This window comes from Salipiger sp. ABF4_146, assembly GCF_056161345.1.
The window spans coordinates 56520-166980 of sequence record NZ_JBSWYX010000007.1; the positions used below are offsets into that span (position 1 = coordinate 56520).

Annotated in this window: 114 protein-coding genes and 2 tRNA genes (1 of these 116 running past the window's edge); 30 read left to right on the forward strand and 86 right to left on the reverse strand. The window is 65.9% G+C overall.

The features are described from left to right. Positions 1 to 26: 26 nt before the first annotated feature. The 3 genes from ACXAJT_RS11615 to ACXAJT_RS11625 form a co-directional block, all read right to left on the reverse strand. Positions 27 to 103: transfer RNA gene (locus tag ACXAJT_RS11615), tRNA-Asp, on the reverse strand. Between the two features lie 33 nt (positions 104 to 136). After that, positions 137 to 213: transfer RNA gene (locus ACXAJT_RS11620), tRNA-Asp, on the reverse strand. Positions 214 to 420: 207 nt separating this feature from the next. Then, the gene (locus ACXAJT_RS11625; protein WP_475235452.1) at positions 421 to 717 is read right to left on the reverse strand and encodes a hypothetical protein; all 297 of its coding nucleotides are present in this window, start codon (positions 715 to 717) and stop codon (positions 421 to 423) included. Between the two features lie 586 nt (positions 718 to 1303). Between ACXAJT_RS11625 and ACXAJT_RS11630 the strand changes: the two genes are divergently transcribed. From ACXAJT_RS11630 to tpiA, 5 genes are all read left to right on the forward strand, one after another. Beyond that, the gene (locus tag ACXAJT_RS11630; protein ID WP_475235453.1) at positions 1304 to 2311 is read left to right on the forward strand and encodes a LytTR family DNA-binding domain-containing protein; all 1008 of its coding nucleotides are present in this window, start codon (positions 1304 to 1306) and stop codon (positions 2309 to 2311) included. A gap of 81 nt (positions 2312 to 2392) precedes the next feature. Then, the gene (locus ACXAJT_RS11635; protein ID WP_475235454.1) at positions 2393 to 2749 is read left to right on the forward strand and encodes an SUF system Fe-S cluster assembly protein; all 357 of its coding nucleotides are present in this window, start codon (positions 2393 to 2395) and stop codon (positions 2747 to 2749) included. A 165-nt stretch (positions 2750 to 2914) separates the two neighbouring features. Then, entirely contained in the window at positions 2915 to 4576 is a 1662-nt protein-coding gene (locus tag ACXAJT_RS11640) for a mechanosensitive ion channel family protein (RefSeq protein ID WP_475235455.1), read from the forward strand. 250 nt (positions 4577 to 4826) lie between these two features. Beyond that, the gene (locus ACXAJT_RS11645; protein ID WP_475235458.1) at positions 4827 to 5210 is read left to right on the forward strand and encodes a HesB/IscA family protein; all 384 of its coding nucleotides are present in this window, start codon (positions 4827 to 4829) and stop codon (positions 5208 to 5210) included. Between the two features lie 132 nt (positions 5211 to 5342). Further along, positions 5343 to 6083 (forward strand): triose-phosphate isomerase, encoded by a 741-nt coding sequence (tpiA, locus tag ACXAJT_RS11650; RefSeq protein WP_475235459.1) that lies wholly within the window; start codon positions 5343 to 5345, stop codon positions 6081 to 6083. Positions 6084 to 6247: 164 nt separating this feature from the next. Here tpiA and ACXAJT_RS11655 read toward each other — a convergent pair whose 3' ends face one another. The 5 genes from ACXAJT_RS11655 to ACXAJT_RS11675 form a co-directional block, all read right to left on the reverse strand. Further along, positions 6248 to 7624 carry a TRAP transporter large permease gene (locus ACXAJT_RS11655; RefSeq protein WP_475235461.1) on the reverse strand — a complete coding sequence of 459 codons (1377 nt, stop codon included), beginning with the start codon at positions 7622 to 7624 and terminating at the stop codon, positions 6248 to 6250. A 5-nt stretch (positions 7625 to 7629) separates the two neighbouring features. Then, a complete protein-coding gene (locus tag ACXAJT_RS11660) occupies positions 7630 to 8319 on the reverse strand; it encodes a TRAP transporter small permease (RefSeq protein ID WP_475235463.1) in 690 nt (229 codons plus the stop codon). A 105-nt stretch (positions 8320 to 8424) separates the two neighbouring features. Further along, a complete protein-coding gene (locus ACXAJT_RS11665) occupies positions 8425 to 9429 on the reverse strand; it encodes a DctP family TRAP transporter solute-binding subunit (RefSeq protein ID WP_475235464.1) in 1005 nt (334 codons plus the stop codon). A 302-nt stretch (positions 9430 to 9731) separates the two neighbouring features. Further along, positions 9732 to 10955 (reverse strand): sigma-54-dependent transcriptional regulator, encoded by a 1224-nt coding sequence (locus tag ACXAJT_RS11670; protein ID WP_475235465.1) that lies wholly within the window; start codon positions 10953 to 10955, stop codon positions 9732 to 9734. Further along, entirely contained in the window at positions 10952 to 12706 is a 1755-nt protein-coding gene (locus tag ACXAJT_RS11675; protein WP_475235466.1) for a sensor histidine kinase, read from the reverse strand. The genes ACXAJT_RS11670 and ACXAJT_RS11675 overlap by 4 nt, the downstream gene beginning before the upstream one ends. Before the next feature lie 61 nt (positions 12707 to 12767). On the opposite strand from ACXAJT_RS11675, the gene ACXAJT_RS11680 reads away from it, so the two are divergent. After that, on the forward strand, positions 12768 to 13940 hold the full coding sequence (locus tag ACXAJT_RS11680; RefSeq protein WP_475235467.1) for a cytochrome P450: 1173 nt from the start codon (positions 12768 to 12770) through the stop codon (positions 13938 to 13940). Between the two features lie 270 nt (positions 13941 to 14210). Here the strand turns inward: ACXAJT_RS11680 and ACXAJT_RS11685 are convergent, their stop codons facing one another. The 35 genes from ACXAJT_RS11685 to ACXAJT_RS11855 form a co-directional block, all read right to left on the reverse strand. Next, positions 14211 to 15878: a ribonuclease J gene (locus ACXAJT_RS11685; RefSeq protein ID WP_475235468.1), complete on the reverse strand. Its 1668-nt coding sequence runs from the start codon at positions 15876 to 15878 to the stop codon at positions 14211 to 14213. Continuing rightward, positions 15875 to 16657, reverse strand: coding sequence for a type III pantothenate kinase (locus ACXAJT_RS11690; protein WP_475235470.1), 783 nt, complete (start codon positions 16655 to 16657; stop codon positions 15875 to 15877). The genes ACXAJT_RS11685 and ACXAJT_RS11690 overlap by 4 nt, the downstream gene beginning before the upstream one ends. An 11-nt stretch (positions 16658 to 16668) precedes the next feature. Next, positions 16669 to 17412, reverse strand: a complete 744-nt coding sequence (locus ACXAJT_RS11695; protein ID WP_475235473.1) for a biotin--[acetyl-CoA-carboxylase] ligase — start codon at positions 17410 to 17412, stop codon at positions 16669 to 16671. Between the two features lie 115 nt (positions 17413 to 17527). Continuing rightward, positions 17528 to 18970: an NADH-quinone oxidoreductase subunit NuoN gene (gene nuoN / locus ACXAJT_RS11700; RefSeq protein ID WP_475235475.1), complete on the reverse strand. Its 1443-nt coding sequence runs from the start codon at positions 18968 to 18970 to the stop codon at positions 17528 to 17530. 11 nt (positions 18971 to 18981) lie between these two features. Further along, entirely contained in the window at positions 18982 to 20532 is a 1551-nt protein-coding gene (locus ACXAJT_RS11705; protein ID WP_475235477.1) for an NADH-quinone oxidoreductase subunit M, read from the reverse strand. Then, on the reverse strand, positions 20532 to 22691 hold the full coding sequence (gene nuoL / locus ACXAJT_RS11710) for an NADH-quinone oxidoreductase subunit L (protein ID WP_475235478.1): 2160 nt from the start codon (positions 22689 to 22691) through the stop codon (positions 20532 to 20534). The genes ACXAJT_RS11705 and nuoL overlap by 1 nt, the downstream gene beginning before the upstream one ends. A 6-nt stretch (positions 22692 to 22697) precedes the next feature. Continuing rightward, a complete protein-coding gene (gene nuoK, locus ACXAJT_RS11715; protein ID WP_216004021.1) occupies positions 22698 to 23003 on the reverse strand; it encodes an NADH-quinone oxidoreductase subunit NuoK in 306 nt (101 codons plus the stop codon). A gap of 123 nt (positions 23004 to 23126) precedes the next feature. Next, on the reverse strand, positions 23127 to 23735 hold the full coding sequence (locus tag ACXAJT_RS11720) for an NADH-quinone oxidoreductase subunit J (protein WP_475235480.1): 609 nt from the start codon (positions 23733 to 23735) through the stop codon (positions 23127 to 23129). Beyond that, on the reverse strand, positions 23732 to 24139 hold the full coding sequence (locus tag ACXAJT_RS11725; RefSeq protein ID WP_066100820.1) for a carboxymuconolactone decarboxylase family protein: 408 nt from the start codon (positions 24137 to 24139) through the stop codon (positions 23732 to 23734). Before ACXAJT_RS11725 ends, ACXAJT_RS11720 begins: the two co-directional genes overlap by 4 nt. Before the next feature lie 110 nt (positions 24140 to 24249). Then, positions 24250 to 24744, reverse strand: coding sequence for an NADH-quinone oxidoreductase subunit NuoI (gene nuoI, locus ACXAJT_RS11730; RefSeq protein ID WP_475235481.1), 495 nt, complete (start codon positions 24742 to 24744; stop codon positions 24250 to 24252). A gap of 6 nt (positions 24745 to 24750) precedes the next feature. After that, positions 24751 to 25788 carry an NADH-quinone oxidoreductase subunit NuoH gene (gene nuoH / locus ACXAJT_RS11735; RefSeq protein ID WP_475235482.1) on the reverse strand — a complete coding sequence of 346 codons (1038 nt, stop codon included), beginning with the start codon at positions 25786 to 25788 and terminating at the stop codon, positions 24751 to 24753. A gap of 10 nt (positions 25789 to 25798) precedes the next feature. Then, on the reverse strand, positions 25799 to 26191 hold the full coding sequence (locus ACXAJT_RS11740) for a hypothetical protein (protein WP_475235484.1): 393 nt from the start codon (positions 26189 to 26191) through the stop codon (positions 25799 to 25801). Between the two features lie 3 nt (positions 26192 to 26194). Then, positions 26195 to 28183 (reverse strand): NADH-quinone oxidoreductase subunit NuoG, encoded by a 1989-nt coding sequence (gene nuoG / locus ACXAJT_RS11745; protein ID WP_475235485.1) that lies wholly within the window; start codon positions 28181 to 28183, stop codon positions 26195 to 26197. A gap of 85 nt (positions 28184 to 28268) precedes the next feature. Next, positions 28269 to 28682 carry a DUF5333 domain-containing protein gene (locus ACXAJT_RS11750; protein WP_475235486.1) on the reverse strand — a complete coding sequence of 138 codons (414 nt, stop codon included), beginning with the start codon at positions 28680 to 28682 and terminating at the stop codon, positions 28269 to 28271. A gap of 128 nt (positions 28683 to 28810) precedes the next feature. After that, a complete protein-coding gene (locus ACXAJT_RS11755; RefSeq protein WP_475235487.1) occupies positions 28811 to 29167 on the reverse strand; it encodes a hypothetical protein in 357 nt (118 codons plus the stop codon). A 7-nt stretch (positions 29168 to 29174) separates the two neighbouring features. Beyond that, the gene (locus tag ACXAJT_RS11760) at positions 29175 to 29603 is read right to left on the reverse strand and encodes a DUF5333 family protein (RefSeq protein WP_475235489.1); all 429 of its coding nucleotides are present in this window, start codon (positions 29601 to 29603) and stop codon (positions 29175 to 29177) included. Positions 29604 to 29608: 5 nt separating this feature from the next. Then, positions 29609 to 30904, reverse strand: a complete 1296-nt coding sequence (gene nuoF / locus ACXAJT_RS11765; RefSeq protein WP_475235490.1) for an NADH-quinone oxidoreductase subunit NuoF — start codon at positions 30902 to 30904, stop codon at positions 29609 to 29611. A 3-nt stretch (positions 30905 to 30907) separates the two neighbouring features. Continuing rightward, positions 30908 to 31138, reverse strand: coding sequence for a DUF5337 domain-containing protein (locus ACXAJT_RS11770; protein WP_475235492.1), 231 nt, complete (start codon positions 31136 to 31138; stop codon positions 30908 to 30910). A 67-nt stretch (positions 31139 to 31205) separates the two neighbouring features. Continuing rightward, complete coding sequence (locus ACXAJT_RS11775) at positions 31206 to 31958, reverse strand: endonuclease (protein WP_475235494.1); 753 nt, start codon at positions 31956 to 31958, stop codon at positions 31206 to 31208. Between the two features lie 28 nt (positions 31959 to 31986). Continuing rightward, complete coding sequence (locus ACXAJT_RS11780; RefSeq protein WP_475235496.1) at positions 31987 to 33147, reverse strand: NADH-quinone oxidoreductase subunit E; 1161 nt, start codon at positions 33145 to 33147, stop codon at positions 31987 to 31989. Between the two features lie 92 nt (positions 33148 to 33239). Continuing rightward, complete coding sequence (locus ACXAJT_RS11785; protein ID WP_475235497.1) at positions 33240 to 33581, reverse strand: hypothetical protein; 342 nt, start codon at positions 33579 to 33581, stop codon at positions 33240 to 33242. Then, positions 33578 to 34798, reverse strand: coding sequence for an NADH-quinone oxidoreductase subunit D (locus ACXAJT_RS11790; RefSeq protein WP_475235498.1), 1221 nt, complete (start codon positions 34796 to 34798; stop codon positions 33578 to 33580). The genes ACXAJT_RS11785 and ACXAJT_RS11790 overlap by 4 nt, the downstream gene beginning before the upstream one ends. Then, positions 34798 to 35409, reverse strand: coding sequence for an NADH-quinone oxidoreductase subunit C (locus tag ACXAJT_RS11795; protein ID WP_475235499.1), 612 nt, complete (start codon positions 35407 to 35409; stop codon positions 34798 to 34800). Before ACXAJT_RS11795 ends, ACXAJT_RS11790 begins: the two co-directional genes overlap by 1 nt. 19 nt (positions 35410 to 35428) lie before the next feature. Then, on the reverse strand, positions 35429 to 35962 hold the full coding sequence (locus ACXAJT_RS11800) for a NuoB/complex I 20 kDa subunit family protein (RefSeq protein WP_475235501.1): 534 nt from the start codon (positions 35960 to 35962) through the stop codon (positions 35429 to 35431). Beyond that, entirely contained in the window at positions 35953 to 36318 is a 366-nt protein-coding gene (locus ACXAJT_RS11805; RefSeq protein WP_475235503.1) for an NADH-quinone oxidoreductase subunit A, read from the reverse strand. The genes ACXAJT_RS11800 and ACXAJT_RS11805 overlap by 10 nt, the downstream gene beginning before the upstream one ends. 234 nt (positions 36319 to 36552) lie before the next feature. Continuing rightward, the gene (locus ACXAJT_RS11810; RefSeq protein ID WP_475235504.1) at positions 36553 to 36942 is read right to left on the reverse strand and encodes a hypothetical protein; all 390 of its coding nucleotides are present in this window, start codon (positions 36940 to 36942) and stop codon (positions 36553 to 36555) included. Then, on the reverse strand, positions 36939 to 37730 hold the full coding sequence (locus ACXAJT_RS11815; RefSeq protein ID WP_475235505.1) for a crotonase/enoyl-CoA hydratase family protein: 792 nt from the start codon (positions 37728 to 37730) through the stop codon (positions 36939 to 36941). Before ACXAJT_RS11815 ends, ACXAJT_RS11810 begins: the two co-directional genes overlap by 4 nt. Before the next feature lies 1 nt (position 37731). Next, positions 37732 to 38235, reverse strand: a complete 504-nt coding sequence (locus tag ACXAJT_RS11820) for a P-loop nucleotide/nucleoside kinase family protein (RefSeq protein WP_475235506.1) — start codon at positions 38233 to 38235, stop codon at positions 37732 to 37734. Further along, positions 38236 to 39090: a hydroxymethylglutaryl-CoA lyase gene (locus ACXAJT_RS11825; RefSeq protein WP_475235508.1), complete on the reverse strand. Its 855-nt coding sequence runs from the start codon at positions 39088 to 39090 to the stop codon at positions 38236 to 38238. It abuts the gene before it with no gap. 74 nt (positions 39091 to 39164) lie between these two features. Next, on the reverse strand, positions 39165 to 39827 hold the full coding sequence (locus tag ACXAJT_RS11830) for a glutathione S-transferase family protein (RefSeq protein WP_475235509.1): 663 nt from the start codon (positions 39825 to 39827) through the stop codon (positions 39165 to 39167). Continuing rightward, complete coding sequence (locus ACXAJT_RS11835; protein ID WP_475235510.1) at positions 39824 to 41764, reverse strand: acetyl/propionyl/methylcrotonyl-CoA carboxylase subunit alpha; 1941 nt, start codon at positions 41762 to 41764, stop codon at positions 39824 to 39826. Before ACXAJT_RS11835 ends, ACXAJT_RS11830 begins: the two co-directional genes overlap by 4 nt. A gap of 147 nt (positions 41765 to 41911) precedes the next feature. Next, entirely contained in the window at positions 41912 to 43516 is a 1605-nt protein-coding gene (locus ACXAJT_RS11840; RefSeq protein ID WP_475235512.1) for a carboxyl transferase domain-containing protein, read from the reverse strand. Then, the gene (locus tag ACXAJT_RS11845; RefSeq protein ID WP_475235513.1) at positions 43513 to 45081 is read right to left on the reverse strand and encodes an AMP-binding protein; all 1569 of its coding nucleotides are present in this window, start codon (positions 45079 to 45081) and stop codon (positions 43513 to 43515) included. The genes ACXAJT_RS11840 and ACXAJT_RS11845 overlap by 4 nt, the downstream gene beginning before the upstream one ends. Beyond that, positions 45078 to 45383, reverse strand: a complete 306-nt coding sequence (locus ACXAJT_RS11850; protein WP_475235514.1) for a hypothetical protein — start codon at positions 45381 to 45383, stop codon at positions 45078 to 45080. Before ACXAJT_RS11850 ends, ACXAJT_RS11845 begins: the two co-directional genes overlap by 4 nt. A gap of 2 nt (positions 45384 to 45385) precedes the next feature. Next, positions 45386 to 46549 (reverse strand): isovaleryl-CoA dehydrogenase, encoded by a 1164-nt coding sequence (locus ACXAJT_RS11855; RefSeq protein ID WP_475235515.1) that lies wholly within the window; start codon positions 46547 to 46549, stop codon positions 45386 to 45388. A gap of 147 nt (positions 46550 to 46696) precedes the next feature. On the opposite strand from ACXAJT_RS11855, the gene ACXAJT_RS11860 reads away from it, so the two are divergent. Together ACXAJT_RS11860 and ACXAJT_RS11865 are read left to right on the forward strand one after the other, a co-directional pair. Continuing rightward, positions 46697 to 47170 (forward strand): pyridoxamine 5'-phosphate oxidase family protein, encoded by a 474-nt coding sequence (locus tag ACXAJT_RS11860; RefSeq protein ID WP_475235516.1) that lies wholly within the window; start codon positions 46697 to 46699, stop codon positions 47168 to 47170. Between the two features lie 22 nt (positions 47171 to 47192). Beyond that, positions 47193 to 47660, forward strand: a complete 468-nt coding sequence (locus tag ACXAJT_RS11865) for a CreA family protein (protein WP_475235517.1) — start codon at positions 47193 to 47195, stop codon at positions 47658 to 47660. 7 nt (positions 47661 to 47667) lie between these two features. Here ACXAJT_RS11865 and ACXAJT_RS11870 read toward each other — a convergent pair whose 3' ends face one another. Together ACXAJT_RS11870 and dksA are read right to left on the reverse strand one after the other, a co-directional pair. Then, positions 47668 to 48837 (reverse strand): FAD-dependent monooxygenase, encoded by a 1170-nt coding sequence (locus tag ACXAJT_RS11870; RefSeq protein ID WP_475235518.1) that lies wholly within the window; start codon positions 48835 to 48837, stop codon positions 47668 to 47670. Between the two features lie 107 nt (positions 48838 to 48944). After that, positions 48945 to 49367 carry an RNA polymerase-binding protein DksA gene (gene dksA / locus ACXAJT_RS11875; protein WP_164179045.1) on the reverse strand — a complete coding sequence of 141 codons (423 nt, stop codon included), beginning with the start codon at positions 49365 to 49367 and terminating at the stop codon, positions 48945 to 48947. Between the two features lie 259 nt (positions 49368 to 49626). Between dksA and ACXAJT_RS11880 the strand changes: the two genes are divergently transcribed. Continuing rightward, on the forward strand, positions 49627 to 50466 hold the full coding sequence (locus ACXAJT_RS11880; protein WP_475235798.1) for an AAA family ATPase: 840 nt from the start codon (positions 49627 to 49629) through the stop codon (positions 50464 to 50466). A gap of 247 nt (positions 50467 to 50713) precedes the next feature. Continuing rightward, positions 50714 to 52213, forward strand: a complete 1500-nt coding sequence (locus ACXAJT_RS11885; RefSeq protein ID WP_475235520.1) for a DEAD/DEAH box helicase — start codon at positions 50714 to 50716, stop codon at positions 52211 to 52213. Positions 52214 to 52501: 288 nt separating this feature from the next. Here the strand turns inward: ACXAJT_RS11885 and ACXAJT_RS11890 are convergent, their stop codons facing one another. From ACXAJT_RS11890 to ACXAJT_RS11900, 3 genes are all read right to left on the reverse strand, one after another. Further along, the gene (locus tag ACXAJT_RS11890; RefSeq protein WP_475235521.1) at positions 52502 to 52927 is read right to left on the reverse strand and encodes an OsmC family protein; all 426 of its coding nucleotides are present in this window, start codon (positions 52925 to 52927) and stop codon (positions 52502 to 52504) included. A gap of 88 nt (positions 52928 to 53015) precedes the next feature. Then, entirely contained in the window at positions 53016 to 53318 is a 303-nt protein-coding gene (locus ACXAJT_RS11895) for an Rdx family protein (protein WP_475235523.1), read from the reverse strand. Between the two features lie 8 nt (positions 53319 to 53326). Beyond that, positions 53327 to 53782: an Lrp/AsnC family transcriptional regulator gene (locus ACXAJT_RS11900; RefSeq protein WP_066100897.1), complete on the reverse strand. Its 456-nt coding sequence runs from the start codon at positions 53780 to 53782 to the stop codon at positions 53327 to 53329. Between the two features lie 152 nt (positions 53783 to 53934). Between ACXAJT_RS11900 and ACXAJT_RS11905 the strand changes: the two genes are divergently transcribed. From ACXAJT_RS11905 to ACXAJT_RS11925, 5 genes are all read left to right on the forward strand, one after another. Further along, positions 53935 to 54240, forward strand: a complete 306-nt coding sequence (locus ACXAJT_RS11905; RefSeq protein ID WP_475235524.1) for a DUF2849 domain-containing protein — start codon at positions 53935 to 53937, stop codon at positions 54238 to 54240. A gap of 49 nt (positions 54241 to 54289) precedes the next feature. After that, positions 54290 to 55960 carry a nitrite/sulfite reductase gene (locus ACXAJT_RS11910; protein WP_475235525.1) on the forward strand — a complete coding sequence of 557 codons (1671 nt, stop codon included), beginning with the start codon at positions 54290 to 54292 and terminating at the stop codon, positions 55958 to 55960. 4 nt (positions 55961 to 55964) lie between these two features. After that, positions 55965 to 56756, forward strand: a complete 792-nt coding sequence (locus ACXAJT_RS11915; protein WP_475235527.1) for a phosphoadenylyl-sulfate reductase — start codon at positions 55965 to 55967, stop codon at positions 56754 to 56756. After that, positions 56753 to 57130 (forward strand): DUF934 domain-containing protein, encoded by a 378-nt coding sequence (locus ACXAJT_RS11920; RefSeq protein ID WP_475235528.1) that lies wholly within the window; start codon positions 56753 to 56755, stop codon positions 57128 to 57130. Before ACXAJT_RS11915 ends, ACXAJT_RS11920 begins: the two co-directional genes overlap by 4 nt. Before the next feature lie 71 nt (positions 57131 to 57201). After that, entirely contained in the window at positions 57202 to 58065 is an 864-nt protein-coding gene (locus tag ACXAJT_RS11925; protein WP_475235529.1) for a ferredoxin--NADP reductase, read from the forward strand. A gap of 190 nt (positions 58066 to 58255) precedes the next feature. Here ACXAJT_RS11925 and argE read toward each other — a convergent pair whose 3' ends face one another. The 4 genes from argE to ACXAJT_RS11945 form a co-directional block, all read right to left on the reverse strand. Continuing rightward, positions 58256 to 59461 carry an acetylornithine deacetylase gene (argE, locus tag ACXAJT_RS11930; protein WP_475235531.1) on the reverse strand — a complete coding sequence of 402 codons (1206 nt, stop codon included), beginning with the start codon at positions 59459 to 59461 and terminating at the stop codon, positions 58256 to 58258. Beyond that, positions 59458 to 60948: a tripartite tricarboxylate transporter permease gene (locus ACXAJT_RS11935; protein ID WP_475235532.1), complete on the reverse strand. Its 1491-nt coding sequence runs from the start codon at positions 60946 to 60948 to the stop codon at positions 59458 to 59460. The genes argE and ACXAJT_RS11935 overlap by 4 nt, the downstream gene beginning before the upstream one ends. A gap of 12 nt (positions 60949 to 60960) precedes the next feature. Next, on the reverse strand, positions 60961 to 61455 hold the full coding sequence (locus ACXAJT_RS11940) for a tripartite tricarboxylate transporter TctB family protein (protein ID WP_475235533.1): 495 nt from the start codon (positions 61453 to 61455) through the stop codon (positions 60961 to 60963). A gap of 126 nt (positions 61456 to 61581) precedes the next feature. After that, complete coding sequence (locus tag ACXAJT_RS11945; protein WP_475235534.1) at positions 61582 to 62553, reverse strand: Bug family tripartite tricarboxylate transporter substrate binding protein; 972 nt, start codon at positions 62551 to 62553, stop codon at positions 61582 to 61584. Between the two features lie 124 nt (positions 62554 to 62677). Between ACXAJT_RS11945 and ACXAJT_RS11950 the strand changes: the two genes are divergently transcribed. Then, positions 62678 to 63589: a LysR family transcriptional regulator gene (locus ACXAJT_RS11950; RefSeq protein WP_475235537.1), complete on the forward strand. Its 912-nt coding sequence runs from the start codon at positions 62678 to 62680 to the stop codon at positions 63587 to 63589. Between the two features lie 20 nt (positions 63590 to 63609). Here the strand turns inward: ACXAJT_RS11950 and ACXAJT_RS11955 are convergent, their stop codons facing one another. Together ACXAJT_RS11955 and ACXAJT_RS11960 are read right to left on the reverse strand one after the other, a co-directional pair. Beyond that, on the reverse strand, positions 63610 to 64245 hold the full coding sequence (locus ACXAJT_RS11955) for a hypothetical protein (protein ID WP_475235538.1): 636 nt from the start codon (positions 64243 to 64245) through the stop codon (positions 63610 to 63612). 145 nt (positions 64246 to 64390) lie between these two features. Further along, positions 64391 to 65101, reverse strand: a complete 711-nt coding sequence (locus ACXAJT_RS11960) for a hypothetical protein (protein ID WP_475235540.1) — start codon at positions 65099 to 65101, stop codon at positions 64391 to 64393. Positions 65102 to 65270: 169 nt separating this feature from the next. Between ACXAJT_RS11960 and infC the strand changes: the two genes are divergently transcribed. Further along, entirely contained in the window at positions 65271 to 65855 is a 585-nt protein-coding gene (gene infC / locus ACXAJT_RS11965) for a translation initiation factor IF-3 (protein ID WP_475235542.1), read from the forward strand. 191 nt (positions 65856 to 66046) lie between these two features. Here infC and ACXAJT_RS11970 read toward each other — a convergent pair whose 3' ends face one another. Genes ACXAJT_RS11970 through ACXAJT_RS11985 form a run of 4 tightly spaced genes read right to left on the reverse strand, consistent with a single transcriptional unit; the run spans position 66047 to position 70191 of the window. Then, positions 66047 to 67039 (reverse strand): molybdopterin-binding protein, encoded by a 993-nt coding sequence (locus ACXAJT_RS11970; RefSeq protein WP_475235543.1) that lies wholly within the window; start codon positions 67037 to 67039, stop codon positions 66047 to 66049. Then, positions 67036 to 68031 (reverse strand): XdhC family protein, encoded by a 996-nt coding sequence (locus ACXAJT_RS11975; RefSeq protein ID WP_475235545.1) that lies wholly within the window; start codon positions 68029 to 68031, stop codon positions 67036 to 67038. Before ACXAJT_RS11975 ends, ACXAJT_RS11970 begins: the two co-directional genes overlap by 4 nt. A 38-nt stretch (positions 68032 to 68069) precedes the next feature. Next, positions 68070 to 69296, reverse strand: a complete 1227-nt coding sequence (locus ACXAJT_RS11980) for a DegT/DnrJ/EryC1/StrS family aminotransferase (protein WP_475235547.1) — start codon at positions 69294 to 69296, stop codon at positions 68070 to 68072. A 46-nt stretch (positions 69297 to 69342) separates the two neighbouring features. Continuing rightward, a complete protein-coding gene (locus ACXAJT_RS11985; RefSeq protein WP_475235550.1) occupies positions 69343 to 70191 on the reverse strand; it encodes a LysR family transcriptional regulator in 849 nt (282 codons plus the stop codon). A gap of 74 nt (positions 70192 to 70265) precedes the next feature. Between ACXAJT_RS11985 and ACXAJT_RS11990 the strand changes: the two genes are divergently transcribed. Beyond that, positions 70266 to 70499, forward strand: a complete 234-nt coding sequence (locus ACXAJT_RS11990; RefSeq protein WP_475235552.1) for a hypothetical protein — start codon at positions 70266 to 70268, stop codon at positions 70497 to 70499. On the opposite strand, the gene ACXAJT_RS11995 is transcribed toward ACXAJT_RS11990, so the two are convergent. Continuing rightward, positions 70489 to 71151 carry an HAD-IA family hydrolase gene (locus tag ACXAJT_RS11995; protein WP_475235553.1) on the reverse strand — a complete coding sequence of 221 codons (663 nt, stop codon included), beginning with the start codon at positions 71149 to 71151 and terminating at the stop codon, positions 70489 to 70491. The two genes, ACXAJT_RS11990 and ACXAJT_RS11995, sit on opposite strands and share 11 nt — an antisense overlap. 120 nt (positions 71152 to 71271) lie before the next feature. Between ACXAJT_RS11995 and glmU the strand changes: the two genes are divergently transcribed. Together glmU and glmS are read left to right on the forward strand one after the other, a co-directional pair. Continuing rightward, positions 71272 to 72630, forward strand: coding sequence for a bifunctional UDP-N-acetylglucosamine diphosphorylase/glucosamine-1-phosphate N-acetyltransferase GlmU (gene glmU / locus ACXAJT_RS12000; RefSeq protein WP_475235554.1), 1359 nt, complete (start codon positions 71272 to 71274; stop codon positions 72628 to 72630). A gap of 4 nt (positions 72631 to 72634) precedes the next feature. Beyond that, entirely contained in the window at positions 72635 to 74452 is a 1818-nt protein-coding gene (gene glmS, locus ACXAJT_RS12005; RefSeq protein WP_475235555.1) for a glutamine--fructose-6-phosphate transaminase (isomerizing), read from the forward strand. A 179-nt stretch (positions 74453 to 74631) separates the two neighbouring features. Here glmS and ACXAJT_RS12010 read toward each other — a convergent pair whose 3' ends face one another. The 11 genes from ACXAJT_RS12010 to iscR all read right to left on the reverse strand — a co-directional run bounded on the left by ACXAJT_RS12010 (position 74632) and on the right by iscR (position 83319). Further along, positions 74632 to 75852 carry a cysteine desulfurase gene (locus tag ACXAJT_RS12010; RefSeq protein ID WP_475235557.1) on the reverse strand — a complete coding sequence of 407 codons (1221 nt, stop codon included), beginning with the start codon at positions 75850 to 75852 and terminating at the stop codon, positions 74632 to 74634. After that, positions 75845 to 76426 (reverse strand): YIP1 family protein, encoded by a 582-nt coding sequence (locus ACXAJT_RS12015; protein ID WP_475235559.1) that lies wholly within the window; start codon positions 76424 to 76426, stop codon positions 75845 to 75847. The genes ACXAJT_RS12010 and ACXAJT_RS12015 overlap by 8 nt, the downstream gene beginning before the upstream one ends. Further along, entirely contained in the window at positions 76423 to 76932 is a 510-nt protein-coding gene (locus tag ACXAJT_RS12020; protein ID WP_475235560.1) for a YIP1 family protein, read from the reverse strand. The genes ACXAJT_RS12015 and ACXAJT_RS12020 overlap by 4 nt, the downstream gene beginning before the upstream one ends. After that, positions 76932 to 78212 (reverse strand): SufB/SufD family protein, encoded by a 1281-nt coding sequence (locus tag ACXAJT_RS12025; protein ID WP_475235562.1) that lies wholly within the window; start codon positions 78210 to 78212, stop codon positions 76932 to 76934. The genes ACXAJT_RS12020 and ACXAJT_RS12025 overlap by 1 nt, the downstream gene beginning before the upstream one ends. Next, the gene (gene sufC, locus ACXAJT_RS12030) at positions 78213 to 78968 is read right to left on the reverse strand and encodes a Fe-S cluster assembly ATPase SufC (RefSeq protein WP_475235564.1); all 756 of its coding nucleotides are present in this window, start codon (positions 78966 to 78968) and stop codon (positions 78213 to 78215) included. It abuts the gene before it with no gap. Between the two features lie 24 nt (positions 78969 to 78992). After that, complete coding sequence (locus ACXAJT_RS12035) at positions 78993 to 79589, reverse strand: hypothetical protein (protein WP_475235566.1); 597 nt, start codon at positions 79587 to 79589, stop codon at positions 78993 to 78995. Then, on the reverse strand, positions 79586 to 79903 hold the full coding sequence (locus tag ACXAJT_RS12040) for a heavy metal-binding domain-containing protein (RefSeq protein WP_475235568.1): 318 nt from the start codon (positions 79901 to 79903) through the stop codon (positions 79586 to 79588). The genes ACXAJT_RS12035 and ACXAJT_RS12040 overlap by 4 nt, the downstream gene beginning before the upstream one ends. Before the next feature lie 10 nt (positions 79904 to 79913). Continuing rightward, on the reverse strand, positions 79914 to 80108 hold the full coding sequence (locus ACXAJT_RS12045) for a hypothetical protein (protein WP_475235570.1): 195 nt from the start codon (positions 80106 to 80108) through the stop codon (positions 79914 to 79916). A gap of 24 nt (positions 80109 to 80132) precedes the next feature. Then, positions 80133 to 81665 (reverse strand): Fe-S cluster assembly protein SufB, encoded by a 1533-nt coding sequence (sufB, locus tag ACXAJT_RS12050; RefSeq protein WP_475235574.1) that lies wholly within the window; start codon positions 81663 to 81665, stop codon positions 80133 to 80135. A 69-nt stretch (positions 81666 to 81734) separates the two neighbouring features. Beyond that, on the reverse strand, positions 81735 to 82778 hold the full coding sequence (locus ACXAJT_RS12055) for a cysteine desulfurase family protein (protein WP_475235576.1): 1044 nt from the start codon (positions 82776 to 82778) through the stop codon (positions 81735 to 81737). Positions 82779 to 82833: 55 nt separating this feature from the next. After that, a complete protein-coding gene (gene iscR, locus ACXAJT_RS12060; RefSeq protein WP_475235578.1) occupies positions 82834 to 83319 on the reverse strand; it encodes a Fe-S cluster assembly transcriptional regulator IscR in 486 nt (161 codons plus the stop codon). A 167-nt stretch (positions 83320 to 83486) separates the two neighbouring features. Between iscR and ACXAJT_RS12065 the strand changes: the two genes are divergently transcribed. From ACXAJT_RS12065 to ACXAJT_RS12075, 3 genes are all read left to right on the forward strand, one after another. Continuing rightward, a complete protein-coding gene (locus ACXAJT_RS12065) occupies positions 83487 to 84140 on the forward strand; it encodes an alpha/beta hydrolase (protein ID WP_475235581.1) in 654 nt (217 codons plus the stop codon). Positions 84141 to 84201: 61 nt separating this feature from the next. Continuing rightward, positions 84202 to 84459, forward strand: coding sequence for a hypothetical protein (locus ACXAJT_RS12070; RefSeq protein ID WP_475235583.1), 258 nt, complete (start codon positions 84202 to 84204; stop codon positions 84457 to 84459). Further along, positions 84456 to 85043, forward strand: a complete 588-nt coding sequence (locus ACXAJT_RS12075) for an HD domain-containing protein (protein ID WP_475235585.1) — start codon at positions 84456 to 84458, stop codon at positions 85041 to 85043. The genes ACXAJT_RS12070 and ACXAJT_RS12075 overlap by 4 nt, the downstream gene beginning before the upstream one ends. A gap of 225 nt (positions 85044 to 85268) precedes the next feature. Here ACXAJT_RS12075 and lpdA read toward each other — a convergent pair whose 3' ends face one another. The 3 genes from lpdA to ACXAJT_RS12090 form a co-directional block, all read right to left on the reverse strand. Further along, positions 85269 to 86663 (reverse strand): dihydrolipoyl dehydrogenase, encoded by a 1395-nt coding sequence (gene lpdA / locus ACXAJT_RS12080; RefSeq protein ID WP_475235589.1) that lies wholly within the window; start codon positions 86661 to 86663, stop codon positions 85269 to 85271. Positions 86664 to 86931: 268 nt separating this feature from the next. Continuing rightward, on the reverse strand, positions 86932 to 87516 hold the full coding sequence (locus tag ACXAJT_RS12085) for a DUF924 family protein (RefSeq protein ID WP_475235592.1): 585 nt from the start codon (positions 87514 to 87516) through the stop codon (positions 86932 to 86934). Positions 87517 to 87647: 131 nt separating this feature from the next. Further along, positions 87648 to 88949: an MFS transporter gene (locus ACXAJT_RS12090; RefSeq protein ID WP_475235593.1), complete on the reverse strand. Its 1302-nt coding sequence runs from the start codon at positions 88947 to 88949 to the stop codon at positions 87648 to 87650. A gap of 379 nt (positions 88950 to 89328) precedes the next feature. On the opposite strand from ACXAJT_RS12090, the gene ACXAJT_RS12095 reads away from it, so the two are divergent. Both ACXAJT_RS12095 and ACXAJT_RS12100 read left to right on the forward strand, forming a co-directional pair. Continuing rightward, positions 89329 to 89751, forward strand: coding sequence for a TadE/TadG family type IV pilus assembly protein (locus ACXAJT_RS12095; protein WP_475235800.1), 423 nt, complete (start codon positions 89329 to 89331; stop codon positions 89749 to 89751). After that, positions 89751 to 91046, forward strand: a complete 1296-nt coding sequence (locus ACXAJT_RS12100; RefSeq protein ID WP_475235595.1) for a pilus assembly protein TadG-related protein — start codon at positions 89751 to 89753, stop codon at positions 91044 to 91046. The genes ACXAJT_RS12095 and ACXAJT_RS12100 overlap by 1 nt, the downstream gene beginning before the upstream one ends. Positions 91047 to 91078: 32 nt before the next feature. Here the strand turns inward: ACXAJT_RS12100 and queA are convergent, their stop codons facing one another. Together queA and ACXAJT_RS12110 are read right to left on the reverse strand one after the other, a co-directional pair. Further along, a complete protein-coding gene (queA, locus tag ACXAJT_RS12105) occupies positions 91079 to 92128 on the reverse strand; it encodes a tRNA preQ1(34) S-adenosylmethionine ribosyltransferase-isomerase QueA (RefSeq protein WP_475235596.1) in 1050 nt (349 codons plus the stop codon). Positions 92129 to 92180: 52 nt separating this feature from the next. After that, positions 92181 to 95459: a YhdP family protein gene (locus ACXAJT_RS12110; protein ID WP_475235598.1), complete on the reverse strand. Its 3279-nt coding sequence runs from the start codon at positions 95457 to 95459 to the stop codon at positions 92181 to 92183. Positions 95460 to 95547: 88 nt separating this feature from the next. Here ACXAJT_RS12110 and ACXAJT_RS12115 point away from each other — a divergent pair, with 88 nt between their 5' ends. The 3 genes from ACXAJT_RS12115 to ACXAJT_RS12125 all read left to right on the forward strand — a co-directional run bounded on the left by ACXAJT_RS12115 (position 95548) and on the right by ACXAJT_RS12125 (position 98118). Continuing rightward, entirely contained in the window at positions 95548 to 96000 is a 453-nt protein-coding gene (locus tag ACXAJT_RS12115) for a peroxiredoxin (RefSeq protein ID WP_475235600.1), read from the forward strand. 320 nt (positions 96001 to 96320) lie between these two features. Continuing rightward, entirely contained in the window at positions 96321 to 97628 is a 1308-nt protein-coding gene (locus ACXAJT_RS12120; RefSeq protein ID WP_475235602.1) for a DUF5930 domain-containing protein, read from the forward strand. Beyond that, a complete protein-coding gene (locus tag ACXAJT_RS12125) occupies positions 97618 to 98118 on the forward strand; it encodes a bactofilin family protein (protein ID WP_475235604.1) in 501 nt (166 codons plus the stop codon). Before ACXAJT_RS12120 ends, ACXAJT_RS12125 begins: the two co-directional genes overlap by 11 nt. A gap of 104 nt (positions 98119 to 98222) precedes the next feature. Here ACXAJT_RS12125 and ACXAJT_RS12130 read toward each other — a convergent pair whose 3' ends face one another. Further along, entirely contained in the window at positions 98223 to 98807 is a 585-nt protein-coding gene (locus ACXAJT_RS12130; protein ID WP_475235605.1) for an HNH endonuclease, read from the reverse strand. A gap of 189 nt (positions 98808 to 98996) precedes the next feature. Between ACXAJT_RS12130 and ACXAJT_RS12135 the strand changes: the two genes are divergently transcribed. Next, positions 98997 to 99428, forward strand: coding sequence for a VOC family protein (locus tag ACXAJT_RS12135; RefSeq protein WP_475235607.1), 432 nt, complete (start codon positions 98997 to 98999; stop codon positions 99426 to 99428). 84 nt (positions 99429 to 99512) lie between these two features. On the opposite strand, the gene ACXAJT_RS12140 is transcribed toward ACXAJT_RS12135, so the two are convergent. Together ACXAJT_RS12140 and ACXAJT_RS12145 are read right to left on the reverse strand one after the other, a co-directional pair. Then, a complete protein-coding gene (locus tag ACXAJT_RS12140) occupies positions 99513 to 100178 on the reverse strand; it encodes an alpha/beta hydrolase (protein ID WP_475235608.1) in 666 nt (221 codons plus the stop codon). Continuing rightward, the gene (locus ACXAJT_RS12145; RefSeq protein ID WP_475235610.1) at positions 100175 to 100819 is read right to left on the reverse strand and encodes a DNA-3-methyladenine glycosylase family protein; all 645 of its coding nucleotides are present in this window, start codon (positions 100817 to 100819) and stop codon (positions 100175 to 100177) included. Before ACXAJT_RS12145 ends, ACXAJT_RS12140 begins: the two co-directional genes overlap by 4 nt. Positions 100820 to 100972: 153 nt before the next feature. Between ACXAJT_RS12145 and ACXAJT_RS12150 the strand changes: the two genes are divergently transcribed. After that, positions 100973 to 102187: an MFS transporter gene (locus ACXAJT_RS12150; RefSeq protein ID WP_475235613.1), complete on the forward strand. Its 1215-nt coding sequence runs from the start codon at positions 100973 to 100975 to the stop codon at positions 102185 to 102187. A 43-nt stretch (positions 102188 to 102230) separates the two neighbouring features. Here the strand turns inward: ACXAJT_RS12150 and ACXAJT_RS12155 are convergent, their stop codons facing one another. The 8 genes from ACXAJT_RS12155 to ACXAJT_RS12190 all read right to left on the reverse strand — a co-directional run. Further along, entirely contained in the window at positions 102231 to 103007 is a 777-nt protein-coding gene (locus ACXAJT_RS12155; protein ID WP_475235615.1) for a squalene/phytoene synthase family protein, read from the reverse strand. Further along, positions 102994 to 104622: a citramalate synthase gene (gene cimA, locus ACXAJT_RS12160; protein ID WP_475235617.1), complete on the reverse strand. Its 1629-nt coding sequence runs from the start codon at positions 104620 to 104622 to the stop codon at positions 102994 to 102996. Before cimA ends, ACXAJT_RS12155 begins: the two co-directional genes overlap by 14 nt. Before the next feature lie 199 nt (positions 104623 to 104821). Then, positions 104822 to 106231, reverse strand: coding sequence for a cysteine--tRNA ligase (gene cysS / locus ACXAJT_RS12165; RefSeq protein ID WP_475235619.1), 1410 nt, complete (start codon positions 106229 to 106231; stop codon positions 104822 to 104824). 135 nt (positions 106232 to 106366) lie between these two features. Beyond that, on the reverse strand, positions 106367 to 106903 hold the full coding sequence (locus ACXAJT_RS12170) for a DUF1697 domain-containing protein (protein WP_475235621.1): 537 nt from the start codon (positions 106901 to 106903) through the stop codon (positions 106367 to 106369). A gap of 144 nt (positions 106904 to 107047) precedes the next feature. Continuing rightward, positions 107048 to 107890, reverse strand: a complete 843-nt coding sequence (locus ACXAJT_RS12175; protein ID WP_475235623.1) for a DUF4167 domain-containing protein — start codon at positions 107888 to 107890, stop codon at positions 107048 to 107050. A 228-nt stretch (positions 107891 to 108118) separates the two neighbouring features. Further along, positions 108119 to 108976 carry a peptide chain release factor N(5)-glutamine methyltransferase gene (gene prmC, locus ACXAJT_RS12180; protein ID WP_475235624.1) on the reverse strand — a complete coding sequence of 286 codons (858 nt, stop codon included), beginning with the start codon at positions 108974 to 108976 and terminating at the stop codon, positions 108119 to 108121. Further along, the gene (gene prfA, locus ACXAJT_RS12185; protein WP_475235625.1) at positions 108973 to 110019 is read right to left on the reverse strand and encodes a peptide chain release factor 1; all 1047 of its coding nucleotides are present in this window, start codon (positions 110017 to 110019) and stop codon (positions 108973 to 108975) included. Before prfA ends, prmC begins: the two co-directional genes overlap by 4 nt. A gap of 99 nt (positions 110020 to 110118) precedes the next feature. Further along, a protein-coding gene (locus ACXAJT_RS12190; protein WP_475235803.1) for a DUF1499 domain-containing protein crosses the window boundary here: on the reverse strand, positions 110119 to 110461 show its 3' portion. It continues 65 nt past the right edge of the window; only the last 343 of its 408 coding nucleotides appear in the window; the start codon falls outside the window, past its right edge — the gene reads right to left on this strand; its stop codon occupies positions 110119 to 110121.

The following is a 110461-nucleotide window of genomic DNA, read 5'->3' on the forward strand; positions in this document are numbered from 1 at the left end:
GCGAGGCGTCTGCGTTCCGAAGAAAGTGGCGCGGTTGACGGGGCTCGAACCCGCGACCCCCGGCGTGACAGGCCGGTACTCTAACCATCTGAGCTACAACCGCGCTTTTCTGCCAGTCATCAATCCAAGGTAGCGGTGGCGCGGTTGACGGGGCTCGAACCCGCGACCCCCGGCGTGACAGGCCGGTACTCTAACCATCTGAGCTACAACCGCTCGCTACCGTCTGGACTGTGTCCTGAACGTGAGGGGGCTTTTAGGCGGGGTGCCGAATGCCGTCAAGCGCTTTCCTAGGGGCATCTGCGGATTTTTCTCATACAGACGATTTTTTTCGCTCATCGCCCTGCGAGACCAGTAAATGCGCTGCGTTATCAAGGGCTTTAACAGGCCAGCGCAGGGCTGAGCCCGGCTCGGGCCCCGCCGTCACTGCGCCGTGAGGTCCTGCGACATACGCTCAAGTTCCGCTGAAATCAGGATGATCCGCGAGACCTGCCCCTCAGCGTCGCTGCGCGCGAGTTCATAGGCGCAATGTTCAAGCATCGACGCGGAAAGCTGCAGGAGTTGAGCGACGGCACCGCTGCCTCTCATTTGGTGCACGAGGCCGATCACCCCTTCCGACTCCAAGACTTCCTGCTCATGCGGCTGCGGCAGGCCTTGCGCAAACTCGCCGCATCCTTCGACGAGCTTCTCCAAGAGAAACGATTCAACCGATTGACCCATTACAATACATCCCCAACTTGTGCCGCCACGCGACCTTGTCACGCACAGGGACGCCGCATGCGCCCTTTGTGCCGCACCAAGCCTCTTTGCGTCGGCATATACCTCCCCGTTGTCCGGGCCCGCTGATCCTGCGCGGAAACCGGTGTGCCGTGCCGATCCTCGCCTGTCGTCCGGGGTGCCGCACGGCGGCCCCCAGATGATCCGGCACAAGAGACCCAGCCCAACATCACGCCGCGTCCACGAGGCGTGGTACTGTTCCTCACGCGACGGCAACATCCCCATGCACCGTCCCGCGACATCTCTGCCAGCTGCGTCGCTCGCCCCATGCTTTTCCCCCAACAAGGATTCGCCGGTTTCGAAGCTTGGTGCATGGCGATGTCCCTCAATCGCCAAGACGGTTGACGCCAACTAGCGCCAATAGTACCACAGATTTCGCCCATAAAAAGACATTTTTAGGAAAGTCGCTGCCATCGCCGAGCATGCGAGCAAGTCCGCGACCATCACGGCAAGAACGCAGCACCGCCGGGCCGCGACAGCAAGATGTATAGACCCTTGTAGCCCCCAGCCATTTGAGCAAGAAAAAGCAATGATCACGGACGGATATATAGGGCGGCACCGCATGCACGGGCTGTTGGTGCAAAACCTCGATCTGCGCGATATCACGGGCCGGCGCCTCGACTACACCGTCGCCGGCCATCTGGCGCATTATGGTCACACACGCACGTGGCGGTACCTTTCCATCGCGCTTGTGGCGCTGGTCGCGTCCGATCCGGTGGCGCTCGCAGATCACCTGCCCTTCGTGCCCTACATGCTGGCGTGGATTTTGGGCATGGGCGGCTATCTTTGCCTTCAGACGTTGCTGATGCTGATCGCGGCAGGCGCGCGGCGCGCGCTCCCGCGCCTGCCCGTTTACGGACCGCTGATTTCGCTGCTCGCCCTGGTGCCGACGCTTGCCCTACTGGCGATCGGGCTGGAACTGGCCACCGGCATCTCTGTGCGCCCGTTTTTTCTGGACCGGCTGGCGTATCTTCTGATCACCGTGGTGATGCTGGAGACGATCTTTCTGCGGTTTGTGCTGACATGGGACGCGGGAACACGCCCCACTGCCGGCGAAGCGCCGATGCAGGACCAAGCGCAGGAAGACGTTTCGGTGGCGGCGGGGCAGCCGATGGAGCAGAATGAGACCGTACAGAGCGAGACCGCCCAGAGCGACCAGAGCACCCAAAGCGCAATCGAACAGCCCGCCACCCAAGAGGACAGCGCTGAGCGGAAGTTGCTGATCGGCGCGCAGCCGGTGCCGATCTCACGGCTGATCTGCCTCGAGGCGCGCCAGCACCACGTTCTGGCCCGGCAAGAGGACGGTACGCTCACGCAGCGGGCGCGGCTTTCCGACATTGTCGCGCAAACCCGCCGTGAGGACGGCCTGCAGCCGCATCGCTCTTGGTGGGTGGCCGCCCATGCCCTACGCTGCCTAGAGCGGCGCGACGGCAAGCCGGTGCTGCGGCTGATCGACGGCTCCTTGGTGCCGGTGGCGCGGGGCCGTGTCGCCGATGTTGAACGCTGGCTGAAATCGCATGTGCCGCACCCCGGCTGACGCTGCGACGCGGCGGCGCTCTTTACCCCGGCGCGTGCTTTTCCTATATCTTCGCTCAGGAACCCCGAGGAAGGACCCGCCATGACCGATGCACCGCTCGAAGGCGCCCCGCTGATCGCGCCCTCCAGCACTGATCACCCGCTTTACGATTCGGTCGTCGAAGCCTGCCGCACCGTGTTCGATCCGGAGATTCCGGTGAACATCTATGATCTCGGCCTGATCTACACCGTCGAGATCGCCGATGGCGGCGAGGTGAAGGTGATCATGACGCTCACCGCACCGGGCTGTCCGGTGGCCGGCGAAATGCCGGGCTGGGTGCAGGATGCCGTGGCCTCCGTGCCCGGCGTCAAGGATGTGGATGTGGACATGGTGTTTGATCCGCCCTGGGGCATGGATATGATGTCCGACGAGGCGCGGCTCGAACTGGGCTTCATGTAAGCCGCACCCGCCGGAGCCGACTGAGACCGGGCGCCCGTGCGGCGCCCTTTTTCGTGCCCGGATTGTTGTCCCAATTGATTGAGGGGTGCCAAGCTTTAAGCAGCCCTGCCGTCACGCCCCGCAACACGGCAGGGAACCTTGGGCGTTTTGGACGGTTGAGCCGTGATGCTTCGATTTGTCCACGCCTTCGCCTGCGCCCTGCTTGCGCTCTCTTTCGTCCTGCCCATCCCAGGCCGGGCTCAGGAGTCCACCCCCGGTAGCTGGTACGAGGTTGATCTGATCAACCCCGGCCTCGCGGACATTCCCGACAACATCGATCGCAGTACCCCGCGCTCGAGCCTCGAAAGCTTCCTGTTCCGCGCCGACGCCGAGGACTGGGAGGGCGCGGCGCATATGCTGGATCTGGGCGGGATCGAGCCGAGCAAGCAGGCCGAGGTCGGGCCGGAACGGGCCGAGCAGTTTTCGGTGCTCATGGATCGCAAGATCATGATCAACTGGTACGACCTGCGTGACAGGCCTGATGGTGTGGACGCGCGCACCAAGGACGCGCCGATGGCCGGCGAGCCGCGGCGCTCGCTGCTGCTGTGGTACGTCAAGCTTGGCGACCGCCCCGTACCGATCCGCATCAACCGGGTGAAGGGCGCGACAGGCGAGCCGGTGTGGCTTGTGTCGCGCCAGACCGTGCAGGCGCTGCCCGCTCTGGCAGAGGCCTATGGCCCCACCGAACTGGAGAAATCCCTGCCCGACCAACTGCGCGAGCGCGCGTTCTGGGGCCTGCGCTGGTGGGAGGTGATCGGCTTCCCGCTTGTCCTGCTGCTGACCGTGGCGATCGGTGTGGCGGCCAATCAGCTGATGTCGCGCGGGATGAACCGCACCCACCGCGATGCGCCCTATTCGATGCTGGTGGCGGTGCGCGGCCCGCTGACTCTGGCACTGATGACGCTCAGCCTGTCACTGCTCACCAGCAAGCTCGTCGTCTTTTCGGGCCGAATCGACACTGTGCTGTCGCCGCTGATCATCCTCGGCTTCGTCGTTGCGATGCTTTGGCTGGTGGTCAATCTTGCCGATGTCATTCTCAACCGGCTGGTGAAATTTGATGGCGACGAGCTCTCGCAGATGGGCGACGGGCAGGAGCAGCGTCGCAACATCGCGACGCGAATCTCTGCCGCGCGGCGCGCGGTCATCGTCATCGTCGTGCTGGTCGGTGCGGGCATCGTGATCAGCGAAGCCAGCGTGATGCGCTCGCTGGGCATTTCGCTGCTGGCCTCTGCGGGCACCGCGACGATCATCCTCGCCTATGCCGGGCGCAATGTGCTGACCAACATCATGGCCTCGCTGCAGATCGCGCTGAACCAATCGGCGCGGATCGGCGATAAGGTGCTGTTTCGCGGCTACCTGTGTTCGGTCGAGCGCATTCACTTCACCTATGTGCAGCTGCGGGTCTGGACCGGGCAGCGGCTGGTGGTGCCGGTGGTGGACTTCGTCGCCGAACCCTTTGAGAACTGGACCATGCAAGAGCACTTCTTGGTCCGAGAGGTGACGCTGCGGTTGTCGCACAAGGCCAATATCGAGAGCCTCAAGCAGCGCTACGAAGAAATCCTCGACGCGATGGAGATGATCGCCGACCGTCCCGACTCGCGCGGTGTCTACGTGGTGAAGCACGATGTCTTCGGTCAGGAGGCGTTGTTCCTCGTGCCCTGCCCCGACCCCAATATCGCGTGGTCGCTGGAATGCGAGGTCCGCGAGAAGCTGCTTGCCGCCGCGCAGGAGATCGATGCGGAGGCCGAGGCGGTGTTCCCCGATGCCGCGGCAGCGCAGGCTGCCTGACGCTGGCTGACGGCGCTCCCGGCCTCTAGGGCCTCGCCGCCCCCGCCGCTGGTCTGATCGCTGCGCACCCGCCTCGCCCATGACCCGCGCCCGTCGCAGGCCAAACGCGGGACCCCAAGGTCGCGCGCTCGACCGCAGTGCCACCTGCGCGCGGATGCACCGAAATCTGTGGCCGCGCGCCCTGCCCCTCCCCTTGTTTCCGCCGCCCAAGAGCCTTAGATTCTGCGTTCAACGCTCACAGGAGACGCGGATGTTCGGTATCCCCGGAAAACAGGCAGTCACCATCACCCCGGCCGCGGTGACGCAGGTGCGCAAGCTGATGGAACGCGACGGTCGCGCCGGTCTGCGCATCGGCGTGAAGAAGGGCGGCTGCGCGGGCATGGAATACACCATGGAGTTCGTTGACGCCGCCGAAGACAATGACGAGGTCGTCGAGCAGGACGGCGCGCGGGTGCTGATCGCCCCAATGGCGCAGATGTTCCTCTTCGGCACCGAGATCGACTACCAGACCTCGCTTCTGGAATCGGGGTTCAAGTTCAACAACCCCAATGTGACCGATGCCTGCGGCTGCGGCGAATCGATCAAGTTCAAGGACGTCGAGGAACTCGAAGCAGAGCGCCGCGCCGCGCAATAAGCGCACGTCGAAACCTCGTGTCGGGGCCTCCCCTTCGCAAACGTCAGCCCTATGTCATTGATTGCGCAACCGAGCTTGACGCCACGGGCTGCGCCGCGATGATACCCGCGAATTGCGAAGATAGGAGCGACCATGCGCAGGAAACTTGCCGCCGGAAACTGGAAGATGAACGGGCTGGCCGCCGCCCTTGAGCAGATCAAGGCGATGGCCCCCGCCGCCGACGGCGACACCGAAGTGCTGATCTGCCCGCCCGCCACGCTGCTGGCGCAGGCCGCGGCGCTCGACAGCAAGATCGAGATCGGCGGACAGGATTGCCACGCAAGCGAGTCGGGCGCCCACACCGGCGATGTCTCGGCCGCGATGCTGAAGGATGCGGGCGCGTCCTATGTGATCCTCGGCCACTCCGAGCGCCGCACCGATCACGACGAACATGACGACGAGATTCGCGCCAAGACCCGCGCAGCCTGGGATGCCGGGCTGACAGCCGTCGTCTGCGTCGGCGAGAGCCTTGCCGAGCGCGAAGCCTCCAACACGCTCGACATCATCGGCGGCCAGTTGGCTGGCTCGATTCCCGATGGTGCCACCGGGCACAATCTGGTTGTCGCCTACGAGCCGATCTGGGCCATCGGCACCGGCAAGGTGCCGACGACAGATCAGATCGGCGACGTGCATGATTTCATGCGTGCGCGCCTCGAAAAGCGCTTCGGCGAAGGCGTGGGGCGTTCGGTGCGCCTGCTCTACGGCGGCTCGGTGAAACCCGGCAATGCCGCCGAGATCTTCGCGGTGTCCAACGTCGACGGAGCGCTGGTTGGCGGCGCCAGCCTCAAGGCAGATGACTTCGTGCCGATCATCGAGGCGCTGAGCGCGAGCTGAACCGGCCCGCCATTGCGTATTTGAAAAGAGAAGAAGCAGGGGGTGGCGCGCCGTCCCCTGCTTCTTCTCTTTGGAAAATACGCCCGCCGGAGGCGGTCCTGCCGCAAACGCAAACGCGGCGCCCGTGCAGGGGCGCCGCGCTTTTTCGTTGCTGTTCTGCGTGATCAGTTGGTGATGATCTCAGGCCCCATGAAGGTGGTGGGCAGCCATGTCGACAGCCATGGGATGTAGGTCACCATGATCAGGAAGACGAAGAGCACCGCGAGGAACGGCAGCGCCGCCTTCACCACCCGCATCATCGGCATGCCCGCAACGCCCGAGGTGACGAAGAGGTTGAGGCCAACCGGTGGGGTGATCATGCCGATTTCCATGTTCACCACCATGATGATGCCGAGGTGGATCGGATCGATGCCAAGCTCGATGGCGATCGGGAAGACCAGCGGCGCGACGATGACCAGCAGGCCCGAGGGCTCCATGAACTGGCCGCCGATCAGCAGGATCACGTTGACGATCACCAGGAAGATCACCGGCCCGAAGCCCGCGTCGAGCATCGCCGAGGCGATCTGCTGCGGGATCTGCTCGTCGGTCAGCACGTGCTTGAGGATCAGCGCGTTGGCGATGATGAACATCAGCGTGATGGTCAGCTTGCCCGCCTCGAACAGCGTGTCGCGGGTGTCGCGGTGCAAGAAGGCGGTGACCAGCGCAATCGGCTTCTTGATCAGCGGCAGGTTCGGCGCGCCGTCCTTGCCGGCGAGCGGCCCCATGTCGCGATAGACGAAGTTGGCGATGAAGAAGGCGTAGACCGCCGCCACTGCCGCCGCCTCGGTCGGGGTGAAGATGCCGCCGTAGATGCCGCCAAGGATGATGACGATGAGGAACAGGCCCCACATCGCCTCGCGGCCCGAGCGGAACGCCTCGCCCCAGCCCATCCACTCGCCCTTCGGCAGACCGCGCAGCCGGGCGATGGCGTAGATGGTGATCATCAGCATGGTGCCCGCCATGAGGCCCGGGATCACACCGGCAAGGAACATCCGGCCCACCGACACGTCCGTCGCCGATGCGTAGACCACCATCACGATCGACGGCGGGATCAGGATGCCCAGGGTGCCCGCGTTGGCGATGACGCCGGCGGCGAAGTCCTTGGTGTACCCCACCTGCCGCATGCCGGCGATGACGATGGAGCCGATGGCCACCACGGTCGCGGGCGACGAGCCCGAGAGCGCCGCGAAGAGCATGCAGGCGAAGACGCCGGCGATGGCGAGACCGCCGTGGAAATGGCCAACCAGAGAGATCGAAAAGCGGATGATCCGCCGCGCGACGCCGCCGGTCGACATGAACGACGAGGCGAGGATGAAGAACGGAATGGCGAGCAGCGTGTAGTGCCCGGCCATCGCCTGGAACATCGACTGCGCCACCGAGGCCAGCGAGGTGTCCGACAGCGCCAGCAGGAAGATGATCGACGACAGGCCCAGCGACACGGCGATGGGCAGGCCGATCAGCATCAACCCGATGATGCAGATGAAAAGGAGAAGTACTTCCATCGGACTCAGTCCTCGCGGTTCATGTGGGCGACGTCATCGATGGCATCTTCGGCCTCGTGACTGACGATCAGGCTGTCCTGCTTGCCGGTCCAGACGCGGACCCCTGCCTGCACGAAGCGGAAGAGCAACAGCGCCATGCCGAAGGGCAGGATGACGTAGGGGATAAAGCGGGGCAGCTTTTCGTAGGCCTCGCCCTCGTTGATCATCGGCTCGATGAAGCGCAGCCAGTCGGGCATCGGGATGTCGACCACCTCGTACCACGAGCGGTAGGAGGTGCGTTTCATCTCTTCGAAGCCGGTCGGGAACCAGCGCCCGGTGGTCTGCGGCAGGTTGGCGAAATTCGCCCAGTAATCCCACGCGCCCTTGAGCAGCAGGAAGGCGTAGAAGATGCACAGCGCCGCGGCGATCAGCGCGAAGACCCGTCGCAGTGACGTCGGCAGCAGGCTGGTGATCGCGTCCACGCCGAGGTGCGCGGTGACTTTCACCGCGTAGCTCACGCCGAAGAGCACCAGCCATGCGAAAAGGAAAGTGACCGCCTCGAGGCCCCAGATCAGGCCGGTGTTGAACCCGTAGCGCAGGACGACGTTGACGAAGGTGATCAGGGTCATCAGCCCGAGGATCACGGCGATCGCCGTTTCCTCCAGCTCGTTGACGAAGCGGCCGAAAGGCGAGCCGCCGTGGGTGATATTGGACATCTTGTCCCCCGCTATGCCGGATGGGTTGCCCCAAGATGAGTGTTCGGGTGTGAAAAGGCCCGGCCCCGCGCTGCGCAGGACCGGGCCGAAGCCATCAGCGCCGGATCAGAACTGCGCGTTGAATTCCTGCGCGGCGTCGATGTTCTCTTGGCCGACGTCATCGCTGAACTGATCCCAGACCGGGCGCATCGCCTCGAGCCATGCGGCCCGCTGGTCGGGGGTCAGCTCGCGGATCACGCCGCCCGCGTCGAGCACGGCCTGACGGTTATCGGCGTCGACCTCGGCGATCGCCGCGTTGCGCTCTGCGGTGACCTCTTGCAGGATCGTGCCCATCTGGTCGCGCACGTCCTCGGGCAGGCTCTCCCACCAGTCGATCGAGGTCACGACCATGTAGTCGAGCAGACCGTGGTTGGTTTCGGTGATGCCGTCCTGCACCTCAAAGAACTTCTGGCCGTAGATGTTCGACCACGTGTTGGCCTGACCATCGACAACGCCGGTCTGCAGCGCGCCGTAGACTTCTGAGAAGGCCATCGGCTGCGGCGAGGCGCCCAGCTCTTCGATCTGCGCCTTGAGCACTTCCGAAGGCTGCACGCGGAACTTCAGGCCCTCGGCGTCTTCGGGCAGCAGCAGCGGCTTGTTGGCCGAGAACTGCTTGAGACCGTTGTGCCAGAACTCGAGGCCCAGAAGGCCGCGGCGGACCATGACCTCTTTCATCTCCTGACCGGTTTCGCTGTTCTGGAACGCGTCGACGGCTTCGATGTTCTTGAACATGAACGGCAGGTCGAAGATGCGGAACACTTTGGTGAACTGCTCGAACTTCGACAGCGAGGGCGCGGCCATCTGCACGTCGCCGTTCAGCATCGCCTCGAGCACTTGGTCATCGTTGTAGAGCGTGGAGTTCGGGAAGACCTCGACGCAGGCCTTGCCGTCCATCTCCTCGTTGACGCGGTCGGCAAACAGCTGTGCCGCGATGCCCTTGGGGTGCTTGTCGGTGTTGGTGACGTGGCTGAACTTGACCACGATCTCGCCGTCATCGCAGGCAGCCGTTGCGGCCTGCGTGCCGGACACGAGTGCGGTCACCGCCGCTGCGGTCATCAGAATCTTTTTCATGCTATCCTCCCGGATGGTCCGTTCTCGGTGCCCGCCTGCTCCTCAGCGCGGGCCCTCCGAAAACGAGGAAACAGCCCGGCAGGAATCCGCGCAAGAAATTGTAACGCGACCGTCAAAATTTGTTCATACCCTTTATAAATCAGCGCCTTGCGGAGAGCGCATTGCGCGGGGCCAACAAAACACCAGTCTGCAATGTGTGAAAACCCGCACGCCGTTTTTCGAAGCTGTGCGGAAAACCGCACAGTTATTCGACTGCCTTATTTTCGCGCAAGAGCGTGACTCGGCGCGCAGCCGCCTTGCGGTCAGCGAAACTCTTCGGCGCGGATGCTGTATTTGGCCAGCTTGTCGTAGAACGTCTTGCGCGGCAGCTTCAGCGACTGCGCCGCCGCACTGGCCTGCCCGTTCGTCCGCTTCAGTGCTTCGATCAGCAGCGAGCGTTCGACCTGCGCCATGCGCTCTGCAAGACCCAGCCCTTCGCCTTCGTCGCCGCTCTCGCCCAATCCGAGCGCAAAGCGCATGGCGGCAGACATCAGGGCGCGGGTGTTGCCCGGCCAGTCACGCGCGATCAGCCCGTTGGTCACCTCGTCGGTGATCTCGGGCGGCTGCAGTCCTGCCTGCTCGGCCGCCTGCGCGACGTAGTGGCGGAACAGGACCGGGATGTCGTCCGGACGCTCTGCCAGCGCCGGGATCTGAATCTGCATGACCTCGAGCCGATAGTAGAGTTCGGCCGACAGCACACCTGCCTCGACCTTGGCCGCGAGGTCATCCACCGAGCCCGCGATCAGCCGCGCGCCGCCCTCGTCGAGCCGGTCGATCAGCGCAAGTTGGCTGTCCTTGGGCAATTGCCCGATCTCGTCGAGAAACAGGCTGCCCCCCGCACAGCTGGGCCAAAGCTCGTCGAGCGCGTCACGGCTGAGCCCGGCGGCGGACCGCTTCTCGAAGGGCCCCTTGGCGCGGGGCGAGCATAGATGCACCACTTCGGCCACCTTCGAGATGCCTGAGCCCGGCGCGCCGGTGACCAGCACGTCGGTGCCCGCGCGCGCCGCCACACGGCAGCGGGCACGCAGCGCGTCGGCCTTGCGCGAGGTGCCGAACAGCAGCCGCGCCGCCGCATCGCCGGTTTCGAGCTCGGCCTTCAGGCGGCGGTTTTCCAGCACCAGCGCCCGGGTGCGCAGCGCACGTTCGACCACCGCGGTCAGATCACCCGGCGCGCAGGGCTTTTCGAGAAAATCGAAGGCCCCCGCCGCCATCGCCCGCACCGCCATCGGGATGTCGCCCTCGCCGGTCAGCAGGATCACCGGCAGTTCGGGGTCCTGCCGGTGGGCATAGTCCAGCAGGTGGAACCCGTCGCGCCCGGGCATGCGGATATCCGAGACGATGACGCCCTCGAACCCCGGCTCGATCAGTTCCTTGCATTCGACAAAGCTGCCCGCCGTCACCGCCTCGAGATCGGCCAGTTCCAGCGTCTGGCCAAGCGCCTCGCGCACCGCCGCGTCGTCGTCCACCAGCAATACCCGCCGTGTCATGCCAATTCCTCTGCCTGTCTGAGATCGAGCGTGAACTCCGCCCCGCCGCCGGGCAGGTTCGCGCCGCGCAGCTTGCCGCCAAAGCCCTCGACGATGCCGTAAGAGATCGACAGCCCTAGCCCCATGCCGTCTTCTGGGCCGGACTCCTTGGTCGAATAGAAGGGATCAAAGATGCGGTCGGGCTCGGCGATCCCCGGTCCGCTGTCGCGCACCGTCAGACGCACGAGCCCCGCCGCGTCGTCATGGGCGATGCGCAACTGCAGGTGGCGCTCTGGCTGGTCCTGCATCGCGTCCAGCGCGTTGGAAATCAGGTTCACCACCACCTGACTAAGCCGCACTTCGCCGCCCATGACAATCGCCGGGCGCGTCGGGCGCTGCCAGTCCACGGTGGTGCCGGTGCCGTCGATCCGGCGCTGCATCAGTTCAAGCGCCTGCTCGACCACAGAGGCCAACCCGACCCGATGCGCCGGGCCCGGCTCGGCTTTGGCGAAGGCGCGCAGGTTCTTGATGATCCGCCCCATCCGGCCAGCCATGTCGTTGATGCGCCCCAAGTTCTCGGCAGCGCGCTCGGGCTTGCCGCGATCGAGGAAGGCCGCGCCGTTCTCCGCGAAAGACCGGATCGCCATCAACGGCTGATTGAGTTCGTGACTGATCCCCGCGCTCATCTTGCCAAGCGCCGAGAGTTTAGAGGCCTGCACCAGTTCGGCCTGCATGCGCTTCAGCGCGGCCTCGGCCTCCTGCCGCTCGACCACCTCGCGGCGCAGCGCGTCGTTGGCCTCTTCCAGATCGCGGGTGCGCGCAGAGACGCGCTGCTCCAGTTCAACGTTGATCGCCGCCAGCGCCTGCCGCCGCTCGACGGCGAACCACAGCAGCGCAAGAAAGAACAACGCCCCCGCCCCGACCGCCGCCGACTGCAGCAGCGCGTAGCGCCGCGCCGGACGCACGTCGATCAGCAGCGCGCCGGTCATGCCGATCACCGGCAGTTCGACGTCTCGGCGCAGCGCCCGCTCCGGGATGTAGGGCGACCAGTTCTGCGCCACGATGTCGTGGCTGCCATGGCGGATCGTTCTTGTTTCATAGTTGCGGCCCGACGGTGAGATCATGCCATCGCCCTCGCGCCGCCAGCCCAGAAGCTCGGTGCGGTTGGTGACAAACACCGTGCCGCCTTCATCAAGGAAGAACACCGCCGGAAGCGAGCCGCGCCAGTCGCGTTCGAGCACCGCGGCATCGACCACCACGACCAGCACGCCGCGCACCTCGCCCGCAGGCGCGAAGCTGGGCGCGGCGTAGAAGAACACCCGCTCGGCCTCGCCCGGCCCCGCGCCATGCGCTACCCCCAGCGCGCCGGTGAGCGCGCGGCGGAAATAGGCACTGCGCGGCACGTCGTCAGGCAACGGCCCGCCCGACGAGGCCAGCAGCTCGCCCGAGGCATCCATGTAAAAGGCGCTGACCGCGCCGGTCCGGTCGGCGGCGCGCAGCAGCATCTCCTCGGCGGCGCTGCGCGAGCCGTAAGCATGCAGCGCCTCGAGCGTCGGGTGCCGCGAGGTCAGCACCGCGAACTCGCGGAATCGCTGCAGTTGGCTGACGAGGCGATCCGAGGCCAGTTCCAGATCGCTTTGCCCGCGCGCCGCGAGCGGCCCGAGCGCCTGCAGGTAGCCATAGTGCCACACCGCGCCCGACAGCGCGGCCACGAAGGCGAGCGTCAGCACCAGCCATGCGGCGCGGCTCCGGGTCAGCAGGCTCCAGTTCATCGCTCCCTCATAGCAACAGCGCTCTTGCCAAGAAAGCGTGGCCGTGGCCTAGGGTTGCGGCATGAGACGCTTTTCCCGATCCCCGACCGATCCCGCCTTCGTGCAAGATCCCTACCCTTTCTATGACGAGATGCGCGCCGCCGGTGATCTCGCCTATTGGGAGGAGTACGCCATGCCCTGCGCGGTCTCTCACCGCGCGGTCTCGGCGCTGCTGAAAGACCGCCGCTTTGGCCGCGAAGTGCCGCCCGAGATCGCCCCGGACATCCCGGCGCATCAGGCTCCTTTCTATGCCGTCGAAGCGCATTCCATGCTCGAACTGGAGCCGCCCCGCCACACCCGTCTGCGCGGGCTGGTGCTGCGCGCCTTCACCTCGCGGCGGATCAAGGCGCTGGGGCCGGAGATCGCCGCGCTGGCGCACCGGCTGATCGACGAGATGCCCGACGGAGAGGTCGACCTGCTGCCCGCCTTCTGCCAGCCAATCCCGGTGATCGTCATTGCGCGGCTCTTGGGCGTGCCCGAGGAGATGGCACCGCAACTGCTGCGCTGGTCGGCGGATATGGTCGGCATGTATCAGGCCCGGCGCGACATGGCGATGGAACTGGCCGCCGCGACAGCCGCCACCGAGTTTTCGGACTTCCTGCGCGGCTATGTGGACGAGCGGCGCAAGGCGCCGGGGGACGACCTGCTGTCGCATCTGATCGCCGCCGAGGAGGATGGCGAGAAGCTTTCGACCGACGAGCTGATCACCACCTGCATCCTATTGCTCAACGCCGGGCATGAGGCGACGGTCCACACCATGGGCAACGGCATCAAGACGCTGCTGGAACAGGGCGTGACGATCACCGAGGAAAACGCCCCACCGGTGGTCGAGGAAGTGCTGCGCTTCGATCCGCCGCTGCACATGTTCACCCGCTACGCCTATGAAGAGGTCGAAGCTTATGGCCACACCTTCCAGCGCGGCGATCAGGTGGCACTGCTGATGGGCGCCGCCAACCGCGATCCCGAAGTCTGGGCCGATCCGGCGCGCTTCGATGCGGCGCGCACCGTGGTGACCAACACCAGCTTCGGCGGCGGGATGCATTTCTGCGTTGGCGCGCCGCTGGCGCGGCTGGAGTTGAGAACCGCTCTGCCGATCCTCTTTGACCGGCTTTCGGGAATGAAGCTGGCAGGAGTGCCGAAATACGCAGACCTCTACCATTTCCACGGGCTCGAGGCGCTGCGGGTCACGCGCTGACCGCGCCCGGAATCAAGGCCAAGCCGCCGGGCAAGCGGTCGTTCATAGGGCCCCATCGGTTCAAGCCCGATGGACGACGCCGTCCCGGCGGGCTGGCGCATTGTCATCCTCGTAAGGCGTTCGCAAGTCGCGCGAGCTTGGCTTGGATAAAGTGTAGACCTCGCAGGCTGCAGCGCCACCCCACGGGCAGGCGCTCCCCCGGCTCATGTCCGACAAACGAAAAGGCGCGCCGCTTTCGCGACGCGCCTTTTGTCCACCCGACAGGAGGCCTTACGACAGGCGGCTGATCACCACCGTCACCTCGGGCTTCTTGCCGATCTCATTGACCGCCGAATTGCGCACGATGCGCCGCATGCCCTCTTCAAGCTTGTCGTCGTCGGTCAGCGTCTTCTCTCCGGCCCGGCCAAGAAACTGCGCCAGGTCTTCTTCGAGGATGTCGACCAGCGGCGCGTTCGACCGCCCCAGTTCGGGCAGGCCCTTGAGCTCGCACCACGGCTCGCCCAGCGGCTCGTCTTCCTCGTCGAGGATCACCGTCACCACCACATGGCCGTTGAGCGCCATGCGGATGCGGTCACGCACGATGCCGTCGAGCGCGCCGATCTGCACCGAGCCGTCGAGGTAGGTGCGCCCGGTGTCGACGTAGCCCGCCACCGTGGGCTGGTTGCCCGACAGGTCGACCATCGTGCCGTTGACCGCCAGAACGCCAGCGCGCCCCAGCCCTTCGGCCAGCTTCATGTGCTCGCGCAGGTGGCGGTGTTCGCCGTGCATCGGCACGACGATCTGCGGGTTCACGATGTCCTGCATCCGTTCCAGATCGGGGCGGTTGGCGTGACCCGAGACGTGGTACTTGCCGCCGTTGTCATCGACGATGTCGACGCCCTTCTCCGACAGCGAGTTCATGATGTGGATCACGCCCTTCTCGTTGCCCGGAATGGTCTTCGACGAGAACAGGAACAGATCGCCCTCTTTCAACTCGATGCCGTTGTACTTGCCGCGCGCCAGCTGCGCCGAGGCGGCGCGCCGCTCGCCCTGCGAGCCGGTGACGATCAGCATGACATTCTCGCGCGGGATCTGCGTCGCGTCCTCGGGCGAGATCACCTTGGGGAAAGAGCTGACCACGCCGGTCTCGATCGAGGCTTCGATCATCCGGCGCATGGCGCGGCCGAGCAGGCAGATCGAGCGCCCGGCCCGCTCACCAGCCTCGGCCAGCGTTTTAACCCGCGCCACGTTCGAGGCGAAGGTGGTGGCGACAACCATCTGCGGCGCGCTGGCGATCAGCGTCTCGATCTCGGGGCCGACGGTGATCTCGCTGCGGCCGGGGTTGGGCGAGAAGACGTTGGTCGAGTCGCAGATTAGCGCCTTCACACCCTTCGAGGCGACCTCACCCCAGAGCGTCGGGTCAAAGGCCTCGCCGACGATGGGATCGCTGTCGAGCTTGAAGTCACCGGTGTGAATGAGCCGCCCGTCGGGCGTGTCGATCACCAGCCCCGAGCTTTCCGGGATCGAGTGCGAAATCGGCAGGAAGCCGACGGTGAAAGGCCCCGCCTTGGTGGTTTCCGGCCATGGCGAGACGGTGGTCACGGTCTCGGGCGAATGGCCATATTCCGCCAGCTTGCCGCGGGCGATGTTGGCGGTGAAGGCACGCGCGTAAATCGGCACGCCGAGGTCTTCGAAGCAATGGCCGATGGCGCCGACGTGGTCCTCGTGGGCGTGGGTGATGAACACCGCTTCCAGCCGCTCGCGGTTTTCCTTCAGCCAGGTGATGTCGGCAAAGATGATGTCGACGCCCGGGGTGGTGTCCATGTCGGGAAAGGCGACGCCGATGTCGACGAGGATCAGGCGTTCTTCGCCGGGTTTGCCGTATCCGTAGACATAGGCGTTCATGCCGATCTCGCCGGCGCCTCCCAAGGGGAGGTAGATGATGCGTTCACTGCTCATGTGCTTTGGCTCCTGCCAAGATTGTACGTATGGATGACGGTGAGACCATGCATGGTCAAATCTTCCCGCCAGTCGTCGAAGAGGTCTTCAGCCTGCTGGAAAAGCGGCGCCAGCCCGCCGGTCGATATGACGCGCATCGGGCGGTCTCGTTCCGCCTTGATGCGCGCGCAGATTTCTCTCACGAGGCCCACATAGCCCCAGAATACGCCTGACTGCATGCAGGCGACGGTGTTGGTGCCCACAACGCGCTGCGGCTTGGTGATGTCCACATGCGGCAGCGCGGCGGCGGCCTGATGCAGCGCCTCGAGGCTGAGGTTCACGCCGGGCGCAATCACCCCGCCCTCATAGGCGCCGTCCTGCGCCACTACGTCGAACGTCGTCGCGGTGCCAAAATCCACCACGATCAGATCGCCGCCATAAAGGTCAAAGCCCGCCACGGTGTTCACCAGCCGGTCGGGGCCCACGTTGGTGCCAAGGTCCACGCGCACCTCGACGGGCAGTTCCACGTCGGGCTTGCCCACCACCAGCGCGCGTGTGTTGAAATATCGGTCCGCCAGAACCCGCAGGTTGAACACCACGCGGGGCACGGTGGAAGAGACGATCACGTCGGTGATCTCGGCCTCGATCTGCTGAAACTCCATCAGCGTCGAGAGCCAGACGTAATATTGGTCGGCGGTGCGCTGGTGCTCGGTCGAGGTGCGCCAGGTCGCCAAGAAGCGCGCGCCGTCCCAGATCGAGAACACGGTGTTGGTATTGCCGCAGTCGATGGCCAGAAGCATCCGCCGCTCCTTCAGAAAAACACGTCGGCCGCGGCAATCGCCTGCCGACCGCTGGCTGTCCTTAAGACAAGATTGCCAGCATCGTCCACCGTTTCGAACGTGCCGACGAACTCATGCCGTCCGGTGCGCGCGGTGATCACCGATCCCAGCCGCGCCGCGCGTTGCAGCCACGCCTCGCGCAGACCGGCAAACCCATAGCCCCGGAACCGCGTCTCTTCGCGTGCATAGGCGGTAGCGAGCGCGTCCAGAAACTCTTCGGCAGAGACCTGAGCGCCGGTTTCCGACAGCAGCGAGACAGGCCGCAGCGCGCCGGGCTCCACCTCGCCCACATCCGGCGCGGCGGCGAGGTTGACCCCGATGCCGATCGCGAGCCAGTCGCAGGCGTCATGACGACCAAGGCTCTCCAGCAGGATCCCCGCCACTTTGCCGCCGTTCAGCAGCACGTCATTGGGCCACTTCAGCGACAACCCGTCCGAGCGCCCTGTCACCGCGACGAAGGCCTCATAGAGCGCCAGCGAGGCGACAAAGCTGCGCAGAGCCACCACCTGCGGCGGCTCGGCCACAGGCAGCACCAGCGTCGCGGCGAAATTGCCCTCGGGCATTGACCACGCGCGACCGCGGCGCCCGCGCCCGGCGCTCTGCCGCAGCCCTAGGACCCATTCGGGCGCCTCAAGCGCGGGCACGATCCGCACCGCCTCGGCATTGGTGCTGTCCACTTCCGCCAGCACGCGCCGCCCATAGCCTTCAGGCCACATGCCCTGCCCTTTCATCTTTCCGAAAATACTCCCGCCGGAGGCAACTCCGCCAAGGGCGGAAAAAAAGCGACGCGCCAAAGGCGCGTCACTCGAAGGCTCGTAGCTGAGTTGGGGCTCAGTTGACAAGGGTGGCTGCCGCCGCGGCCGCAGGCCCCTCGATGCCGAAGAGGTTGACCACCCCTGCGACCATGAACAGCGCCGAAACCATCAGGAACCCCCAGAGGATCGGCGAGCCACCGGTGTCCAGCGCATCCTCTCGGTCTTCGCCGAAGTACATGTAGAACACGATGCGCAGGTAGTAGAACGCCCCGATGGCCGAAGCGACGGCGGAGGCGACCACCAGCCAGACCATGTCTTCGGCGATGGCGGCGCGCCAGACGCCCAGCTTGGCAAAGAAGCCCAGCAGCGGCGGCACACCGGCGAGGCTGAACAGCAGCACCAGCATCGCCAGCGCCTTGCCCGGCTCGCGTTTGGAATACATGCCAAGCGCGCCAATGTCGGCGATCGGCTGGCCGTCCTTGCTCATCGACATGATGAAAGCGAAGGTGCCGATGTTCATCGTCACGTAGACCACCATGTAGATCAGCATTGCCTCGATCCCCGCCTCGGTGCCGGCGGCAAGGCCGATCAGCGCGTAGCCCATGTGGGCGATCGAGGAATAGGCCATCAGGCGCTTGATGTTGGTCTGGCCGATGGCAGCGACCGAACCGAGAAACATCGACAGCACCGCGATGAGCCCGACAACTTGGCTCCAGTCCGCCACGGCACCGCCGAAGGCATCGTGCATCACACGGGCAAACAGCGCCATGGCGGCGACCTTCGGCGCGGTGGCAAAGAAGGCAGTGACCGGGGTCGGCGCGCCTTGGTAGACATCAGGCGTCCACATGTGGAACGGCACCGCCGAGACCTTGAAGGCGAAGCCCGAGATCATCAGCACGAGACCGATCAGCAGGCCAATCGACAGATGCCCCTCGGTGGCGGCGTTGATGATGCCCGAGTAAAGCGTCGTGCCGGCAAAGCCGTAGGTCAGCGACGCGCCATAAAGCAGCATGCCCGACGACAGCGCGCCCAGCACGAAGTACTTCAGGCCCGCCTCGGTGGACATCTCGCTGTCGCGGCGCAGCGAGGCCACGACGTAGAGCGAGAGCGACATCAACTCGAGCCCCATGTAGAGCGTCATCAGATCGCCCGAAGAGACCATGACCATCATGCCCACGGTCGAGAGCGCCACCAGCACCGGGTACTCGAAGCGCAGCAGCTTTTGCTTTTGCATGAAGCCGAGGCCCATCACCAGCACGCAGGCTGCCGAGACGAGGATCACCACTTTGGCAAAGCGCGAGAACGCATCGTCGATAAACATGCCGTGGAACGCCGGTGTGCTGCCGCGGCCGGTGGTGCCGATCCACAGCGCGAGGATCACCATCACCGCCGCCGTGGCCCAGACCAGCGCCGGGGCCAGCTTGTCCTTGCCGGTGTAGACCGCCCCCACCAGCGCCAGCATGGCGTAGACCGCCAGCAGGATCTCCGGAAGGATTGTGTTCAGATCAGCCGAGATCATGCCCCGTCCCCTCAGTGGTTCGCTTCGGCCACGGTGGTGCCGCCGAGATCGGCGGCCGCCACGGCCGTATCATAGTTGTTGACCAGCGCCTCGACCGACGGGCCGATGATGTCCAGCGCGGCCGCTGGGTAGACCCCGAGCCACAAGGTCATGACGACCAGCGGCGCGAAGGTCCAGCGCTCGCGCGGGGTCATGTCCTGAATGGTGCGCAGGCTTTCCTTGATCAGATCGCCAAACACCACCCGGCGATAGAGCCACAGCGCGTAAGCCGCCGACAGGATCACCCCCGAAGCGGCGAAGACCGCGACCCAGGTGTTGACCTGGAAGATGCCCATCATGGTCAGGAACTCGCCGATGAAGCCCGAGGTGCCGGGCAGGCCGACGTTGGCCATGGTGAAGAACATGAAGATCAGCGCGTAGGCCGGCATGCGGTTCACGAGGCCGCCATAGGCGTCGATCTCGCGGGTGTGCATGCGGTCGTAGATCACCCCGACGCAGAGGAAGAGCGCGCCCGACACAAAGCCGTGGCTGATCATCTGGAAGATCGCGCCGTCAACGCCCTGCTGGTTGGCCGAGAAGATGCCCAGCGTCACATAGCCCATGTGGGCGACCGACGAGTAGGCGATGAGCTTCTTCATGTCTTCCTGCACCAGCGCCACCAGCGAGGTGTAGACGATGGCGATGGCCGACATCCAGAACACCAGCGGCGCAAGGATCTCCGAGCCCACCGGGAACATCGGCAAGCTGAAACGCAGGAAGCCGTAGCCGCCCATCTTCAGCAGGATCGCCGCCAGCACCACCGAGCCTGCCGTGGGCGCCTGCACGTGCGCGTCCGGCAGCCATGTGTGCACAGGCCACATCGGCATCTTCACCGCGAAGGAGGCGAAGAAGGCCAGCCAGAGCATGGTCTGCAGACCGCCGACGATATGGATGCCGAGCACCGAGAAGCCCGCGGTCGAGAACTCGTGCTGCAGCAGCGTCGGGATATCGAGCGTGCCGGCATCGGCATACATCGCCACGATCGCCACCAGCATCAGCACCGAGCCGAGGAAGGTGTAGAGGAAGAACTTGAACGAGGCGTAGATGCGGTTCTTGCCGCCCCAGATGCCGATGATCAGGAACATTGGTATCAGGCCCGCCTCGAAGAAGAGGTAGAACAGCACCAGATCGAGCGCCATGAACACGCCGAGCATCAGCGTCTCGAGCAGCAGGAAGGCGATCATGTACTCTTTGACGCGCACCTTCACGTCCCACGAGGCGAGAATCACCAGCGGCATCATGAAGGTGGTGAGCATGACGAACAGCACCGAAATGCCGTCGACGCCCATCTTGTAGCTCATGCCCATGATCCAGCTGCCCTCTTCCAGCATCTGGAAGCCGGGGTTCGAAGCGTCGAACTGGAACAAGATGAACAGCGAGATCACGAAGGTCGCCGAGGTCGCGATCATCGCGAGCCACTTGGCGTTCCGGTCCGCAGCGGCGTCGCCGCCGCGCAGGAACAGCGCGAGGATCAGCGCCGCCAGCGCGGGCAGGAAGGTGACGATGGAAAGAAGGTTGGCCATTAGTGAGCCCCTCCGAGGATCGACATCCAGGTGACCAGAACGGCGATGCCGATCACCATGGCGAAGGCGTAGGTGAAGATGTAGCCGGACTGCGCACGGCCCGCGAGCTTGGTGAAGAAGGGGATAATCCCCATCGCCACGCCGTTGATCGAACCGTCGATGACGTTACCGTCACCCCGCTTCCACAGGAAGCGCCCGATCGCTTTGGCCGGCTGCACGAAGATGAAGTCGTAAATCTCGTCGAAATACCACTTGTTCAGCAGGAAGAGGTACAGCGGACGCTGGTTCTCTGCGAGGCGTTTCGGCAGCGCCGGGTTCACGATGTAGAAGAGATAGGCAACCCCGAAGCCGATCAGCATGGCAAAGAACGGAGAGACCTTCACCCAGACCGGCGCGTGGTGCGCCTCGTCCATGACGTGGTTGTCCGGCCCCATGAAGATCGCGCCTTCGGGTGCCATGCCGGTCGCCACATGGGTGGCGTCCTCGGCGTGGCCCTCTTCGGCGGCAGCGTCGGTGGTCTCGGCGCCCTGCTCTTCTGTTGCAACGGCGGTGTCTTCGCCCTGCGCCTCGGTGGCGGCGTGCTCTTCTCCCGCGGCTTCGCTGTGGCCCTCTTCCGAGGCTTCCGCGTGATGCGCGGGGATGCCGAAGAAGCGGTTCACCCGATCATGGTCGCCGAAGAACGGCCCGTAGAACACCATCCCGGCCAGCACCGCCCCGACGGCGAGAACCGCCAGCGGAATGGTCATGACCTTGGGGCTTTCATGCGCGTGCTCATGCGTGTGCTTGTCGCCGCGCGGACGGCCGTAGAACGTCATGAAGATCAGGCGCCACGAGTAGAACGAGGTGAACAGCGCCGCGATGACCAGCATCCAGAAGGCGTAGCCGCCGCCGGTGCCGGCCCATGCGCTTTCAATGATCGCGTCCTTCGACAGGAAACCGGCAAAACCGATGTGCGTGAGCGGAATGCCGACGCCGGTGATCGCCAGCGTGCCGATCATCATCGCCCAGAAGGTATAGGGGATCTTGCCGCGCAACCCGCCGTAGTTCCGCATGTCCTGCTCGTGGTGCATCGCGTGGATGACCGAGCCGGCACCGAGGAACAGCATTGCCTTGAAGAACGCGTGGGTCAGCAGGTGGAACATCGCCGCCGAGTAGACGCCGACGCCCGCCGCCACGAACATGTAGCCCAGCTGCGAACAGGTCGAATAGGCGATGACACGCTTGATGTCGTTCTGCACGAGGCCGACCGTCGCCGCGAAGAAGGCGGTGGTGGCGCCAAGGAAGGTGACGAAGGCCATCGCTTCCGGCGCGTATTCCATCAGCGGCGACATGCGGCAGACGAGGAAGACACCGGCGGTGACCATGGTCGCGGCGTGGATCAGCGCCGACACCGGCGTCGGGCCTTCCATCGCGTCGGGCAGCCATGTGTGCAGCAGCAGCTGCGCCGATTTGCCCATCGCGCCAACGAACAGCAGGAAGGCCAGCAGGTTCGCCGCGTTCCAGTCGGTCCAAAGGAAGGTGAGCTGCGTTTCCGCCAGCTGCGGTGCTGCCGCGAAGATGTCATCAAAGCGGATCGAGTCGGTGAGGAAGAACAGGCCCAAGATGCCGAGCAGGAAGCCGAAGTCGCCGACGCGGTTGACGATGAAGGCCTTCATCGCGGCCGCGCCCGCCGACGGTTTCTTGTAGTAGAACCCGATCAGCAGGTAGGACGCGACGCCCACGCCTTCCCAGCCGAAGAACATCTGCACAAGGTTGTCCGACGTCACCAGCGCAAGCATCGCGAAGGTGAAGAACGACAGGTAGGCGAAGAAGCGCGGCTTGTAGCTTTCGCCGTGTTTGAACTGCGGATCATGCGCCATGTAGCCGAAGCTATAGAGGTGCACGAGCGCCGAGACCGTGGTGACCACGATCAGCATGATCGCCGTCAGACGGTCCGAGCGGATCGCCCATTCGGTGCTCAGCGTGCCGCTTTCGATGAAGCGGAACAGCGGGATGGTCTCTGCCTCGCCGAGGAACAGGAACACGATCCACGACAGCAGACAGGCCAGAAAGAGAAGGCCGGTGGTGACCCACATGGCCCCCTTCTCGCCGATGAAGCGCCAGCCGAACCCCGCCAGCACGGCCCCGAGCAGCGGGGCAAAGAGAATAATCGTCTCCATGGGCGGTCAGCCTTTCATCACGTTGACGTCTTCCACGGCGATCGAGCCGCGGTTGCGGAAGAAGCAGACGAGGATCGCAAGGCCGATGGCCGCTTCGGCCGCCGCCACGGTCAGCACGAAGAGCGTGAAGACCTGCCCCGCGAGATCGCCCAGGTAGGACGAGAAGGCGACGAAGTTGATGTTGACCGAGAGCAGAATGAGCTCGATCGACATCAGCAGGATGATCACGTTCTTCCGATTGAGGAAAATCCCGAAAATCCCGATGACGAACAGCACGGCCGCCACCGTCAGGTAATGTTCAAGTCCGATCATGCATCCCTCCGGGTCATTGCCCCGATCCTTCAAGTCCCTCGCGGCCCTTTGTCGGGTGGGTCCGCGTCATATCCCGTTGCCCCGCCGCCTCCGCCCCTCCCGGGGGGCGCAGCAGGGCGTAAGTCAGAGCCCCTGCCCGGGCTTCACGTCTTTCATCTCCAGCGCCTTGGCCGGATCGCGCCACATCTGCGCCAGCACGTTCTGGCGCTTGACGTCGGAGCGGTGGCGCAGCGTCAGGACAATCGCGCCGATCATCGCGACCAGCAGGATCAGCCCCGCCAACTGGAACAGCAGGAAGTAGCGGTCGTAAAGCAGCACGCCGAGCGCGACGGTGTTCTGCATTTCCTCGGGCGCGGGCGTCGGCGCCGACAACTGGCTCGCCGCCAGTTCCGAGGCTTCCCAGCCGCCGAAGGCCATGCCCAGCTGCATCAGGATGACGATGCCGATGAGCAGCGCCAGTGGCATGTATTTGGCCATCCCGGCGCGCAACTCGGCAAAGTCCACATCCAGCATCATCACTACGAAGAGGAACAGCACCGCCACCGCGCCGACGTAGACGATGACCAGCAGCATTGCCACGAACTCCGCGCCCAGCAGCACGAACAGGCCTGCCGCGCTGAGGAAGGAGAGGATCAGCCACAGCACCGAGTGCACCGGGTTGCGGGCGATCACCGTGAACAAACCGCCCACGATGACGCAGAGCGAAAAGAGGTAGAAGGCGAACACGGTCATTTTGCGTTATCCTCGTTGTCTTCCATCACCTCGCGCGCAAGCTCCATTGCGCGGGTCATGGCGGGTATGCCGGCGAACATCGACATATGCGCGATGGTCTCGGCGATCTCGTCTTTGGTGGCGCCAGCCTCGATGAGATGGCGCACGGTCATGCGCACCGGCGTGTCGGCCTGCGCGCCCTGCATGGTCAGCCCGGCCAGCGTCAGCAGCAGCCGGGTCTTTGCGTCGAGCCCGTCCTTCGACATGCCCTTGCCGAACCAGAACTCCATGATGTCCTTCGGCATGGTCGGCCAGAGCTTCTCGTACTCTTTGGGCGCGAAGCTCTCCAGCGCGGGGTTGAAGGCTTTCGCCATCTCCTGCGCTTGCGTCATCATCAGCTCGAAAGGGGTTTTCGGATCGCTCATGCCCGGCCTCCCGAAAGGCCAAGCCGCGCGCGGCCAAGCGCGCAAACGCGGCGGGCCGTGGCGGTGGCTTGGCGGTAGGTGGCGGTCATCTGGTCTCCTCCCCTGCGGCGTCAGCGATACGGAGCGTCAAGCTCGAGGTTGCGGGCGATCTCGGCTTCCCAGCGCTCGCCGTTCTCGAGCAGCTTTTCCTTGTCGTAGAAAAGCTCTTCGCGGGTCTCGGTCGCGAATTCGAAGTTTGGCCCCTCGACGATCGCATCCACCGGGCAGGCTTCTTGGCAGAAGCCGCAGTAGATGCATTTCGTCATGTCGATGTCATAGCGCGTGGTCCGGCGACTGCCATCATCGCGCGGTTCGGCGTCGATGGTGATGGCCTGCGCCGGGCAGATCGCCTCGCACAGCTTGCAGGCGATGCAGCGCTCTTCGCCATTGGGATAGCGGCGCAGCGCATGTTCGCCGCGAAAGCGCGGGCTTAGCGGGCCTTTCTCGTGCGGGTAGTTCAGCGTCGGCTTGGGCGCGAAGAAGTAGCGCAGCCCCAGCTGGAACCCTTTGATGAAGTCCGTCAGCAGGAAATATTTCGCTGCCCGGCCGTAATCGATCGATGCCATGGTTGCTTAGCCTCCCGTGGTCCAGCGGGCGAACAGGCCCCAGAACCATCCGAATTTCGCTGCGAAGGACACGAAGACCACCCAGAACAGGCTGTACGGCAGGAACACCTTCCAGCCAAGGCGCATCAGCTGGTCATAGCGGTAGCGCGGGGTGATCGCCTTCACCATCGCGAAGATGAAGAAGAAGAACGCCATCTTCGCGACCATCCAAAGCACGCCATCGGGCAGGCCGGGGATCGGCGACAGCCAGCCGCCGAAGAACAGCAGCGAGGTCAGCGCGCACATCAGGAAGATCGCGATGTATTCACCTGCCATGAACAGCAGGAAAGGCGTCGAGGAATATTCCACTTGGTAGCCGGCCACCAGTTCGGATTCCGCTTCGGGAAGGTCGAACGGCGGGCGGTTGGTTTCGGCCAGTGCCGAGATGAAGAACAGGAAGACCATCGGGAAGTGCGGCAGCCAGTACCAGTTGAACAGCCCGAAGCTGCCATCCTGCGCACGCACGATATCACCAAAGCTCATCGAGCCGGTGGAGATGATCACGCCGATGATGATCAGGCCGATCGACACCTCGTAAGAAATCATCTGCGCCGCCGAGCGGAGCGAGCCGAGGAACGGGTACTTCGAGTTCGACGCCCAGCCCCCCATGATCACGCCGTAGACCTCCAGCGAGCTGATCGCCATCACGTAGAGGATCGCCACGTTGATGTCGGCCAGCACCCAGCCGTCGTTGAACGGGATCGCCGCCCAGGCGAGCATCGCCATGACGAAGGAAATCAGCGGTGCCATCAGGAAGACGGTCTTGTCAGAGCCCGCCGGGATCACCACTTCCTTGAGGACGTATTTGAGTGCGTCCGCCACGGTCTGCAGCAGGCCGAAAAGCCCCACCACGTTGGGCCCGCGCCGCATCTGCACGGCGGCCCAGATCTTGCGGTCGCCATAGACCAGAAACAACAGCGAGATCATCACGAAGCCCACGACCGCAAGGGTCTGTGCGAGGACCAGGATGAAGATGCCGAAGGGCGTTGCGAAGAAGTCTGCCATCAAGTGTCCCTCACACCATCGGTATTCCGTTCTCGGCGCAGGCTGACGCGACGACTTCCGCGTCGATCGTCTTGAGCCCGCGAGGCAGCGCCGCCGAGATGGTGTAAACCGCATCTCCGCGCCAGAGGCCACCCTCTTCCGACACATTCGTCCGCAGATGACGCGCAAATCCGTAGCCCCGGATCAGCGCATATTGCGCTGCGGCGCAATCTGCGTAGTTCTCTACATCCTCCGAGCCGCGCGCGCCGCGCATGGCCACGAAGAAATTCACCAGATCGCCGTCCAGCAGCCGCGTCTCCACTCCCTCGTAGCGCGGCGCAAACGGCGCTGGCTCCGGCGCGGTTTCCGCGCAGGCGCTCAGCGCGGCCAGCGCCGCGAGGGGAAGGGATATGCGCAGCGACATGGATCACTCGGCCGCCATCGGCGCATCGCGCCGGGCCTTGGCATTGGCCGACAGTTCGGCCATCAGCACCGATGCGCGGGCGATCGGGTTGGTCAGCCAGAAATCCTTCACCGCGTTGCGGAACGAGGCATCGCCCAGCTTGTCCGTCGCGAGCGGCGTCCAGTCGTTTTCGGGCACGGTGTCGATCTGCGCCAGATGCGGCACCTCGGCAACCAGCGCCTGACGCAACTGCGCGAGGCTGTCCCACGGCTGCTTGGCGTCGACCTCGGCCGAAAGCGCCCGCAGAATCGCCCAGTTCTCTTTTGCGTCGCCCGGCGCAAAGCCGGCGCGGAAGGCCAGTTGCGGCCGGCCCTCGGTGTTGACGAAAAGACCGTTCTCTTCGGTGTAGGCAGCGGCGGGCAGGATCACATCGGCGCGGTGCGCACCGCGGTCGCCGTGCGAGCCTTGGTAGATCACGAAGGCACCGGGCTCGATCTCGATCTCGTCCGCGCCAAGGTTATAGATCACGTCGGCGTCCTTGGTGGCCGCCTCGAGACCGCCCTCGGTCACCGCGCCCACGTCCAGCGCGCCAACGCGGCTGGCGGCGGTGTGCAGCACCAGCAGCTTGCCAGTGAGCGCCTGCGCCGCGGCCAGCACCGCCAGACCGTCGGCTTCGCGCAGCGCGCCCTGCCCGACGATCACGATGGCGTCTTCAGACACATCCGCATCGGCGAGCGCGGCGCGGCCTTCCCCAAGGTGGGTCGAGTCGTAGGTCAGGTCGACAGCCTCGCCGATCACCTTGACCTCTGCGCCGCCGATCCACGCTTTGCGGATACGCGCGTTCAGCACCGGCGCCTCGTCGCGCGGGTTGGTGCCGATGAGGATGATTTCCTTGGCGGTGTCTAGGTCTTCGACCGCAACGTTGCCCACATAGGCCGACCGGTTGTCCGCCGGCAGGCGCGCCGCGTCGGTGCGGCACTCGACAGAGCCGCCCTGCCCTTCAACCAGTTGCTTGAGCGAGAAGGCCGCTTCGACAGGCGCGAGATCACCAACCAGACCAGCCACCTTCTTGGCGCCTTTCAGCGCCGAGGCCGCGGCGGCCAGTGCTTCGGGCCATGTGGCGGGCTTCAGCTTGCCGTCCTTGCGCACATAGGGGCGATCCAAACGCTGGCGGCGCAGGCCGTCCCAGACGAAGCGGCTCTTGTCGGACAGCCATTCTTCGTTCACGCCATCGTTGTTGCGCGGCAGGAAGCGCATGACTTCGCGGCCCTTGGTGTCGACGCGGATGTTGCTGCCGAGCGCATCCATCACATCGATGCTTTCGGTCTTGGTCAGCTCCCACGGGCGGGCGGTGAAGGCATAGGGTTTCGACACCAGCGCGCCCACCGGGCACAGGTCGATGATGTTGCCCTGCAGGTTACTGTCGAGCGTCTGGTTCAGATACGAGGTGATCTCGGCATCCTCGCCGCGCCCGGTCTGGCCCATCTGCGTCAGCCCGGCCACCTCGGTGGTGAAGCGCACGCAGCGGGTGCAGGAGATGCAGCGGGTCATATGGGTTTCGACCAGCGGCCCGAGATCAAGATCGTCGACCGCGCGCTTCGCCTCGCGGAAACGCGAGAAGTCGACGCCATAGGCCATCGCCTGATCCTGAAGGTCGCACTCACCGCCCTGATCGCAGATCGGACAGTCGAGCGGGTGGTTGATGAGCAGGAACTCCATCACCCCCTCACGCGCCTTCTTGACCATCGGCGAATTGGTCTTCACGACCGGCGGCTGGCCCTCGGGGCCGGGCCGCAGGTCACGCACCTGCATGGCGCAGGAGGCCGCGGGTTTGGGCGGGCCGCCGACCACTTCGACAAGGCACATGCGGCAGTTGCCGGCGATGGACAGGCGCTCGTGGTAGCAAAAGCGCGGCACCTCGATGCCGGCTTCCTCACAGGCCTGGATCAGGGTCATTGCCCCGTCCACCTCGATCTCGTTGCCGTCGATGATGATCTTACGAAGGTTGGTCATTGGCATCTTCCCATGACTGGTGACACACGCGACGCTCCCGCCGGCTGCGGCAGGGCGCTGGGGGATATGCACGTCGCGTGTCGCATCATTTCTCCCTCAGGAGGCGCCCAATGGCGCTGCCCCTGGCAATTTCCTCGCGCCCGAACCGGCACAGGCTTGCCGTGTCGTCGGGCGCAACGCCGCGGGCAGCCATATAGGCCTCGCCATCGGCGCGCATCTGTTTCTTCTCGGCTTTCGAGGTCACGTAGTCCTCGATTTCCGCGTCGCTATAGCCAAGCGCGCGGGCCCGGTTCTTCAGCCCGTTGAGCGTGGTCATCGCGGTGATCATCCGCGCGCCGATATTGTCGCAGCGCTTGCGGATTTCATCCGCCAGACCGACCGCCAGCAGACCGTCGTGAATCTCGCGCACCTCGCCCAGCGGGGGCTTGGTCTGGGCCGCGGCGGGAAGCGCCCCGAGCCCGATCAGCATCGCGGCGGCAGCGGCTTTGAACTTGCGCATATCTTCTCTCCATTGACGAAAGGCGAAGCCGGCCCGCAGGCGGGCTCCCTCGTCACGGAATGTGGGGATTGCCGGGGCAGCTATGCAATAACCGCCCGGAATTCCGCCAGATATGAGCGCGCTCTCTCTCATTCCACGCAGCGCCCGCTCAGCACGAGGTCACGGCCCGACAGCCTCGGCTGCGCCCGCAGCGCCGCCGGATCGACCGCCCAAGCGATGTCAGAGGTGCCAAGGTAATGAATGCAGTACTTCGTGCCCTCATAGACCGCGGCGTCCACCGCCAATTGCGGTGCGCGCGCCGCGTTCTTCACCGTCGCGGCGAAGGCGGCGCGGTCCTGCCGCGCGGCTTTGGCGTCGGCGCGAAACTTCAGCCCGCCGAACTCGGGATCATCCTTGCTGGCCGCGCAGGCCGCCAGCGTCGCGACCAGGGCCAGAGCGGCCCCCGCGCGTGCTTTGCGACCCGCCCATAGGTTTGCCAGTGCCATCACTCGTTCATCCCTTCTGCAGCGTCTGGCCCAGATCGGACCCCGCCGCAATTTCCTTTTCGCCGAGCGCGCAAAGCGACGCCGGCTGCGCCTCGCTGGCACCGCGGCGGGCAATCTCGCTGTCGATGCGGGTCGAGAGCGCGCCAAAATCTTGGTTCTCGTAGGCGGCTTCCAGTGCCGCGCGGTCGACGCCTTCGGCAGCCATTTCCTCGGTGGCGCGATGCACCGCCCCGCCATAGCGCGAATGCGCCATGTAGATGCCCTGCCCGTGGCAGGCATCCGCGATACGCTCGGCCATCGAAATGGTGACCACCCGGTCGCGCCACTGGCTGCTGATCGAGCCGCCGCCGAGGCCACCACCGGATGTACCCGCGCAGGCCGACAACGCGAGCGCTGCGATCAGGGCGGAGCCGCCGTTGAGAAGAGGAACGCGCATCCGGGTCATTCCGCCGCCATGGCGCCCATGCGCCCGGTCTTCTTGGCCTTGATGCGGTCTTCGATCTCTTCGCGGAAGTGCCGGATCAGACCTTGGATCGGCCAGGCTGCCGCATCGCCGAGCGCGCAGATGGTGTGGCCCTCGACCTGCTTGGTGACGTTGAGCAGCATGTCGATCTCTTCGACCTCCGCATCGCCCGACACCAGCCGGTCCATCACGCGCATCATCCAGCCGGTGCCCTCGCGGCACGGCGTGCACTGACCGCAGCTTTCGTGTTTGAAGAACTTCGACAGACGCCAGACGGCCTTCACCACATCGGTGTTCTGATCCATGACAATCATGCAGCCAGTGCCGAAGGAGGACTGGTTCTGCCGCATCCAGTCGAAGTCCATGATGGCATCGTCAAGCTTGTCCTTGGGCAAGATCGGGCAGGACGCGCCGCCGGGAATGATCGCCTTGAGATTGTCCCAGCCGCCGCGAATGCCGCCACCGTGCTTCTCGATCAGTTCGCGGACGGGCAGCGACATCTGCTCTTCGAAGACCGAAGGCGTGTTCACGTGGCCGGTCAGCGCAAACAGCTTGGTGCCCGCGTTGTTCTGCCGCCCGAAGGAGGAGAACCACGTCGCGCCGCGGCGCAGGATGGTCGGGCAGACGGCGATGGATTCGACGTTGTTCACCGTGGTCGGGCAGCCGTAAAGGCCCGCGCCCGCCGGGAACGGCGGCTTCATCCGCGGCATGCCCTTCTTGCCTTCGAGGCTTTCCAGAAGCGCGGTTTCCTCGCCGCAGATATAAGCGCCGGCGCCGTGGTGCAGGTAGAGATCGAAATCCCAGCCAGAGCCGGCGGCGTTCTTGCCCAGCAGACCGGCGTCGTAGCACTCGTCGATCGCCGCCTGCAGCGCCTCGCGCTCGCGGATGTATTCGCCGCGGATGTAGATATAGGACGCATGCGCGTTCATCGCGAACGACGCGATCAGCGCGCCCTCGATCAGCGTGTGCGGATCGTGCCGCATGATCTCGCGGTCCTTGCAGGTCGCGGGTTCGGATTCATCGGCGTTGATCACCAGATAAGCCGGGCGACCATCGCTCTCCTTGGGCATGAAGGACCACTTGAGACCGGTCGGGAAGCCCGCGCCGCCCCGGCCACGCAGGCCCGAGGCTTTCATCTCGTCGATGATCCAGTCGCGGCCCTTGGCGATGATGCCGGCGGTGCCGTCCCAGTGGCCACGCTTTTTCGCGCCCTCGAGGGAGCGGTCCTGCATGCCGTAGAGATTGGTAAAGATCCGATCTTCGTCCTTCAGCATCTCTCAGTCCTTGTCTTCCTGGCGGCCCTTCTGGCGTGACCGCCAGAGCCCGTAAATCATCCAGATCGCCGTCCCGAACCCGGCCAGTGCGGCAAGGTCAAAGAAAGCCCTCGTGCGCTGGGTCCAGCCCAGCATCTCGCCCGCGACCGTCGCTGCGATCCAGGCCAGCCCGGTGCCGGCGATGACCAGCGCAATGATGCGCCCCTGCCGGCTGTGCTGTGCCTCGTCGGTCATGTTCGGTCCGGTCCTTTTCCCGTTCGCACCGCCGGACCCCTCCGGCGGCACCCATCGTCAAGGCGCGTCAGTAAACGTCGCCCTCTTCGACGCGCTTCGAGAACTCCGTCTCGCCGCCCGCCGCAAGTGTCTTGGCCTGCCCGATCCAGTCATCGCGCGAGACCCGGCCGCGGAACCCTTTCAGGTTCTGATCCATCCACGCCACCTCGCCAGCGCTCCAGCCGGCGATCTGGTCGAAGTGGAAGATCCCCAACTCGTGCAGCAACGACTCGAGCTTCGGACCCACGCCCTTAATTTCCTTGAGGTTGTCGGCCTCTCCCTCGCGCGGCGCTGCCAGCGCTTCGGGTTGGGCTTCGTCCTCTTCGACCGCCGCACGGGCGACCGGTTCCGGCGTTGCCGGTGTCTCGTCTTCCGCCGCCGGCGCCTTTCCGGGCGCCTCGGCCTCTTTCGCCTCTGCCTCGGGCGTCTCTGCCTCGGGCGCCTCTGCATCCAGCGCCGGCTCCGGCATCGGCGGCGTCTCCTGCGCCGACATCATCTTGACCGGCTCTGCCGTCACCGTGTCGGGCATTGTTGGCACCTCGCCCTCCACCGACGGGGTCAGAGAGGAGATCGGCGAGCGCTCGCTAAGCTGCGGCAGCGGCGCGCAGGACAGCCAGGTGAACAGCGCCCCAAGCAGACCAGAGGTGAGCAGCGCGAGCACCAGAGCGGCAAAAAAGCCCTTTCCCCCGCCAAGCGCGAACAGCGCGACGATAATCCCAAAAACGGCCGCCGTTATCCAGCATCTGCGGGCGCATCCGTCCTGCATCGTCACGTCTGTCATCTCTCACTCCCTGCTCAACTCATCTTGCTTATTCGTCGTCGTAGACCTCGCCCTTCTTCGCGCGGGTCGAGAACTCGGTCTCGCCACTTTCGGCCAGCGTCTTGGCCTGAGCAACCCACTCATCGCGCGACGCCCGGCCCTTGAAGCCCTCGAGGTTGGCATCCACCCAAGCCAGTTCTTCGTCGGTCCACGAGGCGATCTGCCCAAAGTGGAAGAACCCGAGCCGGTGCAGCAGCTCTTCGAGTTTCGGCCCAACGCCCCTGATCATCTTCAGGTCGTCCGCCCCGCCCTCAAGCGGTTCGGAGAGCGTTTCGGGCTTGCGGCCTTCGTCCAGCGGCTGCGGCTCGTCGGGCTCGGGATCGGATTTGACCTCGCCGGCGGGCGTCACCGGGGCCTCGCGCTTGTCGACGCCGGTGGCATCGGCGGGCTCGCCCTCCGACAGCTTCGGGGCATGGGTGTCGGGCGTCGCATCGCCCTTCTCATCCGAGCGATCACGCCACGGCGCGCGCAGCGGCACCTCGGTGCCGTCGATGCGCTTGACCGTATCGCCGATCTCTCTGGCCAGCGCGACGGAGGCGTTGAGATCTTCGCTTTTGCCTTCGGTCAGCACCACAGGGCCGCCCAGCGGCTCGGAGCCGAAACGACCGTTCTGCGGACCGGGCGTCGGCACATCGCCCTTGGCCAGCGCATCAAGAATCTCGGCCAGCTTCTCGCCGGTCAGATCCTCGTAGTAGTCCTTGCCGATCTGCGCCATCGGCGCGTTCGAGCAGGCCCCGAGGCATTCCACCTCTTCCCACGAGAACTTGCCATCGGCGGATACCTCGTGCGGCTTGCCGGCGATCTTGGCCTTGCAGACCTCCATCAACTCGCCCGCGCCGCAGATCATGCACGACGTTGTGCCGCAGATCTGCACATGCGCCACCGAGCCCACCGGCTGCAGCTGGAACATGAAGTAAAAGGTCGCGACCTCAAGCGCGCGGATGTAGGCCATGCCCAGCATATCTGCGATATGCTCGATCGCCGGACGGCTCAGCCAGCCCTCCTGCTCTTGCGCGCGCCACAGCAACGGAATGATGGCGCTGGCCTGACGGCCCTCGGGATACTTGCTGATCTGCGCCTCGGCCCATTCAAGATTGGCGGGCGTGAAAGCGAAGCTCTCGGGCTGTTCATGATGAAGACGGCGCAACATGGCAAACGGACCTTCGGTTCATATCATTGGCCGGGGGCATGCACCGCCGCGGCGTTGTCGGACGGGGCGCCTGCCCCGCCGCTCGGTATCTCTCAGCCCGCTGCGGGCCCGTCGGGCGCCTCGGCAACGACATCAGCTTCGGGCGCCGGGGCCGCCGGCGTGCAGGAGCCGGTGATCAGCCGCACGCCCCCCGTCTCGGTGGGCTCGGCCACCCCGGTGTTGACCTTGTAGGACGCGATGTCCTGCACCTGTGCGCGCGACAGGCCGGTCTGCAGTTCGACCGGCAGATAATCGCTCTCGGTCGACAGCTCGCAGCCGATCGAGGCCACCGCCTCGTCCCATGCGGCAAGCTGCGTGTCGTCAACGCCTTTCGGCGGCAGCGTGCAGGCGGTGAGCAATGCGAGCGCAGGCAGCGCGGCAGTGATACGGATCATCGGTCAACTTCTCCGAAAACGATGTCGAGCGAGCCGAGGATCGCCGCGACGTCGGCCAACTGGTGGCCTTTGCAAATGTAGTCCATGGCCTGAAGATGCAGGAACCCCGGCGCGCGCAGCTTGGCGCGGTAGGGTTTGTTGCTGCCGTCAGCCACGAGATAGACGCCGAACTCGCCCTTGGGCGCCTCGACGCAGGCGTAAACTTCGCCCGCGGGCACGTGGAAGCCCTCGGTGTAGAGTTTGAAGTGGTGGATGAGCGCCTCCATAGAGGTCTTCATCTCGGACCGCTTCGGCGGGGTGATCTTGCCGCGCGCCAGAACGTCGCCCTGGTTCTCGGGCTGTTTTAGCTTTTCGCAGGCCTGAACCATGATCTTCACGCTCTCGCGCATCTCGGCCATGCGGACGAGATAGCGGTCGTAGCAATCGCCGTTTTTGCCGACGGGGATCTGGAAGTCGAACTCGTCGTAGCACTCATAGGGCTGCGCGCGACGCAGGTCCCATGCAAGCCCCGACCCGCGCACCATGACGCCCGAGAAGCCATGCTCCTGGATGTCTTGTTCGGTCACCACGCCGATGTCAGCGTTGCGCTGCTTGAAGATGCGGTTTTCGGTCAGCAGATCGTCGATGTCCTGCAGACGGGCGGGGAACTGCTCGCACCATTCGGCGATGTCGTCGATCAGCTCGGGCGGCAGGTCTTGGTGAACGCCGCCGGGCCGGAAGTACGCCGCGTGCAAACGCGCGCCGCAGGCCCGCTCGTAGAACACCATCAGCTTCTCGCGTTCCTCGAAGCCCCAGAGCGGCGGCGTCAGCGCGCCGACGTCCATGGCCTGCGTTGTGACGTTCAGCAGGTGGTTCAGAACCCGGCCGATCTCGCAGTAGAGCACGCGGATCAGCTGCGCGCGGCGCGGCACTTCGACCCCGGTCAGCTTTTCGATCGCCAGCACCCAGGCGTGTTCCTGGTTCATCGTGCCGACGTAGTCGAGCCGGTCGAAATACGGCAGGTTCTGCAGATAGGTGCGGCTTTCCATCAGCTTTTCGGTGCCGCGGTGCAGCAGGCCGATGTGCGGATCGCAGCGCTCGACGATCTCGCCGTCAAGCTCCAGCACGAGGCGCAGCACGCCGTGCGCCGCCGGGTGCTGCGGGCCGAAGTTGATGTTGAAGTTGCGGATCTGCTGTTCGCCCGTCAGGGCGTCTTCGAAACCTTTGGAGCCGTCCATCACTTCGCCTCCTCCTCGGCTTTTTCATCGCCGGGCAGCACGTATTGCGCACCTTCCCACGGCGACATGAAATCGAACTGGCGGTATTCCTGCACCAGCTTCACCGGCTCGTAGACGACGCGCTTGAGCTCTTCGTCATAGCGCACCTCGACATAGCCTGTGGTCGGGAAGTCCTTGCGCAGCGGGTGCCCGCGGAAGCCGTAGTCGGTGAGAATGCGGCGCAGGTCCGGGTGGCCCGAGAACAGTATCCCGAACATGTCGAAGATCTCGCGCTCCAGCCAGTTGGCCGACGGGTGAATTGCAGTGATCGAGGGCACGATTTCATCTTCGCGCACCGACACGCGCAGCCGGATGCGGTGGTTCTGGTACATCGACAGGAAGTGATAGACCACGTCGAACCGCTTCGGCCGCTCGGGATAATCCACCGCGGTGATGTCCACCAGCGACGAGAAGCGGCAGGTCGGGTCGGTGCGGAGAAACTCCACCAGCCCAGCGATGTTCGACGGGGCGACGCCGACATTCAACTCGCCGTGGGTCACGTCCCAAGCCACCACGCAATCGGGGCGTTTCACCTCGATGTGGCTGCCAAGTTCGTTCAGTGCTTTGGTCATAATCCCCTCCCGCGAAGGCTCAGCGCACGATGGTGCCGGTGCGGCGGATTTTCTTTTGAAGCGCCATCAGCCCGTAGAGCAGTGCTTCTGCGGTCGGCGGGCAGCCGGGCACATAGACATCAACCGGCACGACCCGGTCACAGCCGCGCACCACGGAATAGCTGTAGTGGTAGTAGCCGCCGCCGTTGGCGCAGGACCCCATCGAGATCACGTAACGCGGCTCGGGCATCTGGTCGTAGACCTTGCGCAGCGCCGGGGCCATCTTATTGGTCAGCGTGCCCGCGACGATCATCAGGTCGGATTGGCGCGGCGAGGCGCGCGGCGCCGAGCCGAACCGCTCGAGGTCGTAGCGCGGCATCGAGGTCTGCATCATCTCGACGGCGCAGCAGGCCAGACCGAAGGTCATCCAGTGCAGGGAGCCGGTGCGGGCCCAGTTGATCACATCGTCGACGGAGGTCAGCAGGAAGCCCTTGTCCTGCAACTCGCGGTTCAGCGCCTGCGTCGCGACCTCGCGGTCGCCGCCGGCGGTGTTGAGCCCGGTCGTCACTCCCATTCGAGAGCCCCTTTCTTCCATTCGTAGGCAAAGCCCGCGGTCAGCACCGCAAGGAACACCATCATCGACCAGAAGCCGACCATACTCACATCCTTGAACGCGGTGGCCCAGGGGAACAGGAAAGCGATCTCGAGATCGAAGATGATGAAGAGGATCGACACCAGATAGAACCGGACGTCGAACTTCATCCGTGCGTCGTCAAACGCGTTGAACCCGCATTCATAGGCCGACACTTTTTCCGGATCGGGACTGCGCACCGCCAGCACGACGGCCGCCAGGATGAGCACGAGACCGAGGCCGATGGCGACGGCAAGAAAAACGAGGATGGGAAGATATTCCCGCAGCATCTCGTCCACGATGTGGCTCCTTTGCGAGGCGCACCGCAAGCGGCGCGGAGACCATGGCTTTGTTGCCTTGCTGTTGAGTGACTTATCGCCGAGTGCGGTCCGGGTCAACAACGGCTCATGATATTCACGAATGATGAAAATCTCGTCATTTCATGGAGATACCCCCTTTTACGCAGGGTAATCACTGATGTTTCGACATTTTTTCTGTCGACCGTTGCATACATTCTGCGCGGACCCGCAGACTCAGACGCTGAGCGCTGCCAAAGAAAGTGCCATAAGCACACAGTCCAGCGGCAGCCACAGCCTTCTGTCGACGTCACTTTTCGAAAACCACGCCAAAAGCGCGCCCAGCCCCGGCAGTGCCACCGCGACACATCCGGCCCAGAACGGGTCCGGCAACCACGCGATGTCGGACAGCCCCGGGAACCGGGCGGCGATCAGCATCGCCCCGCCCTGCAGCGTGAAAACCACAGCCGCAAGGCCGCATTGGAACCTTGCCCCTGCAGCCAGCCTACCCTCGGGGCCGCCGCCCGGCGCCCAGTGCGCCAAAGGCAGCCCCATCAGCAGCGCCGCATGAAACAGCGCCCGCGCGATGCAAAATGTGATGTAGAGATGCGCAAGCTGCGCGCTCATGTCCCGGCTTTGACCACCCATGGCGCGCTGCGCTTGTCGAAGAAGGCGGCGATGCCCTCCTGCGCCTCCGCGCTCTCCCAGCGCGCCGCCAGCGCGTCGATCGCCATGTCGACCTGCGCCGCGCTCACCTGCCCGGCAAGCGCGTTGAGCAGCGCCTTGCTCTCGCGCACCGCGCCGGGCGCACAGGCCAGGTACGGCGCGACCTCCGCTTCGATCGCCTCGGCCAGTGCCTCGGGCGGCACGACGCGGTTCAGAAGGTTCAGCCGTTGCGCCTCCTCGGCGCCGAAAATCCGCGCGTTCATAAAGACCTCGCGCGCCGCGGCGCCCCCCATGCGGGCAATCACATAGGGGCCAATATTGGCCGGCAGCAAGCCCAGCCGGGTTTCGGTGAAGCCAAATTTCGCGCCCGCAGCCCCGATCGCCACGTCGCAGACAGAGATCAGCCCCATACCGCCGCCAAAAGCGTTGCCCTGCACCTGTCCGATCAGCGGCTGCGGCAGCGCCACCAGCGCCCCGAGCGCCTCGGCGATGCGGCGCGACTCGCGGCGGCGTGTCTCGGCGTCCATCTCGAACTGCGCGCGCATCCACGCCAGATCGCCACCGGCGCAAAAGGTTGGCCCTTCCGCCGCCAGCACCACCGCCCGAACCCCTGCGTCCCCTGCCAGCGCGCCGGCCGCCGCCACCAGTTCGGTCATCATCTCCGCCGAGAGCGCATTGTGCTTCTCGGGCCGGTTCAGCCGCAGCTCGGCCACGCCGCGGCCGTCGATGCGTGTTTCTATGAGAGCCATCTCAAGCCTCCTCCATCGCCGCGGCGATCCGCGCCTCCGCCACCTCGGGATCGGCAAGGGCGGTGTCGATCCGCAGATCCGCGCCCTGCCAGGGAATGTAATCGCGGGTCTCGACCGCGTGCCAATCGGGCAGCACCAACCCGGGAACCTCGGGCAGCCGCGTCTCGACACGGCTGCGATGCTCACGCGGGTCGCTGCAGAAAAGCTCGACCCGCAGCACCTGCGCGCCCGCCCCGGCCCCCTCCCAGCCCGCGCGGGTCAGCGGCCACGGGTTCACACAATCGCCGATCACCGAAAGGCCCTGCGCCAGCGCTCCGCGCGCCACCGCCTGCGCCGCCGCATAGCCCGCATCGGCCAGATCGGCGGTCACCATATGCGAGCCGCGCAGCGCCTGCTCGATGGTGTCCACCCGCAGCCAGAGCGCGCCGGTGCGCTGCGAGAGCCCCCGCGCCACCGCGCTCTTGCCGACGCCGGGCAGCCCGGCAAGCACCACGAGAACCGCCATTCAGCCGCCGCGCATGGCGCGTGCCAGCGCCGCCGCCTCGTCCAAGACCGCGCGGTCGAGCCCGGTGTCATATCCCAGCGCCGCAAGCCGATCCGCCACCGCCTCGGTGGCCACATTGCCCGCCGCGCCGGGCGCATAGGGGCATCCGCCCAGACCGCCCACTGCCGCGTCGAACACCCGCACGCCAAGCCCCAGCGCCGCTTCGACGTTGTCGAGCGCCCGCCCGCCGGTGTCGTGGAAATGCCCCGCGAGCTGCGTCGGCGGCACCACTTTCGTCACCTCTTCGAGCATCGCGTGCACCGCCTCGGGCGTGCCCCGCCCGATGGTGTCGCCAAGAGAGACCTCGTAACACCCCATATGGTGCAGCGCCCGCGCAACCCGCGCCACCGCCTCCGGCGCCACCGCGCCGTCATAGGGGCATTCCACCACGCAGGAGACATAGCCGCGCAGCGGCAGCCCCGCCGCCTGCGCCACCTCGGCCACCGGGCGGAACCGCTCAAGGCTCTCTGCAATCGAGGCGTTGATATTGGCGCGGCTGAATCCCTCCGAGGCCGAGCCAAAGATCGCCACCTCGTCGACCTTTGCCGCGATCGCCGCCTCCAGCCCCTTCATATTGGGGCTCAGCGCCGCATAGGACACCTCCGGCGCACGGGTGATCCCGGCCATGACCTCCGCCGAGGTCGCCATCTGCGGCACCCATTTGGGGCTGACGAAACTGGCGCATTCGATGCGGCGGAACCCGGCGCGGCTGAGACAGTCGACCAGCGCGATCTTCTCTGCGGCGGGGATCATCCGCGCCTCGTTCTGCAGCCCGTCGCGCGGCCCCACCTCGAAGATCTCGACAAACTCACCCATCGCCCACGGTCCTCCCAACCCTTCTTCTCTTTCCAAATACGCACGATCCGGCGCCACCACGGGCACCGCACCGATCACGCCGCCGGCACGTCCCAAGCCGGATAAAACGCCTGCGTAGAAAGCGCCTCCCCCGGCCCCGGCAGCGCGCGCTGGAACGCCGCGCGCGCGGTGATGCGCCGGTACCAGTCCTGCACATGGGCCAGCCCGTCAATCTCGCGAAAGTGCTGCCCGATATAGACCGCCTGCCCCACCGCGATGTCCACCGCCGAAAAGCCGCTCAGCAGGTGATCGCCGCTCTGCGCCAGCCGCGCCTCGATCGCCTCGTAGCATTTGCCCAGCCGCGCGGCTTCCAGCTGCATGACGATTGGCGATCGCATTGCATCCTCGCGCAGCATCAGATGCTGCTGGGTAAGCGCCGCGCAATGGTGGCTCATGGTTTCGGCAAAATGCAGCCAGACAAGGTATTCGCGCCGCTCCGCATCGCCGCGCAATCGGCCCAGACCATGATCGGGATAAAGCTCGCAGAGATATTCGAGGATGGCGCCGGATTCGAACATCGTCGCGCCGCCGATCTCCAGCGCCGGCACCCGTCCTGCGGGCGAGCGTGCAAGATAATCCTCGCGACGCAGCGAACGGTCCATCCGCTCGGCTACCAACTCATAGGGCAGACCCAGTTCCTCAAGCAGCCACAGCACCCGCATGGAGCGCGACTGCGGCACGTGGTGAAGCCGGATCATGCCTCCTCCTCTTCGAGCCGGATCAGCGCCGCCCCGGCCTCCACCTGCGCCCCCGCCTCGACCAGCACCTCGGCCACCGTGCCGTCGCGCGCGGCGCGCAACGTGTGCTCCATCTTCATCGCCTCGAGCAGCGCAAGCCGGTCGCCCGCGGCGACCTGCGCGCCCGCCTCGGCAAAGACCGCGACCACCTTGCCCGGCATCGGCGCTTCGACGAGATTGCCGCCCGCGCCCGCTTCCGCCGCACGATCCAGCGGCGCGATCAGGTCGAACCGCAGCCCGTAGTGGGCAAAGACCGTCACATGGCCATCCTCCCGGAAATGCCCGGCGGCCGGGCGCCCGTCGAAGCGCCAGCGCCCGTCCGTTCGCGCCGCCAGCACCGTCGCGCCCGGCACGTCGATCTCCACCAGATCCGCGCCGCGCACCCGCAGCACGCAGGGCAGGTCCTCCTCGCCCCGGCGCAGCAGCACCGAGCGCGCCAGCGGCGCCCAAAGCGTGAAGCCAGTCTCCCAGCCCGCTGCCGCGTCAAGTCCCGCCAGCACCAGCGCCGCCTCGGCCACCACCTGCGGCGCGAGGTCGGGCACCGAGACCAACGCTTCAAGGTCGCGCCCGATAAGCCCGGTGTCGACCTCTCCTGCGGCAAAGCCCGGGTGTTCCGCCAGCGCCCCGAGGAAGGCGAGGTTGGTCACCGTGCCCGCCACCCGCGTGTGGCGCAGCCCCTGCGCCAGCTTGCGCAGCGCCACGGCGCGCGACGGGCCGTGCACGATCAGCTTCGAGATCATCGGATCGTAATGCGGCGAGATCACGTCGCCCGAGCGGACGCCGCTGTCAGCGCGCACGTCCTCGGGAAACTCCAAATGCGCCAGCCGCCCGGTCGCGGGCAGAAACCCCGCCGGAACATCCTCTGCATAGAGCCGGGCTTCGAAGGCATGGCCGGTGATCGTCAGGTCTTCCTGCGCCAACGGCAGGGGCTCGCCCCCCGCTACGCGCAACTGCCACTCCACCAGATCGACCCCGGTGATCGCCTCGGTCACCGGGTGCTCCACCTGCAGGCGAGTGTTCATTTCCATGAACCAGAAGCCGTCCGGCCGCAGCCCCTGCGAGCCATCGACGATGAACTCCACCGTGCCCGCGCCCTTGTAGCCGATCGCCTCGGCGGCGCGCACGGCAGCGGCCCCCATGGCGGCGCGCATCTGCCCGCCCATGCCCGGCGCCGGGGCCTCCTCGATCACCTTCTGGTGCCGCCGCTGCAACGAGCAGTCGCGCTCGAACAGATGCACCGCTTTCTCGCCGTCACCAAAGACCTGCACCTCGATGTGCCGCGGCGCGGTGATGAACTTCTCGATCAGCACTGCCTCGTTGCCGAAGGCGCCGCGCGCCTCGGCTTTGGCCCCTTCCAGCGCGGCGGCGAAATCCGCCGCCGTCTCGACCAGCCGCATGCCCTTGCCACCGCCGCCGGCCACGGCCTTGATCAGCACCGGATAACCGATACCCTCGGCCTCACGCGCCAGCCGCGCCGGGTCCTGATCCTCGCCGAGATAGCCCGGCACCACCGGCACGCCCGCCTCCTCCATCAGCCGCTTGGCCGCGTCCTTCAGGCCCATGGCGCGGATCGCCTGAGCCGAGGGACCGACAAAGATCAGCCCTGCCGCCTGCACAGCCTCGACGAAGTCGGGGTTCTCCGACAAAAAGCCATAGCCGGGATGGATCGCCCCAGCCCCGCTGGCCAGCGCCGCCTCGATGATGCGCTCGCCCTTCAGGTAGCTCTCCGAGGGCGCCGCGCCGCCGATGCAGACCGCGACGTCGGCCTCGGCCACATGCCGCGCGCCCGCGTCGGCCTCGGAGTAGACCGCCACGGTCCGCAACCCCAGCGCCCGCGCGCTGCGCATCACTCTGCAGGCGATCTCACCCCGGTTGGCAATCAGCAAGGTGTCAAACATCGCGCCCTCCATGCCCGTCGCGGCTTCGTCTAGAAAAAAATATCCCGGGGGAGTCGCCGCAGGCGACGGGGGCAGAGCCCCTATTGTTCCTGTTTGCGCGCCCATGCCGCGCAGGGGTAGCGCACCCCATCTCGCGCACCCCGCCCATCACATCCGGAACACGCCGAAGCGCGTCTCCTCGATGGGCGCATTCAGCGCCGCGCTCAGCGACAGCGCCAGCACGGCGCGCGACTTGCGCGGGTCAACGCAGCCATCATCCCAGAGCCGCGCCGACGCGTAGAGCGGGTGCGACTGCTCTTCGAACATGTCGATGGTCGGCTGCTTGAAGGCTGCCTCCTCCTCCTCCGACCAGCTGCCGCCGCCGCGCTCGATGGCGTCGCGCTTGACCGTCGCCAGCACCCCTGCCGCCTGCGCCCCGCCCATCACGGAGATGCGGCTGTTGGGCCAGCTCCACAGGAACCGCGGCTGATACGCCCGCCCCGCCATGCCGTAGTTGCCCGCACCGAAAGAGCCGCCGACCAGCATGGTGATCTTCGGCACGTTGGTGGTCGCCACCGCCGTGACCATCTTGGCGCCGTGGCGGGCGATGCCCTCGTTCTCGTACTTGCGGCCAACCATGAATCCGGTGATATTCTGCAGGAACACCAGCGGGATGCCGCGCTGCGAGCAAAGCTCGACGAAATGCGCGCCCTTTTGTGCCGCCTCGGAAAACAGCACGCCGTTGTTGGCGATGATCCCCACCGGGCAGCCCTCGACATGGGCAAAACCGGTGACCAGCGTTTCGCCGTAGCGCGGCTTGAACTCGTCAAAGCGCGAGCCGTCGACCAGCCGGGCGATCACCTCGCGGATATCATAGGGCGTGCGCAGGTCGGCGGGCACCACCCCGAGGATCTCCTCGGGATCATAGGCGGGCGCCTCGGGCGACTGCCACTCCACCCCCGTCGGCTTCACCCGGTTGAGCCCATCCACCGCGCGCCGTGCCAGAGCCAGCGCGTGCGCATCGTCCTCCGCCAGATAGTCCGCCACGCCCGAGAGCCGCGTGTGCACATCGCCGCCGCCAAGGTCCTCGGCGGAAACCACCTCGCCCGTCGCCGCTTTCACCAGCGGCGGGCCTGCAAGAAAGATGGTGCCCTGTTCCTTCACGATGATCGTCACGTCCGACATGGCGGGCACATAGGCGCCGCCCGCGGTGCAGGAGCCCATCACCACGGCGATCTGCGGGATGTTCTTGGCGCTCATCCGCGCCTGATTGTAGAAGATGCGGCCAAAGTGATCGCGATCGGGGAACACCTCGTCTTGGTTGGGCAGGTTCGCGCCGCCGCTGTCGACGAGGTAGACGCAAGGCAGATGGTTCTCCTCGGCGATCTCCTGCGCCCGCAGGTGCTTTTTGACGGTCATCGGATAATAGGTGCCGCCCTTCACCGTGGCGTCGTTGCAGACCACCATGACCTCGCGGCCCTTTACCCGGCCAATGCCGGCGATCACCCCGGCGCAGGGCGCGGCGCCGCCGTACATGTCATGCGCCGCTGTGGCTCCGATCTCGAGGAAGGGCGCCCCCGGATCCAGCAGGTTGGCGACCCGCTCGCGGGGCAGCATCTTGCCGCGCGAAACGTGGCGCTCGCGGGCCTTTTGCCCGCCGCCTGCCGCGGCCTGCGCGGCGGCCTGTTCAATGACCCGCAGCGCTTCGAGATGGCCGGTGCGGTTGGCCTTGAACGCCTCGGAGGACGGAATGGCCTGAGATAGCAGTTTCATGTGTCCTCCTGAACCTCCGCGCGCGCGGCGGCCGCTTCGGCGCAGGCGCGGGCTTTGAGTTCCTTGCGGATCACCTTGCCGGTGACCGTCATGGGCAACTCATCGAGAAAAGAGATTTCCCTTGGGCAAGAATAGGTTGCGAGACGCTTCTTCACCCACGACTTAAGCGCCTCGGCATCCGTCGCGGCTCCTTCTTTGAGAACGACGTAGGCCTTGACGATCTCGGTGCGCAGCGGGTCAGGCTTGCCGACCACGCCGACGGTCAGCACCGCCGGATGGGTGATCAGGCAGTCTTCGATCTCTGCCGGGCCGATGCGATAGCCGGCCGAGGAGATCACGTCATCCTCGCGCCCAAGGAAGCGCAGATAGGCACCCTCCCAGATGCCGCGGTCGCCGGTCAGCAGCCACTCGCCGCGGAACTTGTCGGCGGTGGCCTGTGGGTTTTTCCAGTATTCCAGCATCATAGACCCAGAGCCCTGGCGGATCGCCACATCGCCTTCGCCGTCAGTCGCGCGCCCCTCAAGGTCAAGCACCGCGATTTCATGGCCCGGCACCGGCTTGCCGATGCAGCCCGGGCGCGGGGCAAAGAGCGTGCCCGCAGCGCTGACCACCATGTTGCATTCCGTCTGGCCGTAGAACTCGTTGATCGTGAGCCCGAAGGCGTCGCGGCCCCACGCCAGCATCTCCGCGCCCAATGGTTCGCCGCCGCTGGCAACCGATCGCAGACCGGGAAGACGCGCGTCCGCCGCCTTGAGCATGCGCAGAGCGGTAGGCGGGAAAAATACATTCTTTACAGAATGTTCGGCGCAGATTTTCAGGCATTGCTCCACCTCGAATTTCCCCATGCGGGCGGCCACCACCGGCACGCCAAGCGCCAGCGCGGGCATGGCCACGTCGAACAGCCCGCCGATCCAAGCCCAGTCCGCCGGTGTCCACAGAACATCGCCCGGCTGTCCGAGCCGGTCATGACTCATCTCGACGCCCGGCAGATGCCCCATGAGCACCCGGTGCCCATGCAGCGCGCCCTTGGGTGTGCCGGTGGTGCCGCTGGTGTAGATGAGGATCGCCGGATCCTCGGGGCCGGTGTCGGCGATGGGGCTTGCGGAAGGCTCTGCGGGCAGCTCGGTGATGACGCTGAGATCGAAGGGCGCGAGCATCCCGGCCCCCTCTTCGTCGGTCACCACCACCCGCGCCCCGCTGTCACCAAGGCGCGCGCGCAAAGCGTCCTCGCGGAAGAGCTTGAACAGCGGGACGGAAATGGCCCCCATGCGCCACGCCGCGACATGCGCGGCGGCGCAGAGCGGCGATTGCGAGAGCAGCACGCCCACCCGGTCCCCCTGCGCGACGCCGCGCGCTTCAAGCGCCGCCTGCACACGGCGGGACAGCCGCGCCAGATCGCCGTAAGTGACCGTGCCGCGCCCATGCTCAAGGATCGCTGCCCGCTCCGGCTCCAGCGCCGCCCAGTCGTCGCACACCTGCGCGGCCATGTTCAGCCGCGGCGGGAAGCGCCAGTCGAACCGCGCCCGCATCTCGTCGTACCCGCCTTGCGGCAACATCGGTCTCATGCCTGCGGCCCCCTCCTGACCCGCGCGTGCAAGATACGCCCCAACCGATCCATTTCGTAGACATGCGCAAGATCATCGCGTGCGCAGGTGACCACGACCCAGACCGGCGCCTCCGCCGGGCGCCCTGTACAATCGCTTCGCTCGGCCCCCTCTGGGCCGGTCTCGACGTAAAGCGTCGCGGCAGCCTGAATGGCCTCGGTCTCGGAAAGACCCGCCGCCTGCATCCCGGCGCGGTAGGCCACCAGCGCTACCAGCACCAGAAGCGCCAGCGCCGGAGCATACCAGAGCGACCGGGACATCATGCTCAGCTCATCGCGTTCATCAACTCGCGGCCCACCAGCATACGGCGGATCTCCGAGGTGCCGGCGCCGATCTCCATCAGCTTGGCATCGCGGAACAGTCGCGCCACCGGCGCATCGGCCAAGAACCCCGCGCCGCCCATCGCCTGCACCGCCTGATGCGCCTGCACCATCGCTTGTTCCGAGGCATAAAGGCAGCAAGCCGCCGCGTCCTGACGGGTCACGTCACCCCGGTCACAGGCCTTGGCCACCTCGTAGACATAGGCGCGGGCCGAGTTCATCGCGGTGTACATGTCGGCGATCTTGCCCTGCATGAGCTGGAAGTTCCCGATGGGCTGACCGAACTGCTTGCGCTCGGCCATGTAGGGCATGATCTCGTCGAGACAGGCGGCCATGATGCCGGTGCCGATGCCCGCAAGCACCACACGCTCATAATCGAGCCCCGACATTAGCACCCGCACGCCCTTGCCCTCTTCGCCGAGGATGTTCTCGAAGGGCACTTCCACGTCGTCGAAGACCAGTTCGGCGGTGTTCGAGCCGCGCATCCCGAGCTTGTCGAAATGCGGCGAGGTGGAAAAGCCGGTCATATCCTTTTCGATCAGGAAGGCGGTGATGCCCTTGCTGCCGGCGTCCGGGTCGGTCTTGGCGTAAACCACCAGCGTGTCGGCGTCGGGCCCGTTGGTGATCCAGTACTTGTTGCCGTTGAGGATGAACCGGTCGTTCTTCTTCTCGGCGCGCAGCTTCATGCTGACCACGTCAGACCCCGCGTTCGGCTCGGACATGGCAAGCGCGCCCACATGCTCGCCCGAGACCAGCCCCGGCAGGTATTTCGCCTTCTGCTCCGGAGACCCGTTGAGCTTAATCTGGTTCACGCAGAGGTTGGAATGCGCGCCGTAGGACAGCGAGACCGAGGCCGAGGCGCGGGCGATCTCCTCGACCGCGATCACATGCGCCAGATAGCCCATGCCAGCGCCGCCAAACTCCTCGGGCACGGTGATGCCCAGCAGGCCCAGTTCACCCATCTCGCGCCACAGTTCGTTGGGGAACGTATTGTCCCGGTCAACCTGCGCCGCCATCGGCTTGACGCGCTCCTGCGCCCAGCGATGCACCATCTCGCGCAGGGCGTTCACGTCTTCACCCAGATCGTAGGTCATGACCGCGTTGAACATTCAAACCGCCCCTCCCCTGGCAGTTATTGAACACTTGTTCATATCTAAGCCGCCAGCGCGCAGCCCGTCAACAACAAAGGCGCGTGAACGCAAGGAACGCGACGGCGCGACGTGGCGTTGTGCCCACAACAGAGAAAGGAGCTACCCATGACCAAGGATCTCAAGACCGACTTCTGGAAACACCTCAAAGACGTCCGCGCAGGCATGCTGGCCGCCGATGGCGAGCGCCCGGTGCCCATGTCGCCGCACGCGGACGCTGATGAAAACGCCATCTGGTTCATCGCTGCCAAAGGCTCTGCCGCCGACCGCGCCGCCAAGAGCGGTGGCGAAGCGTCGTTCCACGTCGCCGACCCCAAGTCGCATCTCTATGCGAACCTGTTCGGCACGCTCACCATCTCGGACGACGAAGAGAAGCTCGACGATATCTGGAGCGTCGTTGCCGGGGCATGGTTCAAGAACGGCCGCGAAGACGACTCGGTGCGCCTGATCAAGATGACGCCAAAAGATGGCGAAGCGTGGATCAGCGACGGCGGCGCAAGCTTCCTGTACGAGATCGCCAAATCGCAAATGTCGGATGACACGCCCGACGTGGGCGAGCATGGTCGACTGGTGTTCTCGTAAGCTTTCGGATCGGAGATTCGCCATGCCCCGCGCCCTTCTTGCCCTGCTGTGCCTGCTGCCCACGATGACGGCGGCCGAGCAGGTTGGCGAGGTGGGCGTGGATTGGGTCGGCAACGACATCGAGATCGAAGCCGTTGCCGACCCCAAGGTCAAAGGCGTGACCTGCCATATCGCCTACTTCGACCGCGGCATGTTCGACCGTCTGTCGAAGGGCAACTGGTTCGAAGACCCCTCGAACGCCTCGATCGCCTGTCGCCAGACCGGACCGATCGAGATCGGCGACATTGACCGCGACAAGGATGGTGAGGATGTCTTCCGCACCTCGCGCTCGATCATTCTCAAGTCCTTGCGGGTGAAACGCATCTACGACGAGAGCAACCAGACGCTCATATATCTCGCCCATGCGGCCGAGCTGACCGACGGGTCGGCGAAGCTGGCTGTGTCGACCGTGCCGCTCTACGGCACAGAGGCGACATGGGTGGAGGACTGATCCGGGTTCACACCGCCTTGGTCACATCGTAGCCGTAGATCCAGTCGAACTGACCAAGCATCTTGGTCGGCGCCATACGCCCCAGCATGCCCATGCCCAGATGCGCCACGCCGCGCACCAGCGGGTTGCTCAGGTGGTATTTCCATGCATTGCCATTGGCCGCCTCGACGACCTTGGCGCAGCGCGCGCTGCGCAGCTCTTGATAGCGCGCGAGCGCGACACCGCGATCCTTGTCGGATGCCAGACAGGCCGACAGAGCCCATGCGTCTTCGAGCGCCATATTCGCCCCCTGCGCCATAAACGGTAGCGTCGGATGCGCCGCGTCGCCGACAAGAGCCACGCCCGGCCCATGCCACTGCCGCGCCACAGGATGACGGAACAGCCCCCAGAGACCGGGCCGTTCCACCTGTTCCAGCAGGTCAGGCACATCGCCTCCAAAGCCAGAAAAGGCCTCGCGCAGGTTGGCGGCATCGTCGTACTGCGACCAGCCCTCCTGCGTCCACTGCCGGCGTTCTTCCACGGCCACCAGATTGACCGTCGCACCGTCGCGTAGCGGGTAGCTGACCAGATGCCGCCTCGGCCCCATGTGCACCCGCGCCTCTGGCGCATGACCTGTGACATTGGGCACCACCGCGCGCCACGCGACCTGCCCGGTGAAGAACGGCGCCACCTCACCGTTGAGCGCGCTGCGCACCACCGAGTGCAGCCCGTCCGCGCCGATCACCAGATCGGCGGCGCAGGAATCCCCGTTGGCCATTTCGATGCGCACCGGCGCGCCCGGATGCACCGCCGCCACCTTCTGCAGCAGGCGCACCTGCACCCCGGCCGCGCGCGCCGCGCGCGACAGCAGCGCGATCAGATCAGCGCGGTGCACGAAGTGATAGCCCTGCCCCTCCGGCAATTGCGCCAGATCGAGCCGCAGCACCTCGTGCCCGGCCCGATGATCGCGCAGCGACACCGCACGCCCGCGACAGGCCCCGGCGCGCAGCGCCTCGCCCAGCCCCAGCGCCTCGAGCACGCGCAATCCGTTCGGGCTGATCTGCAGCCCCGCCCCAACCTCGGAGATCGCCTCGGCCTGTTCCAGCAAGCGCACGGCCCAGCCGCGCTGGCGCAGCGCCAGCGCCGCCGCAAACCCGCCGATCCCCCCACCGATGATCGTCACTGACGTTGCTGGCACCACGTGCCTCCGCTTTGGGCAAAAAATCAAAACGCCGGAGCCATTGGCCCCGGCGTCCTGTCTTGTCAAGCCTTTGGCCCCGCCGACGCAACGCCGACGGCACTGGCTCAGTCGTCGCGATGAACCTTCTCGCGGCGCTCGTGGCGCTCTTGCGCCTCGAGGCTCATGGTCGCGATCGGACGCGCGTCCAGCCGCTTGAGGCTGATCGGCTCACCGGTCACTTCGCAATAGCCATACTCGCCCTCGTCGAGACGGCGCAGGGCCGCGTCGATCTTGGCCACGAGCTTGCGCTGACGGTCGCGCGTGCGCAGCTCGAGCGCGCGATCGGTCTCTTCGCTGGCACGGTCGGTCACGTCGGGAATATTCCGCGTGGCTTCCTGCAGCGCCTCGATCGTATCGCGGCTTTCGGCGAGAATGTCGTTTTTCCATGCGAGCAGCTTGCGGCGGAAGTACTCCGTCTGACGCTCGTTCATGAAAGGTTCGTCTTCGGCCGGACGGTAATCGTCGGGCAGAAAAGTTTCGGGCTTCATTTCTGCTCCCTCTTCAAAACCGGCGTCCGGTCGAGGAAATCCTGACCGGCTCCGGCACCCCTTGCGAGGCTGCTGTTATCCCAAGCCCCCGGTCATGTCACTACACAATAGGATAGGCCCCGAACGAATCTTCGGCAGGTGCTCAATTTGTAACCATCGCATGACAGCCGCCCTTCGGACCGCCGCGAAAGGCCGCTTGAACCGCGCATTTGCGCTCTCTATCCCTTCCCTTAGAGCAGCGGAGGAATGCGCGATGAGCCTGAGTTTCCAAGGCACCGAAGCCTATGTGGCCACCGAGGACCTGACCATGGCGGTCAATGCGGCGATCACGCTGGAACGGCCGCTGCTGGTGAAGGGCGAGCCGGGCACCGGCAAGACCGAACTGGCGCGTCAGGTCGCCGGCGCGCTCGGCCTGCCGATGATCGAATGGAGCATCAAGTCCACCACCCGCGCCCAGCAAGGCCTTTACGAGTATGACGCGGTCAGCCGCCTGCGCGACAGCCAGCTTGGCGAGGCGCGCGTGCATGACGTCGGCAACTACATCCGCCGCGGCAAGCTCTGGCAGGCCTTTGCGGCCGAGGGCAAGGTGGTGCTGCTGATCGACGAGATCGACAAGGCCGACATCGAGTTCCCCAACGATCTGCTGCAGGAACTCGACCGCATGGAGTTCCACGTCTACGAGACCGGAGAAACGGTGCAGGCGCGCCAGCGTCCGATCGTCATCATCACCTCGAACAATGAAAAGGAACTGCCCGACGCTTTCCTGCGCCGCTGCTTCTTTCACTACATCCGCTTTCCCGACGAAGACACGCTGCGGCGCATCGTCGAGGTGCATCACCCCGGAATCAAACCCGCGTTGCTGACCGAGGCGCTGACCCAGTTCTATGAACTGCGCGAGCAGCCCGGGCTCAAGAAGAAGCCCTCGACCTCGGAGGTGCTGGACTGGCTGAAGCTGTTGCTGGCCGAAGACCTCGACGCCGCCGATCTGCGGCGGGACGGTAGCGATGCGCTGCCCAAGCTGCACGGCGCGCTGCTGAAAAACGAACAGGACGTTCACCTGTTCGAGCGGCTGGCGTTCATGGCGCGCGGCCGGCGCTGAGTCCCTCGCGGGGCGGCCGCGCGCATCCGGCGCGGGCCGCCGAAATCACGATTCCGTGGCCTGACGGCCTCAAATCGCCCCGAAACCGCCGTTTCCGGGCGCAATATCCCGCCGAGATTGACCTTTCCCGCCTGATTCCGGTACAAGCCCGCATCATGACCGCAGTGAGGCGGTTTTCTTCGGGCCATCCGGGCCCTTCTCCTGACGCGCGGGCCAAGTTCAGTGTCCGCATGATATTCGGACATACATGACCAAGTTTACTGATCTTAACCTGAACCCCAAGGTACTGAAGGCCATCGAAGAGGCGGGCTACGAGTCGCCCACTCCGATCCAGGCCGGTGCCATTCCTCCCGCGCTCGAGGGCCGCGACGTGCTGGGCATCGCCCAGACCGGCACCGGCAAGACCGCGTCTTTCACGCTGCCGATGATCACTCTGCTGGCGCGTGGCCGCGCCCGCGCCCGCATGCCGCGCAGCCTTGTGCTCTGCCCGACGCGGGAACTGGCGGCGCAGGTGGCCGAGAACTTCGACACCTATACCAAGCACCTGAAGCTGACCAAGGCGCTGCTGATCGGCGGCGTCTCGTTCAAGGAACAGGAGCAGCTGATCGACAAGGGCGTCGACGTTCTGATCGCCACCCCGGGCCGCCTGCTCGACCATTTCGAGCGCGGCAAGCTGCTGCTCACCGGCGTGCAGATCATGGTCGTCGACGAAGCCGACCGCATGCTCGACATGGGCTTTATCCCCGATATCGAGCGGATCTTCTCGCTGACCCCGTTCACCCGGCAGACGCTGTTCTTCTCGGCCACCATGGCACCCGAGATCGAGCGCATCACCAACACCTTCCTGTCCGGCCCCGAGCGCATCGAGGTGGCCCGCCAGGCCACCGCGTCAGAGACCATCGAACAGGGCGCTGTGTTCTTCAAAGCCTCGCGCAAAGACCGCGAAGGCTCGGAGAAGCGTAACGTGCTGCGCGGCCTGATCGATCGCGAAGGCGACGCCTGTACCAACGCCATCATCTTCTGCAACCGCAAGGTCGACGTGGACATCGTTGCCAAGTCGCTGAAGAAATACGGCTATAACGCCGCGCCGATCCATGGCGATCTGGACCAGTCACAGCGTATGAAAACGCTCGACGGCTTCCGCGATGGTTCGATCCGCCTGCTGATTGCCTCGGATGTGGCGGCGCGCGGGCTCGATGTGCCGTCGGTGAGCCATGTGTTCAACTTCGACGTGCCCAGCCACGCCGAAGACTACGTGCACCGCATCGGCCGTACTGGCCGCGCCGGGCGCGACGGCAAGGCGTTCACCATCGTCGTGCCGAAGGACGAAAAGAACTTCGAGGCTGTCGAGGCGCTGATCCAGAAGGAAATCCCGCGCGTCGACCCGCCGGTGAAGGGCAAGCCTGCCGCCGCCGCACCTGCCGCGGACGAGACCGGCGAGAAGCCCGCACGCCGCAGCCGCTCGCGCAGCCGAAAGTCCGACAAGCAGACCCCGGTCGCGGCGGTGGAAACCACCACCGAAGCGCCGGCTGAAGCCAAGGCCGAACAGGCACCTGCCGAAAAGGCCCCTTCCGAAAAGGCCGAGAAGCCGGAGAAGGCATCGCGCCCCGAGAAATCCGCCGAGCGCAGCAACGACAAGCCGCGCGGTCGTGGCCGCAAGGGCGAGCGTGAGAACACCGTGGTGGGCATGGGCGATCACATGCCCGAGTTCATCGCGCTGAGCTTCGAGCAACGCCGCGCCAGCTGACGCAGCACACAGCAGACACGAAAGAGCCGTCCCTTGGGGCGGCTCTTTTCGTTTATCTCTGTCTGATCTTGCCGTGCTCTTACCGGAGGGCTGTCATGCGGCGCGTTTCGGCCGGCCTCCGGCGGGGATATTTCCATCTAGACGAAGCGCAGAGCGCCCCTCCCTTCGTCTAGACACAAATATCCCGGGGAGCGCGAGGGGCAGCGCCCCTCGTTCCGGCGCCCTCCAGACGCGCGAAGGGCACGCCCCACAGGACGCGCCCTTGCAAATCTCACAGATTGCGCCGGCTCAGGCCAGCGACGCGTCCATGGTGATCTCGGCGGTGAGCAGCTTGGAGATCGGGCAGCCCGCCTTGGCCTTGTTCGCCGCCTCCATGAAGGTCTCTTCGCTCGCGCCGGGGATCGACGCGGTCAGTTTCAGGTGGCTCTTGGTCACGGTGAACCCGCCATCGTCCTGCTCCAGCGTGACGGTGGCGACAGTGCTGATGTCGTCGGCCTTGAGGTCATAATCGCCGAGGATGTTGCTCAGCGCCATCGAGAAGCAGCTGGCGTGGGCCGCGGCGATCAGCTCTTCGGGGTTGGTGCCCGCTTCGTCGCCAAAGCGCTTGTTGAACCCGTAGTTCTGCTTGTCCAGCACGCCGGACTCGGTCGAGACGGTGCCCGTCCCGTCCTTCAGCCCGCCTTGCCAATTCGCCGATCCGCTCTTGTTGATCATCTCTTGGGTCTCCTCTTTGTGCCCCGCGTGGGGTCCTGAGGGCGAACCTAGTACAGCGCGGCGCAAGGTCACGCGCGCTGTGAAAACTTCACCGGCTTTGGTCCGGGCCGCGGTCGGAATGGCCGAGATCGCGCTCCGGCGCGATCACGTCGCGCAGGCGCTGCTTGATCACCTTGGGCTCGGGAAACCCGCCGTCGCGCTTGCGCTCCCACAGCAGCGCGCCGTCCACCGAGATCTCGTAGACCCCGCCGTAGCCCGGCACCAGCGTCACCCCGCCAAGCTCCTGCCCGAAGGTCTGCAGCAGTTCCTGCGCCATCCAGCCGGCGCGCAGCAGCCAGTTGCAGCCGGTGCAATAGGTGATCGACACCTGCGGTTTGGACGTCTCGGTCATCAGGCCCCCTAGAGCGGCAGCGCGTTGGTGTTCTTGATCTCTTCCATCGAGAGCAGCGCGGTGACGTTGTAGACCTTCACCTCGGAAATCAGCGCCTGATAGAAGACATCATAAGCGCGGGCGTTCTTCACACGCACCTTGAGGATATAGTCGATCTCGCCGGCGAGGCGATGCGCTTCCATCACCTCGGGCCGCTCGCGCAGCGCCTTGAGGAACTTTGCCTGCCAGTCGGCCTCGTGCTCCGACGTGCGGATCAGCACGAAGAAACAGGCCTCGAAGCCCAGCTTCTCGGGGTCGGGGATCACCACCTGCGGGCCGATGATCCCGGCCTCGCGCATCTTGCGGATGCGATTCCACACCGGGGTCTTGGATGACCCTACGGCGCGGGCAATCTCGTCCAGCGAACGGCCCGCGTCCTCCTGCAGTTCCAGAAGGATTTTCCGGTCGGTCTCGTCGATCGCCATAGCTGTTCCGCCCTTTCGCCTGCATTGGAACGTCTTCTCCACCCTTAACCACAGGACGGAACGTATGTCCTTATATTTCCGCCCCTCTGGCCGCAACAGGGGACAAAATTCTATATTGAGCGGCAACGAACCCCTTCCCGGAGTGTATCCCGATGCCGAAGCCCTTCACGCCCAAGGTCGTCACCGCCAACGCGCTGATCGAAGGCGACGTGATCTATCTCGCAGCCGATGACAGCTGGGTCCGCGACCTTGCCAAGGCCGAGGTGATCACCGACGAGGCGATCGCACAGATGCGCCTGCTGGACGCGCAGGCGCGCGCCTCCGAAACGGTTGGTGTCTACCTCGCCGACGTCAAGCTGGGCGCCGATGGCGCCGAGCCGGCGCACTTCCGCGAGGACTTCCGCCGCACCGGCCCCTCGAACTATTTCCACGGCAAGCAGGCCGAAGCCGACGCCTGATCCGGCGCCCTTCCCCACGCAGCGACCAGGCCAGACGCAGGAGACCCAGATGTACCGCTATACCGAGTTCGACACCGCCTTCATTCAGGAACGCAACCGCCAGTTCCGGGCGCAGGTCGAGCGCCGCATCGCCGGCAACCTCACCGAAGACGAATTCAAGCCCCTGCGCCTGATGAACGGCCTCTACCTGCAGCTGCACGCCTACATGCTGCGCGTGGCGATCCCCTATGGCACGCTGAGCTCGGCGCAGATGCGCCAGCTCGCGCTGCTGGCCGAGAAGTGGGACAAGGGCTACGGCCATTTCACCACCCGCCAGAACATCCAGTACAACTGGCCGAAGCTCTCGGATGTGCCCGACATGCTCGACGCGCTGGCCGAGGTGAACCTGCACGCCATCCAGACCTCGGGCAACACGATCCGCAACGTGACCGCGGACCATTTCGCCGGCGCTGCCGCCGACGAGATCGCCGATCCGCGCCCGGTCGCCGAGTTGCTGCGTCAGTGGTCCACCGACCACCCGGAATTCCAGTTCCTGCCGCGCAAGTTCAAGATCGCCGTCACCGGCGCGCCGAATGACCGCGCGGTGATCAAGGCGCATGACATCGGCATCGAGATCGTCGAGAAGGACGGCCAGCAGGGCTACCGCGTGCTCGTCGGTGGCGGCCTCGGCCGCACGCCGATGATCGGCAAGGTGCTGTCCGACTTCGTGCCGCAGGAAGACCTGCTGCCCTTCGTCGAGGCCACCGTGTCTGTCTGGAACCTGCTGGGCCGCCGCGACAATAAGTACAAGGCACGCATCAAGATCACCGTGCACGAGCACGGCATCGAGGAGATTCAGCGCCTCGTTGCAGAGCGTTTCGCCGAGACCAAGGAGGCCTTCAACGGCGCCGACCTCGCGCTCTACGACGAGATCAAGCAGAGCTTCCAGCCGCCCGCTTTCCGCAATGCGCCCGAGGATGATTTCGCGAGCGCCTATGAGGCCGACCCGGTGTTCCGCTCTTGGGCCGACACCAACCTCGCCGCGCATAAGGCACCGGGCTATGCCATCGTACAGATCTCGCTGAAAGCCCACGGCCAGACCCCGGGCGATGCCTCGGCGGACCAGATGCGCGTGCTGGCCGACCTCGCCGAGCGCTTCGGCCACGACGAGCTGCGCATTTCCCACGAGCAGAACGTGATCCTGCCGCATGTGCACAAGTCGGACCTGCCGCAACTGCACAAAATCCTCGCGGCGCATGGCCTCGGCACCGCCAACATCGGCAAGATCTCGGATATCATCGCCTGCCCCGGCATGGACTACTGCGCGCTGGCCACGGCGCGGTCGATCCCGATCGCCACACAGATCGCCACCCGGTTCGACGAGCTCAAGACCGAGCATGAGATCGGCGACCTGAAGATCAAGATCTCGGGCTGCATCAACGCCTGCGGCCACCACCACGTGGGCCATATCGGCATCCTCGGGCTGGATCGCGGCGGCGTCGAGACCTACCAGATCACCCTCGGCGGCGACGGCACCGAGACCGCCTCCCTGGGCGAACGCACCGGTCCGGGCTTCTCCTATGAGGAAATCGTGCCGGCGATCGAACGGCTGGTTGACGCCTACGTCGAGAACCGCGAAAGCGCCGACGAGACCTTCCTGCAGGCCTATCGCCGTCTTGGCATGGCGCCGTTCAAGGAAGCGCTCTACGAGACCGAAAAGAAGAACGCCGAGGCAGCCTGAGGCGATGACCCTGCAACTCCCTCCCAACACGCCCGAGACAGGCGCCAAAGCTCTGCTGCCCGATGAGCTGGCAGAGCTGCGCGCCCGGGTCGACGCGCTCAACGCGCGCTACCGGCACCACGGCGCGACCGCGGTGCTGGAGGGGGCCCTGCGCGATCCCGAGGCGGGCGAAATCGCCATGGTCTCGTCCTTCGGGGCGGAGTCGGTGGCGCTGCTGCACCTCGTGGCGGTGGTGGACCGGACAACCCCGGTGCTGTTCATCGACACGCGGTTGCTGTTCGCCGAGACGTTGGCCTACCAGCAAGAGGTGGCCGAACGGCTGCGTCTGTCGGACGTGCGGGTGATCCGCACCGACGCCGAGACGCTGGCGGCCAAGGACCCTTACGGTGCGCTGCGCTTTTCCGATCAGGATGCCTGCTGCGCCCTGCGCAAGAACCTGCCGTTGGAACAGGCGCTGTCTGGCTTTGACGGCTGGATCACCGGGCGCAAGCGCTACCAGTCGAAGACCCGCGCCGGCCTCGAGTTCTTCGAGCTCGAAGAGGAGACCGGGCGGATCAAGGTAAACCCGATGGCGCATTGGGCGCCCGAGGATATCGGCGCCTATATGGACGAGAACCGCCTGCCCCGGCACCCGCTGGTGTCGCAAGGCTACCCATCCATCGGCTGCGCGCCCTGCACCAGCAAGGTCGCCGCCGGAGAGGACCCCCGCGCCGGACGCTGGCGCGGACAGGACAAAGTTGAATGCGGCATCCATTTCGTGAATGGCGAAGCCGTGAGAGAAGGACAGAGCCAATGACCGTCATCGTCACCGACGCGGGCTTCGGCCCCGACACTTGGGCAGATCAGGACACCCCCGTGCTGGACCTGCCTTCCGACACCGATCCGGCAACGCTGGAGGCGCCGCACAATGCCGTCCACGTGCGCATCGCCTTCCCCAGCTTCGCCGATGGCCGCGGCTTCACGCTGGCCCGGCTGCTGCGCCTGCGTGGTTACACTGGCACGCTGCGCGCCGCTGGCCACGTGATCTCGGATCAATACGCCATGGCACGTCGCTCGGGGTTTGACGAGGTCGAGATCTCGGAAGAACTGGCCGCCCGGCAGCCCGAGGCCGAGTGGAAATTCCGCGCCGACTGGCGGAAACACGACTACCAGTCCCGGGTGCGCGGCTAAACCGCCTTTCGCCTGATCTGCATCAACGCTACACCCAAGGGGCCGGTCCAACAGGATCGGCGAGAGAGATCATGACAGAGATGACCCCCGTGACCGAAACCTCCGCTGCGAAAGCCGACGCACCCAAGAAGATGGTGCTCCCCGACGCCCAGACCGTGACCGAGGTCAAGCACTGGACGGATCGGCTCTTCTCGTTCCGCGTCACCCGCCCCGCCAGCCTGCGCTTCCGCTCGGGCGAGTTCGTGATGATCGGCCTGATGGGCGATCCCGACCCGAAGACCGGCAAGCAAAAGCCGCTGCTGCGCGCCTATTCCATCGCCTCGCCCAGCTGGGACGAGGAACTGGAGTTCTACTCGATCAAGGTGCAGGACGGCCCGCTGACCTCGAAGCTGCAGCACATCCAGCCCGGTGACGAGCTGATCCTGCGGCCCAAACCCGTGGGCACGCTGGTGCATGACGCGCTGCTGCCCGGCAAGCGCATCTGGTTCTTCGCCACCGGCACCGGCTTTGCGCCCTTCGCCTCGCTGCTGCGCGAGCCGCAGACCTACGAGGACTACGAAGAGATCATCATCACCCACACTTGCCGCGAGGCGGGCGAGCTGGAGTATGGCGCCGCGCTGATCGAAAGCCTGAAGCATGACGAGCTGCTCAACGAGGTGATCGGCGAAGGCTTCTGGAAGAAGATCAAATACTACCCGACGACCACCCGCGAAGAGAGCCCGAAGATGGGCCGCATCACCGACCTGATGCGCTCGGGCGAGGCGTTTGCCGATCTTGGCGTCGCGCCGCTGACCCCCGAGACCGACCGCGCGATGATCTGCGGCAACCTCGCCTTCAACCTCGAATTGAAGGAGATGTTCGAGGAATACGGCCTCGAGGAGGGCGCCAACTCGGACCCGAAACACTACGTGGTGGAAAAGGCCTTCCTCGACTGAAGCCCCGCCACACCAAATACAAACGCCTTCCGAAGCCGACTTCGGAAGGCGTTTTTGTTTGTCGCGACAGCTGGGGCAACCGGCGACGCCGGGGATAGGTGAATGCGTCGCCGGCCCGGGCCCCGGGTGCGCCCCGGAGCGTGCGAGAGATCGCCGCGCAGCCCCCTGCCCGGCGATCAGGTACAAAGCCTCAGGCGGCGGCCTGCTGCGACAGCTCGGCAATGATGCCGCGCAGGAAGTCCACGCAGAGGTCCAACTGCGCGAGTTCGACAAACTCGTTGGGTTTATGCGCCTGGTCGATCGAGCCGGGGCCAACGATGACCGACGGAATACCGCCGACCTGCTCGAACACGCCGCCCTCCGAGCCGTAGGAGACCTTGCCGCCCCACGCCTCGGGCATCAGCCGCGCGTAACGGGCGTAGCCGGCGCTGTTGCGCGCCTCGCCCATCGCCGGATAGGCGAAGATGCGGTCAAAGCGGATGCCGGTGCCCGGCGTCTTCTCGGCCATGGACGCCCCCACCTCGGCCTCGATCTGCGCCAGCAGTTCGGCCATGTCAGCCTCTGGGTCCATGTCGGCGATGGAGCGCAACTCGAAGGTGAAGCTGCAGCTGTCGGGGGTGACATTGGTCGCAACGCCGCCCTCCACCATGGTCGCCAGCATGGTCGCATGCGGCACGGTGAAATCCGCGTCGAACGGGCCCTCGGTCTCGTAGCGCTTGCCGCGCTCGGAGATGCGCGCGATGGCCTGCGCGGCATATTCGATGGCGTTGACATGCTCGGGCACAAAGGACGAATGCCCCGAGGTGCCGGTGACATGGGCGCGCATGGCGATCTTGCCCTTCTGGCCGGTCACCAGTTCCATCATCGACGGCTCGCCGATGATCGCGAACTCCGGCGGCACCGGCAGCGCTGCGAGGTGCTTGGCAATCGCCGGCGCGCCAAGGCAACCGACCTCCTCGTCATAGGAAAAGCAGAAGTAGACCGGACGGGTCAGCGGTGCCGCCGCCAGTTCGGGCGCAACGGCCATGGCGCAGGCGGCAAAGCCCTTCATGTCGCAGGCACCGCGCCCGTAGAGCTTGCCGTCCCGCACTTCGGCGGTGAAGGGGTCGCTCTCCCACTCCGGTTCATCCGCCGGAACCACGTCGGTATGGCCAGACCACACCAGCCCCGCCACATCCTCGGGCCCGAAGGCCGCGACGAGATTGGCCTTGGCGCCGGTCTCGTCAGGCAGGATGGTGATCCGCGCCCCAAGCGCCCCGAGATAATCGGCCATGTGATCGATCAGCGGCCGGTTGCCATTGCGGGAAACCGTATCGAACCCGATCAGGTCCGCCAGGTGCTGCGCGGCGCTGGCCTGCCGCTCAGGGGCGGGCGTTGTCTCGCTCTGCAGGGTCATTGGGCAACTCGTCTTTCTGTCTTGGATTTCTGAAACTCGCGGCGCACGGTGATCGACACGACAAACACGATAAGCGCGGCAAACACCCATGTGATCGGCGACGACAGTAGCACCATCGGATCCCCGCGCGAGATCGCGAGCGCCCGGCGCAGGTTTTCTTCCAGCATCGGGCCGAGGATGAAGGCGATCAGGAAGGGCGCTGCGGGAATGTTCAGCAGGAACATACCGAAGCCCACCAGCCCCATCACCAGCAGCACCGCCACATCGAAGGTGCTCGAGGCGATCGAGTAGATGCCGAAGATGCACAGCAGCAGCACCAGCGGCGTCAGCAGGGTCTGCGGGATGTGCGAGACCTTGGCGAACATGCGCATGGTTGCCTTGCCCGCGAAGAACAGCAGCACCGAAGAGACCAGCATGCCGATCAGCAGCATGTAGACCTCGTGGATGTTGGTCTGGAACAGCAGCGGGCCGGGGGTAAGGCCTTGGATCATGAAGGCGCCGAGCATCACGCCGGTGATCACGTCGCCCGGCACGCCAAGCGCCAGCAGCGGGATCATCGTCGCGCCGCAGGCGCCATTGTTGGCCGACTCCGACGCGGCGATGCCTTCCAGCTCGCCCTTGCCGAAGTTCGCGCCCTGTTTCGAGGTGCGCTGCGCCTCGCCATACGAGAAGAACGCCGCCGAAGACGGGCCGATGCCCGGAATGGCGCCCAGCACCGAGCCGATCACCGAGCCTTTGAGGATAGACTTCAGTGAGCCCATGAACTCTTCTCGCGTCACGTGCTGCGCACCGAGCGTCGCCGCCTCTTCCTTCTTGGCCGCGCGCATCACCACCAGCTTGATCAGTTCGGGCAGCGCGAAGAGGCCGATCAGCACCGGCGCGATCGACAGACCCGCCTGCATGTCGGGGGTGAAGGCAAAGCGGAACGAGCCGTACATATCCTCGCCCACGGTCGCCAGCAGCAGACCCAGCGCCGCCGAGACGAGCCCCAGCAGCAGTGAATTGCCCGACACGCCCGCCACGGTGGTCAGCGCGAAAAGCATCAGCATGAAGAACTCGGGCGGGCCGATGCGCAGCGCCAGAACGGCCAGCGGCGCGGCGAAGAAGATCAGCGACAGGTTCGAGATGAAGTCGCCCGTCACCGACGAATAAAGCGCCATGTTCAGCGCCTTGCCCGCCTTGCCCTGCTGCGCCAGAGGGTAGCCGTCGAGCGCGGTGCAGGCCGCCGAGGCGGTGCCCGGCGTCTTGATCAGGATGGCCGAGACCGAGCCGCCGTAGGTCGAGCCCTTGTAGAGGGCGACCAGCAGCAGGATCGAGGGCACCGGCTCCATGTAGAAGGTGAAGGGCAGCGCCAGCGTCACCGCCATGGTCCCGGTCATGCCGGGGATCGCGCCGACGATCACCCCGCCCCAGATGCCCGCGACCATAATCAGCAGGTTCTGGAGGGTGGCGACCGCGTGCAGCGCCGAGAGGATTTCATTGAGCATTGTGGTCTCCGATCAGAAGCCGAAGGGCTTCGTCAGCGCGCCCTTGGGAAACTGCGTGCCAAGCGCGGAATTGAAGAACAGCGTCAGCAGGACCGGCCCGCCAAAGCACAGCAGCGCGATCCACAGCTTGTGGCCGCGCTCGCCCGTCATCAGCACGATGGCCAGCGTCAGCGCCATCGTGGCGACCATGAAGCCGACATAGGGCAACAGCGCGAGGAACAGGCCGAAGGCGACGACGAGGCCAGCAAAACGCCCGATCATCCGGGCGCGGCTGCTGCCGTCGGTCTCGATCGGCTCCTCCAGCGGTGCGGGCCGGGTGAACGTCAGGAAGAGTGCCAGCAGGCCAAGCGCGAGGCCGACGATCGACACGGTGCGCGGCCACATGTCCGGCGGCGGGGCGAAACCGGGAATGAAGGCGGGGCGAGGCACGAAAACGGGAACCAGGGCGAAGGCGGTAAGCGCGAAGAAAGCAGCAATTACCAGCCCCCGCAGGACGGGCTTGGACATGGCGATGCTCCTGGGAATGGGGTCCTCGGGCGGAGGAGAGCGGCGCGGCCCGCGCAAGGGGCCGCGCCTTGGTCGTCAGGCGAGTGCGTCAGACGGGCATCGGGGCGCGAGCGCGCCCCGCACCGCTCAGTTCGACAGGTAGCCGAAGTCCTGCGCGAGACCGTGGAACAGCTCGTACTGGCCCTTGGCGTAGTCGGTCATGTCGACGTCGCCGATGGTCGAGATCGAGCCGCGGCGCGCCGCGAGGTCGAGCCACTTCTCGTCGGTGGCGACCTGGCCCAGCACCTCGTCCCACTTGGCGACGACGTCTTCCGGCAGGTCCTTGGGACCGTAGAGCGCGCTCCAGCCAGCGATCTGGCCGGCCTTCTCGTAGCCCATCTCTTGCGCGGTGGCGACGTCGGGCAGGCTGTCCATGCGCTTCGGCGCGAAGACCATCAGCGCCTTCATGTCACCGCTTTCGATGTGCGGCATCAGCGAGGCTGCCGCCATGGCGACAAAATCCACGTGGCCGCCCAGCAGAGCGGTGGCCAGTGCGCCACCACCTTTGTAGGGCACGAGGGTCGCGGCGGTCAGCGGGTCGAGGTCATTGTCGGCCAGCAGCGCCTGCGTGGTGAACCCGTCGATGGCGGTTGCGCCCGAGGCGGCATAGGTCATGCGGCCGTTGCTTTCCTCGATGGCGGCGATCAGCTCATCGACGCTGTCATAGGGCGCATCGCCGCGCACGGCGAGGATCATCGGCGTGGCTTCCAGCGCGCCGAGGAAGGTGTAGGCATCCCACGGCACGGCATTGCCGGGCGTCACGGCGGGCGACAGCGCCATGCCGACGCGGGCCAGCAGCAGCGTGTAACCGTCGGCCTCTGCTTCCGACACCGAGCGCGCGCCGTTCATGCCGCCAGCGCCGGGCTTGTTCATCACGGTGACCGGCTGGCCAAGGAACGGCTGCGCGGTCTCTGCCAGCGCGCGGCCAGCGAGGTCGGACGCGCCGCCGGGGCCATAGGGCACCACCAGCGTCACCGCCTGATCGGGATAGGTCTGGGCCGCTGCGGGGCCGGTTGCTGCGATCACGGCAAGGGCGATCGATCCGAGTAGCTTTTTCATTATTCACCTCACGTAGGGTCCGGGGTGGCCCCCGAACTGTTGGATCGGCGTCACCATCCACAGTATGCGATTGTTGACAATAGCCGACCATGAGTTGCAAAAACTGCATACTGAGGGAGCGGCCATGTACAAGATACGGGAACTGGAGGCGTTCGACGCCTATATGCGCCTCGGCGGTGTGAAGCTGGCCGCCGAGCATATGGAGACCAGCCAGCCGATGATCAGCCGGCTGCTCTCGGGTCTCGAAGAAAAGGTCGGCTTCGCGCTTTTCCTGCGCAAGCGCAACCGCTTGGCCCCCACCCCCGAGGCGTTCCGTTTTCACCAGACGGTGGTGCGTCACCTCGCCGGGCTGCGCGATCTCGAGCAGGAGGCGGTCGCCATCGCCAACGGTCAGGTGGGGCATCTGGTGATCGCCGCGCAGCCAGTGTTCTGCGACACCTTCCTGCTCGACGCGCTGCGCAGATTTCGCGAAACCCACCCGCAGGCGACGGTGCAGATCGTCGATGTGGGCATGGCCGAGATGCTGCGGATGATCTCGGAACAGCGGTGCGACCTTGCCTTCGGAATCACCCTCAACGCCGATGCCTTCGGCGGCGAGGCGCTGTCACTGGGCCACTGCACGGCGCGCTGCATCATGCCCAAGGGCCACCCGCTCGGCACCGTCGAGGAAATTCCCCTGCCCCGGCTGCGCAAGGAATGGTTCATCGATCTGGCGCCCGACAGCCCGCTGCGACAGCGCGTCGATCACATGATGGATACGATCGACGTGCGCCGCACCATCGCGGCGGAACTGCGCACCCTGCACGGCGTGGTGCGGCTGGTTGAACGCGGCGTTGGGCTGGCGATCGTCGACCCGGTGGCGTTGCGGCTGATCGACCCCGAGAAGGTCACAGCGCATCGGCTGATCCCGGAAATCACATGGGATATCGCGCAGTTCCTGCCGCGCGGCCGGCCACTCAGCGCGGTGGGTCAGGCCTTTGCCCGGGCCATCGCCATCGAGATAGACAACCTCAAACTCGATGGGCTGGTGACGTGATCCAAGCGCTCAGGCGCTGCTCACTCGCGGCTGAGGTCCGAGATGCGCGCCTGTGAGGGCACGAGCCCCAGCAGCAACAGCCCGGCATAGACGCCGAGCAAGCCAAGCGCCGTGTAGACCGACATGCCCTCGAAGAAGCTGAGTGCCATCACCGTGCCCGGCTGGAAGTTGTGCACCATGAGGACCGCGGTGATTCCGGTCAGCCCCGCCAGCGCCGCCAGCAGCGGCAGTTCCGCCCGTCGCAGCGCGGGCGTGTTCAGCCCGGCCAGACCCGCGGCGCCGATCAGCAGGCCCGCCATCGTGCCGGGAGACATGCGGTCCGCCATGGGACGCTTGGCCAGCAACGCATCGAGCCCCTCGGCGCCGACGCTCAGCACGAGCGAGTTGGTCAACGCCACGCCCGCCGCGCCGACGGCGCAGAACCAAATCGCGGTCGATGGGCCACGCCCGCTCGCGGAAAGCGCGAGCCCGCAGAACAAAAGGGCCAGAGCGATTGCCGTACTGGGCACCATCGCCGCCCGATCCGGCGCAGAGCGCACCAGACTTTCGGTGTGCGACATCCAGCCAAACAGAACAATGCCCAACATGGCGAGCGACGCCAAAGAGAGGCCAAAAGTGACATAGCGCTGCAGCGCTGCAGACTTGCGGTGTTTCATTCGGGGTCGATCCGGCTTGGGGCGCGGGCGCGCGAAACGATCATGAATACGCCGTATCTATCCCTCCGGATCACCCTCGCGCCACATTTTACTGACGCGAAGGTGATTTTTTTGGTCCAGCCGTGCAAACCGCTCTCGAGTGGTCTCAGAGGCCGAGACGCTCGCGGGCTTCTTCCAGCACCGGCGCAAGCTGCTCGGGCGCATCGCGCACCGACGCCAGCGCCGATTTCGTCGCCTCCTTGGCAGCAAAGCCAAGGTCGGACTGGTCGATGTAGGCCTCGGCCCGGTCGTAGTCGAACCCTTCGACGGTGAAGAGGTCGCGCAGTTCCTCTTGGGTCATCTGCGCCACCGCCGCGCCGCTTTCGCCCGCGCCCTGCAAAGCGCGGTCGGCGTCGTCCATCGCGCCTTCGGCCGAGGCCATGGCGCTGTCGGCCGCGTCGCGCAGGCTGTCGGCGGCATCGCTCGCCGCCTGCGACGCGCTGTCCATCGCCTCGCGGGCGCTGTCGGCCACAGCGGCGGCTGCCCCTTCGGCGGTCTGTGCAGCATTGCTGGCCGCATCCGACACAGCCTCCATCGCGCTGTCCGCCGCCTCGCCGGCGCTGTCGAGCGCCTCGTGCCCCGAGGCGGCGGCATCTTCGGCCACCTCGTTGAGCGTCTCGCTGGCCGCTTCCGCCTCCTGCTGCGCCTCGTTTGCCGCCGCATCGGCGTCCGCCCCGGCGTCTTCCAGCGCGTCTTGCATGGTGTCCGGCTCGGCGGTCTCTTCGACCATCGGCACCTGTTCCTGCGGCTGTTGCATGCCGAAGACCACGATGACCACGATCACCACCGCCCCGAGGATCAGAATCGCTTGTTTCATTTCAGATAACTCCAGTGTCGCGTGGGTGTGACATAGGTATCCACCCTGCCATGACCAGCGCCCGAGCGCGGCCCCGGCAGGCTTCTGCCCCCCGGATCGGCAAGTTGAGGCTGGCCAAGCGCCGGTTTCGGCCATTTGCCGCTTGAAACAGCCGGTTTGCAGCACTACTTTGCGCGCCTACCAGACATGGCAACGAAGGACGAAAACCATAGCTCGCAGACCTCACAACGCGCCCCCGACGCGCGACACCGGCCCCCGCGTCAACGATCGCATCCGGGCTCCCGAAATCCGCCTGATCGGCGCCGAAGGCGAGAACCTCGGCGTGCAGACTCCTGCGCGTGCGATGGAGATGGCCGAGGACGCCGGTCTCGACCTCGTGGAGATCTCGCCGAACGCCAAACCGCCCGTCTGCAAGATCATGGACTTCGGCAAGTTCAAATACGAACAGCAGAAGCGTGAGAGCGAGGCGCGGAAAAAGCAGAAGACCATCGAGGTCAAGGAAGTGAAATTCCGCCCCGGCACTGACACGCACGACTATGACGTCAAGATGCGCAACGTGCTGAAGTTCCTCGAGGCCGGCGACAAGGTGAAGATCACCCTGCGCTTCCGTGGCCGCGAGATGGCGCACCAGAACCTCGGTCGCGAACTGCTCGAGCGGGTGTCCGAGGACGTCAAGGAAGTGGGCAAGGTCGAGAACATGCCCAAGATGGAAGGCCGCCAGATGGTCATGATGATCGGTCCGATCACCAAGTAAGCCATCCGCTTTCCGAAGTGTTTAAACCCGCCGTGCTGCCGCCGGCGGGTTTTGCTTTTGCGCGATGGCGGCTTTTGGGGGGCGCTGCTCCCAGGATCGGATTTTGGGGGCGCTGCCCCCGACCGCCTCTGCGGCGGCCTCCCCCGGGATATTTTCGTCTAGACGAAGCGGGGGAGCCCGTCTCGGCGCGATCAGCCTTCGCGCGGGCGCGGGCGCGAGGGCGGCTCTTTCAGCAGGCCGCCGACGCCCATGGCAGCGATCTCTGCCGGGCTGACCTGCTGGCCGCAAATCAACCTCTCCAGCACCCAGTCGGCGCCATTGAGCGCCGGCGAGCGCGCGCAGCCCGGCAGGCCGATCACCGGGCGGCCGGCGTGCTGGCCGTAAAACAGCAGATTGCCGGGATCGACCGGCATGCCGAAATGCGTCACCTCTCCGCCAGCGCGACGCAGCGCCTCGGGCGCGACATCGTGCAGATCAGAGGTCGCCGAGCCGGTGAGGATCAGCACCATGTCCCCCGGCGCCTGCGCGATCGCCGCAGCCAGAGGGGCAGCGCGGTGCGGCACCTGCACACGCGGACCAAGCTCGGTGTCGAACCGGTCGAGCCGCGCGCGGGTGGCGCGGCGGCCCTTGTCGCCCGGGTCGGTGCCGACGCTGGTTTCGATCAGTGTCGCGGTCCGCGCAATCGGCGCATGCAGGCGCAGCGCCCCGCCGCGTGCGGCGGCGCAGGCACGCGCAAGCGCCGCTTCGGGCACGGCATAAGAGATGATCTTCACCGTCGCCACCATCGCCCGGGCGGCGCAGCGCTGCCAAGGCCGCAGCGTCGCCACGGTGATCATCGGGTGTACCGCGTTCACCGCGTTGATCCGCGCCGCATCCACCTCGATGACACCGGGACCAAGCGCGTGCAGATTGACCCGGCCCGTGGTCGCCGGCCCAAGCCGCAACCCCGCCGCTGCAGGATCGGGCAACAGCGCCTCCGCAAGGCGCAGCGCAGCACTGTCCTCGGGCACGTCCTCCGGCTCGAGCCGCGCCACGATCACCTCGCTGCGTCCCGCCTCGCGCAGCCGTGGCAAATCGTCAGGCGTCAGGACATGGCCCTTCTTCAGCCGCCCATCCGGCAGCGCCACCGCATGGGCGAGCACCGCCCCGGCGGCTTCGTCGGTCGGCATCGGGCCGAATTTCATGCGCCTTTCCTCAGTACGCGGGTTATTTCGGCAATGATCGAAACAGCGATTTCCGACGGGCCCGAGGCGCCGATATCAAGCCCGATCGGGCCATGGATGCGCGCGATCTCGGCCTCGGTGAACCCGGCCTCGGTCAGCCGCGCCACGCGCTTGGCGTGGGTGCGGGTAGAGCCAAGCGCGCCGATATAGAAAACCTTGCTGCGCAGCGCCGCCTCCAGCGCCGGATCGTCGAGCTTGGGGTCATGGGTCAGCAGCACCAGCGCCGTGCGCATGTCGAGCCCGAGCTTGGTGAGCGCCTCGTCGGGCCAGTCATCAAGGATGGTCTCGCCGGGAAAGCGCGCCGCCGAACCGAAGGCCTCGCGCGGGTCGATCAGCACGGGATCATAGCCGGCAATGCGCGCCATGGGCAGCAGCGCCTGCGCGATATGCACGGCCCCGACCACCAGCAGGCGCAGCGGCGGGTTGTGGATGGCGACGAAGGCGCGGCTGTCTTCGACAAAGCCGGAACGGTCCATGCGGAAGGCGGTCTCATGCCCCTCATAGGCCAGACGGCGGTCCTGTGTGTCGAGGTCCACCACATAGGCCACCGGGGTGCGGGCGGCGCGCGCCGCGCAGAGCTCGGCCAGCAGCGGCTCGGGCATCACCGCGCCCACCGGCTCGACGAGCACGCGGATTGTGCCGCCGCAGGCAAGGCCGACCGCGAAGGCGTCCTGATCCGAGACGCCAAACTCCAGCTCTCGCGGTTTGCCATCGTCCAGCGCTTCCAGCGCCTCGACGATCACCGCGCCTTCGACGCAGCCGCCCGAGACCGAGCCTTCTATTTCGCCATCGCCCGAAATGGCCAGCTGCGCGCCGGTGCGGCGCGGCGCCGAGCCCCATGTTTCGATCACCGTGGCCAGCGCAGCGCCGCGCCCGGCGCGGTGCCAGGCCAGCGCGGTTTCGGGAATGGCGTCGAACCGGGCGGTGTCGAGACTGCCTTTGGTTTCGCTCATGAGATTTCCTCCGAAGTTCGGGCGACGTGCGCGGCGGATCAGACCGCCTGCTGATAGACCGCCGAGACCTCGGCGCGAATGATCCTTGCGATCAGCGCGCAATCCTCAAGGCTGAAGGTCAGCGGCAGGCGCATGTCGAGGATGCCGGTCAGGATGCGGTCGGTGGCGGGCATCGGGGTGGACGGGGCGTAGCGCCAGCTGTCGTAGCGCGAGGTGAAGGCCACCGGCTCGGCCCCGCCGAACCACTTCAGCTCGACACCGCGCGCGGCGCAGCGGGCCAGCAGATCGGTGATCGTCTGCGGCGACCAGTCCAACACCAGCGCCTGGATCGACGAGCCGACATAGCTTTCCTGCGCGGGGCGGTCGATCACCGTCAGGCCCGACGTGCCGCGCAGCCCGTCCTCGACCACGCGGTAGCGGTCGTTCCAGCGCGCGATCTGCTCGGGCAGCGCGGCCAGTTGCGGGCGCAGCAGCGCGGCGCGCAGGTTGTCCATCCGGCCCGACACGTTGGGGGTGACGTATTTCACCCGCTCGAACACCTCGGGCCCCGGCGCGGCAAGGTGGCGCTCATAGAGCATGTAGCTGCCCGAGAGCATCACCGCGCGGGCCGCGATCTCTTCGTCGTCGGAGACCAGAAAGCCGCCCTCGCCCGAGTTCATATGTTTGTAGGTCTGCGTGGAGTAGCAGCCGACCGCCCCGTGCCGTCCCGAAGGGACACCATTCCAAGATGCCCCCATGGTGTGGGCGCAATCCTCGATCACCTGCACGCCAGCGGCATCACAGAGCGTCATCAGCCGGTCCATATCGCAGATGTGCCCGCGCATGTGCGACAGCATCAGCACGCGCGCCTGCGGCAGCTTGGCGGCGAGATCGTCGAGGTCGATGGTCAAATCCTCGGTCACCCCGACAAAGACCGGCTCGGCTCCGACCGCGGCGATTGCCCCTGGCACCGGCGCAAGGGTGAAGGCATTGGTCAGCACCTTGTCGCCCGGCTGCACCTGAAGCGCACGCAGCGCACATCCCAACGCGTAGCCGCCCGACGCCACGGCGACGCAGTAGCGGGCCCCGGTGAACGCCGCGAACTCCTGCTCCAGAAGCGCGGTCTCGGCGGTTTCTCCGGCGGCGGTGTTATAGCGGTGCAGCCGGCCATGCTGCAGCACTTCCAGCGCGGCGGCGATCCCGGCCTGGGGGATCGGCTCTTGCTGGGTGAAGCTGCCGGTGAACCGCTCGGCGGCGAGGGGTTGGGTCGTGGGCGTGTCGGTCATGGCGCATTGATGCGCCCGCGCCGCGCCGTGGTCAATGCGGAAGGGATCACGCCGACGTGCCCGCCCGGTCCGGCGCGGTCAGCAGCGCGTGCGCCGCATCCAGAGCAGCACGCACCGGCGGGTCGTGGCGCGCCTCGTGATGGGCGACCAGCCATTCGTCATGCGCCAAGGCCTCTATCGGCTCCGACAGGCGGATCAGGCCCAGCTCTGTGTCGCCAGCGAAGCAGGGCATGACGATCCGCGCGACGCCCGCCAGCGCCAGATCAAGCGCCAGCCGCGCATCGGAGGCATGGGTGACGATCTGCTCGGCATGGGTGTCGCGCAGCCAGCGTTCCGAGGGCGTGGTCGCGGCGCCCGGCGGCAGGGTCACATAGCCCGTCACCGCCGCGTCGCGGCCATAGGCGGCATAACTCAGGTGCCGCGTCCGGCGGCCTGCCAGCCACGGCTGTTCCGGGCGCCGGTTGCGCACACCGATGTCGGCGGCACGGCGCGCGATGTCTAGATCGGCGTTGGAGGCGGTGAACTCGGGCAGCCAGTCCGCCTCCGGGGTCCAAACCCGCGCCAGCCCGCGCGCCAAGAACCGCGAGGTCCAGAGCCCGGCGGTGATCCGCACCCGCACCGGCCCGGTGCCGCCCTGTCGCCATCGTTCAAGCCGGGCCGTCACCTCGTGCAACCCACGCATCTCCTCCGCCAGCTGTCGACCCTCGGCGGTGAGCCCGTAGCGCTGCGCGCCGCGCTGAAAGAGCGGTTGCCCAAGCTGGCGCTCGAGCTCGGTCATGCGTCGGCTGAGCGTCGGCAGGCTGGCACCGCTGCGCTTCGCCGCCCCCGCCAGCGTGCCCGCATCGGCCACCGCAAGAAACAGCACGATATCGTCGAGGCTGGGCGGTGTTTTCATTTCTGAAAGTCCCCTTGGCATCTTCGCGGCTGATCTGGCGCCCCTCAGGCGCGCATACCGGGAGCCATCCAAGCATGACTTTCAATATCAGAAGGAAGGCCGCCATGCAGGTTTTTTTGCAGCCACTGCGCGAGGTGCCCCAGCCCGACACCGGATACGCCCGCGAGCGCGCCGCCGCGCAAGCCGCTGTGGCAGCGCAAAGTCGGGCGCGACAGCGTTACACGTTGGGAGCCCCCCTGCGGCTGGTCCGCAAGTTCACAGCATTTCTGCGTAGGACGCCGCAGCGCGCCGCCCGGCTCACCCGATGAGCCGCGCCACCGCCGCCGACAGCTCGTCGAAATGGCCGATCATCGCCTCAGGGGCCAGATCGCGCACCGTCTCGCCATCGGGGCCGAAGCCGACGAGGATGCAGGGCACGCCCGCAGCCTTCGCGGTGTTGCGGTCCGTCGCCGTGTCGCCGACCAGCAGGCTTTGCGCCACCGCACCACCGGCACGCTCCACCGCCGCCACATAGGGCGCCGGATCGGGTTTGCGGGTGGCCAGCGTGTCGGCCCCGATCAGCGCGTCGAAATGGCCGCGCGCGCCCATCCGTTCCATCAGCGTCTGCGCCAGCCCCTCTGGCTTGTTGGTGCAGATGCTGACCCGATAGCCCGCCTCGCGCAGTCCCTGCACCGCATCCAGCGCGCCGGGATAGAAGCGCGTGTAGCGGTCGATGGCCTCGCCATAGACCGACAGAAGCTCGGGGTACCAGCGCGCGATCAGTTCTTCGGAGAAGGCATCTTCGCGCTCCAGCCCAGCGGTCAGCATGGCGCGTCCGCCTTTCACCGCGATGCCCGCGTCGGCCAGCGGGTCAAGCCGCACCTGCAGCCCCATGCCCTCGAAACAGGCGTTGGCGGCGGCGATCAGATCGCCGCTGGTGTCGGCAAGCGTGCCGTCGAGATCAAAGACCACCGTGCGCATTCTGCTTGTCCCTTTCGCCCTGCCCTGTCACAGGCTGAAATCCAACGTGACATGGGGCACCTTGCCCCCCTGCCCCAAGCGGATAAAACGGGCGCAGGCAGAAGACAAACAGGAAACCGCATGAGCATCGCGCTGATCCTCCTTGCCGCGGGCAAGGGCACCCGGATGGAATCCGAGCTTCCCAAGGTCTTGCACCGTCTCGGTCAGGCGCCGCTACTGTGGCACGCGCTGCGCGCCGGGCAGGCGCTGGAGCCCTCGCGCGCGGTGGTGGTGGCCGGGCATGGCGCCGAGGAGGTCACCGCCTCCACCGCCGAGTTCGCCCCCGAAGCGCAGGTAGTGATCCAGTCCGAGCAGCTAGGCACCGCCCACGCCGTGGCGCAGGCACAGCCCGCGCTCGAAGGGTTCGACGGCGATGCGCTGGTGCTCTACGGCGACACGCCCTTTATCTCTGAGGCAACGCTCGAAGCCATGCGCGAAGCCCGCGCGCAGCACGATGTCGTGGTGCTGGGTTTCGAGGCGGCCGATCCCGGTCGCTATGGTCGGCTGGTGACGTCGGGCGACTCGCTGGAGCGCATCGTCGAGTTCAAAGATGCGTCCGAAGCCGAACGTGCGATCACCCTGTGCAACTCGGGCGTGGTCTGCGCTGGCAGCGAGACGCTTTTTTCGCTGATCGACGCAGTGGGCAACGACAACGCCTCGGGTGAATACTACCTGACTGACATCGTTGAGATCGCCCGGTCGCGCGGCCTCTCGGCAGGCGTGGTCCGCTGCGACGAGGCCGAGACACTGGGCATCAACTCGCGCGCGGAACTGCGCGCCGCCGAGGCCGCCTTTCAGACCCGCAAGCGCGCGGAACTGCTGGAGGACGGCGTGATGATGCTGGCGCCCGAGACCGTCTTCTTCGCGTGGGACAGCTACGTGGGCCGCGACGCCGAGATCGAGCCCAATGTGGTGTTCGGCCCCGGCGTCACCGTTGAAAGCGGCGCCCGGATTCGCGCGTTCAGTCACCTTGAGGGCTGCCACGTCAGCCGCGGCGCCATCGTCGGCCCCTATGCTCGCCTGCGTCCCGGCGCCGAACTGGCCGAAGATGTGCATGTGGGAAACTTCGTCGAGGTGAAGAACGCCTATCTGGCCGAGGGCGTGAAGGCCAACCACCTGACCTATCTCGGCGACGCCGACGTCGGCGAGCGCAGTAACATCGGCGCGGGCTCCATCACCTGCAACTACGACGGCTTTTTCAAACACCGCACCACCATCGGCAAAGAGGCCTTCATCGGCTCCGACACGATGCTGGTCGCCCCGGTCAGCGTCGGCGACGGCGCGATGACCGGCTCGGGATCGGTGGTGACTGAGGATGTGCCCGCAGGCGCGCTGGCGCTGGGGCGCACGAAACAGGTCACCAAGCCGGGCTTCGCCACCCGTCTGCGCGACATGCTACGCGCCAAGAAGGCCTCCCAGAAAGCCGAAAAAAAGGGATAAAACCATGTGTGGAATCGTAGGCGTTCTGGGCAAGCACGAGGTGGCCCCCATGCTGGTCGAGGCGCTGCGGCGGCTCGAGTACCGCGGCTATGACAGCGCCGGCATTGCCACGGTGCAGGACGGCACGCTCGACCGCCGCCGCGCAGTTGGAAAGCTGGTGAACCTCTCGGACCTGCTGGTGCATGATCCGCTGCGCGGCAAATCCGGCATCGGCCACACCCGCTGGGCCACCCATGGCGCCCCCACCACCCGTAACGCGCACCCGCACCGGGCGGGCAAGGTCTCGGTCGTGCACAACGGCATCATCGAAAACTTCCGCGAGCTGCGCGCCGAACTGGCCAATTGCGGGCTGACCCCCGAGACCGACACCGACACCGAAACCGTCGCCATGCTGGTCTCGCATTACCTCGACACGGGCCTCGCGCCGGTCGCCGCCGCCTCGAAAGCGCTCGGCCGGCTCGAAGGTGCCTTTGCGCTGGCCTTCCTCTTCGACGGCGAAGACGACCTTCTGGTCGCCGCCCGCAAGGGCTCGCCACTGGCCCTCGGCCATGGCGACGGTGAGATGTTCGTCGGCTCCGATGCCATCGCGCTCGCGCCGATGACCGACCGCATCACCTATCTCGAAGAGGGCGACTGGGCCGTTGTCACCCGCGCCGGGGCAGAGATCTTCGACATGGACGGCGCGCCGGTGACGCGCGAGGTGAAGCGGGTCCGGCTCGACCAGACGCAGGTCGACAAGGCCGGCTACAAGCACTTCATGGCCAAAGAGATCGCCCAGCAACCCACCGTGCTGGCCGAGGCACTGGGGGCCTACCTCAAGGGCGACGAGATCGTGCTGCCGCAGCCGGGTCTGGATTTCGCCGAGGTCGACCGGCTGGTTCTGGTCGCCTGCGGCACCGCCTATTACGCCTGTCTCACCGCGAAATACTGGTTCGAAAAGCTGGCCCGCATCCCGGTCGAGGTCGATATCGCCTCGGAATTCCGCTACCGCGAGCCCCCCGTGACGAAGGGCACGGTGGCGCTTTTTGTCAGCCAGTCGGGTGAAACCGCCGACACGCTGGCGGCGCTGCGCTACTGCGCGGGACGGGCCGACAAGATCGTTTCTGTGGTCAATGTCGAGACCTCGACCATCGCCCGCGAGAGCGATCTGGCGCTGCCGATCCACGCCGGTGTGGAGGTGGGCGTCGCCTCGACCAAGGCCTTCACCTGCCAGCTCAACGTGCTGCTGTTGCTGGCGATCAAGGCCGCCGAGGCGCGCGGGCGCATGGACCTCGGCGACAAGTCCGAGCTTCTAGCGCAGCTGCGCGCCCTGCCCGGCCTGTTCAACGCCGCGCTCGACCGCGAGGAGACCATCGCCAGCGCCGCACGGCAGATCGCCGAGGCCCGCGATGTGCTCTTTTTGGGCCGCGGCATGATGTACCCGCTGGCCCTCGAAGGCGCGCTGAAGCTCAAGGAGATCAGCTATATCCATGCCGAGGCCTATGCGAGCGGAGAGCTCAAGCATGGGCCTATCGCGCTGATCGACAAATCCGTGCCGGTGATCGTCATGGCGCCGCGCGACGGGCTCTTCGACAAGACCGTCTCGAACATGCAAGAGGTGATGGCGCGCGGCGGCAAGGTTTGCCTGATCTCCTGCGCCGCGGGGATCGAAGAGGCCGGGAGCGGCATCTGGCAGAGCATCACCCTGCCCGAGGTCGACGACCGCCTTGCCCCGCTGCTCTACGCGCTGCCCGCGCAGTTGCTGGCCTATCACGCCGCCATCGCCAAGGGCACCGACGTGGATCAGCCGCGCAACCTCGCGAAATCCGTAACCGTGGAGTAGACCTCTCCTGTGGCGACAAGGGGGGCTCTGCCCCCGTCCGCTGCGCGGCCTCCCCCGGGATATTGGGGTCTAGACGAAGTAGAAAAAGCCCCGGCGATCCGCGCGATCCCCGGGGCTTCTTCTCTTTTCAAATACGCAAAAATCCGGCGGCGCCGTCCGGCGCGACGCCCGGCAAAGGCTCAGGCGAAGAGGTCGTGCGCCAACTCCAGCGCCTCGACCAGCGTGTCGACCTCTGCTTCGGTGTTGTAGAGACCGAAGGAGGCACGGCAGGTCGCCGACACGCCGAGATGGTCCATCAGCGGCCCGGCGCAGTGATGGCCCGCGCGCACCGCGACACCCTTCTTGTCGAGGATTGTCGAGATGTCATGCGCATGTGCCGCGCCGTCGAGCGTGAAGGAGAAGATCGCCGCCTTGTCCGGCGTGGTGCCCTGAACGTTGAGCCAGTTCAGCCCCTGCAGTTTCGACGCCGCGTATTGCGCGAGCTTGGCCTCGTGCGCGGCGATGTTCTCCATGCCGAGGCCCATCATGTACTCCAGCGCCACACCAAGGCCGATCTGCTGCACGATGCCCGGCGTGCCGGCCTCGAACTTCATCGGCGGCTCGGCGTAGCTGATGCTGTCCTTGTGGACCTCGCGGATCATGTCGCCCCCGCCAAGGAACGGCAGCATTTCGTTCTGCCGCTCGCGGCGGATCCAGATCGCGCCCGACCCGGAAGGGCCGTAGAGCTTGTGGCCGGTGATTGCATAGAAGTCGCAGCCGAGGTCCTCGACATCCACCGGCATGTGCACGGCCCCCTGCGAGCCGTCGACCAGCACCGGCACGCCCTTGTCGCGCGCGCCCGCCGAGATCGTCTTGATGTCGACCACGGTGCCCAACACGTTCGACACCTGCGTCACGGCGATCAGCTTGGTCTTCGGGGTGATCGCATCCAGCACCGCCTGCGGATCGAGCGCGCCGCTGGCGTCCACATCGACCCATTTGATCACCACGCCCTGCCGCTCGCGCAGGAAGTGCCACGGCACGATATTGGCGTGGTGCTCCATCACCGACAGGATAATCTCGTCGCCGGGCTCAAAGCGCGGCATGGCCCAGCCATAGGCGACGAGGTTGATGCCCATGGTCGAGCCGTTGGTGAACACCACCTCTTCCTCATCCTTCGCACCGAGAAAGCGCGCGATGGTGCCGCGCACACCCTCGTATTTCTCGGTCGCGAGGTTCGACAGGTAATGCAGCCCGCGGTGGACGTTGGAATACTCCTCGGCATAGCCGCGGGTCACTGCATCAATCACCACCTGCGGCTTCTGCGCCGAGGCACCATTGTCGAGATAGGTCAGCGGCTTGCCGTTCACCTCGCGGGCGAGGATCGGAAAGTCTTCGCGAATTTGTCGCACGTCATACATAGCCAGCCATCCCGTTCGGCCCAACTCCCAGCAGGGAGACGATCATCATCAGCGCCAGAACCAGCGCCACGCTTGCGAGTATCAGCACCAGCAGCGCCTTGAAAGGGCTGCCGAACCCATGCGCCTCGTCGAGGAAGCAGACGAGGATCCAGATGCCGACGACAAGGCTGCCGAGCACCGCGATCAGCGCCAGCCCGCCAGACACCGCCCCCAGCAGCGCCACGCCCAGCTGCGCCAGCGCGCGCAGGGCCTGCAGCCAGATCAGCAGCACCGCCACGTCCTCGAGCCGACCAGTGCCGCCAAAGCTACGCCCGGCCCATGTCATCACAGCGATGGACGCGGCCAGCATGGCGGCCAGCAGCAGGCCCATCGGCACCGGTGCAAGCAGCATGCCCGCGGGCACCTCGCCGCCCATCTGCATCAGCCCGACGATCAGCGCGTTCAGCACCACCACCAGCGCAAAGCCGGTGAGCAGCACCTCGCGCGAAAGCCGCAGCGAGATCAGCAGGCGCGCCACCTCGCGCGGGGCGACGATTGTCTGCCACGCCAGCGAAAGAATTGCCCCGACGCTCATGTGGCGGGCCGCCCGGTGATCGGCTCGGCGGGGCGTTCGGCCACCATGAGGCCGCGCAGCCAGAACCAGAGGAACACCGCGAACCACAGCAGGCCGACGAGCGACAGTTGCACGCCCTCGCCCACAAAGCCCGCCACCAGCCCGTTGAGCAGCACCAGCGGGCTTGCCGCCAGCAGTGCCCAGAACAAGGCGAGCCGGGCGCCGTAGCCGGTGCCCCGCCCGCGAAATATCTTCGCCACCAAGTGGCTCAGCGCCGCCAGCACGTAGAGCGCAAGCGGCAGGATCACCATGCAGGCCAGCAGAGACGCCCCCATCAGCGGGTTCAGCTCGACCTGCTCCAGATGCGCCTTCCGCGCGAGGCCCGGCAGCTGCGCGACGAAGAAGATCGCGCAGGCCACCATGACGAACATCAGTGCCCGGTCCTCGCGGGGGCCCTGCGACAGCAGGCGGCGCACCACGGCGCCCGGCCCCCGGTAGGTGGCGACAATCTCGCGCGAGAGCGACATCAGCCGCGGCGCCGTCCCAGCCAGGCCGCGACGAGGCCGTTGACCTCTTCTTGGATGCCCTCGTCCTCGACCTCCTGCACCGCTTCGGCGATGAAGGCGATGGTCAGCAGGTCTTCGGCTTCGCCCCGCGACACGCCGCGCGCGCGCAGATAGAACAGGCCGTCCTCGTCGATCGCGCCCGAGGTCGAGCCGTGCGAGCAGGCCACGTCGTCGGCGTAGATTTCCAGCTCGGGCTTGGCGAGGAACTGGCTGTCCTCGTCGAGCAGAAGCGACTGGCTGATCTGGTAGCCGTCGGTCTTCTGCGCGCCTTCCTTCACGAGGATCTTGCCTTGGAAGACACCCGTCGCGCCGTTGCGCAGCACCTTCTTGAACACCTGACGGCTTTCACAGTTCACCGCGTCGTGGGTGATGAACACCGTGTCGTCGTGGTGAAAATCGCCATCGCCCATGCAGGCGCCCGCGACGTGACACACCGCATCGTGGCCGGTCAGTTCGAGCACGCATTCGTTGCGGGTCAGCACACCGTTCACTGTCAGGGTGAAGGTCTTGAAGGTGCTCTCGGTGCCGAGGCGGCCGAAGATATGCGTCGCGGCGCGGCGCTCGTGGTCACGGCCCTGCACCCGGACATGGTGGAACGCCGCGCCATCGGCCACGTCCACTTCCATCACCTTGTTGAAGCGGGCCGCCGCCGGACCGGATTCCAGCACCGTCAGATCGCCGCCCTCTTCGACCTTCACCACATGGTGCAGGATCGCGTCCGAGGTTTCTTCGGCGTGACGGTAGATCAGATGCAGCGGCTTCGGCGCCTTGCCGGTCACACGGATCAGCAGGCCGTCGGTGGCAAACGCCGTGTTCAGCGCGGCCAGAGGACGCTCGACCGGGGTCTGGCCGTTGGTTTCCAACTGGCCGTAGAGGTCCTTGGCCCAGTGGATGTCCGAGGCCTCGGCCAGACGCTCGATGCTGACACCCTCAAGCGCCAGATCATCGGACTCTGCGGCGCTGAACACGCCGTCGACGAAGACCACCTTGACGCTGTCGCGCGCGCCGAACACCGGCGCCTCGTCCGACACGTCCATCACGGCGACCGAGGGCGCCTCGGCGGCGATCAGCTTCTCGGGACGGGTGTATTTCCAGTACTCGTCACGGGCACCGGGCAGGCCCATGGCCTGCACGCGCGCCAGCGCCGCCTCGCGGGCGGGACGCGACCAGCCGCCTTCGGGCAGGTTCAACGCCGCCAGCCGCGCGTCGGTCGCGGTCTGCTTGACTTGGGGAAGTGCCATTTACGCTTCCTCCTCGATGATGTCCGAATAACCGTTCTGCTCGACCTCGAGCGCCAGCTCGGGGCCACCGGTCTTGATGATCCGGCCGTTCGACATGATGTGCACGACGTCGGGTTTGATGTGATCCAGAAGGCGCTGGTAGTGGGTGATCACGAGAAAGCCTCGGCCCTCGTCGCGCAGCGCGTTCACGCCGTCGGCGACCAGCTTCATGGCGTCGACGTCGAGGCCGGAATCGGTCTCGTCGAGGATGCACATCTTCGGCTCGAGCATCGCCATCTGCAGGATCTCGTTACGCTTTTTCTCACCGCCGGAGAAGCCGACGTTGACCGGGCGCTTCAGCATCTCGGCGTCGATCTTCAGAGATTTCGCCTTCTCGCGAACGACCTTGAGGAACTCGGTCGAGGACATTTCTTCCTGACCGCGTGCCTTGCGCTGCGAATTCACCGCGGTGCGCAGGAAGGTCATGTTGCCGACGCCGGGGATTTCCACCGGGTACTGGAATGCGAGGAACATGCCAGCCGCGGCGCGCTCTTCGGGCTCCATGTCGAGGATGTCTTCGCCGCCGAGCGTCGCTTCGCCGCCGGTTACCTCGTAGCCGTCCTTGCCCGACAGGACGTAGGACAGGGTCGACTTGCCCGAACCGTTCGGGCCCATGATGGCGTGCACCTTGCCCGCTTCCACGGTCAGATCGACGCCCTTGAGGATCTGCTTGTCCTCTTCTTCCAGCTTCACCTGAAGGTTCTTGATTTCCAGCATAGGTTTCCCTCCTTGGGAGTGCGGTCAGGGCCGCACGGACAGTTTCATGATCCGCAGCAGATCCTTCACCGGGAAGGCCTGAGGGACGATCTCGAACCGGGCCATGCGGCCGGTCATTTGCGGTCGGCCGAGCCAGTGCTCGACCTTGTGATAGTGTTTGCGCGGCGCGTAGTCGTCGAAGAGCAGCACCAGCGGTTTCTCGGTCCGGAAGGCGGCGGCAAGCGCGCAGCCGATCCGAAAGCGCCCATCCACCAGCACCACGTCGGGCTGGCGGAACTCGGGCAGGTCCCAGACCTGCAGCGGGTACTCGGGGTAGCTTTGCCATGCGGCATCGCTGACCGGGTGCCCCCATTCCTTGGTCGGCCCGATGTCGGACCAGATGATCTCCACCTCGGTGCCCTTCGCAGGCGGATTGTCTGCAAGCCAGCGGCGCATCATCTGCGCCCAGTCCTTGCCCGACTCCACCGAGAACACCGATTTGCCCGGCATCTCGGAGGCCATAACCGTCGACCCGCCCGAGCCGTATTCGAGGATCACCTCCGCCGCGGCATATTCCGCGCGCAGCAGCGCGGCCTCCGCCTCGGGAAGCGTGAGCTCGGGCCGGGACAGAACCTCGGTCATCCCTCGATCACCACCGCCGTGCCCGACACCGAGACCATGAGCATCGAGTTGCCCACGACCTCGTAATCGAGGTCGACGCCGACCACCGCGTTGGCCCCGAGCACCTTGGCGCGGTCTTCAAGCTCGCGCATGGCGGTGTCGCGGGCGTCCTGCAGCTTGCTTTCGTAAGCCCCGGATCGGCCGCCAATCACATCGGTGATCGAGGCAAAGAGATCACGCACGACATTCGCGCCCATGATCGCCTCACCCACCACAATGCCTTTGTAGGCGGTGATGCGGTGGCCCTCGATGCTGTTGGTGGTGGTGACGATCATCAGACCCTCCTCAGCCCATGAAGTAGCGGAACGCCATCATGACCAGCAGCGCCAAACCCGCCGCCGCGCTCGCGGTGAGCAGCACCGAGTTGGCCATCAGCCCCTCGGTGTTGCCCTTACGCTTGCGCAGGCCAAGGCCGATCAGCACGCCGAGGAAAACGCCGATGGCCGCCCCGGCAGAGTCCAGAACAAGCTGTTGCAGCATAGGACGTCTCCCCTCCGGCGGGCCTTAGCCCACCGAACCTTCGAGCGAGATGGCGACGAGCTGCTGGGCTTCCATGGCGAACTCCATGGGCAGCGCCTGCAGCACTTCCTTGCAGAAGCCGTTGACCACCAGAGCCACCGCCTCTTCCTCGTCCATGCCGCGCTGGCGGCAGTAGAACAGCTGATCGTCGTCGACCTTCGAAGTGGTCGCCTCGTGCTCGCAGCGCGAGGAGTTGTTCTTCACCTCGATGTAGGGCACCGTGTGAGCCCCGCATTTGTCGCCGATCAGCAGGCTGTCGCACTGCGTGTAGTTGCGGCTGTTCTTCGCCTTCGGGTGCATCGACACCAGCCCGCGATAGGTGTTCTGCGCCACCCCCGCCGAGATGCCCTTCGAGACGATCCGGCTCTTGGTGTCTTTGCCAAGGTGGATCATCTTGGTGCCGGTGTCGGCCTGCTGGTGGTTGTTGGCGATCGCGATCGAGTAGAACTCGCCCTGGCTTTCGTTGCCACGCAGGATGCACGACGGGTACTTCCAGGTGACGGCCGAGCCGGTTTCCACCTGCGTCCACATTACTTTCGCCCGGTCGCCGCGGCAGTCCGCGCGCTTGGTGACGAAGTTGTAGATGCCGCCCTTGCCTTCCTCGTCGCCGGGGAACCAGTTCTGGACGGTCGAGTATTTCACCTCGGCGTCTTCCTCGACGATGATCTCGACCACGGCCGCGTGCAGCTGCGAGGTGTCACGCTGCGGCGCGGTGCAGCCTTCGAGGTAGCTGACGTAAGATCCCTTGTCGGCGATGATCAGCGTCCGCTCGAACTGGCCGGTGTTTTCGGCGTTGATGCGGAAGTAGGTCGACAGCTCCATCGGGCAGCGCACGCCCGGCGGCACGTAGACGAACGAGCCGTCCGAGAAGACCGCCGAGTTCAGCGTGGCGTAGAAGTTGTCCGACACCGGAACCACAGAGCCGAGGTACTTCTTGACCAGCTCGGGGTGGTTCTTGATCGCTTCGGAGATCGAGCAGAAGATCACGCCCGCCTTCTCCAGTTCCTTCTGGAAGGTGGTGCCCACGGACACCGAGTCGAACACCGCGTCCACGGCGACCTTGCGCTCGCCTTCACGCGCTTCGGCGGGGGCCTCTTCGGCGCCCTCGACACCGGCAAGGATCATCTGCTCCTTGAGCGGAATGCCGAGTTTTTCGTAGGTGGCCAGCAGCTTGGGATCGACCTCGTCCAGCGACTTGGGCTTGGTCTCCATGCTCTTGGGGCGGGCATAGTAATACTGTTTCTGGAAGTCGATCTTCGGGTAGTCGACCATCGCCCAGTTGGGCTCTTCCTTGGTCAGCCAGCGACGGTAGGCCTCGAGGCGCCATTCGGTCATCCACTCGGGCTCTTCGTTCTTCTCCGAGATCAGACGCACGATGTCCTCGTTGAGGCCCATCGGCGCGTATTCCATCTCGATGTCGGTTTCCCAGCCGTATTTGTAGGTCGAGACGGCCTCGACCGCGTCAACGGTCTCCTGCTCGACACCTTCTTTCACGGTGATCTTGTCAAAAGCTGCCATCAGCCTTTTCTCCTGTCGTCCCGGGGCGCGCCATGCGGGCCGCCCTGCGTTTCCGATCACACACTCGCCTCAGCGGGCTGGCGCGTATTTCTTTCGATACTGACGCGCCCAGGCTTCGGCGAAGCGCAGCACGTCCTCTTCCCGTGTCGTCGGGCCAAGGCTCACGCGGATCGCGCTGCCGGCCACGTCGTCGTCAAATCCCATTGCCCGCAGCACGCGGGAGGCGCGGACCTTGCCGCTGGAGCAGGCCGATCCCGCAGAGATCGCAAAGCCGGCCAGATCCATTTGCATCACCTGCGTTTCACCCTTCCAGCCCGGCAAAGCAAAGCAGGAGGTGTTCGGCAGGCGCGGCGCACCATTCCCGACAAAAATAGTCTCTGGGGCGGCAGCCGCAATAGCCTTCTCTAGAATAGTTCTAAGTTTTTCGATTCCTGTCCAGACGTCATCGGCCAGATCACGCGCAGCCGCTTCCGCCGCTGCGCCAAATCCCGCAACGCCAATCAGGTTCTCAGTGCCTGCGCGGCGCCCCATCTCCTGCCCGCCGCCTTTCAACTGCGGCGGCAGGTCGGTGCCGCGCTTCATCACCAGCGCGCCGATTCCCTTCGGCCCGCCCAGTTTGTGCGCCGAGACGAGGGCCATCTGCGCCCCCGACCAATTGAAGGCGAAAGGCAGCTTGCCAAAGACCTGCGTGGCGTCGACCACCGCAAGCCCCTGCGGCAGATCCTGAATGACGCCGGTCTCGGAGTTCGCCGCCTGCAGCGCGGTGTTCGCCGGGTCGCTGACGGTTACCCGCCCCTGCCCGTCGACCGGCAGATCGCAGGTCAGCCAAGCAGCCATGGCGTCATGCTCGATATCGGCCCCATGCAGCCCGCGCCCAGCACAGGCCAGCGCCGCTGCTTCGGTGGCGCCGGAGACAAAGACAACGTCGGCGCCGTCAGCCCCAAGCGCAGAGGCAACCTGCGCCCGCGCCTTTTCCATCAGCCCTTTGGCCGCACGCCCCTCGGCGTGCACTGAGGATGGATTGCCCACGACATCCATCGCCGCGATCATCGCGTCCCGCGCCTCGGCCCGCAGCGGCGCCGTGGCATTCCAGTCAAGATAGGCCCGCGTCACGCCGCCCCTCTTTCATTGTTCCAAAAATACGCAACCCGGCGGGCCGCAACGGCCCTCACGCCTCGCTGGCGGCTGCCTCATCCTGCTCGTCGACCACGGCAAACAGAGAGGGCACCGCCGGACAGGGGGCCAGCGCATTGCCCACCACGTCCGACAGCCGCGCCTGATGCAGATAGACATAGACATGCGCCGACAGCGACTGCCACAGCCGGTTCGACAGCGATTGCGCGCGGCTGCCCGACGCCCCGCCCGAGGCGCCTGCGCCCTTGTGCATCGCGTCCACGGTCTCATCGACCGCAGCAAGGATGTCCACGACACGGATCTCGTCGGGGGTCTGGGCCAGCCGGTATCCGCCGCCGGGACCGCGCACCGACGCCACCAGACCTGCCCGCCGCAGCTTGACGAAAAGCTGCTCAAGATAGGGCAGCGAGACATCCTGCCGCTTCGAGATGTCGCCAAGCGTCACCAGATCCCCCTCGGGCTGCAGGGCGATATCCACCAGCGCCACCATCGCGTAGCGCCCTTTCGTACTCAGTTTCACGCTCGCCTCCCGGGCGCCGCGCGCCCAACCGATTGACCTTGACCGGGCAATTGCCTATCTGCAATGAAGCCCTTTCCCGTGCTCGCACGGGATTTAGAAACGTTCTAAAGTGCCGCAGAAATTTCGTCAAGAATTTCGCGCACTCCGATCAGGAGCAGTTCCGCCCGATGCCCGAGGTCATTTTTCCCGGACCCGAAGGCCGCCTCGAAGGCCGCTATCATCCGCAAAAAGACAATGACGCCCCCATTGCCATCATCCTGCACCCGCATCCGCAGTTTGGCGGGACGATGAACAACAAGGTCGTCTACAACCTTCACTACGCCTTCTACAACATGGGCTTTACGGTGCTGCGGTTCAACTTCCGCGGCGTCGGCCGAAGCCAGGGCGAATACGACCAGGGCATTGGCGAGCTCAGCGACGCCGCCTCGGCGCTCGACTACCTGCAGTCGATGAACAACAACTCCAAGCATTGCTGGGTCGCGGGCTTCTCCTTCGGCGCCTGGATCGGCATGCAGTTGCTGATGCGCCGCCCCGAGATCACCGGCTTCGTGTCGGTCTCGCCGCCGGCGAACATGTACGATTTCTCATTCCTCGCCCCCTGCCCGTCGTCGGGCCTGATCATCAACGGTACCAACGACCGCGTGGCGCCGCCGGCGGACACCTCGACGCTGGTCAACAAGCTCAAGGAGCAGAAGGGCATCACCATCACCCATGAGCAGGTGGATGGCGCCGGCCACTTCTTCGAAGAGCCGCACATGGACACGATGATCGACAGCGTCACCGGCTACGTAAAGCGCCGCCTGACCGAGACCACACGCTGATCCGCGGGCGCGGGCCCGGCCCGCGCCGCGGCCCGCACGCCCATATCCCCCGGAGAGCGTCATGCAACTGACCGAAGAACTCGCCGACAAGCTGGCCGAGGACACGTTCAAAGTGATGAAAGTGACCGGCGACGACCGGTTCTTCATGGAGGTGGCGAAGATCATCGGCGCCTCCTCCACCACCCTCGAAGAAGCCTATCTGGCCTCGATCCGCGTGCGCATGGCCGAACGCCGGGCGCGCGCCTTCCTCGTCGAGCGGCTCAATGCCGCCAAGGCCAGCGGCAGCGGCCCCGACGCCGCCGAGGACCCTTCCGCATGAGCACCGACCGCCTCGACGCACAGATGGCCTTCCTGATCGAGGCAGGACGCCTCTCGGCTGTGACCCGCGCCACCAAGACCTCGGACGGCGCGCGCTATGAGAACTCCGCCGAGCACAGCTGGCACCTTGCGCTCTTCGCGCTGGTGCTGGGCGAGCATGCCCCTGAGGGCGTGACCATCGAGCGCGTCATCAAGATGCTTCTGCTGCACGATCTGGTGGAGATCGACGCCGGCGACAACCCATTCTTCGGCGAGGTCGACGAAGCCGCCAAGGAGGCCGAGGAATCCGCCGCCGCCGATCGTCTCTTCGGCCTCTTGCCCGCCGATCAGGGCGCGGCACTGCGCGCGCTCTGGGATGAGTTCGAAGCCAATGAAACGCCCGACGCGCGCTTTGCCAAATCGGTCGACCGCTTTCAGCCCCCGAACATGAACCTCGTCACCGACGGCGGCTCATGGGTCGACTACAAGGTGACCTGGCCGGTGTTTGAGAAGAAGATGGCGCCGAAGATCCAAAGCGGCGCGCCGAAACTCTGGGACTGGCTGGCGCCCAAGGTGCAGAGCTTCCTCGCGCGGCTTTCGGCCTGACCCGGCGCTTTGGGGGCTCTGCCCCCGCCCGCCTGCGGCGGCCTCCCCCGGGATACTTCAGTCTAGACGAAGCCCGATAGGCCACTTCGCTTAGACACAAATATCCCGGGGGTGAGGCGCGCAGCGCCGAGGGGGCAGCGCCCCCTTGCGACACACCTGAGCCGCCAAGACGACAAAGGGGCGCCGACCTGGCGCCCCTTTCTGCATCTTACGACCTGCGCGATCTTAGTAGTGGATCGCGCGGCCCCACGCGTCGAGCACGCTCTCGTGCATCATCTCCGACAGCGTCGGGTGCGGGAAGACGGTGTTCATCAGGTCCTCTTCGGTGGTCTCGAGCTGGCGGCCGACCACGTAGCCTTGGATCAGCTCGGTGACTTCCGCCCCGACCATATGCGCCCCCAAAAGCTCGCCGGTCTTCTCGTCGAAGACGGTTTTGACCATCCCCTCAGGCTCGCCGAGCGCGATCGCCTTGCCGTTGCCGATGAACGGGAAGCGACCGACCTTGATCTTGTAGCCCGCCTCTTTCGCCTGCGCTTCGGTCATGCCCACCGAGGCGATCTGCGGCTGGCAGTAGGTGCAGCCCGCGATGGCGTTGGGATCGACCGCGTGCGGATGGCCTCCGGCGATCAGCTCGGCCACCATGACGCCTTCGTGGCTGGCCTTATGCGCCAGCCAGGGCGCGCCGGCGATGTCGCCGATGGCGTAGACGCCTTCGACCCCGGTGCGGCAGTGCTGGTCGACCACAACGTGAGTCTTTTCGACCTTCACGCCAAGATCTTCGAGGCCCAGACCCTCGGTGTTGCCGACGATGCCGACCGCCGAGATCACCGTGTCGAACTCTTCCTTGGTGACCTTGCCGCCCTGCTCGATATGCGCGGTGACCTTGCCCTTGGCGCGGTCGAGCTGCTTGACCATGGTCTTCTCACGGATTTTCAGACCCTGCTTCTCGAACTGCTTCTTGGCAAATTTTGAGATTTCCTCGTCCTCGACGGGCAGGATGCGGTCCATCACTTCGACCACCGTCGTGTCGGCGCCAAGCGTGTGGTAGAAGCTGGCGAACTCAATACCGATGGCGCCCGAACCGATCACCAGCAGCTTCTTGGGCATGCGGCCCGGCTGCAGCGCGTGCTTGTAGGTCCAGACCAGATCGCCGTCGGCCTCGAGGCCCGGCAGTTCGCGGGCGCGCGCACCGGTGGCGATGACGACGTTCTTCGCCGTCAACTCTTCGGTGCCCTTGTCGGTCTTGACGATGACCTTGCCCTTGCACGGGATCGAGGCCTCGCCCATGAAGGCGGTGACCTTGTTCTTCTTCAGAAGGTGCGTGACGCCCGAGTTCAGCTGCTTGGCCACCCCGCGCGAGCGCTTGACCACCGCGTCGAGGTCGTAGCCGATCTTTTCGGCGCTCAGGCCGTAGTCCTTGGCGCGCTGCATGAAGTGGAAGATCTCCGAAGACCGCAGCAGCGCCTTGGTCGGGATGCAGCCCCAGTTGAGGCAGATGCCGCCCATGTGCTCGCGCTCCACCACGGCCACTTTCAGGCCGAGCTGGGCGCCGCGGATGGCGGCGACGTAGCCCCCGGGTCCGGCACCGATGACGATCATGTCGAAGCTTTGCGAAGCCATGGCTCTCTCCCGCCGAGTCAAATTAGTTTGATATTAAACCATCTCCCGGGGGGCTTCAACGCCGCCCGCGAAAGATCGCCTGCCCGCAGGCAGCTAGGGCGATGCGGGGCTATGGGCAAGGTGACGGGCAGACGCCAAAGACGCAACCCGGCGCGCGACATGCGGCTTTGCCAGAGCGTTTAACAAGCAAAAGGCCCGCGCGCTTGTCGCGCACGGGCCCTAAAACCTTGCCTGAGATTAGCCGCGGGGCTCTGGCTCAGTCTCAGGCTCAGGCCGCTTCGACGGCCTGCAGCTTGCGCAGAACCTCGCCGTAGCCGCCGCCCTGCAGATACCCGCTTTCGGTCGAGGTTGAGCTGCGCGACAGCGCCTCGTTGCGGGTTGGGAAGCGCCCGAACTCGCGGATCACCTCGCGGTGCGCGCGGGCGTGCAGCAGGTTGCTGGCGCCACTTTCGGTGAGCCGCTCTTTCATCAGACGGATGCAGCGCTCCTGATCGCAAAGGTTCTCGGAATGCATCAGCGGCAGGTAGAAGAACTGCCGCGCGGGCTCGTCGATCTTCAGATCCCAGCCACGCCAGATCGCCTGTTTCGCCGCCGCCAGCGCGATTTCATCGGCCGCGAAGGCCTTGGCCTCGCCGCGGAACATGTTGCGCGAGAACTGGTCGAGCAGGATGATGTAGGCCAGCGCGCCACTGGGGTAGGTCAGCCATAGCCCGAACCGCCCCTCCATCGCGCCATCCCAAGTCTCCTCGAATTGGGAGCGTATCTCGGCGTCGAGCGCCGGGTCCGCCTTGTACCATTTGTCGCTGTCGGTCTGGTCGAGCCAGAATGCCAGAATATCCTCGGGGGCCTTCATACCTTCCATCCTTGCGTGCCGCTCCGGTGTCATTAACAGGTTACATTCGCCTGCCCCGGATGCTGAAGTCACAAATTCTGTCAATTGCGACAATACCTGCCTCGGTCCGTGTGCGCCTAATTAATAGGCACTCACCGCGTTCTATCTTCGGCCTCCGCCTCAGCTCTGGCGGCTTCGATCGCTTCGGCCTCTGCGGCTTCCTGCGCATCGATCACCGCTTCGCCGGCAACGCCGACCGCAACCATCGAGCCGGTTGGTGCGACCGCGGCGAAGGCACCCATGTCATCCGCATCGGGGGCCGCGCGGCGCGTCATGCGCCATCCGGCGTAGGCGGTGAGCCCCAGCATCAGCGCAGCGATCAGTACGAAGAAGCCCCCCGGCCCCATCGTCTCCATCGCGTACCCCGAGATCAGCGGCCCGGCGATCGCGCCCAAGCCGTTGATGAACAACAGGCCCGCCGACGCGGCCGCCATGCGGTCTGCGCCAAGGAAGTCGTTGGTGTGGGCGATGAGGATCGAATAAAGCGGGTTCGAGGCGCCGCCGATCAGGAAGGCGGCGACCAAGAGCACGGTGAAATGCCCCGAGAGCGTCACCGCCGCAGCCGCCGCCAGCCCGCCGACCAGCGCCACCGCCATCACCAGAACGCGGCGGTCCATCCGGTCAGACAGCCAGCCCAGCGGGTATTGCGTGACCAGCGCGCCCACGTAGAAGGCGGCGATGAAGGTGGAGATCTGCGCCAGCGTCAGCCCCGCCTCGGAGCCGTAGACCGCCGCCATGCCGAACTGCGACGCAAACACCCCACCAAGCAGGAACATGCCGACCATGCCAAGCGGCGAGACATGGAACAGCTCGCGCAGGCTCATCGGCCGTGTCGTGTCGAAGGCCGGGGTCGGCGAGATCGACAGCAAGATCGGCGCGAAGGCGATGGAAACCAGCACCGAGGGGATCACGAAGAGCAAAAAGCCCGAGGTGTCGGGGATCAGCAGCATGCCCTGCGCGGCGATGATGCCGACCATCTGCACGATCATATAAGCCGACAGCGCCTGGCCGCGGTTCTCGTTCGACGAGGCGTTGTTGAGCCAGCTTTCGGCGGTCACATAGACTCCGCAGTAGCAAAAGCCGATGATCATCCGCTCGACGGTCCAGATCACGGGATGCGGGAACGCCGGGTAGAGGATCAGCACCGCCGAGATGAACGAGCCGAGCGCGGCGAAGACCCGCACGTGGCCGACCCGACGGATCATGCCCGGTGTCAGCCGCGAGGCGAGCAGGAAGCCGGCGAAATACCCCGACATGACGATCGACATGGAAAAGGCGGAAAAACCGGCGTCGCCGCCGCGCACGCCCAAGAGCGAGCCTTGCAGACCGTTGCCCACCATAAGCAGCATGACGCCCAACAGCAGCGCCCAGGAATTCTTCAGAACCTCGGTCATGTCCGGCCCCTTGTCCATTCCGCCGTGACGCAGTTCTGTCACGTTTCACCACGGCGATTCCAACTTTGCGCCTGCCCTGCCCTCGCGGCGCATTCGGCGCAAGAGCATTTCAAAAACGGCGCCACATTAAGCACGATTTACCCGGAAAACACGGCGGATTTGTTAACTGGCTTGTATGGCACCGCCATGGTTGCATTCCGGCAAAGGCGAAAAACCGTCCGGTTACCAATTTCTTACCGTGCATCACATGCGACGCCCAGAATATCATAGCAAGCCGCCACCTGAGCGCCGCAAAGAAGGCGCAATTCCGGCGCTAAATATAGATGTGCGGGACATGTTTCCCCGCGCTGTGGAGGAACCAGTGGGAGGGCGCATCGGTATGGCGCGCAGAAGGGGTCAGGAAGCAAGAACCAGAGTATTCGGACAAAAGTTTCGCGAGCAGGAGGAGGGCTCGCTGACTGTGGAAATGGCGATATGGGCACCGTTTTTGTTGTGTGTCCTCGCGCTGATCATGGATTTCGCCTATCTGATGGTGGTCAACGCAAACATGTGGAGCGCCGCACGGGACACCGCCCGCGCCGTGTCGATCCATCGGGTTCGTCCCGCCGAGGCGAACGATTATCTGCGCAGCAGGCTGTTTTTCGGCAACAACGACTACGTGATTGACGTGCTGGTCGACCGTGATGAGGTCGATGCTCGCATCAGCCTGCCCGGTGCCAAGGCGTCGCTGACGCCGGTGATGGGCCGCTATGTGGTGGGCGAGTTGCACGCCTCGATCTCGATGCTGCGGGAGCCGAACTGATGGGCGCGCTCATCCCCAGGTACCGCGCACTTGCCGCACTGTGGCGCAAGGAAGACGGCGGCGGCACCGCCATCGCCCTTTTCCTGCTCATCGTGGGCACCTTGCTTGGCGGTGCGGCGATCGACGTCGCCAATGCGTGGCGGGTCAAGGAAATCCTGCAGTCGAATGCCGAGGCTGCGGCGCTCAGCGCAGCCACCCGCGCTTCGGAGCCGGTGATCACCCAAAGCCCGCGACAAGTGGCCAAGCGTATCGCCGGAGCCGGCCTCGAAGTGGCGCGGCTCGACAACGCTTGGCACGGCAACAGCTTCGAGATCGGTCGGCGCGACGCGGTCAGCGGCGTCTTCCTGCCCGGCCAGCATCCCTATGATGCGGTGCGCGTGACACTCAACCGCGACGAGGAACACGACAGCGCCGAACCGCTGCTGTTCCTTGGGCTGTTCGGCTATGACAAATGGGATCTCAAGGGGCAGGCCGTGGCGCAATTCCGCACCCGCGGTGCGCTGCGCTGCCCGTCGCCGCTGCTGTCGCTGCAGACGCGGGTCGATGTGTCGGCGCTGGATGTTTTCCTTGGCATCTGCCTGATGGCCAACGCCGGGGTCAGCTACGGCGACATGCCGCTGTGGCGCACCGAGGAGACCGACGCGCTGATCAACGGGTTGATCGCCCGAGGCGTGGATCTGCCGGGGCTGGATCTTTTCGGACTGCAGGAGCTAAGCCTCTCGGACGTCGAGGCGGTGGCGCGCACGGCGACGCAGAACATCCACATCCGCGATCTCGACGACATCGAGGTGCTGAGCGATGGCAGCGTCTACGTTGACTGCGAGGCTGGAGAGGTGCTGCGTCTGGGCGATGGCTTTGTGGTCGAGAACGCGGCGATCTTTTCCGAATGCCCGGTCCGGTTCGAGGGCGAGGTGTCGCTGCGTGCCAGCCTTGTGGTGTCGAACCTTCTGTCGCTGGTGCGCGATCTCGACGAGGCGCGCCTGCGCCCCGACAAGCTGCTCACCGGCTCGCCCGCCTGCGCGCCGGGCGACGGGGTGAAGGTGCTGCTCTTTGCCGATCTCGATGCGGTCGCAGGCATCCCGGCGCTGGTCTCGACCGACTCGCCGCTGGGGCTGTTCCTCGATCAGACCGTCGAAGAGACCGGGACCTTGCTGTCGGGCACGCTTGATCTGCTGGGCGGCATCGTGAACCCGCTGGTGCGCGAGATCTCGGAGATCACCACGGATTTGCAGCTTCTGCCGATCTGCCTGAACGCCGAAACCATGCTGAACGGCGACACGGTGGTGCTGCGATAGCGCAGGTCCCGCCCAAACCTCGCTGCTGCGCCTCAGGGGATCAGCAGCGAGGCATCGCCGTAAGAGAAGAACCGGTAGCGCTCGGCGATGGCATGCGCATAGACGCGGTCCATCCGCTCTTTGCCCATGAAAGCCGCGACCAGCATCATCAGCGTCGATTTCGGCAGGTGGAAATTGGTCATCAGCGCGTCGGCCACATGGAAGTTGAAGCCCGGATAGATGAAGATGTCGGTGACGCCGGTCCAGGGCGCGATCGCCCCGGCGTCGCGCGCGGCGGTCTCGATCAGCCGCAGCGCGGTGGTGCCGACGGGGATCACCCGCCCGCCCGCCGCCTTTGTGGCGGCGATCTCGGCGGCGGCCTCTTCGGTCACCTCGCCCCATTCGCCGTGCATCTTGTGAGTGGTCACATCATCCACCTTCACCGGCAGAAAGGTGCCCGCGCCGACGTGCAGCGTGACATGGGTGAACTCTACACCTTGCGCTTTGAGTGCCGCCAGCAGCGCCGCGTCGAAATGCAGCGAGGCGGTCGGCGCCGCCACCGCGCCCGAGGTCTTGGCCCAGACCGTCTGGTAGTCTTCCTTGTCCTGCGCGTCGGCGGCGCGCTTGGCGGCAATATACGGGGGCAGCGGCATCGCCCCCGCCTCGGCCAGAGCCGCATCGAAATCCTCGCCGGTTAGGTTAAAGCGCAGCAGGCCCTGCCCCTCTTCGCGCGCTTCCAGCGTTGCCGAAAGCTTATCCGAGAACACCACCGTCTCGCCCTCGCGCAGCTTTTTCAGCGGCTTCACCAGTGCCGCCCAGAGCCCTCCCGCGCGCGGCTCAAGCAGGGTGATCTCGATCCGCGCCTCGGTGTCGCCCTGCGCGCTGGAGCGGCGCCGCAGCCCCGACAGCCGCGCCGGGATCACCTTGGTGTCGTTCAGCACCAGCCGGTCACCGGGGCGCAGCCAATCGGTCAGGTCGCGCACAATGGCGTCGGTGATCGTCTCGCCCTCGGCCACCAACAGCCGCGCCGAAGAGCGGGGGTGCGCCGGGCGCGTGGCAATCAGGTCCTCGGGCAGAGGGAAATCGAAATCGGAAAGCTGCATGGGTCTGGGGTGCTCTGGGTGTTCTGGGGTCTTGGACAGCGGGTATGCCGCGCTACTGGCTCACCCGCGGCGGCGGGCGCCGGAAGATGTCACGGAACATGCCCGGGGTGAAGACCGAAAGCGGGTTCACGCTCACCGCCGGATCGGCGACCGGGCCGCGCAGGTTGAAGTTGAAGCCGATCAGCCCCTCGCCCTTGCGCGAGAACAGCTGGCCGATGCCGTTGATCACGTAGATCGGCGACAGCACGCCCTGCATGTCCATCATTCCGGTGGCGAGATTGGCATAGCCGTCCATCGAGATGCCCATCGACGGGCCGGTGGCGCTGGACCGAGTGAGGATAATCTGCTGCGGCGTCAGCCGGAAGCGCGCGTCGACCTCGGAAAAGAAGATACCCGGCCCGTTCAGCTGATCGATGATGCCGACGACGCTGATCCCATCCAGCATCTGCACCACGGCCGGGTTCTTTTGCATGCGGGTGCCTTCGATGGTCAGCGCGCCATCGTATTCGCCGGTCTTTCCCTGCACCGGCACAAGCGTCAGATCGAAGGTGCCGTCCTGAATATTCTGCATCACCCCCGCGCCCTTGAGCACATCGCCAGCGTCCCGCGCGCGGATGCGGATCGCCGTGCCGCCGTTCTGCGGCACCACGTCGCCGCGCACCGGCGCACGGCCCCCGACGGAGCCGGTGAAGGTGCCGTTCATCCCGCGGCGGGTGTTGAAGCTGCCTTCCAGATTGGTGATGGCGATCTTGTCGGTGACCTGCAGTCGGTTGACGGCAATCTCGATCGGCCCGCCGCCTCCGCCACCGCCCGATCCCCCCACGGGTGCACCGCGCATGTCGAGCATGCTGCCGGTCAGGCGCATGGCGGGCGCGGCGTTGCGCCCGCGCCCGGTCAGCGCAGCCGCGCCGTCGAACCAGCCCCCGGCGCGCAGCACCGGCAGCGACAGCCGCCGCAACGTGCCGTTCTCGTTGAGGGCAACCGACCCCTGCGCGGTCAGCCCCGGCGCCGACAGCGCCAGCGTCTCGACCGACACCGGCGTGCCCAGCGTCCCGGCGACCTCCAGCGATCCGGTGCCGCCCTGCGACAGCCGCCATCCCAACTGCGGCAGGGACACGCCCAGCCCGGCAAGATCAGACGTCAGCACGAATTGCGGAGGCTGCCCTTTCGGCAGCGTGATGTCGATCCGCCCGCGCCCCTGCCCCGAGAAGGTGCCCGCCGGAAGCCCGATCCCCAAAGACTGCGACACCGCCTCAGAGAGCACCACATCACCTTCGACCTTGCCGGGCGTGTCCGGGGTGAACGACTGCGTCCACGCGCCATCAAAGGGCGCGCCCGACAGATCGCCCTCGCCGCTGACGCTGACCCCGGTATCGTCCACCGCCACATAAAGTTCCTCGGCACGCAGCACTTTGCCCGGCACGACCTCGGCGCTCTCCACCCCCGTCACCCGCCCGTCGGCGATCACCGTGATCTCTTCGCGCTGCACGCCTTTCTTGAGCGGCGTGACGACGCGGACATGCGCCGACACCTCGCCGGTCCCCAGAGCCACCGGCTTGTTCGCCTTCTTCATCACCTCCAGCGGCTTTTCGTCGAGGTAAGACAGCGCCGCCTCAAGCGAGCCGGTGGCCCTGACGTTGACCTCGCCGGTCATCGGGCGCTGGGTCAGATCGGGGATGACAAAACTCGATCCCTTCCCCTGCAGCACACCGCCCTGGCGGGGCCGCACCTCGCCGCTGTCGAGAAGCACAGTCAGGCGGTTGCGCAAGAAGGACAATTGCCCAACGCCCTCCATCAGCCGCGGCAGGGTGCGCGAATAGGTCAGTTCCAGCCCATCGAAGCGGCTTTGCAGATAAGGCACAAGCGGCCCGCCCGGCGTCAGCCGCAGCGCCAGCCCGACGTCGCGGAAGGTGCCGGCGTAGATATTCTTCTCGACCCAGTCGCGGCCCTTCTCAGCAGCCGACCGCGGCCAGTAGGCCAACAGCGTCTCGGGGCGCAGCGTGTCGATCTGCGCATCCAGCGTCATGTGCCAGCCGCCCTCCTCCGCAGCCAGCGAGCCGCTGGCGCGCAACGGCAGATCCGGGTCCGTCACCCGCAGCCGCCCAAGCTCGAAACGGAATGGATCAAAGTTCAGCCGCCAGTCGGTTTCCGCGCCCGCCAGTTTTAGCTTGTCGTCGAAAAAACCCTCGGGATCGGCCTCTAGCTGGGTGAACCGGAACTGCCCGACCATGGCGCCGGGCATGCCCTGCGACAGCCCTTCAAGCACCGCCCGCCCGTCCGAGACCATCGTGCCGAGCTGGCTCTTCACCGAGATCTCGTCAAAGGTCAGCGTGGCGGTCTTGGGATCGAAAGAGAAATAGGTCCGGGCGTTCTCGAAGGGGATCGGCTGCGTGTCGGCGCGCGGCTGCAGAACACCCTCGCCGATCTGCAATGTTGCCGAGAGTGCGCCAAGCGCATCGCCGTCCGTGACCTCACCGCGCAGCGAGCCGGAGATCGGCGCGCGCAGACCGTTCAGCCATGCCAGCGCCGGGCTTTGCGTGGCGATGTCCTGCGCCCGCAGGTTGCTGAGGTTGGTGCCAAAACTGACCCGGTCTTCGCCGATCTGGCTTTCGGCGTTGAAGGACAGCGTTGCCGGCACATCGCCCCGGCCCAGCAGCGCCACGTCACCGGCGATACGCAGCGTGTCGTCCTCGCGCCGCAGTCCGACGCGGCCACCATCGGCAGTCCATGCCCGACCGGCGCGCGCATCCTCGTAGCGCAGGGTCAGCGCGTCGGCCTCAACCGCGCGCAGCCCGGCCAGCCGTGGCTCTTCGGCCAGCGTGTCGATCAGCGCGAGGATGGTGGCCAGATCGGGCAGCGGTCCGTCCGATGCGAGCATATCGTCGATGCCCATGGTCAGCTGCCCGTCCGCGTCGCGGCGCAGCATCAACTGCACGCCCGACACACGCACGGTGCGCAACTGGTAATCACCGCGCAGCAGATGCGTCGGCGCCAGTCCCACTTCGACCAAACCCAGCGATCCCAGTTGCGCGCCCGCATCGGTCTGCACATCGACGTCGGTCAACGCGATATGCGCCAGCAAATCGGATTGCAGCCGCAGCCGCAGGTCGCCGAAATCCACATCCAGCCCCGGCACGGCTTCGGCCAAGCGCGCCTCGATGGTGTCGCGCAGCCAGTCCGGCGCCGATACCGAGCGCCCCATCGCGTACCAGATGCCGCCGCCCAGCAAGGCCAAGACCAGCAGCAGCGCCCCCACCCCGCAGCCGCAGCCCCAAAGCACCACACGGCGGCGCGTGGAACGGGGTTTTCTGGCTTTGCTGCGGCGTGTCACTGGCAGTGCGCTCTCTTCTCGCTATTGTCCTTCTTCGGGTTCTAGCCCAAGAACCACGCAAAGCGAACTGCCCCAAAGGAGATGCGCGATGTCCGACATGGCCCCCGATTTCACCCTTCCCGTCACCGGCGGCGGAGAGATCACCCTCTCGGACCTGCGCCCCGCAAAGGTGGTTCTGTTCTTTTACCCGCGCGACGACACCTCTGGCTGCACGGTCGAGAACCAAGATTTCTCGCGACTTCTGCCCGAGTTCGAAGCGCTGGGTGCCAAAGTTTTTGGCATCTCAGCGGACTCTCTGGAAAGCCACGAAAAATTCATACGCAAGAAGGCGCTTACCGTGCCGCTGCTGTCGGATGAAACCGCCGAGACCTGCACCGCCTATGGCGTGTGGAAGGAAAAGAAGATGTACGGCAAGACCTTCATGGGCATCGAGCGCAGCACGCTGCTGATCGACGGCGAAGGCCGGATCGCGCGCGAATGGCGCAAGGTGAAGGTGCCGGGCCACGCCGACGAGGTGCTCGAGGCCGTGAAGGCACTTTGATCGCCCTTCCCCCGGCGGCGCGCTCTGCCGGGGCCACGCTTTTCGCCGGGAGCCTCCGGCGGACGTCGGATTTCGCCGATCCAGCGCGTATGTCTTGGCGCGCAGCCAGGTGCCGAAAATCCGGGCATGCCCCTAGGTTAATCCTATACAAAAGAAGTACCTGAGATCGGCGAGTTTTCGCCGCTTGCGCGCTCATCCGCTGCTCCGAGCGAATCGCAAGCCCAAAATTGTTGCGATTTTGGGGTGGTCTGGTAGGCACCTTGCAGGCGCAGGAATTAGGGGACCTTCGCCAGAACTGGGACGGAATAAGGGACTGACACGTGCGAACGCGTCTCGCGATCAAATGGCACGCGCTGCTAGAGCGCTACTTTCCGGAACGCCGGCTTTTTCTGAGATCGGACAATGACACGCGGTTCATCCGCCTCCGATCGGGCACTCAGGCCGCCGCGACGCTTGGCATCGCCCTCACCATGGGCTGGACCATCGTTGCCACCGCGATCCTGATGATGGACAGCATCAGCGCCGGCAACTTCCGCGAGCAGGCCCGCCGCGATCAGACCACCTATCAGCAACGCCTGAACGAGTTGTCGCGAGAGCGTGACGTGCGCGCCGCAGAGGCCAAGGCCGCCCAGGAACGCTTCAACACCGCCCTCGCGCAAGTTTCCGAGATGCAGTCCCAGCTGCTCGACAGCGAGACCCGCCGCCGCGAGCTGGAAACCGGCATCGACGTGATCCAGTCCACGCTGGGCACCGCAATGAAAGAGCGCGAAGACGCCGCGTCCCGCCTCGCAACCCTGCAGGGGCAACTGGCCGAAGGCGGCACCGCGATCGCCTCTGCCGAAGGTGATAGCACGCTCGACCTTCTGTCCGAGGCGCTGGCCCGCACCGCCGAAGAGCGCGATCAGGTGGTCGCCGATGCGCAGGACGCGCTGGTCCGCGCCGACGAGATGGCCACCGAACTGCGTTTGCGCGAAGAACAGAACGACATCATCTTCCGACAGCTCGAAGACGCGATGACCATCTCGGTCGAACCGCTCGACAAGATGTTCAAGGCCGCCGGGATGAACCCCGACAGCCTGATCAGCCAAGTGCGCAAGGGCTACTCGGGTCAGGGCGGCCCGCTCACCCCGCTGACCTTCACCACCCGCGGGAAGGAGCCCTCGATCGACACCGAGCGCGCCAACCGCATCCTTGGCGAGATGGACAAGCTGAACCTCTACCGCATTGCCGCCGAGAAGGCCCCCTTCGCCGTCCCGTTGAAGGATCCGTTCCGCTTCACCTCGGGCTTCGGCCGGCGCTGGGGCCGCCTGCACGCGGGCACCGATTTCGCCGCGCCGCATGGCACGCCGATCTACGCCACCGCCGACGGCGTGGTGATCCACGCGGGCTGGATGTCGGGCTATGGCCGCCTTGTAAAAGTGCAGCACGAGTTCGGCATCGAGACGCGCTATGCCCACATGTCCAGAATCAACGTCAAGGTCGGCCAAAGGGTCTCGCGCGGGCAGCAGGTTGGTGCTATGGGAAATACAGGACGCTCAACCGGCACGCATCTTCACTACGAAGTTCGCGTAGGCGGCGAGCCCGTCAATCCCATGATCTACATCAAGGCTGCAAACGATGTTTTCTAAGAGCAAGATCAATGAACCGGGGCCGAAAGCTGAGGACAGCGCGGCAAAGCCTGCCGTGTCCGAGACGCCGCGCGCGACCTCCGAGTTCAAACCTTCGGCCCCGAAAGCCAAGCCGCCGGCTTCGGTGCTGTCGAGCGATCTGCACATCACGGGCAACATCAAGACCACCGGCGATATTCAGGTGGAAGGCACCATCGAGGGCGACATCCGCGCCCACCTGCTGACCGTCGGCGAAAGCGCCACCATCAAGGGCGAGATCATTGCCGATGATGTGGTGATCAATGGCCGCATCGTTGGCCGCGTGCGCGGCCTGAAGGTGCGCCTGACCGCCACCGCCCGCGTCGAGGGCGACATCATCCACAAGACCATCGCCATCGAGTCCGGCGCCCATTTCGAGGGTTCGGTGCAGCGCGCCGACGATCCGCTTTCGACCGGCAAGAAGGGCGCGGCTCCCGCCACCGCAGCGCCGGAACAGCAAAGCGCCGGCTGAGGCTCTTGGCCAGCTACTGACTTAAAAACGCCGGGCCTCTGCCCGGCGTTTGCATTTGCCGCACTTGCATTCGACAAAGCCGCCGTAGCGCCCTGCCCTCCTGCTCACGCTTCCAGTTCGGCATCCCAGTAAAGGAAGTCCAGCCAGCTGTCGTGCAGGTGGTTGGGTGGGAACTTCCGCCCGGTATTCAGCAGTTCCCCTGCCGTGGGCTGTCGGGGCGCCCGGTAAAGCGACATGCCGGCGCGGCGCAGGCTCTTGGAGCCCTTGCGCAGGTTGCACGGCGAGCAGGCCGCCACGACGTTCTCCCAGCTGGTGATACCACCAGAGGCGCGCGGCACCACGTGGTCAAAGGTCAGATCGCCCTTGCTGCCGCAGTACTGGCAGCGGAACTCATCCCTCAAGAAAAGATTAAAGCGCGTGAAGGCCACGCGCTTTCTCGGTTTTACGTAATCTTTCAGCACCACGACGCTGGGGATTTTCAGCGTCATCGAGGGGCTTCGGACCACCTCGTCGTATTCGGCGATGATATCCACCCTGTCGAGGAAGGCCGCCTTCACCGCTTCCTGCCATGGCCAGAGCGACAGCGGGTAATACGAGAGCGGGCGATAGTCCGCGTTCAGCACCAGCGCGGGGTGTTGCCGGAGCGCCGAAGGCTCTCTTACGAAGTGAGTTCTGAAGTCGCCGTCCATGGGTGAGTCGTCCCCCGCTCTGTCTGCCGTAAGGGCACCAGAGCGGGACACCCCGCCCCAGCCGTAAGACCACTATATATCGCGGATAGGCTCTGACAAGCCTCGCTATATGCCCTGATGCCCCTGTGCATAGGTGATGCTCATGACATGAGCATGACACCAGGGCGGCACCTGCGCTAGCCTTGCGACATGACCGATGAACACCTTCCCGACACCGCCCCGCCGCCACATCTGCTCGAAGCGGCGGTCTATTGCGCCGATCTCGACGCCGCCGAGGCCTTCTATGCCGACGTCATGGGGTTGGAAAAGCTGCAGCGCGTGGGCGATCGCCACGTCTTCTTCCGGGTCGGCAGCGGCGTGCTGCTGGTCTTCAACCCCACTGAGACGGAAAAGCCGCCACGCAACCCGGCGATGCCGGTGCCGGCGCATGGCGCGCGTGGGCCGGGCCATGTCTGCCTTGCCATGCCGGGCGAGGCCTTGGACCGCTGGCGCGAGCGGCTGCAGCAGGCCGGGGTCGAGATCGAGGCCGACTTCGCGTGGCCGAACGGCGCGCGCTCGATCTACTTCCGCGACCCCGGCGGCAATTCGGTGGAATTGGCAGAGCCGCGGCTCTGGGGGTAGCACGCCACGCGCGGCGCGCCCGCAGGTTCGCCGCGCGGCCCCGCTACTGGCGCGGCGCCTGCAGCGAGGTCGCGCGAAGGCGGATCAGAACCCGCATTTGTCGCGCAGGAAGGCCAGCGACACGCCCAGACCCTCGGGATCGATGCCGTGGCCGGTCCCCTTCATCACATGGGCATAGACCTCTTTCCAGCCTGCCGCCTGCAAAGCCTCGGCGGCGGCGGGCAGCGCCTCAGGCGGCACCACCTCGTCTTGATCGCCATGCACCAGCAGAACCCGCGGACGACAGACCACTTCGTCGGCCAGCAGCTCCGGCGACATCAGCCGCCCCGAGAATCCCACCAGCCCGGCCACCTCGTCCTCGCGGCGCGGCGCCACGTGCAGCGCCATCATCGTGCCCTGCGAGAAGCCAAAGAGCGCCACCTGCTCGGGCAGCAAGTCCTCGTCCACCATCAGCGCATCGAGAAAGGCGTTGAGGTCTTCGATGGCCCGCGCCATGCCCTGCATGGCTTCCTCTTCCGACGATCCGTCGATCCACGGCAGCGGAAACCACTGGAAGCCCATTGGCGAGCCGGCGCAATCCTCGGGCGCGTCGGGGGCGACGAAGAGCGTGTCGGGCAGATGCTCGGCGAGCGGATCGGCGAGGCCCAGCAGGTCGGCGCCATTGGCACCATAGCCGTGCAGGAAGACGACGCAGGAACGGGTCTCGCCCGATGCGGGGCCCTTGCGGCCAGCCTGAAGAACGCGGGTCATGCAATACCTTCCCTTTGCTTTTGCACATGGTAGTAGGCCCAGAGCGCGCGCGCCGCAACCGCCCGCCACGGGCTCCATGCCTCGGCCATCTTGCGCAACTCGCGTTCCTTCGGGCGTTCATCCAGTTCGAACAGCAGCCGCGCCGCCTCCTGCAGCGCCAGATCGCCCGGCGCAAAGACATCCGCATGGCCGAGCGAGAACATGGCGTAGATCTCGGCGGTCCACACACCGATGCCCTTCACCGCCGTCAGCGTCTCCACCACCACCGGCGTCGGCGCCGTGCGCAACGCGTCGAAATCGATCCCCTCGGCGGCCAGCGCCTGCGCGTAGGTCGCCTTCTGCCGCGACAGGCCAAGCCCGCGCAGTTCCTCGACATCTTTCGACAGGATCGCCTCGGGGGTGGTCATTCCCGCCTCCTCGAGCCGCGCCCAGATCGCCCGCGCCGAGGCGACACTGACCTGCTGGCTGACGATGGCCGAGAGCAGCTGCGCGAACCCGTCCGGGCGGCGTCGCAGCGGCAGCGTGCCGGTCAGATCAAGCGCATGGGCAAAGCGCGGCTCGGCCTCGGCCAGCCACGCGCACCCTTCGGCCACGCAGGCGTCCGAGTGGATGATCCGCCCGACAGGGCCATGTTGCTCCATAGGTGCCGTCGCTTTCCCGCTTTTCATTGGCCTGCAATTACGCAGCTTGCCGCTGCGCCCCCTGGCGATCCGACCGCGCGAAAGACGCCAAGCGGCGTCAGGCCGCAGCCGTGCCCCCTTGTGCTCATCTTTACCGCGCCCTACCGATTGCGCATGCACAGCACAACAGAGTCCCGCGCCCGGCGCAATGTCACCATTCTGGTTCTCGCGCAGGCCTTTCTTGGCGCGCAGATGCCGATGATCTTCACCATCGGCGGACTGGCCGGGCAGTCTCTGGCCCCCAACCCGTGCCTTGCGACGCTGCCGATCTCGCTGATCGTACTGGGCACGATGCTCTCGGCCACGCCGGTGTCGGCCTTCATGCAGCGCTTCGGGCGCCGCGCGGGGTTCTTTCTGGGCACCTTTGGCGGCACACTTGGCGGCATCGTCGGAGCGACGGGGCTGTACCTGCAGTCCTTCCCGATCTTCCTGCTCGGCAGCCTGATCACCGGGCTCTACATGTCGGCGCAGGGGTTCTATCGCTTCGCCGCCGCCGACACCGCGTCGCCAGCGTTCCGGCCCAAGGCGATTTCCTATGTGATGGCCGGCGGGCTGGTTTCGGCGCTGATCGGCCCGCAGGTGGTGAAGCTGACGGCAGACGCCTATGTGATCCCCTTCTTCGGCACCTACGCCGCGGTGATCGCGGTGAACCTGCTGGGCTCGCTGCTGTTTCTCTTCCTCGACATTCCCAAGCCCCCGGCCCCTGCCGAGGGCAGCCCCTATGGCCGCACCCGCTGGCAGCTGATCACCACCCCGCGCATCGCCGTCGCGGTGATCTGCGGCATGGTGAGCTACGCGCTGATGAATTTGGTGATGACCTCGACGCCGCTGGCGGTGGTCGGCTGCGGGTTCGAGACCTCGGATGCGGCCAATGTGGTCAGCGCCCACGTGCTGGCGATGTTCGCGCCGTCTTTCTTTACCGGCCAGATGATCAACCGTTTTGGCGTGGAAAAGATCATGGGCCTCGGGCTCTTCATCCTCGCTGGCGCGGGCGCGGTGGCGATGACCGGCGTGGAGCTAGAGAACTTCTTCATCGCGCTGGTGCTGCTGGGGATCGGCTGGAACTTTGGCTTCATCGGCGCGACCACCATGCTGGCAGGTGCACATACTGCCGAAGAGCGCGGCCGCATGCAGGGGCTGAACGACCTGCTGGTGTTCGGCGGGGTGACCTTTGCCTCGCTGGCATCGGGCGGGCTGATGAACTGCTCGGGCGGCACGCCGCAGGAAGGCTGGACCGCGGTGGTTCTCGCCATGGCGCCCTTCCTCGTGCTGGCGGGCGGCGCGCTGATCTGGCTGGTGCTGCGCCCCGAAGAGCAGCCGGCAGAGTGAGGCCCGGCGGCGGGCCTCGCCCGTCGCAGTCTGATGCGGTGACTCAGACCCGCCCGGTGAAGCCGGCCTTCACCAGCCGCGCCCGTTTGGAGAATTCCGAAAGCTCCAGCGCCCCTTCGGCGACACGTTGCGGCTCTTTCGCCGCCAAGGCCAACAACGGCGCCGCCTGCCATCCCGCAAGCAACGCGGGGCGCGACGGTTTCGGCACTGCGCCAAAGCCTTTGCGCGCCCGATCCAGCCGATCCAGCCCGCCCTGTGCGAGCGCCGCGACGCCCTCGGGCCGCCCGTCGAGCAGCGGCACCCGGCCCTTGCTCTCAAGCTCCGGCACCGCGCGCAGGAAGGCCGCGAGCCCAAAGGCATAGCCTGCATCCAGCGCGACCTGCTCGTCGATCCCGCCAAGCGCCTGTCCTGCCGCAAGCAGCAGCAGGCCCGAGGTTTCCTCGAGGTAGCGGGTCAGATGCGCCTCGTCTTCAAACGGATCACGATAGATGTCCCAGCGCCGCGCCCCGACCAGCGGGTCGAGCCGCGCTGCGGTCTCGGCGTCCAGCACATCCGCCAGCGGCGTGACCACCTCGTGCCGTCGCACCACGCCGCCCTTGGCGATCTCTTCCAGCGCGTCGCGCCACCATTGCAGGCGCATCTCGGCGATCATCGTCTCCTGCGTCACCCATGGGGCCCGCGCCACCTCCAGGTTGAACGCGTAAAGCGGAAACAGCACGCGCCGCGCCTCGGGCGGCGCGGCCATGGCGGCGGCGAAACGGTCGGGATCGCCGCGCTCGATCAGCCCGGCGCAGGCGACGAGGTCATCACTGAGCTGCACGCGCGGCCCCGCTGTCACGGATCAGTTTCCAGCGCACCGCATCAAGCAGCGCCTCGAAGGAGGCATCCACTATGTTGGCGCTGACGCCCACGGTCTGCCAGCGCCGCCCGGCGCCGTCCTCGCTGTCGATGATCACCCGCGTCACCGCCTCGGTGCCGCCTTGGGTAATGCGCACCTTGAAGTCCACCAGTCGCATGTCGTCGATCATCGACTGATAGGGGCCGAGGTCCTTGGCCAGCGCTTTTGACAGCGCGTTCACCGGGCCGCGGTCGTGGCCTTCGGTGTCGAGGCTGTCCGACACCGACAGCTTCTTCTCGCCGTCGATCTTCACCACGACCACAGCCTCGGACAGCGAGACCATCTGATCGTATTTATTCTTGCGGCGCTCGATGGTCACCCGGTAGCGCTTCACCTCGAAGAACTCGGGCAGCAGCCCCAACTCGTCGCGCGCCAGAAGCTCGAAGCTCGCCTGCGCGGTGTCGTAGGTGTAGCCCTCGGACTCCTTGGCCTTGATCCGCTCGAGAATGCGACCCAGCGCCGGGTCGCCCTTTTCGACCTCCAGCCCCGCCTCGGCAAGACGGCGACGCAGGTTCGATTGCCCGGCCTGGTTCGACATGGGGATCACGCGGCGGTTACCCACCTGCCCCGGCTCGATGTGCTCGTAGGTGGTGGGATCCTTGAGGATCGCGCTGGCGTGCAGCCCCGCCTTATGGGCAAAGGCCGAACTGCCGACAAAGGCCGCCTGCCGCATCGGCACGCGGTTGAGGATCTCGTCGAGCATGCGGCTCATCTGGGTCAGCCCCTCCAGCCCCTCGCGGCTGACGCCAGTCTCGTAACGGCTGGCGTAGGGTTCTTTCAGCAGCAGCACCGGGATCAGCGTGGTTAGATTGGCATTGCCGCAGCGCTCGCCCAGACCGTTGAGCGTGCCCTGCAGCTGCCGCACACCCGCGTCGATCGCCGCCAGCGTACAGCCGACAGCGTTCTCGGTGTCGTTGTGGGTGTGGATACCAAGCTTGTCTCCGGGCACGCCCGCAGCGATCACCTCGCGCACGATCCGCCCCACCTCGTCGGGCAGCGTGCCGCCATTGGTGTCACACAGTACCACCCAGCGCGCGCCGTTTTCCAGCGCCGCCTTCACGCAGTCGAGCGCGTAGCCGGGGTTGGCCTTGTAGCCGTCAAAGAAGTGTTCCGCGTCGAACAGCGCCTCGCGGCCCTGCGCCACGCAATGCGCCACCGAAGACGAGATCGCCTCGAGGTTTTCCTCAAGCGTGATGCCGAGCGCGGTGGTGACGTGGAACTCATGGGTCTTGCCAACGAGGCAGACCGACGGCGTGCCCGCGTTCAGAACCGCCGCCAGCACGTCGTCATTGGCCGCCGAGCGCCCGGCCCGCTTGGTCATGCCAAAGGCGGTGACGGTGGCGCGGGTCTGGCCAACCTCGTCAAAGAAGGCGCTGTCGGTGGGGTTGGCGCCGGGCCAGCCGCCCTCGATATAGTCGACCCCCAGTGCATCCAGCGCCGCGACGATGCGGTGCTTCTCGGCGGTGGAGAACTGCACGCCCTGCGTCTGCTGCCCGTCGCGCAGGGTGGTGTCGTAGATATAGAGACGGTCCTTCATGCGGTCCTCCCTTCGTTTCCAGAGGCGCAGAGCAAGGCGCGCGGGCGCCATGCCCGACCTCGGGAGGGCCGGGACACAGGCGCAGCGTTTGCACTCCAAAGCATCCTCGCCGCGCAAGAGGAAGATGTCCCGACGAATGCCCTCCCGGGGGGGAGGTCGGGCATGGCGCTTGCGCGCCGTTGGGCTGTCTGGGTTGTCATCACACTAGCCCCTCCAGCTTGGCCGCATCGAAACCGGCGCCGGGCAGAAGCTCGACGCCCGCCTTGGACATGCGCACTTCGACCCCGGCCTCGATCAGCGCGGTCTTGAGCCGGTCGACCTCGGAGAAATCCTTGGTCTCCATCGCCTTGGCGCGGACGCCGGCGAGGTGGTCGGCGAGGCCCGAGAGGTCCACATCCGGGGCCATCGCCCACTCCGGAATTCCCGCATCAAGGAAGCCCAGAAGACGCAGCGAAGCCCTCAGCGTGGCCGTATCCCCAGCGTGTGAAAGCTGGTGCAGTTCCGCGATGGCTCCGGCGGTGTTCAGGTCGTCGGACAGCGCATCGACAAGCGGCTGGTAGGGCTCAGCGTTGTCCAACGCTTCTGCGGCCTGTGCGTACCACTTGCGCAGTGTCGCCTCGGCCTGTGCTGCCTTCTCGGCGGTCCAGTCCATCGGCTTGCGGTAATGGGTCGAGAGCATGACGAAGCGGATCACCTCGCCCGGCACGGCGGGCATGGCGTCGTGACCGTCCAGCAGATCGCGCACGGTGAAGAAGTTACCCAAGGATTTGGACATCTTCTTGCCCTCGACCTGCAGCATCTCGTTGTGCAGCCAGACCTTGGCGAAGTCGCCATGCGGGTGGGCGCAGCAACTCTGGGCGATCTCGTTCTCATGGTGCGGGAACATCAGGTCGTTGCCGCCGCCGTGGATGTCGAAACTCTCGCCAAGCAGTTCATAAGCCATGGCCGAGCATTCGATGTGCCAGCCCGGACGGCCCCGGCCCCACGGGCTGTCCCAGCCCGGCAGGTCGTCGGCCGAGGGCTTCCACAGCACGAAGTCCATCGGGTTGCGCTTGTACGGCGCCACCTCGACCCGCGCCCCGGCGATCATGTCATCGACCGAGCGGCCCGAGAGCGCGCCGTAGGCCTTGTAGCTCTCGACGGCGAAGAGCACATGCCCCTCGGCCTCATAGGCATGGCCATCGGCGATCAGCCCCTCGATCATCGCGATCATCTGAGAGATGAACTGCGTGGCGCGGGGCATGTGGTCGGGCTCCTGCACCCCGACGGCGCCCATGTCCTGCAGATACCAGCCGATGGTCTCTTCGGTACGCTCGGCGATCAGGTCTTCAAGGCTGCGCGGATCGCCCGCCTCCTTGCGCGCCTGCGCGGTGGCGTTGATCTTGTCGTCGACGTCGGTGAAGTTGCGCACATAGGTGACGTGATCCGCCCCATAGACATGGCGCAGCAGCCGCGCCAGCACGTCAAAGACGATGGCCGGTCGGGCATTGCCGAGGTGCGCGCGGTCGTAGACCGTGGGCCCGCAGACATACATCCGGACGTTCTTGGGATCGATCGGGGTGAAGACCTCTTTCCGGCGAGTCTTCGAATTGGTCAACGAGATGGTCATGGCGCGCTCCTTCGCGGCGGTCGCGGCGGGAGTAGCAACTTCATCTCTCGATTGGAATAGAAGACCGGCCCGCCGAAGAAATCAGCAGGTAATGCAGCAAATCACGGTGGCGTTGCGCAGTGTCATGCGGCGTGTCTAACTCGGGCCATCGCGCGCGTCCAGCATTTCCACCAGCTTGCCCAGCGACGAGAGATTGCGCGCGGTAACCGGCGCCCCGGCGATCGCCTCGAGCCTTGGCGCAAGCTTCGAGCGCCCAAAGCCGCCCGGCGTGTGCAGCCAGATGAGCCCGTCGCCCTCGGCGATCTCGTCATCCGGCGCGGCCCATCGCTCAAAGAGGCCCCGATCAAGCGCGGCGGCGCTGAACAGGAACGCGGCATGCACGCGTTTCGGCTCTGCGGGACTGAACGGGCAGTTACGCAAGGCGGCGCGCACCCGGTCTGGCGGCGTCACCAGAACCGGCACCTCGATGCCGCGCGCCGCAAGCGCCCGCGCCAGAGCCTGTGCGAGATCGGCCCGATCACCCTCTGCGTCAAAGATCAGGTTGCCCGAGGCAAGATGGCTCTGTACCCGCCGCCAGCCCAGCCCCTCGCAGATCTGGCGCAAGCCGGCCATCGGCAGCGCGTTGGCGCCTCCGACATTTATCCCGCGCAGCAGCGCGACCTTGACAGACATGCCTCCTCCAAAGACCGGTGGACACGTCCCAAGAGTCCCTGTCGGGCGAAGCTTGGGTATCGCCCGGGCCGGGCCTCTCGATGGCCTGTCCAACAGAAAAGGCCCCGCCAATCGGCAGGGCCCTTCAGTCTCATCCAGAGCGGCTCACTCGGCTGCGTCAGATGCCGGGGCGCCGTCCGACGGCGTCTCCTCGGCCTTCTTGCGCGGCTTGCGGGCGCGCTTGGGCTTTTCTTCCGCCTGCTCGGACTTCTCGGCGGGCGCGTCGGCGGATTTCGCCGGCTCTTCGCCCTCGGTCTTCTTGCTGCGACGGGCCCGCGGCTTGGGTGCGGGCTTGGCTGCGGGCTTGGCCTTCGGTTTGGTTTCGGCGCGGCTTTCGGGCGTTTCGACAAGACCGCTGTCGCTGTCGTCGTCGGACGCTCCGCCCAGCACGTCGGGCTGATCACCAAGCCCCGGAAGGCTCTGGGTTTCCGCCTCGGGCTGCTGCGCCTTGGGCTGTTCCTGCGCCGCCTCGCCCGAACCTGACTGACCGCCCGAGGACTGCTGCCCACCCGAAGATTGACCACCGGAGGATTGGCCGCCGGAGGATTGGCCACCATTGCCCTGCTGATGGCCGCCCTGCTGGCTGTTGCCACCGTCGCGATTGTCGCTGCGGTTCTGGTCGCGTTCGGCCCGGTCGCGGTCCCGCTGCGCCTGACGCTCGCGGTTCTCTCGTTCTTGCTGTTCGCGGCGCTGGTCGGCCTCCTTCTGCGCTTCCGACAGCAGGCGCATATAGTGCTCGGCGTGCTGCTGGAAGTTCTCGGCGGCAACACGGTCGTTGCCGAGCGCCGCGTCGCGGGCCAGTTGGTTGTACTTGTCGATGATCTGCTGCGGCGTACCGCGCACCTTGCCCTCCGGGCCCGAACTGTCGAACACGCGGTTGACGACGTTCCCAAGAGTATTGCGGTTGCGGTTGTTCTTCGACCGCGAGCGGGATTTCGAGGATCGCATCTTGTCTGCTATCAGCCTTGTGTCTGACTGTCCCTGTGACCTCGGCGCTGCGCCTGATCTGGCGCCGTCAATGCCCGTGGTCACTCCAATGTCGGGTTGATGTCAGGCGGGACCGCTGTGAGGCATCCACCGCTCCGACCCCTATTGCTAATCATTTCGAGACAGGCGTTACAAGGGAAAATCTCGCAAAATCTGCGAATTTCACCGGAAATGCGCCGAAATGTGGTTTCAAAGCGCTTGCAGACGCCCTGCAACCACCCGGTCACGCCCATCGAGATCAGAGATCACCGCGACGTCGCAAAGCCCTGACGCGCGGAAAAGCTCTGCCACCGCCGCCCCCTGCGCGGGCCCGATTTCCACCAGAAGCCGCCCGCCCGGTTCCAGATGCGCTGCCGCGCCGGCGGCGATGGCGCGATAGGCGGCAAGCCCGTCGCCCTCGTCCGTGAGCGCCATGCGCGGCTCGTGGTCGCGCACTTCGGGGGCCAGTTCCGGCATTTCGGTCAGGGCGATATAGGGCGGATTCGAGACGATTAGATCGAAGCTCTCGGGCGCATCGCCAAGCGCGCCCCACCAATTGCCTTGCGCCAGCGCCGCACGCGGCTCCAGTTGCAGCGCATTGCGGTTCCAGAAGGCCACTTCAAGCGCCTGCGCGCTGAGGTCGGTGCCGATGCCGTTGGCCCCCTGCCGCTCGGCCAGCAGCGTCAGCAGGATGCAGCCCGAGCCGGTGCCAAGATCGAGCACGCGAGCGAAAGGCTGCGACAGCGCCGCCTCGATCAGAATTTCGGTCTCGGGACGTGGGTCGAGCACGTCGGAGGTGACGAGGAACTCGCGCCCGTAGAACTGCCGCCGCCCGGTCAGATGCGAGACCGGCACCCGTGCGGCGCGGCGGTCGATCAGCGCGTCAAACAGCACAGCATGCTCGGGCGCGACCGGTTCGGGCAGGAACAGGGTCAGCCGCCCCGGCGGCACCTTTAGCACATGCGCCAGCAGCCGCCGGGCGTCACGGCCCGGATCGGGCACCCCGGCCTCGACCAGCCGCGCCGTGGCGCGCGCCAGCAGCGCCGATCCTGTGGCCGCGCCGCTCATACCATCTCCGCCAGCATGGAGGCCTGCGCATCGGCAGTGAGCGCGTCGATGATCTCGTCAAGATCACCGCCCAGCACCGCTTCGAGCTTGTAGAGCGTCAGGCCAATGCGGTGATCGGTCATCCGCCCCTGCGGAAAGTTGTAGGTGCGGATGCGCTCCGAGCGATCTCCCGAGCCGACCTGCGCCTTGCGGTCCGAGGCGCGGCTCTCGTCAGCCTTCTGCCGCTCCATGTCGAACAGCCGCGCGCGCAGCACGTTCATTGCGATCTCGCGGTTGCGGTGCTGGGACTTTTCCGAGGAGGTGACCACCAGACCGGTGGGAACATGGGTGATGCGCACGGCGGAATCGGTGGTGTTGACATGCTGGCCGCCAGCGCCAGAACTGCGCATCGTGTCGATCCGCAGGTCATTGGGATTGATCTCGATGTCCACTGCCTCGGCCTCGGGCAGCACCGCCACCGTCGCCGCAGAGGTGTGGATGCGTCCGCCGCTTTCGGTTTCGGGCACGCGCTGCACGCGGTGCACGCCGCTTTCGAACTTGAGCCGGGCAAAGACGTTCTCACCCTCGATGCGCACCACCAGTTCCTTGATGCCGCCAAGTTCCGAAAGCTGTTCCTCGATCACCTCCCAGCGCCAGCCGCGCGCCTCGGCGTAGCGCTGATACATGCGCGCCAGATCGCCGGCGAACAGCGCCGCCTCGTCGCCGCCGGTGCCGGGGCGGATCTCGAGGATCGCGGGACGGGCGTCGGCGGCGTCGCGCGGCAGCAGCGCCAGTTGCAGCGCGTGCTCGGCCTCGGGCAGCCGCGCGCGCAGGCCGGGCAGTTCCTCCTCGGCCAGTGCCTTCATCTCGGGATCGCCGAGCATCTCCTCGGCCTCGGCGAGGTCAGCCTGTAGGCGCTCCCATTCCGCGATCTGGTCGACCACGGGTTTCAGTTCGGCATATTCGCGCCCGAGCGCGGCGATATCGCCCCGCCCTTCGGCCATGCAGGCCTGGACATACTCGAAACGGTCACGGATCTGGTGAAGTCGGTCAGCGGGGATCATCCGCATTCCTTTCCCCATTGCCGCGCGCGGGTCAAGTCCGTGCGAGGCGCGACAATTCTCTTCGCAGCGATTTGCAGCGGCCCGCGTCGCGGCGCGGCCTTAGCCCTGCTGTGCCCCGAGATCGGCCAGCCAGCCATCCACCCGCGCCTTGTTCACCCCCATGTCGGACTGGCCAAAGCGCTGGCGGGCGTAAAGCTCGAGGTGATCCTCGACGAATTGCACGGTGGTGTAGTCCGGAAAGCCCATCCATTTAGAACGCGAGATATAGGTCACGCGACCGTCGTCCGGGCTGCCGGCCAGCACCTCTGTGCGCGGGCTTTCAAGGATGATCCGATGCAGCGCCTCAAAGGTTTCTTCGCTGCCCGCGATACGGCGGCGCACGCCGCTGGCGAGATCCTGATCGGCGGTGACCTGCGGGTCAACGTTCCACACCGAAGGGTCT

Coding starts and splice junctions, on each gene's coding strand:
- ACXAJT_RS11625 (WP_475235452.1), bottom strand. CDS start 717: ATGGGTCAATCGGTTGAATCGTTTCTCTTGGAGAAGCTCGTCGAAGGA.
- ACXAJT_RS11630 (WP_475235453.1), top strand. CDS start 1,304: ATGATCACGGACGGATATATAGGGCGGCACCGCATGCACGGGCTGTTG.
- ACXAJT_RS11635 (WP_475235454.1), top strand. CDS start 2,393: ATGACCGATGCACCGCTCGAAGGCGCCCCGCTGATCGCGCCCTCCAGC.
- ACXAJT_RS11640 (WP_475235455.1), top strand. CDS start 2,915: ATGCTTCGATTTGTCCACGCCTTCGCCTGCGCCCTGCTTGCGCTCTCT.
- ACXAJT_RS11645 (WP_475235458.1), top strand. CDS start 4,827: ATGTTCGGTATCCCCGGAAAACAGGCAGTCACCATCACCCCGGCCGCG.
- tpiA (WP_475235459.1), top strand. CDS start 5,343: ATGCGCAGGAAACTTGCCGCCGGAAACTGGAAGATGAACGGGCTGGCC.
- ACXAJT_RS11655 (WP_475235461.1), bottom strand. CDS start 7,624: ATGGAAGTACTTCTCCTTTTCATCTGCATCATCGGGTTGATGCTGATC.
- ACXAJT_RS11660 (WP_475235463.1), bottom strand. CDS start 8,319: ATGTCCAATATCACCCACGGCGGCTCGCCTTTCGGCCGCTTCGTCAAC.
- ACXAJT_RS11665 (WP_475235464.1), bottom strand. CDS start 9,429: ATGAAAAAGATTCTGATGACCGCAGCGGCGGTGACCGCACTCGTGTCC.
- ACXAJT_RS11670 (WP_475235465.1), bottom strand. CDS start 10,955: ATGACACGGCGGGTATTGCTGGTGGACGACGACGCGGCGGTGCGCGAG.
- ACXAJT_RS11675 (WP_475235466.1), bottom strand. CDS start 12,706: ATGAACTGGAGCCTGCTGACCCGGAGCCGCGCCGCATGGCTGGTGCTG.
- ACXAJT_RS11680 (WP_475235467.1), top strand. CDS start 12,768: ATGAGACGCTTTTCCCGATCCCCGACCGATCCCGCCTTCGTGCAAGAT.
- ACXAJT_RS11685 (WP_475235468.1), bottom strand. CDS start 15,878: ATGAGCAGTGAACGCATCATCTACCTCCCCTTGGGAGGCGCCGGCGAG.
- ACXAJT_RS11690 (WP_475235470.1), bottom strand. CDS start 16,657: ATGCTTCTGGCCATCGACTGCGGCAATACCAACACCGTGTTCTCGATC.
- ACXAJT_RS11695 (WP_475235473.1), bottom strand. CDS start 17,412: ATGTGGCCTGAAGGCTATGGGCGGCGCGTGCTGGCGGAAGTGGACAGC.
- nuoN (WP_475235475.1), bottom strand. CDS start 18,970: ATGATCTCGGCTGATCTGAACACAATCCTTCCGGAGATCCTGCTGGCG.
- ACXAJT_RS11705 (WP_475235477.1), bottom strand. CDS start 20,532: ATGGCCAACCTTCTTTCCATCGTCACCTTCCTGCCCGCGCTGGCGGCG.
- nuoL (WP_475235478.1), bottom strand. CDS start 22,691: ATGGAGACGATTATTCTCTTTGCCCCGCTGCTCGGGGCCGTGCTGGCG.
- nuoK (WP_216004021.1), bottom strand. CDS start 23,003: ATGATCGGACTTGAACATTACCTGACGGTGGCGGCCGTGCTGTTCGTC.
- ACXAJT_RS11720 (WP_475235480.1), bottom strand. CDS start 23,735: ATGACCGTGTTCGCCTTCTACCTCTTTTCGCTCTGCGTCATCGTGGGC.
- ACXAJT_RS11725 (WP_066100820.1), bottom strand. CDS start 24,139: ATGAGCGATCCGAAAACCCCTTTCGAGCTGATGATGACGCAAGCGCAG.
- nuoI (WP_475235481.1), bottom strand. CDS start 24,744: ATGGCATCGATCGATTACGGCCGGGCAGCGAAATATTTCCTGCTGACG.
- nuoH (WP_475235482.1), bottom strand. CDS start 25,788: ATGGCAGACTTCTTCGCAACGCCCTTCGGCATCTTCATCCTGGTCCTC.
- ACXAJT_RS11740 (WP_475235484.1), bottom strand. CDS start 26,191: ATGTCGCTGCGCATATCCCTTCCCCTCGCGGCGCTGGCCGCGCTGAGC.
- nuoG (WP_475235485.1), bottom strand. CDS start 28,183: ATGACCAACCTTCGTAAGATCATCATCGACGGCAACGAGATCGAGGTG.
- ACXAJT_RS11750 (WP_475235486.1), bottom strand. CDS start 28,682: ATGCGCAAGTTCAAAGCCGCTGCCGCCGCGATGCTGATCGGGCTCGGG.
- ACXAJT_RS11755 (WP_475235487.1), bottom strand. CDS start 29,167: ATGGCACTGGCAAACCTATGGGCGGGTCGCAAAGCACGCGCGGGGGCC.
- ACXAJT_RS11760 (WP_475235489.1), bottom strand. CDS start 29,603: ATGCGCGTTCCTCTTCTCAACGGCGGCTCCGCCCTGATCGCAGCGCTC.
- nuoF (WP_475235490.1), bottom strand. CDS start 30,904: ATGCTGAAGGACGAAGATCGGATCTTTACCAATCTCTACGGCATGCAG.
- ACXAJT_RS11770 (WP_475235492.1), bottom strand. CDS start 31,138: ATGACCGACGAGGCACAGCACAGCCGGCAGGGGCGCATCATTGCGCTG.
- ACXAJT_RS11775 (WP_475235494.1), bottom strand. CDS start 31,958: ATGACAGACGTGACGATGCAGGACGGATGCGCCCGCAGATGCTGGATA.
- ACXAJT_RS11780 (WP_475235496.1), bottom strand. CDS start 33,147: ATGTTGCGCCGTCTTCATCATGAACAGCCCGAGAGCTTCGCTTTCACG.
- ACXAJT_RS11785 (WP_475235497.1), bottom strand. CDS start 33,581: ATGATCCGTATCACTGCCGCGCTGCCTGCGCTCGCATTGCTCACCGCC.
- ACXAJT_RS11790 (WP_475235498.1), bottom strand. CDS start 34,798: ATGGACGGCTCCAAAGGTTTCGAAGACGCCCTGACGGGCGAACAGCAG.
- ACXAJT_RS11795 (WP_475235499.1), bottom strand. CDS start 35,409: ATGACCAAAGCACTGAACGAACTTGGCAGCCACATCGAGGTGAAACGC.
- ACXAJT_RS11800 (WP_475235501.1), bottom strand. CDS start 35,962: ATGGGAGTGACGACCGGGCTCAACACCGCCGGCGGCGACCGCGAGGTC.
- ACXAJT_RS11810 (WP_475235504.1), bottom strand. CDS start 36,942: ATGAGCGCGCAGCTTGCGCATCTCTACATCACATTTTGCATCGCGCGG.
- ACXAJT_RS11815 (WP_475235505.1), bottom strand. CDS start 37,730: ATGGCTCTCATAGAAACACGCATCGACGGCCGCGGCGTGGCCGAGCTG.
- ACXAJT_RS11820 (WP_475235506.1), bottom strand. CDS start 38,235: ATGGCGGTTCTCGTGGTGCTTGCCGGGCTGCCCGGCGTCGGCAAGAGC.
- ACXAJT_RS11825 (WP_475235508.1), bottom strand. CDS start 39,090: ATGGGTGAGTTTGTCGAGATCTTCGAGGTGGGGCCGCGCGACGGGCTG.
- ACXAJT_RS11830 (WP_475235509.1), bottom strand. CDS start 39,827: ATGATCCGGCTTCACCACGTGCCGCAGTCGCGCTCCATGCGGGTGCTG.
- ACXAJT_RS11835 (WP_475235510.1), bottom strand. CDS start 41,764: ATGTTTGACACCTTGCTGATTGCCAACCGGGGTGAGATCGCCTGCAGA.
- ACXAJT_RS11840 (WP_475235512.1), bottom strand. CDS start 43,516: ATGAAACTGCTATCTCAGGCCATTCCGTCCTCCGAGGCGTTCAAGGCC.
- ACXAJT_RS11845 (WP_475235513.1), bottom strand. CDS start 45,081: ATGAGACCGATGTTGCCGCAAGGCGGGTACGACGAGATGCGGGCGCGG.
- ACXAJT_RS11850 (WP_475235514.1), bottom strand. CDS start 45,383: ATGATGTCCCGGTCGCTCTGGTATGCTCCGGCGCTGGCGCTTCTGGTG.
- ACXAJT_RS11855 (WP_475235515.1), bottom strand. CDS start 46,549: ATGTTCAACGCGGTCATGACCTACGATCTGGGTGAAGACGTGAACGCC.
- ACXAJT_RS11860 (WP_475235516.1), top strand. CDS start 46,697: ATGACCAAGGATCTCAAGACCGACTTCTGGAAACACCTCAAAGACGTC.
- ACXAJT_RS11865 (WP_475235517.1), top strand. CDS start 47,193: ATGCCCCGCGCCCTTCTTGCCCTGCTGTGCCTGCTGCCCACGATGACG.
- dksA (WP_164179045.1), bottom strand. CDS start 49,367: ATGAAGCCCGAAACTTTTCTGCCCGACGATTACCGTCCGGCCGAAGAC.
- ACXAJT_RS11885 (WP_475235520.1), top strand. CDS start 50,714: ATGACCAAGTTTACTGATCTTAACCTGAACCCCAAGGTACTGAAGGCC.
- ACXAJT_RS11890 (WP_475235521.1), bottom strand. CDS start 52,927: ATGATCAACAAGAGCGGATCGGCGAATTGGCAAGGCGGGCTGAAGGAC.
- ACXAJT_RS11895 (WP_475235523.1), bottom strand. CDS start 53,318: ATGACCGAGACGTCCAAACCGCAGGTGTCGATCACCTATTGCACCGGC.
- ACXAJT_RS11900 (WP_066100897.1), bottom strand. CDS start 53,782: ATGGCGATCGACGAGACCGACCGGAAAATCCTTCTGGAACTGCAGGAG.
- ACXAJT_RS11905 (WP_475235524.1), top strand. CDS start 53,935: ATGCCGAAGCCCTTCACGCCCAAGGTCGTCACCGCCAACGCGCTGATC.
- ACXAJT_RS11910 (WP_475235525.1), top strand. CDS start 54,290: ATGTACCGCTATACCGAGTTCGACACCGCCTTCATTCAGGAACGCAAC.
- ACXAJT_RS11915 (WP_475235527.1), top strand. CDS start 55,965: ATGACCCTGCAACTCCCTCCCAACACGCCCGAGACAGGCGCCAAAGCT.
- ACXAJT_RS11920 (WP_475235528.1), top strand. CDS start 56,753: ATGACCGTCATCGTCACCGACGCGGGCTTCGGCCCCGACACTTGGGCA.
- ACXAJT_RS11925 (WP_475235529.1), top strand. CDS start 57,202: ATGACAGAGATGACCCCCGTGACCGAAACCTCCGCTGCGAAAGCCGAC.
- argE (WP_475235531.1), bottom strand. CDS start 59,461: ATGACCCTGCAGAGCGAGACAACGCCCGCCCCTGAGCGGCAGGCCAGC.
- ACXAJT_RS11935 (WP_475235532.1), bottom strand. CDS start 60,948: ATGCTCAATGAAATCCTCTCGGCGCTGCACGCGGTCGCCACCCTCCAG.
- ACXAJT_RS11940 (WP_475235533.1), bottom strand. CDS start 61,455: ATGTCCAAGCCCGTCCTGCGGGGGCTGGTAATTGCTGCTTTCTTCGCG.
- ACXAJT_RS11945 (WP_475235534.1), bottom strand. CDS start 62,553: ATGAAAAAGCTACTCGGATCGATCGCCCTTGCCGTGATCGCAGCAACC.
- ACXAJT_RS11950 (WP_475235537.1), top strand. CDS start 62,678: ATGTACAAGATACGGGAACTGGAGGCGTTCGACGCCTATATGCGCCTC.
- ACXAJT_RS11955 (WP_475235538.1), bottom strand. CDS start 64,245: ATGAAACACCGCAAGTCTGCAGCGCTGCAGCGCTATGTCACTTTTGGC.
- ACXAJT_RS11960 (WP_475235540.1), bottom strand. CDS start 65,101: ATGAAACAAGCGATTCTGATCCTCGGGGCGGTGGTGATCGTGGTCATC.
- ACXAJT_RS11970 (WP_475235543.1), bottom strand. CDS start 67,039: ATGAAATTCGGCCCGATGCCGACCGACGAAGCCGCCGGGGCGGTGCTC.
- ACXAJT_RS11975 (WP_475235545.1), bottom strand. CDS start 68,031: ATGAGCGAAACCAAAGGCAGTCTCGACACCGCCCGGTTCGACGCCATT.
- ACXAJT_RS11980 (WP_475235547.1), bottom strand. CDS start 69,296: ATGACCGACACGCCCACGACCCAACCCCTCGCCGCCGAGCGGTTCACC.
- ACXAJT_RS11985 (WP_475235550.1), bottom strand. CDS start 70,191: ATGAAAACACCGCCCAGCCTCGACGATATCGTGCTGTTTCTTGCGGTG.
- ACXAJT_RS11990 (WP_475235552.1), top strand. CDS start 70,266: ATGACTTTCAATATCAGAAGGAAGGCCGCCATGCAGGTTTTTTTGCAG.
- ACXAJT_RS11995 (WP_475235553.1), bottom strand. CDS start 71,151: ATGCGCACGGTGGTCTTTGATCTCGACGGCACGCTTGCCGACACCAGC.
- glmU (WP_475235554.1), top strand. CDS start 71,272: ATGAGCATCGCGCTGATCCTCCTTGCCGCGGGCAAGGGCACCCGGATG.
- glmS (WP_475235555.1), top strand. CDS start 72,635: ATGTGTGGAATCGTAGGCGTTCTGGGCAAGCACGAGGTGGCCCCCATG.
- ACXAJT_RS12010 (WP_475235557.1), bottom strand. CDS start 75,852: ATGTATGACGTGCGACAAATTCGCGAAGACTTTCCGATCCTCGCCCGC.
- ACXAJT_RS12015 (WP_475235559.1), bottom strand. CDS start 76,426: ATGAGCGTCGGGGCAATTCTTTCGCTGGCGTGGCAGACAATCGTCGCC.
- ACXAJT_RS12020 (WP_475235560.1), bottom strand. CDS start 76,932: ATGTCGCTCTCGCGCGAGATTGTCGCCACCTACCGGGGGCCGGGCGCC.
- ACXAJT_RS12025 (WP_475235562.1), bottom strand. CDS start 78,212: ATGGCACTTCCCCAAGTCAAGCAGACCGCGACCGACGCGCGGCTGGCG.
- sufC (WP_475235564.1), bottom strand. CDS start 78,968: ATGCTGGAAATCAAGAACCTTCAGGTGAAGCTGGAAGAAGAGGACAAG.
- ACXAJT_RS12035 (WP_475235566.1), bottom strand. CDS start 79,589: ATGACCGAGGTTCTGTCCCGGCCCGAGCTCACGCTTCCCGAGGCGGAG.
- ACXAJT_RS12040 (WP_475235568.1), bottom strand. CDS start 79,903: ATGATCGTCACCACCACCAACAGCATCGAGGGCCACCGCATCACCGCC.
- ACXAJT_RS12045 (WP_475235570.1), bottom strand. CDS start 80,108: ATGCTGCAACAGCTTGTTCTGGACTCTGCCGGGGCGGCCATCGGCGTT.
- sufB (WP_475235574.1), bottom strand. CDS start 81,665: ATGGCAGCTTTTGACAAGATCACCGTGAAAGAAGGTGTCGAGCAGGAG.
- ACXAJT_RS12065 (WP_475235581.1), top strand. CDS start 83,487: ATGCCCGAGGTCATTTTTCCCGGACCCGAAGGCCGCCTCGAAGGCCGC.
- ACXAJT_RS12070 (WP_475235583.1), top strand. CDS start 84,202: ATGCAACTGACCGAAGAACTCGCCGACAAGCTGGCCGAGGACACGTTC.
- ACXAJT_RS12075 (WP_475235585.1), top strand. CDS start 84,456: ATGAGCACCGACCGCCTCGACGCACAGATGGCCTTCCTGATCGAGGCA.
- lpdA (WP_475235589.1), bottom strand. CDS start 86,663: ATGGCTTCGCAAAGCTTCGACATGATCGTCATCGGTGCCGGACCCGGG.
- ACXAJT_RS12085 (WP_475235592.1), bottom strand. CDS start 87,516: ATGAAGGCCCCCGAGGATATTCTGGCATTCTGGCTCGACCAGACCGAC.
- ACXAJT_RS12090 (WP_475235593.1), bottom strand. CDS start 88,949: ATGACCGAGGTTCTGAAGAATTCCTGGGCGCTGCTGTTGGGCGTCATG.
- ACXAJT_RS12095 (WP_475235800.1), top strand. CDS start 89,329: ATGGCGCGCAGAAGGGGTCAGGAAGCAAGAACCAGAGTATTCGGACAA.
- ACXAJT_RS12100 (WP_475235595.1), top strand. CDS start 89,751: ATGGGCGCGCTCATCCCCAGGTACCGCGCACTTGCCGCACTGTGGCGC.
- queA (WP_475235596.1), bottom strand. CDS start 92,128: ATGCAGCTTTCCGATTTCGATTTCCCTCTGCCCGAGGACCTGATTGCC.
- ACXAJT_RS12115 (WP_475235600.1), top strand. CDS start 95,548: ATGTCCGACATGGCCCCCGATTTCACCCTTCCCGTCACCGGCGGCGGA.
- ACXAJT_RS12125 (WP_475235604.1), top strand. CDS start 97,618: ATGTTTTCTAAGAGCAAGATCAATGAACCGGGGCCGAAAGCTGAGGAC.
- ACXAJT_RS12130 (WP_475235605.1), bottom strand. CDS start 98,807: ATGGACGGCGACTTCAGAACTCACTTCGTAAGAGAGCCTTCGGCGCTC.
- ACXAJT_RS12135 (WP_475235607.1), top strand. CDS start 98,997: ATGACCGATGAACACCTTCCCGACACCGCCCCGCCGCCACATCTGCTC.
- ACXAJT_RS12140 (WP_475235608.1), bottom strand. CDS start 100,178: ATGACCCGCGTTCTTCAGGCTGGCCGCAAGGGCCCCGCATCGGGCGAG.
- ACXAJT_RS12145 (WP_475235610.1), bottom strand. CDS start 100,819: ATGGAGCAACATGGCCCTGTCGGGCGGATCATCCACTCGGACGCCTGC.
- ACXAJT_RS12150 (WP_475235613.1), top strand. CDS start 100,973: ATGCACAGCACAACAGAGTCCCGCGCCCGGCGCAATGTCACCATTCTG.
- cimA (WP_475235617.1), bottom strand. CDS start 104,622: ATGAAGGACCGTCTCTATATCTACGACACCACCCTGCGCGACGGGCAG.
- cysS (WP_475235619.1), bottom strand. CDS start 106,231: ATGACCATCTCGTTGACCAATTCGAAGACTCGCCGGAAAGAGGTCTTC.
- ACXAJT_RS12170 (WP_475235621.1), bottom strand. CDS start 106,903: ATGTCTGTCAAGGTCGCGCTGCTGCGCGGGATAAATGTCGGAGGCGCC.
- ACXAJT_RS12175 (WP_475235623.1), bottom strand. CDS start 107,890: ATGCGATCCTCGAAATCCCGCTCGCGGTCGAAGAACAACCGCAACCGC.
- prmC (WP_475235624.1), bottom strand. CDS start 108,976: ATGAGCGGCGCGGCCACAGGATCGGCGCTGCTGGCGCGCGCCACGGCG.
- prfA (WP_475235625.1), bottom strand. CDS start 110,019: ATGATCCCCGCTGACCGACTTCACCAGATCCGTGACCGTTTCGAGTAT.